This window comes from Paenibacillus daejeonensis DSM 15491 (genome assembly GCF_000378385.1).
GTDB lineage: Bacteria > Bacillota > Bacilli > Paenibacillales > Paenibacillaceae > Paenibacillus_D > Paenibacillus_D daejeonensis.
In genome coordinates this window covers 322,635-437,977 of record NZ_KB899661.1, presented here as the reverse complement: position 1 = coordinate 437,977, position 115,343 = coordinate 322,635, and the positions used below count along the sequence as shown (strand labels likewise).

At 56.0% G+C, this 115,343-nt stretch carries 88 protein-coding genes (1 of these 88 only partly in view); 61 read left to right on the top strand and 27 right to left on the bottom strand.

Going from position 1 to position 115,343, the window contains the following annotated elements; all coding sequences use genetic code 11:
• On the top strand, positions 1–273 hold the 3' portion of the coding sequence (locus tag F556_RS0112970) for a hypothetical protein (RefSeq protein ID WP_020617393.1). 33 nt of this gene lie to the left of the window's left edge; 273 of the gene's 306 nt are visible here — the last part of the coding sequence; its start codon lies off the left edge, out of view; it ends in the stop codon at positions 271–273.
• A 659-nt stretch (positions 274–932) separates the two neighbouring features.
• Here the strand turns inward: F556_RS0112970 and F556_RS0112965 are convergent.
• Entirely contained in the window at positions 933–1,709 is a 777-nt protein-coding gene (locus tag F556_RS0112965) for an SDR family oxidoreductase (RefSeq protein WP_020617392.1), read from the bottom strand.
• A 232-nt stretch (positions 1,710–1,941) separates the two neighbouring features.
• Here F556_RS0112965 and F556_RS0112960 point away from each other — a divergent pair, with 232 nt between their 5' ends.
• Positions 1,942–2,466: a hypothetical protein gene (locus tag F556_RS0112960; RefSeq protein ID WP_020617391.1), complete on the top strand. Its 525-nt coding sequence runs from the start codon at positions 1,942–1,944 to the stop codon at positions 2,464–2,466.
• A 502-nt stretch (positions 2,467–2,968) separates the two neighbouring features.
• Here the strand turns inward: F556_RS0112960 and F556_RS0112955 are convergent.
• From F556_RS0112955 to F556_RS0112925, 7 genes are all read right to left on the bottom strand, one after another.
• A complete protein-coding gene (locus tag F556_RS0112955) occupies positions 2,969–3,796 on the bottom strand; it encodes a sugar ABC transporter permease (RefSeq protein WP_020617390.1) in 828 nt (275 codons plus the stop codon).
• Positions 3,797–3,846: 50 nt separating this feature from the next.
• Positions 3,847–4,755 carry a carbohydrate ABC transporter permease gene (locus F556_RS0112950; protein ID WP_020617389.1) on the bottom strand — a complete coding sequence of 303 codons (909 nt, stop codon included), beginning with the start codon at positions 4,753–4,755 and terminating at the stop codon, positions 3,847–3,849.
• Positions 4,756–4,777: 22 nt separating this feature from the next.
• Positions 4,778–5,998, bottom strand: coding sequence for a sugar ABC transporter substrate-binding protein (locus tag F556_RS0112945; RefSeq protein ID WP_020617388.1), 1,221 nt, complete (start codon positions 5,996–5,998; stop codon positions 4,778–4,780).
• An 83-nt stretch (positions 5,999–6,081) separates the two neighbouring features.
• On the bottom strand, positions 6,082–7,155 hold the full coding sequence (locus F556_RS0112940) for a glycoside hydrolase family 53 protein (RefSeq protein ID WP_020617387.1): 1,074 nt from the start codon (positions 7,153–7,155) through the stop codon (positions 6,082–6,084).
• Between the two features lie 164 nt (positions 7,156–7,319).
• Entirely contained in the window at positions 7,320–8,309 is a 990-nt protein-coding gene (locus F556_RS0112935; protein ID WP_020617386.1) for a LacI family DNA-binding transcriptional regulator, read from the bottom strand.
• A 79-nt stretch (positions 8,310–8,388) separates the two neighbouring features.
• Positions 8,389–9,243: an NAD(P)H-binding protein gene (locus F556_RS0112930; protein WP_020617385.1), complete on the bottom strand. Its 855-nt coding sequence runs from the start codon at positions 9,241–9,243 to the stop codon at positions 8,389–8,391.
• Positions 9,244–9,331: 88 nt separating this feature from the next.
• Entirely contained in the window at positions 9,332–9,760 is a 429-nt protein-coding gene (locus tag F556_RS0112925) for a nuclear transport factor 2 family protein (RefSeq protein WP_020617384.1), read from the bottom strand.
• A gap of 118 nt (positions 9,761–9,878) precedes the next feature.
• Between F556_RS0112925 and F556_RS0112920 the strand changes: the two genes are divergently transcribed.
• Both F556_RS0112920 and F556_RS0112915 read left to right on the top strand, forming a co-directional pair.
• Entirely contained in the window at positions 9,879–10,490 is a 612-nt protein-coding gene (locus F556_RS0112920; RefSeq protein ID WP_020617383.1) for a TetR/AcrR family transcriptional regulator, read from the top strand.
• A gap of 151 nt (positions 10,491–10,641) precedes the next feature.
• On the top strand, positions 10,642–11,895 hold the full coding sequence (locus F556_RS0112915; RefSeq protein WP_020617382.1) for a CNNM domain-containing protein: 1,254 nt from the start codon (positions 10,642–10,644) through the stop codon (positions 11,893–11,895).
• A gap of 562 nt (positions 11,896–12,457) precedes the next feature.
• Here the strand turns inward: F556_RS0112915 and F556_RS33920 are convergent.
• A complete protein-coding gene (locus tag F556_RS33920) occupies positions 12,458–13,876 on the bottom strand; it encodes an MFS transporter (RefSeq protein WP_020617381.1) in 1,419 nt (472 codons plus the stop codon).
• Complete coding sequence (locus tag F556_RS0112905) at positions 13,860–14,363, bottom strand: MarR family winged helix-turn-helix transcriptional regulator (protein ID WP_020617380.1); 504 nt, start codon at positions 14,361–14,363, stop codon at positions 13,860–13,862. The genes F556_RS33920 and F556_RS0112905 overlap by 17 nt, the downstream gene beginning before the upstream one ends.
• A gap of 176 nt (positions 14,364–14,539) precedes the next feature.
• Between F556_RS0112905 and F556_RS0112900 the strand changes: the two genes are divergently transcribed.
• From F556_RS0112900 to F556_RS0112860, 9 genes are all read left to right on the top strand, one after another.
• On the top strand, positions 14,540–15,712 hold the full coding sequence (locus tag F556_RS0112900) for an FAD-dependent oxidoreductase (protein ID WP_020617379.1): 1,173 nt from the start codon (positions 14,540–14,542) through the stop codon (positions 15,710–15,712).
• 20 nt (positions 15,713–15,732) lie between these two features.
• Positions 15,733–16,419: a TetR/AcrR family transcriptional regulator gene (locus F556_RS0112895; protein WP_281167905.1), complete on the top strand. Its 687-nt coding sequence runs from the start codon at positions 15,733–15,735 to the stop codon at positions 16,417–16,419.
• Positions 16,420–16,565: 146 nt separating this feature from the next.
• A complete protein-coding gene (gene trpB / locus F556_RS0112890) occupies positions 16,566–17,732 on the top strand; it encodes a tryptophan synthase subunit beta (RefSeq protein ID WP_020617377.1) in 1,167 nt (388 codons plus the stop codon).
• Between the two features lie 221 nt (positions 17,733–17,953).
• Positions 17,954–19,411: an SWIM zinc finger family protein gene (locus F556_RS0112885; protein WP_020617376.1), complete on the top strand. Its 1,458-nt coding sequence runs from the start codon at positions 17,954–17,956 to the stop codon at positions 19,409–19,411.
• 40 nt (positions 19,412–19,451) lie between these two features.
• Positions 19,452–21,290: a hypothetical protein gene (locus F556_RS33915; protein WP_020617375.1), complete on the top strand. Its 1,839-nt coding sequence runs from the start codon at positions 19,452–19,454 to the stop codon at positions 21,288–21,290.
• A complete protein-coding gene (locus tag F556_RS0112875; protein WP_020617374.1) occupies positions 21,290–22,393 on the top strand; it encodes an ATP-binding protein in 1,104 nt (367 codons plus the stop codon). Before F556_RS33915 ends, F556_RS0112875 begins: the two co-directional genes overlap by 1 nt.
• Positions 22,390–24,873 carry a DUF5682 family protein gene (locus F556_RS0112870; protein ID WP_020617373.1) on the top strand — a complete coding sequence of 828 codons (2,484 nt, stop codon included), beginning with the start codon at positions 22,390–22,392 and terminating at the stop codon, positions 24,871–24,873. The genes F556_RS0112875 and F556_RS0112870 overlap by 4 nt, the downstream gene beginning before the upstream one ends.
• Positions 24,874–24,875: 2 nt before the next feature.
• Entirely contained in the window at positions 24,876–26,069 is a 1,194-nt protein-coding gene (locus tag F556_RS0112865) for a VWA domain-containing protein (RefSeq protein ID WP_020617372.1), read from the top strand.
• Between the two features lie 642 nt (positions 26,070–26,711).
• Positions 26,712–27,806: a Gfo/Idh/MocA family protein gene (locus F556_RS0112860; protein WP_020617371.1), complete on the top strand. Its 1,095-nt coding sequence runs from the start codon at positions 26,712–26,714 to the stop codon at positions 27,804–27,806.
• Between the two features lie 308 nt (positions 27,807–28,114).
• On the opposite strand, the gene F556_RS0112855 is transcribed toward F556_RS0112860, so the two are convergent.
• Positions 28,115–28,666, bottom strand: a complete 552-nt coding sequence (locus F556_RS0112855; protein WP_020617370.1) for a hypothetical protein — start codon at positions 28,664–28,666, stop codon at positions 28,115–28,117.
• A 303-nt stretch (positions 28,667–28,969) separates the two neighbouring features.
• On the bottom strand, positions 28,970–29,506 hold the full coding sequence (locus tag F556_RS0112850; protein WP_020617369.1) for a hypothetical protein: 537 nt from the start codon (positions 29,504–29,506) through the stop codon (positions 28,970–28,972).
• A 134-nt stretch (positions 29,507–29,640) separates the two neighbouring features.
• Between F556_RS0112850 and F556_RS0112845 the strand changes: the two genes are divergently transcribed.
• Entirely contained in the window at positions 29,641–30,363 is a 723-nt protein-coding gene (locus F556_RS0112845; RefSeq protein WP_020617368.1) for a copper homeostasis protein CutC, read from the top strand.
• 88 nt (positions 30,364–30,451) lie between these two features.
• Positions 30,452–31,591, top strand: a complete 1,140-nt coding sequence (locus F556_RS0112840) for a 5-methyltetrahydropteroyltriglutamate--homocysteine S-methyltransferase (RefSeq protein WP_020617367.1) — start codon at positions 30,452–30,454, stop codon at positions 31,589–31,591.
• 37 nt (positions 31,592–31,628) lie between these two features.
• Here F556_RS0112840 and F556_RS0112835 read toward each other — a convergent pair whose 3' ends face one another.
• Positions 31,629–32,654 (bottom strand): LacI family DNA-binding transcriptional regulator, encoded by a 1,026-nt coding sequence (locus F556_RS0112835; RefSeq protein ID WP_020617366.1) that lies wholly within the window; start codon positions 32,652–32,654, stop codon positions 31,629–31,631.
• 92 nt (positions 32,655–32,746) lie between these two features.
• Between F556_RS0112835 and F556_RS0112830 the strand changes: the two genes are divergently transcribed.
• Both F556_RS0112830 and F556_RS36260 read left to right on the top strand, forming a co-directional pair.
• A complete protein-coding gene (locus F556_RS0112830) occupies positions 32,747–34,114 on the top strand; it encodes an FAD-dependent oxidoreductase (RefSeq protein WP_020617365.1) in 1,368 nt (455 codons plus the stop codon).
• A 228-nt stretch (positions 34,115–34,342) separates the two neighbouring features.
• Complete coding sequence (locus tag F556_RS36260) at positions 34,343–36,088, top strand: S-layer homology domain-containing protein (protein WP_211222578.1); 1,746 nt, start codon at positions 34,343–34,345, stop codon at positions 36,086–36,088.
• Between the two features lie 422 nt (positions 36,089–36,510).
• Here F556_RS36260 and F556_RS36255 read toward each other — a convergent pair whose 3' ends face one another.
• Positions 36,511–37,944 carry an S-layer homology domain-containing protein gene (locus tag F556_RS36255; RefSeq protein WP_020617363.1) on the bottom strand — a complete coding sequence of 478 codons (1,434 nt, stop codon included), beginning with the start codon at positions 37,942–37,944 and terminating at the stop codon, positions 36,511–36,513.
• Between the two features lie 397 nt (positions 37,945–38,341).
• Between F556_RS36255 and F556_RS0112810 the strand changes: the two genes are divergently transcribed.
• The 6 genes from F556_RS0112810 to F556_RS0112785 all read left to right on the top strand — a co-directional run bounded on the left by F556_RS0112810 (position 38,342) and on the right by F556_RS0112785 (position 47,439).
• Positions 38,342–39,310, top strand: coding sequence for an ABC transporter permease (locus F556_RS0112810; RefSeq protein ID WP_020617361.1), 969 nt, complete (start codon positions 38,342–38,344; stop codon positions 39,308–39,310).
• 16 nt (positions 39,311–39,326) lie between these two features.
• Positions 39,327–40,199, top strand: coding sequence for a carbohydrate ABC transporter permease (locus tag F556_RS0112805; protein ID WP_020617360.1), 873 nt, complete (start codon positions 39,327–39,329; stop codon positions 40,197–40,199).
• Between the two features lie 95 nt (positions 40,200–40,294).
• Complete coding sequence (locus F556_RS0112800) at positions 40,295–41,866, top strand: extracellular solute-binding protein (protein ID WP_020617359.1); 1,572 nt, start codon at positions 40,295–40,297, stop codon at positions 41,864–41,866.
• A 214-nt stretch (positions 41,867–42,080) separates the two neighbouring features.
• Complete coding sequence (locus tag F556_RS0112795; RefSeq protein ID WP_020617358.1) at positions 42,081–44,462, top strand: helix-turn-helix domain-containing protein; 2,382 nt, start codon at positions 42,081–42,083, stop codon at positions 44,460–44,462.
• A complete protein-coding gene (locus tag F556_RS33900) occupies positions 44,446–46,386 on the top strand; it encodes an SUMF1/EgtB/PvdO family nonheme iron enzyme (protein ID WP_020617357.1) in 1,941 nt (646 codons plus the stop codon). Before F556_RS0112795 ends, F556_RS33900 begins: the two co-directional genes overlap by 17 nt.
• 99 nt (positions 46,387–46,485) lie before the next feature.
• Positions 46,486–47,439, top strand: a complete 954-nt coding sequence (locus F556_RS0112785) for a dihydrodipicolinate synthase family protein (RefSeq protein ID WP_245583055.1) — start codon at positions 46,486–46,488, stop codon at positions 47,437–47,439.
• Between the two features lie 393 nt (positions 47,440–47,832).
• Here F556_RS0112785 and F556_RS0112780 read toward each other — a convergent pair whose 3' ends face one another.
• A complete protein-coding gene (locus tag F556_RS0112780; protein WP_020617355.1) occupies positions 47,833–48,924 on the bottom strand; it encodes a GntR family transcriptional regulator in 1,092 nt (363 codons plus the stop codon).
• Positions 48,925–49,290: 366 nt separating this feature from the next.
• Between F556_RS0112780 and F556_RS0112775 the strand changes: the two genes are divergently transcribed.
• The 10 genes from F556_RS0112775 (at position 49,291) to F556_RS0112730 (ending at position 61,557) form a co-directional block, all read left to right on the top strand.
• The gene (locus tag F556_RS0112775) at positions 49,291–50,904 is read left to right on the top strand and encodes a xylulokinase (RefSeq protein ID WP_026297269.1); all 1,614 of its coding nucleotides are present in this window, start codon (positions 49,291–49,293) and stop codon (positions 50,902–50,904) included.
• 25 nt (positions 50,905–50,929) lie between these two features.
• A complete protein-coding gene (gene araA, locus F556_RS0112770) occupies positions 50,930–52,348 on the top strand; it encodes an L-arabinose isomerase (protein ID WP_020617353.1) in 1,419 nt (472 codons plus the stop codon).
• Positions 52,349–53,127: 779 nt separating this feature from the next.
• The gene (locus F556_RS0112765; RefSeq protein WP_020617352.1) at positions 53,128–54,789 is read left to right on the top strand and encodes a PucR family transcriptional regulator; all 1,662 of its coding nucleotides are present in this window, start codon (positions 53,128–53,130) and stop codon (positions 54,787–54,789) included.
• 123 nt (positions 54,790–54,912) lie between these two features.
• A complete protein-coding gene (locus tag F556_RS0112760) occupies positions 54,913–55,701 on the top strand; it encodes an ABC transporter ATP-binding protein (RefSeq protein ID WP_020617351.1) in 789 nt (262 codons plus the stop codon).
• On the top strand, positions 55,701–56,582 hold the full coding sequence (locus tag F556_RS0112755; RefSeq protein WP_020617350.1) for an ABC transporter permease: 882 nt from the start codon (positions 55,701–55,703) through the stop codon (positions 56,580–56,582). The genes F556_RS0112760 and F556_RS0112755 overlap by 1 nt, the downstream gene beginning before the upstream one ends.
• Before the next feature lie 40 nt (positions 56,583–56,622).
• On the top strand, positions 56,623–57,657 hold the full coding sequence (locus F556_RS0112750) for an ABC transporter substrate-binding protein (protein ID WP_020617349.1): 1,035 nt from the start codon (positions 56,623–56,625) through the stop codon (positions 57,655–57,657).
• Positions 57,658–57,678: 21 nt separating this feature from the next.
• Positions 57,679–57,864 carry a hypothetical protein gene (locus tag F556_RS0112745; RefSeq protein WP_020617348.1) on the top strand — a complete coding sequence of 62 codons (186 nt, stop codon included), beginning with the start codon at positions 57,679–57,681 and terminating at the stop codon, positions 57,862–57,864.
• Positions 57,861–59,267, top strand: a complete 1,407-nt coding sequence (locus F556_RS0112740; RefSeq protein WP_020617347.1) for an amidase — start codon at positions 57,861–57,863, stop codon at positions 59,265–59,267. The genes F556_RS0112745 and F556_RS0112740 overlap by 4 nt, the downstream gene beginning before the upstream one ends.
• Entirely contained in the window at positions 59,267–59,653 is a 387-nt protein-coding gene (locus F556_RS0112735) for a RidA family protein (protein WP_020617346.1), read from the top strand. The genes F556_RS0112740 and F556_RS0112735 overlap by 1 nt, the downstream gene beginning before the upstream one ends.
• Positions 59,654–60,069: 416 nt before the next feature.
• A complete protein-coding gene (locus tag F556_RS0112730) occupies positions 60,070–61,557 on the top strand; it encodes an alpha-N-arabinofuranosidase (protein ID WP_020617345.1) in 1,488 nt (495 codons plus the stop codon).
• 74 nt (positions 61,558–61,631) lie between these two features.
• On the opposite strand, the gene F556_RS0112725 is transcribed toward F556_RS0112730, so the two are convergent.
• The 6 genes from F556_RS0112725 to F556_RS0112700 all read right to left on the bottom strand — a co-directional run bounded on the left by F556_RS0112725 (position 61,632) and on the right by F556_RS0112700 (position 71,724).
• Positions 61,632–64,259 (bottom strand): family 16 glycosylhydrolase, encoded by a 2,628-nt coding sequence (locus tag F556_RS0112725; RefSeq protein ID WP_020617344.1) that lies wholly within the window; start codon positions 64,257–64,259, stop codon positions 61,632–61,634.
• Positions 64,260–64,435: 176 nt separating this feature from the next.
• The gene (locus tag F556_RS0112720) at positions 64,436–66,007 is read right to left on the bottom strand and encodes a response regulator (RefSeq protein WP_020617343.1); all 1,572 of its coding nucleotides are present in this window, start codon (positions 66,005–66,007) and stop codon (positions 64,436–64,438) included.
• 2 nt (positions 66,008–66,009) lie between these two features.
• Complete coding sequence (locus F556_RS0112715; RefSeq protein ID WP_020617342.1) at positions 66,010–67,845, bottom strand: sensor histidine kinase; 1,836 nt, start codon at positions 67,843–67,845, stop codon at positions 66,010–66,012.
• A gap of 143 nt (positions 67,846–67,988) precedes the next feature.
• On the bottom strand, positions 67,989–69,659 hold the full coding sequence (locus tag F556_RS0112710; protein ID WP_020617341.1) for an extracellular solute-binding protein: 1,671 nt from the start codon (positions 69,657–69,659) through the stop codon (positions 67,989–67,991).
• A gap of 92 nt (positions 69,660–69,751) precedes the next feature.
• Complete coding sequence (locus tag F556_RS0112705; RefSeq protein ID WP_020617340.1) at positions 69,752–70,630, bottom strand: carbohydrate ABC transporter permease; 879 nt, start codon at positions 70,628–70,630, stop codon at positions 69,752–69,754.
• 173 nt (positions 70,631–70,803) lie between these two features.
• A complete protein-coding gene (locus F556_RS0112700) occupies positions 70,804–71,724 on the bottom strand; it encodes an ABC transporter permease (RefSeq protein ID WP_020617339.1) in 921 nt (306 codons plus the stop codon).
• A 148-nt stretch (positions 71,725–71,872) separates the two neighbouring features.
• Between F556_RS0112700 and F556_RS33895 the strand changes: the two genes are divergently transcribed.
• The 10 genes from F556_RS33895 (at position 71,873) to F556_RS0112645 (ending at position 83,312) form a co-directional block, all read left to right on the top strand.
• Positions 71,873–72,631 (top strand): glycoside hydrolase family 16 protein, encoded by a 759-nt coding sequence (locus F556_RS33895; RefSeq protein ID WP_020617338.1) that lies wholly within the window; start codon positions 71,873–71,875, stop codon positions 72,629–72,631.
• 123 nt (positions 72,632–72,754) lie between these two features.
• Complete coding sequence (locus F556_RS0112690; RefSeq protein ID WP_020617337.1) at positions 72,755–74,407, top strand: catalase; 1,653 nt, start codon at positions 72,755–72,757, stop codon at positions 74,405–74,407.
• Positions 74,408–74,706: 299 nt separating this feature from the next.
• Positions 74,707–74,943 carry a hypothetical protein gene (locus F556_RS0112685; RefSeq protein ID WP_157272731.1) on the top strand — a complete coding sequence of 79 codons (237 nt, stop codon included), beginning with the start codon at positions 74,707–74,709 and terminating at the stop codon, positions 74,941–74,943.
• 1,487 nt (positions 74,944–76,430) lie between these two features.
• The gene (locus F556_RS0112675) at positions 76,431–77,540 is read left to right on the top strand and encodes an iron-siderophore ABC transporter substrate-binding protein (protein WP_020617334.1); all 1,110 of its coding nucleotides are present in this window, start codon (positions 76,431–76,433) and stop codon (positions 77,538–77,540) included.
• Positions 77,533–78,558 (top strand): FecCD family ABC transporter permease, encoded by a 1,026-nt coding sequence (locus tag F556_RS0112670; RefSeq protein WP_020617333.1) that lies wholly within the window; start codon positions 77,533–77,535, stop codon positions 78,556–78,558. Before F556_RS0112675 ends, F556_RS0112670 begins: the two co-directional genes overlap by 8 nt.
• Positions 78,555–79,586: a FecCD family ABC transporter permease gene (locus F556_RS0112665; RefSeq protein ID WP_026297267.1), complete on the top strand. Its 1,032-nt coding sequence runs from the start codon at positions 78,555–78,557 to the stop codon at positions 79,584–79,586. The genes F556_RS0112670 and F556_RS0112665 overlap by 4 nt, the downstream gene beginning before the upstream one ends.
• Positions 79,586–80,404 (top strand): ABC transporter ATP-binding protein, encoded by an 819-nt coding sequence (locus F556_RS0112660; protein ID WP_020617331.1) that lies wholly within the window; start codon positions 79,586–79,588, stop codon positions 80,402–80,404. The genes F556_RS0112665 and F556_RS0112660 overlap by 1 nt, the downstream gene beginning before the upstream one ends.
• A 137-nt stretch (positions 80,405–80,541) precedes the next feature.
• Complete coding sequence (locus F556_RS0112655; protein WP_020617330.1) at positions 80,542–81,612, top strand: LytTR family transcriptional regulator DNA-binding domain-containing protein; 1,071 nt, start codon at positions 80,542–80,544, stop codon at positions 81,610–81,612.
• A gap of 141 nt (positions 81,613–81,753) precedes the next feature.
• Complete coding sequence (locus F556_RS0112650) at positions 81,754–82,599, top strand: ABC transporter ATP-binding protein (protein WP_020617329.1); 846 nt, start codon at positions 81,754–81,756, stop codon at positions 82,597–82,599.
• Complete coding sequence (locus F556_RS0112645; RefSeq protein ID WP_020617328.1) at positions 82,596–83,312, top strand: ABC transporter permease; 717 nt, start codon at positions 82,596–82,598, stop codon at positions 83,310–83,312. Before F556_RS0112650 ends, F556_RS0112645 begins: the two co-directional genes overlap by 4 nt.
• A 192-nt stretch (positions 83,313–83,504) precedes the next feature.
• Here F556_RS0112645 and serS read toward each other — a convergent pair whose 3' ends face one another.
• The gene (serS, locus tag F556_RS0112635) at positions 83,505–84,782 is read right to left on the bottom strand and encodes a serine--tRNA ligase (protein WP_020617326.1); all 1,278 of its coding nucleotides are present in this window, start codon (positions 84,780–84,782) and stop codon (positions 83,505–83,507) included.
• A 354-nt stretch (positions 84,783–85,136) separates the two neighbouring features.
• On the opposite strand from serS, the gene ytvI reads away from it, so the two are divergent.
• Both ytvI and F556_RS36250 read left to right on the top strand, forming a co-directional pair.
• The gene (ytvI, locus tag F556_RS0112630) at positions 85,137–86,210 is read left to right on the top strand and encodes a sporulation integral membrane protein YtvI (RefSeq protein WP_020617325.1); all 1,074 of its coding nucleotides are present in this window, start codon (positions 85,137–85,139) and stop codon (positions 86,208–86,210) included.
• A 98-nt stretch (positions 86,211–86,308) separates the two neighbouring features.
• Positions 86,309–86,893, top strand: a complete 585-nt coding sequence (locus F556_RS36250) for a hypothetical protein (protein ID WP_020617324.1) — start codon at positions 86,309–86,311, stop codon at positions 86,891–86,893.
• Here F556_RS36250 and F556_RS0112620 read toward each other — a convergent pair.
• On the bottom strand, positions 86,890–87,675 hold the full coding sequence (locus F556_RS0112620; protein ID WP_020617323.1) for an AraC family transcriptional regulator: 786 nt from the start codon (positions 87,673–87,675) through the stop codon (positions 86,890–86,892). The genes F556_RS36250 and F556_RS0112620 overlap by 4 nt on opposite strands.
• Before the next feature lie 242 nt (positions 87,676–87,917).
• Between F556_RS0112620 and F556_RS0112615 the strand changes: the two genes are divergently transcribed.
• A complete protein-coding gene (locus F556_RS0112615; RefSeq protein WP_020617322.1) occupies positions 87,918–88,994 on the top strand; it encodes a Gfo/Idh/MocA family protein in 1,077 nt (358 codons plus the stop codon).
• A gap of 92 nt (positions 88,995–89,086) precedes the next feature.
• On the opposite strand, the gene F556_RS0112610 is transcribed toward F556_RS0112615, so the two are convergent.
• On the bottom strand, positions 89,087–89,341 hold the full coding sequence (locus tag F556_RS0112610; RefSeq protein ID WP_026297266.1) for an Atu4866 domain-containing protein: 255 nt from the start codon (positions 89,339–89,341) through the stop codon (positions 89,087–89,089).
• Between the two features lie 215 nt (positions 89,342–89,556).
• Between F556_RS0112610 and F556_RS0112605 the strand changes: the two genes are divergently transcribed.
• Entirely contained in the window at positions 89,557–90,165 is a 609-nt protein-coding gene (locus F556_RS0112605) for a DUF4304 domain-containing protein (RefSeq protein ID WP_020617320.1), read from the top strand.
• A gap of 250 nt (positions 90,166–90,415) precedes the next feature.
• On the opposite strand, the gene F556_RS0112600 is transcribed toward F556_RS0112605, so the two are convergent.
• Complete coding sequence (locus tag F556_RS0112600) at positions 90,416–91,054, bottom strand: SurA N-terminal domain-containing protein (protein WP_020617319.1); 639 nt, start codon at positions 91,052–91,054, stop codon at positions 90,416–90,418.
• 530 nt (positions 91,055–91,584) lie between these two features.
• Here F556_RS0112600 and F556_RS33885 point away from each other — a divergent pair.
• The 12 genes from F556_RS33885 (at position 91,585) to F556_RS0112540 (ending at position 108,948) form a co-directional block, all read left to right on the top strand.
• Positions 91,585–92,160: a hypothetical protein gene (locus tag F556_RS33885; RefSeq protein ID WP_020617318.1), complete on the top strand. Its 576-nt coding sequence runs from the start codon at positions 91,585–91,587 to the stop codon at positions 92,158–92,160.
• A 104-nt stretch (positions 92,161–92,264) separates the two neighbouring features.
• The gene (gene argC / locus F556_RS0112590; protein WP_020617317.1) at positions 92,265–93,206 is read left to right on the top strand and encodes an N-acetyl-gamma-glutamyl-phosphate reductase; all 942 of its coding nucleotides are present in this window, start codon (positions 92,265–92,267) and stop codon (positions 93,204–93,206) included.
• A gap of 11 nt (positions 93,207–93,217) precedes the next feature.
• Positions 93,218–93,775, top strand: a complete 558-nt coding sequence (locus F556_RS0112585; RefSeq protein ID WP_020617316.1) for a hypothetical protein — start codon at positions 93,218–93,220, stop codon at positions 93,773–93,775.
• Positions 93,772–94,422, top strand: coding sequence for a pentapeptide repeat-containing protein (locus F556_RS0112580; RefSeq protein WP_020617315.1), 651 nt, complete (start codon positions 93,772–93,774; stop codon positions 94,420–94,422). Before F556_RS0112585 ends, F556_RS0112580 begins: the two co-directional genes overlap by 4 nt.
• A 189-nt stretch (positions 94,423–94,611) precedes the next feature.
• Positions 94,612–95,211: a TetR/AcrR family transcriptional regulator gene (locus F556_RS0112575; protein WP_020617314.1), complete on the top strand. Its 600-nt coding sequence runs from the start codon at positions 94,612–94,614 to the stop codon at positions 95,209–95,211.
• Positions 95,212–95,355: 144 nt separating this feature from the next.
• Positions 95,356–96,300 carry a daunorubicin resistance protein DrrA family ABC transporter ATP-binding protein gene (locus tag F556_RS0112570; protein WP_020617313.1) on the top strand — a complete coding sequence of 315 codons (945 nt, stop codon included), beginning with the start codon at positions 95,356–95,358 and terminating at the stop codon, positions 96,298–96,300.
• Positions 96,293–97,066, top strand: a complete 774-nt coding sequence (locus F556_RS0112565) for an ABC transporter permease (RefSeq protein WP_020617312.1) — start codon at positions 96,293–96,295, stop codon at positions 97,064–97,066. Before F556_RS0112570 ends, F556_RS0112565 begins: the two co-directional genes overlap by 8 nt.
• 179 nt (positions 97,067–97,245) lie before the next feature.
• A complete protein-coding gene (locus F556_RS0112560) occupies positions 97,246–99,624 on the top strand; it encodes an AraC family transcriptional regulator (RefSeq protein ID WP_020617311.1) in 2,379 nt (792 codons plus the stop codon).
• A gap of 143 nt (positions 99,625–99,767) precedes the next feature.
• Entirely contained in the window at positions 99,768–105,104 is a 5,337-nt protein-coding gene (locus F556_RS36245) for an S-layer homology domain-containing protein (RefSeq protein ID WP_020617310.1), read from the top strand.
• A gap of 299 nt (positions 105,105–105,403) precedes the next feature.
• On the top strand, positions 105,404–106,324 hold the full coding sequence (locus F556_RS0112550; RefSeq protein ID WP_020617309.1) for an ABC transporter permease subunit: 921 nt from the start codon (positions 105,404–105,406) through the stop codon (positions 106,322–106,324).
• Between the two features lie 11 nt (positions 106,325–106,335).
• The gene (locus F556_RS0112545; protein ID WP_020617308.1) at positions 106,336–107,232 is read left to right on the top strand and encodes a carbohydrate ABC transporter permease; all 897 of its coding nucleotides are present in this window, start codon (positions 106,336–106,338) and stop codon (positions 107,230–107,232) included.
• Positions 107,233–107,427: 195 nt separating this feature from the next.
• Positions 107,428–108,948, top strand: coding sequence for an ABC transporter substrate-binding protein (locus F556_RS0112540; RefSeq protein ID WP_020617307.1), 1,521 nt, complete (start codon positions 107,428–107,430; stop codon positions 108,946–108,948).
• A 446-nt stretch (positions 108,949–109,394) separates the two neighbouring features.
• On the opposite strand, the gene F556_RS38565 is transcribed toward F556_RS0112540, so the two are convergent.
• Positions 109,395–109,502: a putative holin-like toxin gene (locus tag F556_RS38565; RefSeq protein ID WP_020617306.1), complete on the bottom strand. Its 108-nt coding sequence runs from the start codon at positions 109,500–109,502 to the stop codon at positions 109,395–109,397.
• Between the two features lie 541 nt (positions 109,503–110,043).
• Here F556_RS38565 and F556_RS0112525 point away from each other — a divergent pair.
• Entirely contained in the window at positions 110,044–110,913 is an 870-nt protein-coding gene (locus F556_RS0112525) for an AraC family transcriptional regulator (protein WP_020617304.1), read from the top strand.
• Positions 110,914–110,984: 71 nt separating this feature from the next.
• On the opposite strand, the gene F556_RS0112520 is transcribed toward F556_RS0112525, so the two are convergent.
• Positions 110,985–111,821 (bottom strand): metallophosphoesterase family protein, encoded by an 837-nt coding sequence (locus tag F556_RS0112520; protein WP_020617303.1) that lies wholly within the window; start codon positions 111,819–111,821, stop codon positions 110,985–110,987.
• Positions 111,822–112,175: 354 nt separating this feature from the next.
• Between F556_RS0112520 and F556_RS0112515 the strand changes: the two genes are divergently transcribed.
• Entirely contained in the window at positions 112,176–115,172 is a 2,997-nt protein-coding gene (locus tag F556_RS0112515) for a fibronectin type III domain-containing protein (protein ID WP_157272728.1), read from the top strand.
• Positions 115,173–115,343 lie beyond the last annotated feature (171 nt).

The following is a 115,343-nucleotide window of genomic DNA, read 5'->3' as shown; positions in this document are numbered from 1 at the left end:
CTGCTATTGACGGCGTGTACGAACGAGGAAGACACCCATGGTTTTATCGAATCCTCTTATGGAAATGTGTATGTGGAAGAAAAACGGGAGGACAAAGAAAGGTATACGATTGTCGTTCGTTACCCGAACAGGCACGATGATTTTAAGAGGGTGGAGATCCAAGTCGAGAACAAAAATATCTGGAATCTAATCGAAACGAACAGGGAGTACACCATGCATTTTGCAAAGTCAGCAGATAGCGTTAACCGGTTGTACACCGTTGAACCTATGTGAGGTTATTCTCGGGATGGCGATGCAGTGATTACAGTCTATAAGACATGACGATCTCCCTTATAGACGAACACGGGAGAGACAGAGTACCCATTGAAACAGCTACGATGACCATTCCGATCCAACTTGTGGAGTCGGAGTAAGGCTTGTCGACGGCGTTGCTTCCTGAGCAAGATGGCTGTATTTTGAAGGATAAGTTACTTCTAACGGCCATATATGCGGCTATTCCCGTGTTTTTGGTGGGGGCGCTCGGCTAACGGCCATGGGCGCAGTTATTTGGACAAAATCAGGGGTGAACAGGCCCGAATGAGCACAATAGGAGCCTATATGGCCGTTACAATCCCAAACCCCCAATTTCGAGTCAAATAAGCGCTGTGGTGGCCGTTAGCGCAGGGCCGTCTGCCCTCCTGAGTCCACCTTCCGCAGCATGGCCCGATTCAAGTGGACCCAGTCGTTCGCGCAGGCTTCGGTGTAGCTGCCGATCTTAGCAGGGTAACAAAGATATGGGCAATAGCTGGCACTTGTTCTATGCTGGAGATCGGCTGGCGGGATGGAGTGCCTTACTGGATCACCAGCTAGACTCGTGTACGAGAAAAACGCCAAAAAAAGCGGTTCACCAGGGCCAAGGCCGGATCAACCGCTTTTTTTTGGCGTTGGGTGCATTAGATGCAGGTGAACCCTCCGTCGATGATGAAATCTCCCCCTGTGGCAAATGAGCTGGCGTCACCAGCCAAGTAGACGGCGATGGCCTGAAGCTCGTCCGGACGTCCCATGCGGCCGACGGGAGACATGGCGTTCCATTGTTCAATGAGCGGCTTCAACGAAGGTGAATTCAAGGTTAATTCGGTGCCGATGTACCCCGGACTGATGCTGTTGACACGAATGCCTTGCTCTGCCCACTCTACCGCTAGTGATTTCGTCAGTTGAACTACGCCTGCCTTCGAAGCGTTATAAGAGCATTGCGGCTGAGGCGTGTTCACGATATGCGCCGACATGGAGGCGGTGTTGACAATTGAACCGCCATGTCCTTGTTTCAACATTTGCTTCCCGGCGGCTTGAGCGGTCAAGAACACGCCTCCCAAGTTGATGTCGATGACTTTTTTCCATTGCTCATAGGTCATCTCGGATGCCGGTACATTAATGCAGATGCCGGCGTTGCAAAACGCGATATCCAGTTTCCCGAACGACCCTACGATCTCCGCCATCATGGCATTAACTTCGACAGGATTCGTGACGTCGGTCTTCACCGCAATCGCCTGCCTGCCTAAGCCCTTCAGTTCTTCCGCGGTTTGCTTGGCTTCCTCTATATCCAGATCGACAATGGCCACATCGGCTCCGGCTTCCGCCAGCGCGGTGGCGATACTTTTTCCGATACCTCTCGCACCACCAGTCACAAAGGCCTTCTTGCCGTCCAATTTCATTCTCTCTAGGATTCCCATATTGTGCTCCTCGCTTTCCCTTCCCAGGTGTTAGGTGCCGTTAGGTGATATCGCTTACAATTCAAATTATACCGGAAAGGACAAACGGTATCTACTAATCCTCTGAATCAAAGGAACGAACATTTAAAAACTTTGTCGAAATCGTAGTTACTTGCTTTAGTATCTGGTACGCTGGTAACCAGTGTTTTTCGAGGGGAGGATGGAGTGACTTTAGTTTTTGGAGGTAAGGCATATGAGAAAAAAATGGATATTCGCGCTCATCACTCTAATTGTGATTCTTATTGCTACCTACGTGTATTTAGACCGCGAAATCATCGCTTTGAAAACGGGCAGGCAATTACCCATCGTGTGGCAATATCCCTATTCAGATGAGATACCCATACAACTAACTGAGGGTAACCAGACCCTATCGAATCCAGACGTCAACCTAACTCCATTCTACTACCTGCCAGAAACGAAGCAAGTTCATTTTGGTTTGTGGTATAAGAAATGGAAGTACCGCGGAGAAGACATCGCATTTGCTGTATTCCAAATTTCTTTGGAAAAAGAAAATGGCGACATCACGACGCAGGATGCGTTCGCGAAAATGCCGCGAGGGGTATTGGACGTCTTTCATTACCGACACATCCCTATAGACTTAGCTAACGAAGACAGCATAAAAATGACGATCTCCCTTATTGAGCAACAAGGGAGAGACAGAGTGCCCATTGAAACGGCTACGATGACAATTCCGATCCAACTTGTGGAGTCGGAGTAAGGCTTGTCGACGGCGTTGCTTTCTGAGCACGATGGCTGTATTTCGAAGGCTACGTTATTTCTAACGGCCATATATGCGGCTATTCCCGTGTTTTTGGTGGGGGCGCGCGGCTAACGGCCGTATACGCAGTTATTTTGACGAAATCAGGGGTGAACAGGCCCGAATGAGCGCAATAGCAGCATATATGGCCGTTACAATTTCAACCCCCCAATTTCGGGCCAAATAAGCGCTGTGGTGGCCGTTAGCGCAGAGCCGTCTGCAGAGTGGTGAGTGGGGGCGGGACTACCCCCAGGCGGGATGCCTGCTGCCCATCGTCATCCACCAATTGGCTATAATATTGGAAGAGCTACGAAGTCGTAGAGTTGGATAACTAAAGCCCTCCCGCGTCCAAATGGACAAAGAGAGGGCTTTTCGTTTTACTCCATTCCGTAGACTTGCCTTGTTATCTGAACAAAAGTAACATCTAGTGATTCTAAGTAATACTAAGAATTACTTAACGCCATTACCCCTGCGTCCCGGTCGAAGCCAGTCCATTCTGGATGAACCGCTGCATGAACATGAACATCAACATGATAGGCAGGGAAGACAGCACCGCCGCCGCTGCAAACAAGGTCCAGTTCGCCGCAAACTGATTGGTGATGAACGTCTGGAGTCCCAGCGCGAGGGTGTGGTTGGACGGATTGTTCAGGAAAATGGAGGTGATGACATATTCGCTGTAAGCCGCAATGAAGGAGAATACAAAGATGACCGCCAGCTGAGGCCGGGCCAAGGGTATGATGATGCTCCAAAATACGACCCGGTGACTCGCGCCAGCGACGAAGGCTGCTTCATCGAGCTCTTTGGGAATCGTGTCGATATACGCCTTGAGCAGCCAGATGTTAAAGGCGCTACCACCCGCCAGGACGAGGATGAGGGTGAACAGGCTATCCGACAGGCCGAACCGGTAGATGAGAATGTAAAACCCGGATACCGCCATGCTGCTGGGGAACACCTGCAGAACGAGCAGGGTTAGCAAGCCGTTTTTCCGGCCTGGAAAGCGCATGCGCGAGAACGCATAACCCGCTGTACTGGTCAGCATGAGCTGGATGATGGAGACGGCCAGACAGATTTTGAGCGAATTGCCGACCCACGTCACGAATTCCGTCTCCGCAATCAGACGGGTGTAGTTGCTTGTTGTCAGAGATGAGGGGAATAGTGAACTGCTAAAAAAGCTCTGCCCCGCAGAAAAGGATGCCATCAGGATCCAGCTTGTCGGGAACAGGGTGCAGAGGATGACGAGCCAGATGACGATCCGGCTCATCCAGAGCGCCATCCGTTGATTTTTTCGCATAGAGTGGGCCTCCCGTTTCACTTGTAAAAGTCAGACGACGTCCTGCGCCGCTACTCCTTGAACGCCCCGGACATCCGGAGATTCACCAGCGTCAGCGCACCAACAATCAGGAAGATCACAATGCTGAGGGTCGCCGACAGATCGTAGCGGTTGGACCAGACGGTCATCTTGTAGACCATGCTGGCGAGAATGTCTGTGCTGCCCGCAAACTGCGAGTTGACCTTGGCCGGACCGCCCTGAGTAATCATATAGATATTGCCGAAGTTGTTGAAATTGGAGGCGAAGGAGGCAACGACGAGCGGGACGCTCACCTTGACCGTGAGCGGCAGCGTGATGCGCCGGAAGGCGTGCCACCGGGACGCGCCCTCTACGTTAGCCACCTCATACAAGGTCGGCGGGATTGACTGGAGTGCCCCCAGACAGATGCTCATCATGAAGGGGAAGCCCAGCCACATATTGACGAGAATGATCCCCGTTCTGGCCCAGAAGGCATCGGTCATCCAGGGGATGCCCTCCGCCATGCCGAAGATCGTCAGCACTTGGTTAATCCCGCCATATTGCTCATTGAACAGCCCCTGCCAGGACAATAGGGCGATGGTTGCCGGCAGCGCCCAAGGAATAATGAGGAGCGAGCGATAGATCCGGGACTCGACCATCAGTGGATTGTTCAATAGAACAGCCAGGCCCAGCCCCATAAAGTAGGAGAGCAACGTGCTCAGGGTCGCGAACAGGATCGTCCAGAGCAGTACCGAGAAAAAGACGTTTTTGATCGCTCCCTGCAGCAGGATCTCGTAGTTTTTCCATCCGACAAAGGAGTACCCGTCCAGATTGTACATGTTGTAGTTGGTGAACGAGATAAAGACGGTATACACGACGGGCAGAAGGGTGAGGACGAAAATGGACAGCAGAGCCGGCGACAAATACGTATAAGCAGTAAGATTGGATTTGACTTTGTTCATCTCACGGTCTCCTTACAGTCTTCTAGGCACCTGAGTGCATCAGCTCGATGGCTTCCTTCAGTTGGGCTTCGATATATTGAGCGGCCTCTTCTGGTGTTACCATTCCTCCGAACATGAGCCGCATATTATCGGCGTACAGCCCCCACAGCTGCCCGAGCTCAGCGACCGAAGGCAGCGGCTCCCCGTCGGCGATCTGCGTCATGAAGCTTTCTGTCGTCTCGTCCCTGTCAATCTGCTCCTGGACGCTTAGCTTGGCTGGAATGCGGTCGCCTACCTCATAAAGTTCAACTGCTGCTTCGTCGATTAGATACTGATAGAAATCCCAGACGGTCTCTTGCTTGGAGGATTTGGAGCTGACGAAGCCGACCTGCGTACCTACCGGTGTAATAAAAGGCTTGTCGTTCAGTGTAGGCATAGGAGCAACTGCGAAGTTCACTCCGGCAGAAGTGAAGGCATCCACGTCCCATGGGCCGCCAATATAGTAGGCCGTTTCACCATTCTCGAAGGCACTTCGAGCAATATCGAAGGTGATATCAGCAGAGAGGAAGCCTTCGCCGACCATCTGCTGGATGTAGTGGTATGCTTGCACGGCGCCTTCATTCCCCAGACCGATATCCTCGACATCATAGGCATTGTCCGCCCAATTGAAGATGTAGCTGTCAAAGGCCCGGATAAATCCGAGATCGTAATAAATGCTGGTCGCATCAAATTTAATGCCGCCGCTGTCTTTGGCGGTTTGCAGCAGCTCATCCCAGGTCGTGGGAGGGGCCGACACCTTATCGGTGTTGTAGAACAGAGTGACGGTCTCCACTGCGATCGGGACGCCAAAGCGCTTGCCGTTAATGTAGCTGGCTTGGACGGCCGCTTCTACATAATCCTCGTCATTATAAAAGTCATCCGGCACTTCAGCCGCGAGATTAGCGGTTACGAAGCTGGCGAGTTGATCATTGGCGATGCCGAAGATCCCATCCGGTCCGCCTGCGCTGTTGGTCGCTTGGGCAAATTGCTGGAGCTCAATACTGTTGTGAACGATCGTCGCCTCGTTGCCGGTGGCTTCCGCCCATTGGTCGGCATAACGCTGCAGCAGATCCGCTTCTACTTGGAAGTTGGTCCAGAGCGTGATCGATTCTCCACCTTCTGTATTGGACGAGCCGTTCGAAGGTGCCGGTGTCGTGTTGCTGCATGCCGATAGTAAGGCCAGCAGCGTGACCGAAGCAAGACCAATTCGAATTCCTCTTTTCATAGTTAAAACTCCCCCTTGAATATTGTAAACGCTTGCAAGTAGAACAAATGAATGCCTACCCGATTGTCGAGGCAGATGAGCAGCTAAAAATCCCGAATCGTCTTCAGCACGGGCAGCGCCTGGCCTCTGTAATCGAACATGGCCAGATTGGCCCAGACATTGGCGGCAGAGTCGTTCTTATGCAAGTATCGGATGCCCGCCTCCTTGCCCCAATGAGCCTGCGACAGACTAATCCAGGTTGGCTCCCAGTAATAGAACCCCAGTCCCCGCTGGCCTTCAACCGCCTCAAGGGCTGTCATCAGGTCTCCCAGGAAGGCCTGCTGACCCTGGGGATCAATAGAGTAGGGCACGGTGTCGGCCTGAGCCTCGGTAAAGATCATCATCTCACTGTCATAGGGCTCCGTCGTGAAAGGAAAGGCAGTCTCGGCAATGAGCACATCTTTGTCATAGCGCGAGGCAATATCATTCATGTTGGTGGTCAACTGCTCCAGCGTGCCGTGCCAGAAGGGATAGTAGGACAAGCCGATGATGTCATACTCAAGCTTCGCCTCTGCAATGGGGTCGAACCAGCGCCGGTACAGCGCATTGTCCCCGCCCCAGTCCAGATGAATAATCGTCCGAATGGACGGATCGGAGTCCTTCACTGCGCGAATACCGGCTGCCAGCAGCCGGATCATGCCGGGGATATTGTCGAGCTTGCCATCAGGCCAGAGCAAGCCCCCTGTAATCTCGTTGCCGATCTGTACCAACTCCGGGGTCAGGTCATGGCGCCGGAATTCCTGCAGGGTATTCCAGGTATAACGGTAGACAGCCTGTTCAAGTGCTTCACCGCTTAGATCCTGCCACGCTTTTGGTTTGACTTGGGTCGAGGGATCGGCCCAAAAATCACTGTAATGCAGATCCAGCAGAAACCCCATTCCCTGTTGAGCGGCCCGCCGAGCAAGCAGGATGGTGGTGGCCAGATCATTAGTTCCTCCGCCGTATGGCTGGCCGTCATCGTCATAGGGGTGATGCCAGAGCCGCAGGCGGACACTATTGATGCCATAATCACCCAGGATTTGAACGGCGTCGCGCGGTGAACCATCGTCATAATACGTTGCGCCTAATTGCTCCATTTCATGGTGTACGGAAATATCCACGCCTTTGATAAATGTCATTCCCTCACCCTTTGAATAAAATATTTATTTATTACTTAGTAAATTATTTACTTAAGGTGATGGTAGCACAGGCTGGGCTACGCTGTCAACGAATAAATGAGAGCGGTTTCTGGAACAGCAAAAAAGCAGCCGGCAGGCGGCTGCTTCAGGGCAGGGACATGAGCTCAACAGCTTTTTCGGAAAATCGGCGTGCCGTTGATATAGACGGACTTGGTGGTCGTCCGGTCTTTCAGTACGCGTTCGAGGAGGAGATCAAGTGCCGAGCTGCAGATGATGGAGATATCGATATGAAAGGTGGTGAGCGGGGGGGAGACATATTGGGCGATACCGATATCATGAATGCTGAAGAAGGACACCCGGTCCGGAATCTCCCACTTCTGCTCATTGAAGGCCTGCAGGGCGCCGATCGCCAATGCATCGCTGGCCACGCAGAATGCGGTGGGCATGGCATCCTGCAGACGGTTAATCGCATCAAGACCGATGCGATAGCCTTCCTTGACCGTAAACCCATCAGCAATAAAGATGCTCTCTTCATTCAGCAGGTTGTAATAAGACATCGTCTGCCGGAACGACCATTCGCGGACATCCATGAGCGGCTTGCGGGTCGTCATGTCATAATCGGGGCCACCGATAAAGCCGATTTGCTGATGACCTTTGCCTACATAATAATCCACGATCTGCCGCATCATCGAATCCTGGTTGGCCTGCACGCTGTCGAACACGCTCTCGTCAGGATTGGAGTTGACGAACACCCCATTGGACGTAATACGTCTCAGGTGCTCCACCTCCGCCTGATCAAACCAGCCGATGGCGATAAAGGCCGTAATATCCCCGCTTATGGCTTCTATGCCATCGCCCTTGTCATAGGGGACAACATTCATATTCCGACTCTTGGCCTGCTCCAGCATCTCGCTGCGGATGGTTTCAAAGAATACGTTGTCAAGCTGTTCCCCTTCGTCTACCCAGTACAATAAGGCGATATTATCTATTTTGGGGTTGATTTTCTTCTTCTTGTAGCCGGTCTCTTCCGCTGCCTTGAAAATCGCAGCCCGTGTCTGCTCGCTGACCGATAGCTTGGGGTCATGGTTCAGCACCCTTGAGACGGTGGCATTAGAGATGCCCAGCATCTCGGCAATTTGCTTGATGGTAGCCATGCATGTCCTCCTGGTTAACTGATTAAGTAAATATTTTACTTGTTATACAGGGGGTTGTCAACAAGGAGACATGGGCTACTCATGAACAATATTGGGTGACGAAGTCCTTAAAGGAAGTTGGTGGTGTGCCAGTCACAGCTTCGACCTCGTTGGTAACCCGGTCCTCCATGCCGCCGGCAATCAGATGATCGGCTTGCGCCAGCATCTCAGCAAACTCTGGCGGTAGACCGGAGTCGATGTGGAGCTGCTGGAGCTCATCGACAGACACATGCTGATGGCGAACAGAGTTAGTCCGGACGGAGCTCATGATCTGTGCCACCTCATCGTAGCTTATGGCCTCTGGTCCCGTCAGGAGCAAGTCACGATTAGGCGGTGTCTCGGATAACAGGATGTGAGCCGCGGTTCGAGCGATGTCCTCGGCATTGATGAAGCCGACGCGGCCGTTCCCCGTAGCTGATCGTAGGATCCCTTGTTCACGGATGCTATAGGCATGAGGGTGCTGGCCGACGAAGTTCTGCATGAACCAGCTCGGACGGAGCACGGCCCATTCGGGGAAAAGATCGGGTAGCGCATCGTGAACCTGACCCAGACCTGTATCCCCGCGCTGGATGACAGTGGCACTGAGCAGCACCACCCGGCGCACGCCGGCCTGGCGTGCGCCGGTCAGGAACGGCATCATCACAGGCAGCGGATCGAGGACACCGGGGGGTGGCACGAGGTACATGCGCTCGATGCCCTGCAGCGTCTGATGATACGTCGCAGGATCAAACCAGTCGAATCGCACGGACGTCGCCAGAAGATTATCTTGTGTGTCCGGCTGCCCGCTGCGGCTGGCTGCCCGGACTTTGGCACCTTGTGCCAGAAGGGATGTGACGAGAGCGCTGCCGGTATTGCCGCTCGCCCCCGTGACTAGAATAGAGAGATGCTCATTCATGATAGTTTCCTCCTCATTGACTTAAAGGCTGCTCCTGCTACATTAAAACTTGAATCGCAACCGCTGCCTGGGCGAGTCGCAGCTGTGTCTAGCCATCGGAGTTCAACGCCATAAGCGGGTTGAAATAATCTCGTTGGAGACGAATCAGACCTTCACGGGTATGTAAAACGACTACGTAGCGATTGTCGTACGCTTCGCCCGTCGTCTGTACTGTCCCGCTGGCGGTCAGTTCGGCCACTATCCAGTCGGAATCAATCATGGGGTGGATGCGGACATTAGTGAAGCTATTAAAATCAATGGTGGCTGGTGACGATTGGAAGTAAGAGAGGATGTTGTCTTTGCCGCTAAGACGCTGGGGTTTCCCCGGTGGGTTGAAAGGTAGCTCCAGCACAGCATCTTCGCCTAGCAGAGCAATCCATGGCAAGGGATCGTTGGCCCGGAAGCCAGCCAAGGCTCGTTCAAAAACTTCGGCAGCCCCCGGAACCTCTCGAGTGGCATGGGTGGTAGCGTTCGTCATAAGTGAATAACCTCCAATTCACATTTGGGATGGTAAGGAGTATAATTGACAAGCGGACTAATAGTCCGTTTTAAAGAATTATACGGACCGTCGGTCCGTTTGTCAAGGATGTGAGGCAATGAGTAATGTCAAGGAGCGGGCAGATGCAGCCCGCAATCGTCAAGCCATCCTCGAAGCAGCGCTGGCGCTCTTCGCAGAGGCCAAGGATCCAGCGGCGCTCACAATGAACGCAGTAGCGGAGGCTGCCGGAGTCGGCAAAGGCACACTATTCCGCCGATTTGGAGACCGGGCTTCCTTGCTTCGGGCGGTTTTTGACATCCAAGTGGAGCAGGTTGCACAATGCTTGGCGTCCGATTCCTCGCCGTTGGGGCCGGGTACCCCGCCTGCGGAGCGGATTACTGCCATCCTTCATGCGATTGTCGACCTGAAGCTGAAGAATCGCTCGTTGACGCAAGCGGTTGAGGCACTTGCACCTGCAGCCAGTACCAGTCCGTTTGTGTCAGACCATTATTCGTCGATTGAAGAGCTGCTGAAAGAGCTGTTGACCCAGCTCATTCCCTTATCTGAAGTGTCCTTCACCGCTCATGCACTGCTGGGCGCTGCCCGGATGGACTTGCTGGAGTACCTTAGCACCCACGAAGGTCTCACGGATGAGGAGATCCGGCAAGGGCTCGATGCGTTTGTGTATCGTGTCCTTAGAGGCCGCCCTGCATCGGACGAAGTAAGCTGACTTTCCCCCCACCAAACGCCCCTCGCTCTTGATATAGCGGAAGGGGCGTTTGGTGTGCAAAGAAAGGTCTGAGTTTTTAGACCCCCGGTTAATGGTAATATTAAAGAGGTACAATGCTGACAAATACATACAGATAGCGCAGGTGGTTCATTTGACATTTTTGATTATCTCCATCATTGTCCTGTTTATTGCTTCCAGCTACTTCTCGGGGAGTGAAACCGCCCTGACGGCCACGAACGAGATGAAGCTGCAAATGAAGGCCGCGAATGGCGACAAGAAGGCAGCACGCCTTCTCAAGCTGGTCAATAATACAGAGGAGTTCATCCCTGGTATCCTCATTGCTAACAATGTGCCGAATATCGTACTGCCATCGATGGTAACGATCGTTGCCCTGGAATACGGCTGGCCGATAGGGATAACTACAGCGGTTCTGACCGTGCTGATCATCATATTTGCAGAGGTACTGCCCAAGTCGATAGCCGCGGCGTTTCCCGAGCGGATAGCCTACCTAGTCTATTATCCGACCCTGATTATCCTGATCCTGCTGAAGCCATTTATCTTCTTGCTGAATCTGCTGACGAAGACAGTCATTCGCTTGCTTGGGCAGGACCCCGACAGTCATATTACAATTTCCAAGGCAGAGATGCGGGCGATGGTCGATATTGCGCATACGGAAGGGACGTTCAAGAATGACGAGATGTATCGTCTGAAATCCGTCCTGGACTTCAAAAGCCTGAATGTCGCCGATATGCTCAAGACCCACCGGACCGAGATGAAAGCCATTGCCGCCGATACGACATTCAAGGAAGCACGCGAGTTTTTGATGGCCAATCAATACACCCGCTATCCTATCTATGATGGCGATGTGGACCATATTATCGGGGTCTTCCATGCGAAGTTCATGTTCGTTTGGGCCGAGAACCCTGAGCGCAGCATTCGTGATTTTACTGACACAGACCCTCTCTATGTGTATGAGGCGCAACCGGTGGATGAGGTGTTTGCCCGCATGATGAAGGAAAAACGCCATCTGGCCATCGTTTTGGACGAGCATGGAGGAACAGAGGGGCTGATCACGCTGGAGGATCTGATTGAGACGATGATCGGCCAGGATATTGAGGATGAGATGGATGTCGAGGATAAGCTGATTCACAGCCAAACGGACACGCGGATCGTATGCGATACGAAGCTGTCCATCTACCGTCTCAATAATGTATTCCAGACGAACCTGCCGGCGGAGGATGATAATTTGGCGGCTTTCGTCATCAATCACCTGGGCTATCTGCCGAAGGCTGGCGAGACATTCACCTATGACAATCTGACATTCACCATACTGGAGGTCAATGAGCGGCGGGTAAGCCGAGTGGAGATTGAGAAGCGGGAAGTGGAAGAAGAGGACGAGGATTGAGGACCCTACAGTGATGCTGAAATGATGGAAACCAGGTAGAGCTACCCAGTGCGCCAAGTTCTAACGGCCACCAGAGCCGCTTAGACGTGGAAAAAGGTAGGTTGGTTGGTGTAACGGCCACAGGTGCGCTTATTTGCATTAAACGTGGGCCGTAGCTGCTAAAATCACCAGAATAACTACGCTCCTGTCCGTTAGAATTGCGAGGTGGTGATTTCCGGTCAAATAAGCGCCGTGGTGGCCGTTACAGCCGAGATGGGGTTTTTCTAACCCGGTTTATGCGAGAAGCACAACCAGATCTGTTCCTTCCGAGCGCTGCTACCGGCGCGAAGGCCGACAGCATGACGGCGGTCATACGACCATCCCAATCACCACAAAAAAGAGCTTCCCGCCAGGCACTGCTTGGCAGGGAAGCTCTTATCTATGTCTAGGATGAAACTGCCTTGCCGACTTCATGCGGAGATAGCTGTATCGCCTTAAAAGTATGCGTTCTACTCATCTACTTCGCTGCGATTGCCCGGAACGAGGGGATAACCCGCCGCCAAAGGCGTCGCTACCTCCTAAATTACCTTTTCGACGAGGTCGTCACCAGCTTGCCGCTCCCGCTGCCGCTAACCTTGCCGCGCAGGATGAACTGAACAACCAGCATCTGCATGGCTAGCAGGAAGGTCATCGTCAGAAAAATCGCAGGAAACGGGACGCCCCAGTCTAGGGCGGTGGTAGCCAGCGCGCCGCCGATGGCGCCGGACATGAAGTTCGTCATGCTGAACACCCCCATGCCCGCACCGAGCCGCTGCGCCGGCAGCAGCAGGGAGACGAGCTTGGACATGGACGACTGGACGAACACAAATCCGATGTTCGGCAGGATCAGCGCGATCGCAATCATCCAGGGGCCGGTCCAGGCAAACCCGGCCATCAGTACAAAGCCGGTAATCATCAAGGTCGCGGCCATGAGCAGGATCGGGATGCTGCCGAAGCGGTCCGTCCAGCGTCCGCCGAGCCGTCCCATGAACGCTGCTGCAATAGCTGCAGGGAAGAGGACCATGCCGATGCCCTGCGCCCCGAAGCCGAACATGGACTCCAGCATGAGCGGGACCAACAGCATCAGGCTGAAGGCGGTCATTGAGGACAGGAACATGGCCAGAATCGCGTACCGATACGGGCCTTCCGTGAACAGGGACAATGCGATGAACGGCTCCTTGACCCGTTGACTGCGCAAGATGAACAAGAGCAGCAGCACGGCGAAAATAGCGCCATAGATCACAGCCTGCAGGTTGCCGATGTTCGTAATCGTCAGCATCAGCATCGCCACGGCACCAGCCAACAGGCCAGCGCCGAAGGTGTCGATCGTTCCCGGTCTGCGTCCTTCATCCGGCAGCGCCCGACGCAGGAAGGGCAGCACGACCAGCGTGCCCAACGACAGCAGGAAGAGATATTTCCAGTGCAGGGCGCCAGTGACAAAGCCGCCGACAATCGGGCCGATCCCCGCCGACAACGCAATGAACGAAGCGATCAGCCCCATCACCGCGCCGCGCCGCTCCGGTGCAAAATATCGGGCCGGAATCAGCATTGCCAGCGCCGGAATCGAGGAAGCGCCCGCCGACTGCACGAGCCGACCGATCAGCAGCCAGGCGAAGCCCTCGGATAAGAAGCCGATCAACGAACCCACACTAAACAGGATAATACCAATCGTCATTAGGCGCTTGAGTGGAAACAAGTCTGCCAGCTTACCATACATAAGTGCACCAATGGCATACACCATCGCATAGCCGGTAATGACCCATCCGGCCAGACCCGAGGAGATGCCCAGATCACCGGAGATATCCGGTAGCGCGACATTAAATACCGTCACGTTCATGACAGAGAAGAGCAGCAGACATCCGAGCAGATAGACAATCGCTTTGCCAGGCTGTCCCGTAGATCCGCCATTCCCGTCAGCCGTACGGGCCGCAGGTGATGCCGTTGCTTTAGACTTGTCGTTCATGTTCAGACCTTCCTTCCTCATTATGCACCTCGGCACATACATTGCTCAGCATGCGTTTCAACAAAGAAACGAGCAGCTCATACTCCTCATCCGTCATGCCTTGGCGGCTGACGCCTACCAGTCCGCGCAGCCTGGCCCGCACGTGAGGGAGAACTTCATACCCTGCTTCCGTCAGGTACAGCTGATTAAACCGCTGGTCCTCGGCGGAAGCGACCCTTTTCACATACCCTTCGGATTCCAGCTTGCTGACAGCCTTCGCCGTTGTCGTCTTATCAATGACCAGCTCTTCGCTGAGCCCCTTCTGCGTAATCCCCTCTTGATCTGCAATCGTGATGAGAAAAATATACTGGCCGCTGCCAATTCGGTAAGGCTTCAACCCATCCGCGATAAGCATCTGCAAATGCCGGTAGATCGCCGAGACGTATTTGCCTGCGGACTCTACAGGTGCATCGGAGCAAACCGAACGCCCACTTTCTGTCGTGCTCATCCAACATCCTCCTATATAACATGCTATTGCAACTAATTGACTCTTATCATCTTACTCGAGATAGGATGTTATTGCAACTAAATACGAACAATGTTCTTTACGAACGTCGTTCGTTATGATATAACTAAATCAAACGTTGACGATCACAATCAATTCTATTCAAGGAGTGGTATATCATGACATGGTCTACATCGGCACGGATCGGCATTATCGGAGCTGGCCCGGGGGGCTTGACCCTGGCTTTACTGCTGCAGCAAAAAGGCTTTCGTCCTGTCGTCTATGAACAGGAAGCTCGGGACCGGAGCCGGGACCGCGGCGGTTCGTTGGATATTCACGCGGATTCTGGACAGTTAGCCTTGCAAGAAGCTGGGCTGTATGAAGCATTCCACAGGATCGCCCGGTATGAGGGAGAGGATTTTCGGCTATTTGACAAGAACAAGATGCTCTACTGGGATGAGGAGGCGGAAGCGGATGTCATGGGCGTGAAGCCAGAGATCGACCGCGGGGAGCTATGCGAGCTGTTGCTCGGCGCACTGGATTCGAGTTGTATTCATTACGGTCACAAGCTCCAGCGCGCCGAGGAGGCTGGCGGCGGAAGGACGAAGCTTTATTTTGACAATGGCGTAGTGGATGAGGTGGACCTGCTGGTTGGGGCCGATGGTGCGTTCTCCCGTGTGCGTCCGCTGCTGTCGGAGGTGCAGCCGGAATACTCTGGTCTGTCGATGGTCGAGCTCAATGTCATGGACGCTGCAACGAATCATCCGGACCTGGCAGAGCTGAACAGACGGGGCAAGATGTTTGCGCTGGGCGACCGCAAGGGCATTCTGGGACAGTTCAATGGAGACGGGCGTATCAAGGTGTATGCCAGCTTTGAGGTGGAGCGGGAATGGCTGGATACCTGCGGGATTCGTTACGAGGAGCCGGAGGGTGTGCAAAATCATCTGCTGGAATTGTTCGCGGACTGGGAGGACTCTCTCAAAAATTATATCCGATATGCGGATGGCGAGATCCTGCCCCGGAGAATCTATATGCTGCCCATCGGCTATCAATGGACGTCCCGTCCTGGTGTCACCTTGATTGGCGATGCAGCCCACGTCATGTCCCCTTTTGCAGGGATAGGGGTTAATCTGGCCATGCTGGACGCCCTTACGCTGGCGCAGGCTCTTGCGAACCATCATAATAGGGAGGAGGCCATCGCGGCCTACGAACGCGCCATGTTCCAGTATGCAGCGGAGAAGGCGCAGGAATCCTACGATAACATGAAATTATGCTTTGCCGATGATGCTGCCGTGAAGATGGCGGAGCTGATGAACCATTATGTCCACGAAGCACACGGGGCATCGCAATAACGGAAGGAGGCTGAGCTGTGATAAACGGCCCGAAACGAACCATTATTAGCCGCAGGGCCAGACCCGCCAAGGAACCGTTGAGCCACGAACAGATTGTGCAGACAGCTTACAGACTCCTGGAGGATGAAGGGCTGCCAGGCATGACCATGCGCAAGATCGCCAAAGCACTGGACACCGGACCCTCGTCCTTATATGTATACGTCAAGAATGCCCAGGAGCTGAATGCTTATGTCATGGATTACGCACTCGGACAGCTCCAGCTGCCGCAGGAACACGATGGACCATGGAAAACAAGGCTGTTCGGCGCCCTGGAGGCTTATTTTGAACTGCTGCAGCATCGCCCGGGTCTTGCCGAGCTGGCGGTGACGACAATTCCGGCAGGCGTGAATGCGTTAAGTCTGACCGAATATTTGCTGTCCGCACTGCATGAGGCAGGCATCGTCTCACGGTCGGCGGCGTGGGGAGCAGACTTGTTCATGTTCTACGTGTCGTCCTTCTTGTATGAGAAGACCTCGGAAGCGCGTGGGACGATGCCGATGCCGCTCATTCAAGAGACGTACCGGTCGGCGGATCCCGCACGATTCCCGCACATCGCCCGGCTGCAGCAGGAGATATTCTCTGGAAATATCGAGGCCAGGGAACGCTTCCGCTGGGGACTTGAGGTCATCCTGCAGGGACTGCTGCAAGCAAAACAGGACAATGCCTAAGTACAGAAGGACCGAGCCAAATGGACGTTGGCGGGTCCTTTTGTCGCTTAGCGGGAGCCCTCTTCTTTCTACTCACCAGTCGGACAAAAATCATGCTAGAATAAGAGAGTCAGGATTATATTTTACATAATTGGAGGCGCTCTCACATGGAGGATCAAAGCTTGCAGCAGGAAGGTTATTTCGGGGAATTTGGGGGCAGCTTCATTCCCCCTGAGCTGCAGGAGGTTATGAATTATTTGACCGAGCAGTTCAACAAGTTCAAGGACGACCCGGAGTTTAAGGAGGAGCTGTCCTATTACCTTCGGGAATACGTAGGTCGGCAGAGTCCACTGACGTATGCGGAACGGCTGACGGAAGCCTGGGGCGGGGCCAAGATCTACTTGAAGCGGGAGGACCTCAACCATACCGGCGCGCACAAAATCAACAATGCGATCGGTCAGATCCTGCTGGCCAAGCGGATGGGCGCCAAGCGGATCATCGCCGAGACCGGAGCTGGACAGCACGGTGTGGCCACGGCTACGGCTTGTGCCATGTTCAACATGGAATGCGTCATCTATATGGGGGCCGAGGATACGCGCCGTCAGGCGCTGAACGTGTTCCGTATTGAGCTGCTCGGGGCCAAGGTCGTACCCGTGGACAAAGGACAAGGCCGTCTTAAGGACGCGGTGGACGAGGCCTTGGGCGATCTGGTGCAGAATTATAAGAATACCTTCTACCTGCTGGGCTCGGCCGTCGGCCCGCATCCGTTCCCAACGATGGTCAAGCATTTCCAAGCGGTCATCAGTGAGGAGTCGAAGCGACAGATTCTTGAAAAGGAAGGACGTCTGCCGGATGCCGTCATTGCCTGTGCAGGCGGCGGCAGCAACGCCATTGGTGCGTTCGCCCATTATATCGATGAACCGAGCGTCCGCCTGATTGGCGTCGAACCCGATCAGGCGCCTACCTTGACGGAGGGCGTGCCGGGTGTGATCCACGGCTTCAAGTGCCTGGTGCTGCTGGACGAGCAGGGGGAGCCCCGCAAGACCTATTCCATCGCAGCGGGACTGGACTATCCGGGCATTGGACCGGAGCACAGCCATCTGAAGGTGTCAGGTCGCGGGGAGTATGCGACCGTCACCAACGAAGAAGTGCTGGAGGCGTTCCAGGAGCTGTCCCGTACCGAAGGCATCATTCCGGCCCTGGAGAGCGCCCATGCGGTCGCTCATGCCAAGAAACTGGCGCCGGGGATGAACCGCGATCAGATTCTGATCGTCAACCTGTCCGGACGCGGCGACAAGGATGTTGAGCAAGTCTATCATATGCTTCGCGCGTAAGCGCACTTATCGTGTGAACAGCCCTACGGACCCTGATTCGTAGGGCTGTTGGCGCTGGCAGCCCCAATTTGGGGCGGTATTCGAGCAATTTTAGGCAAAAGGATGGCGATCATACGTTCGCAATCGGGACTTCGGTACGAACGACGGAACTGTAAACACTTGGTATAATATTGGTTAAGTATTACCCAGGTAGATCGTTTTTCAACGAGAGGAGTCGTGTCATGATAGCGTTAACCGAGTCTCTGGTCGATACGTTGGCGCCCAACAGCGCCGCAGCCAAAAACGGCCGCGATCTGGTCAAGAAAAACAAACTCACGAAGCTTCACAAATCCGAAGACGATTCGCTAATCTTCGGCGAATGCGCCGGTAGTGGCAAGTCGGGATACAGCTGCTCTGCCGACTTCAGGGAGAGTGATACGCCGCTGGTACGGTGTAACTGCCCAAGCCGGCAATTTCCGTGCAAGCATGGCCTCGCTCTGCTCTATGCCTATGCAGGAGGTGCGGCGTTCACGGTCGCAGAGGTGCCTGCTGATCTGGAGGCCAAGCGCGAGAAGGCGGAGAAACGCTCGGCGCGCAAGGCGGCCCAGGAGGAGTCCGCTGCCACGGCAGAGGCACCAGCCAAGCCCAAGAAGATCAACAAGGCAGCTTGGGCCAAGAAGATCAAGGCTCAGCTCGAGGGGCTGGAGATGCTCGAGAAGCTGGTATTGTCCTTCATTCGTGGCGGTCTGGGTACGGTGGACAAGCGGTCGGTCACGCAGCTGCGCGAAGGGGTCAAGTCACTAGGCAACAGTTACCTGCCCGGCGCGCAAAATGAGCTGCGGGGACTAACGCTGGCGCTAGAGCAGGCGGTAAAGGCTGGCGATGTGCAGGAGCAGGTCTATGCGGGGGCGCTGGAGCGGCTGCTGCGCATCCATGCACTCATCCGCAAGGGACGGCCCTATCTGGAGGCCAAGCTGGAGGATCCCGACCTGACGCCGGATATCGAGAGTCCGATCGAGGAATGGCTCGGCCATGCCTGGCAGCTCTCGGAGCTGCAGGCGCATGGACTGGTTCGAGCCAATCGGGAGCTTATTCAGCTCGCCTTCCACAGCTATGATGATGGCGCCCGTGGCGAATATGTCGATGCCGGTTACTGGCTGGAGCTGGACACGGGTGAGGTGCATCGTTCACTTAACTACCGGCCCTATAAGGCCGCCAAATATATTAAATCCGAGGACAGTACGTTCCATGCGATCCGGGCAGGCGAGCTGTATGTGTATCCCGGCACCTGGAACCGGCGCATCCGTATGGAGCAGACGTCGATGGAGGAGGTCCTGGAGTCGCATCGCCAGCGGGCTCGCGAGACGGCGGAGACTTCGGTCGCGGAGGCGGTCAAGAAAGTGCGCGGGGAGCTGAAGGATCCGCTCGGCAACAAGAGCCCGGTCCTGCTGCTGCACGCCGCTGCCATCCAGGCAACGGCAGATGGACAGCCTGTGCTTGTGGATCACGCAGGCGCCAAGCTACAGTTGGGCGATGTGATCGGCTGGCAGGCGACGACCCCATTGCTGCGTGTTCTGCCTCAGGAAGCGCTAAGCGATGCGGTATTCGTCCTGCTGTTCCAGCATGATCCGCTGCAGCAACGGCTGGTTGCGCAGCCCATCGCCATCATTCAACCGACCGGGATCACCCGACTATGGTAATCGTGCAGGTGGTTCAACCACCGGACAGGAGGCAATCGTCATGAGCGTCGTATTATTAAAAGAACTCTATAGCGAAGTGTCGCGCCTGTATATTGCGGGCAGCGATCTGGCGGCGGGAGATTTCCGCCTGAAGCGTATGCTCCCAGGCTTGCAGCAGGCAGGGGAGAAAGCGCCGGTCTTCCGCAAGCTGGGCGAAGGGGTGCAGGGACTGGTAGAACCGGCAGGGCAGGAGGAGGGCTCCTCTGCTGCCCGGCTGCAGGAGCTGACGCTGCTGCTCAGCTCCATCCTGCATACACAAGGCAGTTATGCCCCGGAGGGAGAACTGCGAGAACTGGATAGCCAGCCTGTGACTCTGGGGACAGAGCAGCCCTACCGCCGAGTGGCGGAAGTTATCGAAGCACTGAGCACCACGGGCAGCGGACGTCATGAAATCGTGATTGAGGCGTTCAAAGATGGTCTGTTCCAGGATTTGCGTCTGGTGCAGCACGCTGTCCGGGCCCTCCACGACCCGTACGCCGAGCTGGCGGACTATGCCCGCGATACCATCCTGCCAGCATATGGCCGGACCATTCTGCCGCTGCTGCGGGAACGGTTCGACCGAGCTGGCGGCAAGGGGGATGCGCGGACAATCGAGGTTCTGGCCAAGCTGGCGGAGACCGACAAAGAGTGGACGGAGATCTACGAGGCGGCCGACCAGGGCTCATCCACCGTCCGTGTAGCAGCAATTCCGCACCTGGGGACGCGGCCAGCCTATGAAGCGGATCTTATCCGATGGGCTGGCGACAGCAAGAAGGCCGTCCGTGCGGCAGCCTATCTGGCGCTGCCTCATCTGGACAGCGAGGCGGCTCACACCAAATTGTATGAGGCCATGGGCCGTGCCGACGCAGAGCTGGCATCGGATGCGCTTGCCCGTGTGAGGAGCCATCCGATTGCTTCTCAGCTGGCCAAGGATGCCGGGCAGCTGCTGGAGGAGCTGACTGCAGGCGGGAAAGCGAAGGAAGACAGCAAGGCAGTCGCTGTGCTGCAGGATAAGCTTCCCGTGTACTGGCAGGCACTGCAATACAAGGACGATCCAGAGAGCAAAGCGCTCGTCCACCAACTGTTGGAGGCGGCGGCCCCTTTGCACAAGCTGAACCTGGACCATATTTTGCATGGAGCAGCATACGTTGCTTCCGAGTCCCCTTCGTTGGACGTACTGACCCAGCTGCGACGGCTCGAGAAGCTAAACGACAGCTACCTTAGACATTCCTATCAGATGGCCCGGCAACTGCTGACGCCAGCGGAGATCTATGAGGCGTTCTCGGGTTACGACCGTGGTGCGTACAAGGATGAGCTGGTAGAGCTGATGGAGACAGAGCTGGTGACGAAGCAGTGGCAGGCAATTGAGGCCACGTGGGAAGGTGGACCGGGCTACGGATATGTCACGACCTACAAGTCGGAGGATGAAGTGGCTCAGAGCTGGGATTTCCGCTGGCTGCCATGGGCGATATCCCGCAAAAAGCCGATTCTGACGGCCATGTTGGCCTCCAGGTCGCGAGCAGGCACAGCAGAGGAAGTAGAAAGTATGCGAATTGCCGAGATTTTGCTGCTGGAGGAGCTGGAGCGAACGTTCAAGGACTTCCAGGATGACTTCAGTGTCATTTGGGAGGGCCTGCGGCGCTGCGGCACAGAGCTGGGCATCTGCCAACAAGCCATGCTGAAGGGGCTGGAGCGGCCGAAGCGGCTGCGCTATTATCTGTCAAACGACGTATTCTATGAGCTGAAGCGGCTGCCTGCCAGCTATCTGGAACGTTTGGGGGCGCTGCAGGGACGAGCGGACCGAGAAGTGGCAGTCCAACTGCAAAACGTGATGGATTCGATAAGTGAGGTGCAGACGTAATGACAACGAAGCAAGAGACTGTGCAGGATACACTCCGGCAGCCATCGGAGCTGCTGTATCATCAGGAGCTGGAGGCCCTGAAGGCAGCAGATACCGGCAAGGTACCGGCGGGCTGGCAGATGTCGCCCAAGGCCGTGCTGACCTTCATTACCGGTGGCGAGGCTGGCGGCGTGGCCATTACGCCCAAGTATATCGGCAACAAGCGTCTCGTCGAGATGGCCATTGCGACGCTGGTGACGGATCGCGCGCTGCTGCTCATTGGCGAGCCGGGCACCGCCAAGTCGTGGCTATCCGAGAATCTGACCGCCGCCATCTATGGCAACTCTGGCCTGGTCGTGCAGGGTACGGCGGGCACGACGGAGGAACAGGTGCGTTACTCGTGGAACTACGCTATGCTGCTGGCGAACGGACCATCGCCCGAGGCGTTGGTGAAAAGTCCGATCATGCGGGCCATGGAGGCTGGCGGCATCGCGCGGTTCGAGGAGATCTCCCGTTGCGCCTCAGAGGTGCAGGATGCGCTCATCTCCATCCTCTCCGAGAAGACGATAGCCGTCGCAGAGTTGGGACAGGACGTGAGCGCCCGCAAAGGCTTCTCCATCATCGCGACCGCCAATACCCGCGACCGCGGGGTCAATGACATGTCAGCCGCGCTCAAGCGGCGCTTCAACATAATTGTCCTGCCGTCCCCTGCAGATGTGGAGACGGAGATCGAGATCGTTCGCAAGCGCGTCGGCGAGATTGCCGCGCAGTACGATCTGCAGGCAGCGGTTCCGGGCGATGAGGCGCTGCGCAAGGTCGTCACCATCTTCCGCGAGCTGCGCAGCGGCGTGTCGCTGGACAAGAAGGAGAAGATCAAGTCGCCAGGTGGCGCCATCTCCACGGCCGAAGCTATCTCGCTGCTGACTGGCAGCATGGCGCTCGCGGCCAGCTTCGGCGACGGTGAGCTGCGGGATGCGGACCTAGCCGCCGGGCTGCAGGGCGCCATCGTCAAGGACGACGACAAGGACCGCCTCGTCTGGCAAGAGTACATTGCCAACGTCATGAAGAAGCGCGGCGAGACCTGGCGCGGGCTCTACAACGCCTGCCAGGAGCTGAATTCATGAGTACCGCCTCCGCCGCAGGCATCCAGGTGTTCGGCATCCGGCATCTGTCGCCCGGCGGCGCGTGGCATCTGCTGCGTGAGCTGGAGCGGGTGCAGCCGACGGCTGTCCTGGTGGAGGGACCGTCCGACGCGACGGGGGAGATCCGGCACCTCGTCCGTAAGGATACGAAGCCTCCGGTAGCGATCCTGGCCTATACCGAGCAGGTGCCGGTGCGGACGGTGCTGTGGCCGTTCGCCTCCTATTCACCGGAGTTTGCCGCGCTGCAGTGGGCTCACCGCCATGGCGCGGAGGCATCGTTCATCGACTTGCCGTCGAGCGTGACGTTGGCGCTGCAGGCGCGTGAGATGGAGGCGAAGCGGCCCGGTAAGGCAGAGACGGAGGTCACACCACCGATGGCGGAGCCCGAGCGGCCTGCGTCTGGCGGGGCAGGAGGGAGCCACCCTCCGAGGTCTGAAGGGTCTGTGCCGGCAGGCGGTAGCCAGGCAGTCATCGAAGCTCCGGGAGGTGAGGCCGTTGGAGCCGACCCTGCTCCAGCGGTGCCAGACGATGCCCCGGAGGCGAACGAAGGTCATCTGTATGACCGCATTGCCGAGCTCGCTGGCGAGCCGGACTATGATACGTATTGGGAGCGGCACTATGAGCATAATCTGTCTCCAGATGCGTATCGTCTAACCCTGTCGGAGCACTCTCGGTCGCTGCGGGAGCTGACGGTGGAGGGAGAGCGCATGCGGTCTGTCCAGGCGTTCGCTCACAACGCCGTACGGGAGAGCTACATGAAGCGCAATATCCAAGCGGCAATCGACGCCGGGCATGAGCCCGGGCGGATCGTCGTCGTCTGCGGCGCCTATCATGCAGAGGCCCTGGAGACAACCGATGGGGCGATGACGGATAAGGAGCTGGCTGCCCTGCCCCAGGCAGTCGTGCGGCAGACCCTGATGCCTTACTCCTACTACCGGTTGTCCTCGCTATCTGGGTACGGCGCGGGCAATCATGCGCCGGGCTACTACGAGCTCATGTGGAACAGCATGCGGGCGGGGGCGCTCGAGGAGCTGCCCTATGTCTATCTGACGGGCGTAGCCGCCCAGCTCCGAGCGAGCGGCACGTTTCGTTCCACAGCCGAGGTGATCGAGGCCGTGCGGATGGCGCGGAGCCTGGCTGCCCTGCATGACGGTAGTCAGCCTGCGCACGCGGATTTGCGCGATGCGGCTAAGACGTTGCTGGGGCGCGGCGAGCTCTCGGTTGTTGCTGAAGCGCTGGCGCAGCAGGATATCGGTACCGGGATCGGCAGACTGGCGAAGGGCGTCAGCCAGACGCCGGTCCAGGATGATCTGAACCGACAGCTGAAGCAGCTCAAGCTGGAGAAATACCGGACGGCGGTTGCCCAGGAACTGACGCTCGACCTGCGGGAGAATCGCCGGGTGGTCTCGGAGGCTGCGGCGTACCTGGACCTGAACCGCTCGTTCCTGCTGCACCGGTTGTCGCTCATCGGGATCTCGCTGGCGAAGCCACGTCGCAGCGCCCAGCAGGATGCCAGCTGGGCAGAGCAGTGGGTGCTGCAGTGGACACCGGAGGCGGAGATTGAGACGGTCGAGGCCAGTCTGATGGGCGAGACGGTAGAGGTGGCGGCTGCCCGTACCCTGAGCCAGCAGCTGGCGGCATGCGATAGCATCGCCGAGGCTTCGGCGCTCATTCGAATCGCTTGCTTGTGCGGGCTGGCCTCGCAGCTGCAGGCCAGCCAGACCACACTGGATCACCTGGCCGCTGACAGCCGGGATGTCGTGCAGCTTGCTGCGGCGGTATCGGAGCTCTCGCGCGTCCTCGCCTACGGTGACGTGCGGCGGCTGGATACCACGCCGCTGCTGCCGCTTCTGGACAAGCTGTTTACCCGAGCAAGCTTGTACTTGGTAGAGGCGAGCGGCTGCAATGACGAAGCCGCCACGGCCATGACCGAGGCCATTAGCAGTTTGCACGCGGCAGCTCAGGAGCATGCTGAAGAGCTGGATGAAGCGCTCTGGCTGGAGCGTCTGGGCGAGCTCTCCTCGCGCGATGACCGGAATCCCCGGCTCTCGGGGCTGGCCTGTGCCATCCTGATGGAGCGGGGCGTGCTGTCGGCGGCTGCGTGCGAGCAGGAGGTGTCGCGGCGGCTGTCGCCCGGCATTCCCGCCGATCTGGGGGCGGGCTGGTTCGAGGGGCTGGCGCAGCGCAATCGGTATGCGCTCGTCTCGCGGACGGCGCTCTGGGAGCAGCTGAACGCCTACCTGGCCGCGCTGGAGCAGGAGCAATTCGCAAGGGCGCTCGTCTTCCTGCGCCGCGCCTTCAGCGTGTTCTCGCCGCGCGAGAAAGCGATGGTCGCCGAGGTGCTTGGCGAGCTATGGGGCATTGGCGGAGAGCAGGCGTCCGAGCTGCTGTCCGGGGAGATGAGCGAGCAGGAACAACAGCAGATCGAGGAGTTGAATGAATTTGACTTTGAGGACTTTTGACGATGAGTGCTAACGTTGATCAAGACCTATGGTCCCGCTGGCGGCTGGTATTGGGCAAGGAAGCAGAGGCACCGCTCAGTGAGCAAGCCGGAGGCTATGGACTGACGGCCGAGCAGGCGGTGATGGATGAAGCGCTGGCAGCCATCTATGATCCGGTAGCTGATGCGGGAAGCGGCTCCGGCCGCGGCGCAGGCAATGGTCCGTCGGCACCGCGGCTAGCTAAGTGGCTGGGCGATGTGCGGACGCTGTTTCCCGAGGAGATAGTCTCGATCATTCAGGCGGATGCTATGGAGCGCAAGGGCTGGAAGCAGCTGTTGTTCGAGCCGGAGCTGCTGGCCTCGGTCAAGCCGGATATCGGCCTGGTCGGGACGCTGCTGACGCTGAAGGGACAGATCCCGGAGAAGACCAAGGACACGGCGCGTCAACTGGTCATGGCGGTCGTCGAGGAGCTGCGCAAGCGGCTGGAGCAGGACCTGCGCCGCGCCGTGACGGGTGCGCTGAATCGGCGCCGCCATTCGCCGCTGCCCTCCCTGACCGGAATCGATTGGAACCGCACGATCCGCCGTAATCTCAAGAACTATGACACCGGGCTACAGCGGATCATTCCAGAGCGAATCTACTACTACGACCGCGCTCGGCGCAGCCGGGAATGGACGATTATCGTGGACATCGACCAGAGCGGTTCGATGGCCGATTCCGTCATCTGGGCGTCTGTGACGGCCTCGATTTTTGCCAGTATGCCCGCGCTGGATACGCGGGTCGTTGCCTTTGACACCCAGGTCGTGGACCTCACGGAGCAATGCGGGAACGATCCCGTGGACATGCTGTTCGGCATCCAACTGGGCGGGGGCACAGACATCAACAAGTCGGTGCAGTATTGCGAGCAGTTCATCACCGAGCCGAAGAAGACCATCTTCATCCTGATCTCCGACCTAATGGAGGGCGGCAACCAGGGCCGGCTGGTCCGCCGCATGCGGGAGCTGCGCGAAGCCGGTGTCCAGACGCTCTGCCTGCTGGCGCTCTCCGACCAGGGCCAGCCCTACTACGACGAGCGGCTGGCCCGGCAGTTTGCCAAGGACGGTACGCCATCCTTTGCCTGCACGCCGGACATGCTGCCCGCACTGGTTGAGGCCGCATTGAAGGGCGATAACCTCTCTGCCTTCGTGTCCAAGCAGACTAGCGCGGCGAAGCCGTAGGCTTTGTTGGGCACCCCTCCATGTGATGCACATGAGGACCGTGAAGCACCTGCCCGTTGCAGGCGCCTCGCGGTCCTTCGTGCCATCGGAGACGGGGTTGCTCGCTCGCGTACCCCCGGGCACAGTCGCACAATTTGCCCTCTGGATACAGGCACCCACCTGGCTCCTAGGACTCAGGCGCGCGGACGACCGGCACCGCACTGATACCACCTTACTCGCCAGGACATAGTTGCTAGCAGTCACGACGGCACCTTTTCGGTAGGGTACAGTCGCGCGCCCTGCTCACGGAGTACGGTGGGTCGTCTTGCCCCCGGGGCGCTCATTTTACCTGCGGGACACAGGCACCCACCTGGCCCCAGGGAGCGGTTGCTCTAACGGCCACCATCGCGCTTATTTCAGCCTTTTCGAGGGTCTTGTTCGTCTAACGGCCACCAGCGCAGTTATTTCACCATAAACGGGTTGAAACTAACCTCAAATGCTCCAATAGCTGCATATATGTCCGTTAGAATTCCAGAACACAAAATTAGAGCCCAATAGCTGCTGTGGTGGCCGTTAGAGCGTGCGAATGGACCAAAATGTCGCGCAATTGAGCAGGAGCGGTGTAAGAATTAGTTAGTTGAAAAACAAGGAGGAGGAGCGAGCATGAGACAACAGGCGGTGTTTGGCATTGTAGGAGGTGCGGGCTTTCGGGCACAGTATTTCATGCGGATTGCCAAGGCGCTACCAGAGCAGTTTCGGGTGAGCGGGATGGTTGTGCGCGATGCGGCCAAAAGGGAGGCGATGGTGCAGAAGTGGGGTGTGGCGGTGTATGCTTCTCTGGATCAACTGCTGGCGGAGGAACGACCGGATTTCATCGTGCTGTCCGTGCCGCCGGCTGCTTCTCTGGCGTATATGGAGGCGTTGGCGTCACAAGGCATGCCCGTGTTGACGGAGACCCCTCCGGCTCCGGACTTGGAGGGACTACTTCAGGTACATGAGCGGCTAACGGCCCAGGGTGCACGAATCCAGGTGGCGGAGCAGTATCCCCTCTATCCGGCGCAGGTGGCTCGACGGGCCTTTGTGGAGACGGGAATGCTAGGCGTGATCGACCAAGTGACCGTGTCCGTATCCCATCTCTACCATGCGGTTGCGCTCATGCGGTCCATGCTGGCGATTGAGTTTGAGGATGCAGAAATTCGCGGCAAACGGTTTGTGTCGGAGTGGGTGGCCGGGCCCGATCGGAGTGGACCGCCCACGGAGGACAAGCTGGTACCTGCTACCCGGGATTTGGCGTGGTTGGATTTTGGCGGCAAGCTGGGAATCTATGACTTCACGGCCAACCAGCATCGGTCGTGGACCCGATCCAATCATCTGTCGGTCCGGGGGCAACGGGGAGAAATCTGGGATGACCGCATCCGTTGGCAGACTCCGTCCTGCACCGAGATGCAACTGGAGTTGCGGCGCATCAACAAGGGAGAATACGAGAATGCCGAGGGCTACTTCCTCAAAGGCATTATGGCAGGCGAGCGCTGGCTCTACGAGAATCCCTATGCACCTGCCAGACTGTACGATGACGAATTAGCCATTGCCACCTGTCTGACTCGTATGGCAGAATACGCGGCTGGAGGCCCTGCCTTCTATGGCTTGCCGGATGCCTCACAAGATACCTACCTTGGCCTACTCTTGGCGGAGGCGGTCCGCACGGGCGAGACGGTCCGGTCAGAGCGTCAGCCTTGGGCGGAGTGGAGGGGCAAGTAATCTCCCTCCCGAGTCGATGTTCGCGATTAAGCCGACCGCTTCGAACGCACTAATCGACGGCACAACGAGAGGGTTAAGGAATCTACACATGCTATTCTGCCTAGAAGCAGCATTTTTGAAATTTAACGAAACGAAATCACCTTATTTACTGGAAAACTAGCGAAAAAGACCTTTTGAAACGATATAAGGCCCTGTAGTTTCATTAGCCGTCTAGATATGGCGTTTCATGCGATATAGCGTTATCCAGTTTCGTTAGCGCACCTGCCATATAACGTGAAGAAGCAGAGGCTCAGGTGACTGAATTCGTATTAGAACATAAACCAATCAATCCAGATAGACACAACCAATGCGGAGGCTAGAGGTAGCAACCAGATTCTCTTGATGCTTTGATTCTTAGCTAATCTATACCGCGCCCACCTGTCCCCCAGCGCATACAAGACAGCGGTAACTGCCCCGCACCAGACGAATAGCGGAATCATGAAGAGCAATCCGGGAACCAATCCGAAAACTCCATGGAGAGCAACATAAAAGATGCTTCCAGCTAGTCTGACCACTTTATGGGAGGCTCCTGCGTCAGGTGTATCGTTTTGTCCCAGTTCGATTCCCAGACGTATCCGCTTACTCAGCCATCGTTCAGCGGCTTCAATGCAGAGAGAGATAGGCGTACCATAAAAGAGACATCCGACTCCTGCATACATGCCGAAGACGAGGGTAGAAGAAAGAACATATATAATACCATTACTATAACTGTGCACATCTATATGCCAAACCGCAGCCAACGCCACCGACAGCATCAGGGTGGCAAAGTACGCCGCCGTCATTTTGCGAAGAACAAGGTTGGAAAGTGCATCCAATATCATTCTCGCTTCCTCCTTTGCGCTGACATGATGGTTATCCTTCCCTGTTGAGACTACGCCGATCGCCTTGACCTAGCTAATCATTGGTTCAACGTGTGACTAAGGAAACTACACATGCTTATTTTGGCAGAAATCAACCATTTTGGATGCTAACGAAACGTCATCACCTTATCTGCCGAAAAACCAGTGAAAACGCCACTTTAAAATGAATTAAGATGCTGTCGTTTCGTTAGAACACGGGATGCAGCGTTTTAAGTAGTATAGCGTTACGTTGTTTCGTTAGCGCACCTGTAGGTGTCGTGGGTACTAGAACATAAACAACTCAATTAAGATAGACACAAACAATGCGAAGACTAACGGTAGCAGCCAGATTCTCTTGATACCCTGATTCGTAGCTAATCTATACCGCGCCCACCTGTCCCCCAATGCATACAAGACAGCGGCAGCTGTACCGCACAACACCAACAGCGGGATCAAGAAGATGAAGCCGGGGATTAATCCGAATATCCCATGAAGAGCTACGTAAGAGAAGCTTCCAGCGGATTTGCCAGTGTCAGGTGTATCGTGTTGTCCTGGTTCGCCTCCCAGATGAATCCGCTTGTTCAGCCAGCGTGCAATGCCTTCAATTAAGAGAGAGACAGGCGTTCCATACAAGAGACATCCGATTCCTGCATATATCCCAAAGATATAAATAATATTTCCTACATAAGCGAACCCATTGCTGCCGGTAGGGGGGCCGATGCCTAACCAAGCGACAGCCATCCCCACTGAAAGCATGAGGGTGGCGAAGTACGCCGCTGTTATTTTGCGAATAGCAAGATTGGCAATTGCATTCTTCATCATTGTCGGTTCCTCCTTTGCCTTGGTAGGCGGGGGAATTCAGCTTACTGTCAGTGTACTAGGGTTCGCAGCTGTCTGGCAGTGCTATCTTTTGTAGTACCCTCTAACCTGTTATTGAGGAAAGGAGTGATGCAGCCATGCTGCTGGAGGTTATAGCAACAACCCTGCAGGAAGCCAAAACCGCAGCGCGCCACGGCGCCGACCGCATTGAGCTAGTGACAGCCCTGACGGAGGGTGGGCTGACGCCAAGTATCGGGACGACTGCCTCGGTATTGGAGCAGGTAGACATCCCCGTTAGAATTATGGTACGCCCCCATTCCCGCGGATTTGTGTACGATGCGGACGATCTGCAGGTCATGCGACGCGAGATCAGACATATTCGCCACGCGGGAGGAAGCGAAATTGTACTGGGAGTGTTGCGCGCCGATCGGACCATTGATACCGATAGCTTGGAGGAGCTTCTTGCGGAAGCCGAGGGGATGAAGGTGACGTTTCACCGGGCCTTCGACGAGGTGCCGAATCAGCTGGAGGCGTTGCGGACGCTGACCCGTTATCCGCAAATTACGGACGTGCTGACATCCGGCGGTCGGGCTACAGCTTTGGACGGGGCGGAGCAGCTGTACCATCTGCATAGAGAGGCCGCAGCGACATCGATTCAGCTTCTGGCAGGCAGCGGCTTATCCGCCACCAATGCGGCCAGCTTCATGCGGCAAACCGGGATCCATCGCCTGCACGTCGGCACGGCAGTACGGACAGGTGGACAAGCATTGGCAGCCATTGAGCCGGAGCGGGTGGCTACCATTCGGGAGCTCATGCTTAAGCGGACTTTCGGAGCTGATGGATATAGCTTTCGGCTATAACCAGCTATAGGATATCGGTAGAACTTAATAACAGGTAGGCTGTGCTATAGTAGGTTTACTACTTAACTGACCAAGAGGAGAATGACCGATGAGCACAATCACCGAGACCAACCAACGTACCGTTACTCCGTTCCGATATGATATTGTAGGCAGCTTTCTGCGGCCTCCTGCACTGAAGGCAGCCCGACTGAAATTCCAAGCAGGCGAGCTGACGGCAGACCAGCTGCGCAAAGTGGAGGATGCCGAGATCATCCAGCTCGTTCACAAGCAACAAGAGGTGGGACTCCAGGCTGTAACCGACGGCGAGTTCCGTCGTTCGTGGTGGCACCTGGACTTCTTCTGGGGGCTGGATGGCGTAAAGCGGACAATTATTGAGCAGGGCTATCGTTTTAACGGGGCGGAGTCCCGTCCGGAGACAGCACGTCTTACCGGAAAACTCGGCTACAGCAACCATCCGTTCGTGGCGGACTTTGCATTTCTACAGAGTACAGTTGGCGAGAACACGGTAGCGCGGCAATCGATCCCGGCGGCCGCCCAATTCCTGTTCGAGCTGGACCGGGTGGAGAATAAGGCAAGCACCCAGGCGATCTATCCGGACCGGGCGGAGCTGCTAGCCGATATAGCAAAAGCATACCAAGGCGCCATCCTGGCCTTGTACAACGCAGGCTGCCGCAGCCTGCAAATCGACGATTGCACTTGGGGCGCGCTGTGCGATGAGCAGTTCATTGTAATTATGACCCAGGCGGGCGTTGACCTTGCTACCTATGCTGAGGAGCTGGCGTCCCTGAACGAAGCCGTCGTATCCGGGCTGCCAGAGGATCTGGTTGTGACCACGCATGTATGCCGCGGCAACTACGTTTCCACCTATGCCGGCGTGGGCGGCGGGTACGAGCCAATTGCGGAGCAACTGCTGGGTATCGACCGCTATGCGGGCTTTTACCTGGAGTACGATACCGACCGGGCGGGGGATTTCCAGCCGCTGCGGTTCCTGAAGGATCATCAGCAGGTCGTGCTTGGCCTATTTTCGTCCAAGTTCGGCGAACTGGAGGACAAGGAGGCCATTCTCCAGCGCATCGAGGAGGCCCGGCAGTATGTGGACCTGGACCGGATCTGCCTGAGCCCGCAGTGTGGCTTTGCTTCCACCGAGGAAGGCAACCACCTGACCGAAGAGCAGCAATGGCGCAAGCTGGCGTTCATCCGGGAGATTGCGGAGGAGATTTGGGGATAGATAAGACGAGGGACAAAAGGCAGGGACCGTGCAGCGCTCAGGAGGATGGGCGCTGCACGGTCCCTCCTTCGTGGAACGGGCCGGCAATCCGGATATGCTCCCAGGGCTCGGACGGATTGGCAATTCGCCGGAGCAGCCGGTCCGCTGCCTTGTAACCGGTCTCGCGAATCAGCAGCTCTGGGCGACTCAGCAGGGGACAGGCCGCCACCGACCCGTTAGTCAGTCCGATAACGGATAGCTGCTCGGGCAATCTGTAGTCGAGCACCTCCAGGCTGCGAAGCAGTCTCCCGACCTCCTCGTCAATCCCGGCAATGAGAGCAGTGGGCCGCAGCGTCTCTAATTTCTCCAAGAGTGCGACTTCATCCCAATTGCCTGCCAACTGGTCTCCACTAGCACAGGTGAGTCCGTGCGCACCCATCATTTCCTGAAAAGCCTGCCAGCGCCGGACATAGCCACGCTGGCTATCCCGGTCCCCGACATACATAATCCGCGTATGGCCCTGCCGGACAAGCTTGTCCACCGCCAGACAGACCGCTTCATAGACGTCCCAAATCACGCTGTCGACGGCGGATAAAGGCTTGGGATAGTTAATGAGCACCTTCGGCACTGGCAGTGCGAGCAGCTGGCGCTCCATCGTATCTGATACCAGCCGGGGGGCGATGAACAAGCCGTCGGCTGTCAGCAGATTCGTCTCCTCCAGCCACTCCCGGAATGCCCGGTCCGGGAGGTCGGCATCTAGCGTATGGCATTCCAGCCGATGTGCGAGCAGCTCCAGCCGCTGCTGCAACCCGCCCGATAGCAGCTGATTGTAGTTAGCAGATTGACGGGACTGGATGAGCGCAAACCGCAGCTGGAATGTCGGGTAAGGCGCAATGCCGCGGCTGGCTAGCTCCCTCGCCTGAGCGACGGTCAGATACCCGCGAAGATAGGCGGTTCGCGCGATCCGCGAGCGGGTTTCCTCGGACATGCCGGGCTTGCCGCTCAGCGCTTTGGAGATGGTCTGCACCGACAGGCCCAGCTCAGCTGAGAGATCGTGCAGGGTGATTTTTTTTCGTGTACCCATGGCGCCGCTCCCCTACGTTAAACTAAAGTTAAACTCTTCTTGCATCGAATCCCTGTTTATACTGACAGTAAGTTGAAGGGAGGAGATTGTCAATGCAACACATCTCAGCAGATGTTGTCGTGTGCGGGGGCGGTCCGGCTGGCATCAATGCAGCCCTGGCCGCAGGTAGAAGCGGAGCGCGGACGGTACTAATCGAACGATATGGATTCCTGGGGGGCATGTCGACCGCGGCGCTGGTCTATCCCTGGATGACCTTTCATACGACAGCAGGCAAGCAAGTCATTGCGGGAACGGCGCAGGAGATTGTGGAGCGGCTGATGGCTGCGGATGCATCACCGGGTCATGTGCGGGATACGGTGGGATTCGTGCGGACGATTACCCCGTATGATCCCGAAGTGTACAAGGTACTGATCGTTGATATGCTGCGCGAGGCGGGCGTACGGGTGCTGCTGCACAGTCTGATGGATGAGGCCGTGATGGACGGTGACCGGATCTCGGCGATCCGGCTGGCGACCAAGTCGGGGCGCTATGAGGTATCAGCAAGGCAGTTCGTGGATACGACGGGGGATGCGGATCTTGCCCAGTTGTCCGGGGTTCCCTGCCTGAAGGGACGGGATGGCGACCGGCTGACCCAGCCCATGACGATGAAGTTCCGAATGCGCGGTGTCGATCTCGACAAAGTAAAGCGCTATATGCTGGAGCACCCCGACGAGTTCTATCCCAAGACTCCGTTCAGTGAGCTGGAAGAGCTGCCGCTCTCCGGCGTCCTGGGTTACTTCAAGCACTGGCAGGAGGCCAACCTGCCAATCAATCGGGATCAGGTGCTGTTCTTTACTGGGCCTGGACGGGACGAGGTGCTGGTCAACACGACGCGAGTACAAGGGCTGGATGCCACCGTCCTGGATGACCTCACCGAAGGCGAAGTCCAAGGCAGAAAGCAGGTGCTCATGGTTGCCGATTTCATGAAGCGCCATCTGCCGGGCTTTGAAGGGGCCTCCCTCTCCTCGGTAGGTGCCCAGATTGGGGTTCGGGAAAGCCGCCGTATCGAGGGGCAGTATACGCTGCAGGTCTCGGATGTGGTGGAGGGTCGGGCCTTTGACGATTGCATCGCCCGCAGTGGCTACCCGATTGATATTCACGATCCATCGGGCAAAGGCGTGCAGGCCGCATGGGTACAAGGTGATGGCGCCTATGATATTCCCTACCGCTGTCTCGTTCCCAAACGTGTCGTTAATCTGCTGGTAGCTGGCCGCTGCATCTCTACCTCGCATGAGGCACTGGCGACGACACGGCTGACACCCAGCTGCATGGCAACGGGTCAGGCTGCAGGAACGGCTGCAGGCCTGGCATTCGAGCAAGATACCCTGCCTCATGCCCTGGACGTCCGCCAGCTGCAGGATCGTCTCCTGGCGAACGGGGCGCTGCTGCACAGCTCGCAAGCGGTATACGAGACCATCTAAATCGGGGTTGACCGGCATGAGCGCCGGTCAGCCTTGTTGTTTGTTATGCAGGGCAAGCAAGGTATGGAGCAGACAATCTCACCATCTGTCGTATGCGGAGGGTAGAGTGAGGACATGTTATTGCGGCAGGGGCTGCTATCACACGCGGGGCTCTGGTACAATAGCTGTAACTACAACCGGAAAAGGAGCTCCTGTATGCGGAAATGGATGCTTGGCTTACTATCTTTGATGCTTATTTATCTTGGGTCTGTGCCTGCCTATGCTGACCATTCAACCGCCTTCAGTGACGTGCCGACTGGATTCTGGGCAACTGGCGATATTGAGAAGATGGCGGGTGTCGGTATCCTTAATGGATATGAGGGCGGACTGTTCAAGCCACATCATTCGGTGTCCCGGGAAGAGCTCGCGACGCTGCTGGCCAATACTTTCTATCTGGAATCCTCGTCTGTGAGTCCGACCTTCTTCGATGTGGCACTCGATCGCTGGTCGTATGCGGCGGTGGAGGCCGCCCAGGCGTATTTGCCTGGATATGTCCCGAACGACGGGAGGTCTTACTTTGCTCCGAGTGCTGCAGCGACGCGGGAAGAGGTAGCGGCGTCGATTGTCCGGGCCCTGGGCTACACAGAAGATGCGAATTCGGCAGTCCCGTTGAGTCCGTTCAAGGATGCTGCTGAGATTTCGCCGAGCGTCGTCGAAGACGTCTTGTTGGCCGCCAAGCTGGGGCTGGTGCAAGGCTACGAGGATGGGCGGTTCCGGCCCCGGCATAGCGTTACCCGGGCGGAAGCCGCAGCCATCCTGCACCGCGCACTGTATGGACCGATTGCCCTGCTGGAGCGGAAGACGGCGGACATGCCGGCAGCGATGCTAACGGATTTTGCCGAGGCGGTGGGGTGGTACGGTACGGTGGCTCATACGAGGGACGCAGACCGGGTCAAGACAGGGGATACATCCCTTGTCCTCACGACCGATAAAGAGCACACCACAACGGGAGCACGTCAGCAGCAGCTGTCACTGGACTTGGGGGCGACCCGTAATCTCCTGCTGCGCCTCTATGTCGAGGATCTGGAGAAGCTGTCCAAGGTTGAAGTGCGATTGGCCTCCAATCCCGACATGCGCGCTTACCTGTCCTATGCCCACACCCGCTGGCAGTTGGTTCCCGGCTGGAACGAGGTAATCATCCCCGTGGAGCGTTTCGTGTCGGTGGGAGATGAGAGCCTGGAGCGGACCATGACGACCCTGCAGGTGTCCGTGACGCAGCGGGGCGACCTTCCCGTTAGTGTCGTGTACGATGCGCTGTATCGTGATTATGAAGCCAAAGGCAAAGTCCTCATTCAGTTCGATGACGGCTGGTCCTCCGTCTACACGGAGGCGTTCCCCATGATGCAGGAGCGGGGCTTCGTCGGCAACGTTGGAGTGGTTAGCAATCTTGCGGGGATGCGGAACTATGTAACGCCCGAGCAATTGAAAGAGATGTATGCGCAAGGCTGGGATATGTTCAATCATACAGCCAGCCATCCCCGGCTCACGCAGCTCAGTGAGGAACAGATTGTGGATGAACTCAGCTCTGCCCGGGCATTTATGCTGCGGCATCAGTTAGGACGTGCGGCTGATTTCATCGCTTATCCTTACGGGGATTATGACGATAGGGTTATGGAAATTGCCAGCTGGTACAGCCGGTATGCCCGGACAACGACGCCAGCGTTTGAGATCGGCCAACCTGTTAATCCATACCGGCTGAAGACGATTGAGCTAGTGAACAACATCGACCCGGCCATCTACCGGGAGGCGCTCCGCACTGCGGCCAGCCACGGCACCACCGTCATGTTCCTGCTGCACCGGATTGAGGCGGAGGGGACGAGCTCGATAACGCTGCACCCGGATGACTTCGAAGCTTTCCTGGACGAGCTGGAGCTCTTCCGGGATGATGTGGACATCCTGTCCATCAGCCAATGGTATGAGACGCTCTACCGATAGGGATGGTGATGTGGTCGTCCGACCGCGTCATGCCGCCGGCTCCCGCGCGTGGGGCACGTGGGGGCAAGAGGGAAGAGGCTAATGCTAGCCAGCTGCGCTTATCGCAACGGAGCGCTGATTGCGCATGCGGCGCGATTAACTCCGCAGTTCCCCCACCTTAGCCAACACGTGATGCCCAATAATGATAATGGTGCATGTTTTACAAAAGCGGCTTCTATTTTCCGCTATTCTGTCTTTTTGCGGGGCTCGCATCGTTTTGTGGCGCATATTTTCCGTTATTCCAAGGCTAGCTCCCTATATTTCGGCTTGTTTGCGATAAGAACATTCTTTTGCTGTCACGATCGTACTTGCGTGGCCCGCCTGACGAATACAACCATGTTGTCATCCAATGGTCTCACCTCGGCTACCTCCACGGACCCCTATTAACTCCGATCCGCCAGATCCACCGCCCGCAGCAGCACAACGAGTGCTTCCGCAGAGGTGACCGGCGCCTGAGGGTCGAACACGTGGCCGTTCCGTCCCTGCAGGATGCCCAGCCCGCTCAAGGCGTAGACGCTATCCCTTGCCCAGCCAGGTAGGGTGTTATCGTCGGTGAAGGGCTGAGTTGAAGTAGCCGCATTCACGGGGAGCTTCAAGGCTCGGGCCAGGATGGTAGCCAACTGAGCGCGTGTCACTTCGCCCTGCGGGCGGAAGCTGCCATCCTCGAAACCGTTGATGACCCCGGCTGTCACTGCAGCCGCGATGGCTTGCTGCTGCGCTTGTGTCAAATGCCGTATATCCGGGAACTGTGCTCGGTCGGTAGCCTGATCCATCCCAAGCGCTCGCACCAGCAGCTCCACCAGAGCCGCCCGCTGAATCGGCGCATCCGGATTGAACGAACGGCCTGCTGGCGGACCCTCCCAGAGTCGTTGTTCGATAGCGCGCTGGAGCTCGGCCTTGGCCCAATGGGCAGGAATTCGGGCGGTTAGCATGCGCACCCGGTCCCATTCATCACAGGTTCCCGGCTCCAGCTCGCACATGTCCGACCGCTGCTGGGATACCTTCAGATCGTCGTACCAGATATACGAATCATGGGTGGGCGCATATTCCGGCGTGCCGCCCCCGTAAAACGTGGCAAAGTAAGCCTTGTCCACCTTGTCGCTATTAGTGACAAACCGCAGCCCGGTAATCTTGGCTCCGGCTTGACCGTTATACCAAACCTCAATCTCGCCATCGGGATGGGCTTGGCCGTTGGTGACGGTGTTCACCTTGAGCCGCTGTACCACATTGAACCATTCTCCGCGTGGATAAGTGACCGGCTCGCCAGTCGCATCGGTGAGATAGACGACATCGCCATAAGGGCCGGGATGGTCCATGGCATAATAGTAGACGGCTGCCCGACCACCCTCCCGCCACAGCAGACGCGAGCTGAAGCCGTTGTCGCCCGTACACGTTTGCCCGCCGGAACAGGCGGCACCACCTGCCAGACCTAAGCCCAGCTTACCCTCCGAACGCCGAGTGCCCCAGCTGAAATCCTCGCTGAACCGCGCCCAGAACGACACGTAATACTCATTCGCGGGCTCCAGCTGGAACGGCGCCAGATATCCCGAAGCCTCTGGCATGTACTGGCCGGCGGGGTACCGAATACGGAGCGATTGGCTGCCACTTCGGCTGACCTGGTCATCCAGTTGACTGCGTTCGTCGCCCAGCATCCATGGCGAGATCCAATGCGCCGCTGCCCATTCATCCAGCCCATAGGGCTCACCAGCCGTCCCCGACTCAAAAGACTGCTCTAGCAATGCCGTCGGCTCGACCGCCGCAGCGGTCAGACTCAGCATCAGCATGCCAGCCAATACCAGCCCCAGCGTTTTCTTCATCCTGCTCACGTTTACACATCCTAATCCGGGTTCATGGTTTACTTCCTCACTTCTATACTATTATTGTCGCATTTCATGGTTAGATTTGTTATATTTATGAGCCTTTCTATAAAAAAGACAATGGATTCCCCAACGGGAGAAACCATTGTCTTTTTGCCGTTTATCCCCACCAACACCGCCAGAAACCCGCCCTTTTCCATAGACAAACGCATCAAGGGGAGAGATGCATCATGGGCAGCCAGGGGGAGAGATGCATCATCGCGGTCCCTTACTGCGAATAGGCAGGCAAGCCCTCCACACCTTACGATGAAATCAGATGAACAGCCTGTTGAGCATGGCCGAGCGATCCACAATCGTAGGCTTCATATCAATAGTCTGGAAAAGGAGGGAGATGCCCATGCCCGAAGCTTCACTGGATCGAGGGGGTCTGCAGCGGCCCGGGGCGAAGGCGCCGCAGAGCGGCTGGCGTGAGGTCTGGCGGCGGCTCAAGCAAAGCCGGTATTATTATGCGATGTTTCTCATTCCGTTTTTGTTTTTCGTAATTTTCTGTTATGTTCCGATGTTCGGCATCATCATCGCCTTCAAAAACTACAACGTCTTTGACGGCATCGCCGGCAGCCCGTGGGTCGGACTACAGCATTTCAAGAATTTTCTATCGGATCCATACTTCTTTGTCCTGATTCGCAACACCATATTAATCAGTGTCTACCAGATCATCTTCGCCTTCCCGGCACCCATCATCCTGGCGCTGCTGCTGAACGAAATTCGCCATGTGCTGTTCAAGCGGTTCGTCCAGACGGTCAGTTATTTGCCGCACTTTCTGTCCACGGTCGTGGTGGCGGGAATGATTGTGAACTTTGGCTCCTTTGATGGCCTGATTAATCAGTTCCTGAGCGTGTTCGGGGTCGAACCGATTCAGTTCCTGATGATGCCGGAGTGGTTCCGGACGATCTACATTTCCTCGGAAATCTGGCAGGGCATCGGGTGGGGCTCCATCATTTATCTGGCTGCGCTCTCCGGGATTGATAGTCAGCTCTATGAGGCGGCGAAGATCGATGGGGCGGGCCGCTGGCGGCAAATGTGGCATGTGACGCTTCCCGGCATTGCACCGACGATTATCATCATGCTGCTGTTCAGCATCGGGGCGATTATGGCTGTCTCGTTCGAGAAGGTGCTATTGCTCTCCAACGGCTCCAATTTTGAGACGTCCGATGTCATTGCCACTTATGTGTACAGACGGGGGCTTGTATCCAGCGATTTTAGCTATGCCACCGCCGTCGGCCTGTTTAATTCCGTCGTGGCGCTCTTCTTCCTGGCCACCGCCAACTATCTCAGCCGCAAATTCAGCGAAACCAGCCTATGGTAGCAGAAAGGAGTCCGCGATGAAGACCAGTCTGGGTAGCCGGGTGTTCGACACGGCCAATGTTATCTTCTTGTTGGGTCTTGTATTCGTGACGTTTTATCCGATCTATTACATCTTCATTGTCTCGGTTAGTGGGGGCAATGCCGTCATGCGCGGCGATGTTTCATTCTGGCCGGTGGATTTCAACTGGCAGACCTATCTCTTGGTGTTTGAGGACCCTTCAATCGGGCGCTCTTACTTCAATACCATTCTGTATACGACAGTGGGCACAGCAATTAACCTAATCTGCACAACGCTGTGTGCTTATCCGCTCTCCAAGCGGGACTTCTATGGACGGGGCTTTTTCACCCTGATGATTGTATTCACCATGTTCTTCAGCGGTGGCCTCATTCCATCCTATCTGCTCGTACAGAGCCTGGGCATGATGAATACGATGTGGGCCCTGGTCATTCCCGGTGCGATCAGCGTTTGGAACATGATCATCATGCGGACGTTTTTTCAGAACATTCCTCATGAGCTGTACGAATCGGCAGCGCTGGACGGCGCTTCAGAGTTCACTTCCCTGGTACGCATCACGCTGCCGCTCTCCAAGCCGGTCATGGCGACGATGGGCATGTTTTACGCGGTGGGGCACTGGAACAGCTTCTTCCCGGCCATGATTTATCTCGACGAAAAAGCGAAGTTTCCACTTCAGATCATCCTCCGCAACATGGTGGTCATGGGCGAGATGTCCAGTCAATCGCAGGAGATTAGCGGCGTCTTTGCCAGCGTCACGGCGACCAACATCAAATATGCGGTCATCATTATTGCCGTCGCGCCGATCCTGCTGATCTATCCTTTTATACAGAAGTACTTCGTGAAAGGCGTTATGGTAGGCTCCCTCAAGGGATAACTCGTGGTTGTTCAGCCGGTTTCCAGCAGTCGTCCAGTTGACCTGTTGGCAGGCTCGAATAATAATAAGACTAAGAAGACAGGGGCGATCAATCTATGGCAAAACGAAAAGGGTACTGGGTAACGCTCTGCATCGTATTCGCATTGCTGCTCTCGGCGTGCAGCAGCGGAGGCACGGGCAATGGCACAGGTGGCAATACCGGAGGCAATGCGGAGCCGGCGCCGGGCACATCGACGGAAACGGCAGGCCAGGAGCAAATCACCGTGCGTATGATGCGTGGCGAGAACCCATCACAGGTGATCAAGACCGACACACCAGTATTGCAAGAGATTGCACGTCAGACGGGCGTCACCATTAACCTGGAGCCGGTGCCAGGCAGCAACTATCTGGACAAGAAACGTGCGCTGCTGGCCACCAACAACATTCCGGATATTATGGGCGTGGAAGCGAGTGAAGTGGCCGAGTTTGCGGGCACGGGCATGTTCGTGACCATCTCGGATTATCTGGATCAGATGCCGAATCTGCAGGCGGCGATCGAAGAGAATCCGGAGATTAACAAGCTGTTCATCGACGGCAAGCTCTACTCTCTGCCAATTACGGAGAAATTCAAGATTCAAGGTGGCAAAACACTGCTGATGCGGATGGATATCCTGGAGGAAGTGGGAATGGAGGTGCCGACGACATTTGATGAGCTGTACGAGGTGCTCGCGGCGATGAAACAGGCCTATCCCGACTCCTATCCGTGGACGACACGCGGAATGTCCTTTATGGATGCGTTCTCATTCGGGATGGGCAGCGGCTACGGCATGACGCTTGATCCGGACACCGATACGTATTTTTATGGAACCAACAAGCCGGAGTTCAAGGAAGTCCTGAGCTATCTGAACCGCCTATACAGCGAGCGCTTGCTCGATCCGGATTTTGCGGTCAACACCAAGCAGAACTGGGATGAAAAACTGAGCACGGGACGCTCATTCTTCTACTACGATAATAATCAGTTTGCGGTCAACTACAATACCATTCTTCAGGAAAGTAATCCCGAGGCACGCTTTGACCGGCTGCCGTATCTGGAGAATGCCCAAGGCCAGACCCGGGGCTGGCTGTATCCAAAAGGCTGGCTGATCGACAACTATGTCATTAGCTCCAAGACCAAGAACCCGGAGGCCCTGATCAAAATGTTCGACTGGATGTACGGGGAGGAAGGCACAACGGTTACGAACTATGGCGTCGAGGGCGAAACGTATGAGGTTGTGAATGGGCAGCCGGAGATCAAACCGGAAGTGCTGGAGCAATACGCCAATGCTTCGGACCCGGCACGCGTCATGATGTCGGAGATCGGGGGCGGTCTGCTGGCACTGGCTGTACGCGTTGACGAAGGTCCTACCCGGCAGATGGCGCCACCGGATCTTGTCCGCTGGGGCGAAGAGCTGGTAGCGGATCCGGGCGCAGTCATCGTACCGGGCTTGTCTCCAGCCTTCACGGATGAAGAAAATGACCGCATCAAGGACTATACCACCCGGATCTCCGTCCTGGAGCAGGATGTGGTGAAATTCATCATCGGCACCAAGTCGCTGGATGACTTCGACGCCTGGGCAAGCGAGCTGACTGCAGCCGGAGCCGAGGAGATGGAGCAGATCTACAACGAAGCCTACACCCGCACTCCTTAAGTCGCTTTCCATCACGAAGTAAATCAGGATGATAATTCGGCATCGAATATTGAATGCAGTCGGAACTAAGCGGATGCTTACGAAGCTAGTTTCCTCCGGAAACTCTGAGGTGCTCACGTAGGTTTGCCTACGCTCCGCTCCTCATTTCCTCCTGCCTCCAATCTTCTCGGTGCTGAAAACCGACCCTTAGTAACAATGAAAGGAGGACTTGAAGATGACGAAGTGGCTCGCTTTGCTGAGAGTAAACAAGTTGTTCTTCAAGATCCTCCTGTATTTTTTGTCGCTGCTGGTGCTGGTTATCGTCATCGGTGTGTTCTCGTATACCAACTATGTCAAAGAGTTCAAGCGCGATTACAATGACAAGCTGACGATGAACCTCCAATCCTCCGCAGATGCCATCGACGGCTATCTGCAGATGATTCACGAGTCGGGCGTCGGCTTTTTTGGCGATCCGGTTGTGAAGCGTCTATTGAAGCCGCGCTCCACCTACACGGAAGAGGATCTGGCGGAGTTGTATCTGCTGCCGCTGAGCGTGGGGCGGACGCGCTACAGCTTGAACCGGTTTATCGATGAGGTATTTGTCTATGCCGATGATAGCAGCGTCTTTACAGCAAGCGGACTTAACGCGTTCGACTCCTTCTTTGGAAAATTCTATCACTATCTTGATTATGACAACACGTACTGGAAGGATCGTCTGGAGAGCCGCTTTTCCATTGAGATCGTCTACCCGGCTACCGTGGATAATTCCTTCGGCACGAAGCGAGTCATCTCATTCATTGCCACCAATCGGGATGGCGCGCATCCGGCCGTGCTCGTAGCAACGATCCGGGAACGGATGCTCTTCCGAACGATGGAGGTCATCCTCGAACCAGGCGTGACTCGTGTACTGGTCGTAGACAATCAAGGCGAGATTGTGCTGAATTCGGATTCGTCTTTTGGAGCAGAGTCAGTCTTGCGGCAAATCCGTGGGGAGGCTAGCGAGACACCAGAGGCGCCACAAGCTGCTGCCGCCGAGCTATCGCTGGATGGAGAGTCGTATACCGTATCGTCGGTTACAAGCGGACTCTATGGGTGGACCTTCTATGCCCTTACGCCGGTGGATGAGTTTCGCCGCCAGGCCTCGGGCATGCTCAGTCTGATCGTCGGCATCTGCGTGCTGCTGGTTGTGATTGGCGGGCTGTTCTCCTTCATTTTCTCCTTCCGGATTTATAATCCGATTCGCAAGCTGGGCGAGGTGCTGGCCCAGGAGCAGAGTGGCTTGAACTGGGGCAAAGAAAGCCAGGCGCATGCCGGGGACTTGCAGCAGATCGGCAGTGGCATTCATGAGCTAATCTCCTACCGGCTGCGGTACCAGCATGAGCTGCACATGCTCACGCAAGAATACCTCGATCAGTCGCTGCTGCGGCTTATGCACGGAATCGACCAGCGCGAGGATCAGAATGAGGAGCTGCTGCGGACGATGCGGCAGCGGCTGGCTTTTGACCAGTCCGGATTTGTGTGCATGATCGTGTCTGTGGAGTTCCTGACGCCGTTCTATCAGGACATCCAGGACGTCGATCGAATCGTCATTCAGAGCAAGCTGAAGAAGATTATGGACGGGCTGCTGCGCGATTTTATTACGGTGTATGTGCTCGAGTCCCGCAAAAATACATTCCTGTGCGTCGTCAATGCAGAGGATGAGACGATTCGCGAAGCCATCGGCCAGGGGTTGGAGCGGCTGGTGCAGACCTTTATTCATGATTGGTCCTACTGCCGCATCCATATTGGGGTTGGCAAGTATCATGACCATGTGCAGGGTATTACGAGATCCTACCGCGAGGCGGTTACGGCCCTGCATGCGATTGAAGATAATGAACCGTTTACTGTCCGGTATGCCGAGGATCTGGGGAGCGCGGGGGCTCAGCATTACTCGTTTGCCGATGAGAACCGCCTGCTCAATCTGCTGAAGGTGGGCGACAAGGGTGGGCTGGAGGAGATGGCGGATGAGCTGCTGGAGATGTCGGAAAAGCGGAGCGCCCCCTACCGGGTACGGACGCTGCTGCTTGGTGAGATGTACCAGACGGCGATGCGGTATGCCCGTGAACGTGGAATGGATGCGGAGTCCTTGCTCTCTGACGAGGATCATGGCCGGATGACGGGTCCGCTGGAGCGGCCAGAGGATTTCAGGCAGAGCCGGGCGCTGCTGGTTCGCTTGTTCCACGCTATCGCAGATCGCGAGGCCGATAACCACCGTCCACCGGGCAAGTCCACGGAGCTGGCGCAGCTGATCAAGCAATATGTAGAGTCGCACTTTACCTCCGATCTGTATCTGGAATCGATTGCCGAAGAAATGGGCGTCTCGATGAAATACGCCTCGCGTGTATTCAAAGGGAAATATGATATGAATCTGACCGATTATATCAGCTTTCTGCGGATCGGCAAGGCGAAGGAGTTGCTCGCAGGCGAGCAGACCATTGCCGAGGTTTCGGAGCAGTGCGGATTTTTTAACCGGACGACCTTCCTCCGGACCTTCAAGCGTCTGGAGGGTGTGTCGCCCAATGACTATCGCAAGCTGATACGAAAGGATGAGCGACGTGACAATGCAGCATCTTCCTGACGGAAGTGTATATACCAACGCGATTGGCATGCAGCTGATGCGCATCGAGCCGGGCACGTACAAGAGGGGCAGTGACAGTGGCGATCTCGACGAGCAGCCCGTGCATCAGGTGCGGATCAGCCAGCCGTTCTACATGGGCAAGTATCAGGTGACCAACAAGGAATATGAGCGCTTCGATCCGCGTCACCGCGAGCTGCGGGGCAAGCTGGGCTTCTCCTGCGGCGACGATGAAGCGGTCGTCTTCGTCAGCTGGCACGAGGCTGTGGCCTACTGCCGCTGGCTATCGGAGCGCGATGGGCGGCCTTATCGGCTGCCTACCGAAGCGGAGTGGGAGTACGCGTGCCGGGCTGGAACGGAGACAGCGTATGCGATGGGTGAGGAATTCCCACGCAGCCAGTACCGGAACCAGCAGCACAGCTGGTACCCCGACCCGGTCAAGACGAAGCGGGAGTTCGAGGTGGTGCCGCTGACCGTGGGCGAGTTCCCTCCTAACGATTGGGGTCTGCATGATATGCACGGCAACGTCGAAGAATGGTGCCAGGACTGGTACGGCCCTTACGTGGAGGGCGAGCAGACCGATCCTGTGGGCAGAGTGGATGGGGACTTCCGCGTCACCCGAGGCGGCAGTCACTCAACGGACCCGCGCTACCTGCGCTCTGCCGAGCGAATGGCCACCCTGCCAGAGGACAAACATTGGCTAATCGGCTTCCGCGTCGTACTGGCAGAGCCGGTAGCTACGGAGCCGCTGCCGCCAGCCGAGCCTTATCCCTATCAGCTGGGGGTTTCCCAGACGGTGATCGCGCAGGAGCCCACAGAGCGGGGAGCCCCTTATTTTGCCCCGCCACGTGTCTATGTGAAGCTGGAGCCCTCCGAGCGGGGACCGTTCTTCCGGCATAATCACTCGCCATATGTAGCTGAGACGCCCAACGGAGATCTGCTCGCGGCCTGGTTCACGACGAATGAGGAGAGCGGGCGCGAGATGAAGCTGGTAGCCAGCCGGCTGCGGTACGGCTCGGACTCCTGGGATGACGCTTCGCTATTCTGGGACGCCCCGGATCGCAACATGACGGCGGGCGCCCTCTGGCTCGATGAGCAGGGCAAGCTGCTGCATATTACCGGACTGGGAGCGGCGGGCACATGGGGCACCTTGGTGCAGGTGCTGCGGACCTCGGAGGATAATGGTGTCACCTGGAGCAAAGGCCGTATTCTCTACCCCGAGCATGGCGTGCGGACGATGCCGATTCCCTCGCTGTTCCGGATGAACGACGGCACGCTGGTGTTCTCCTGCGATGCAGAGACGGGCAGCACGGGCGGCAGTACCGTGTGGCTCAGTGAGGACGACGGCGATTCTTGGTTCGATGGCGGCGGTCTGATCCGAGGCATCCACGCGCCCGTCGCGGAGATTGCAGGCGGCCGGCTGCTGGCCTATGGCCGCGGCGATGAGGTGCATGGCCATATGGCACGGAGCATTTCCTCGGATCGGGGCAAGAGCTGGGTGTATAGCGAGAGTGAATTTGATCCGATCGGGATGGGGCAGCGCGCGGTCATGCGGCGGTTGCAGGAAGGCGTGCTGTTCATGGCCTCGTTTGCCGATGGTATGGAGATCCAAGACCGCGACGGTGTGAGGCGTCCGGTGCAGGGGCTGTTCGCTGCGGTCTCGCTGGATGATGGAGAGACGTGGCCCTACAAGCGATTGGTGACGACCGATGAGGATGGCGGCAAGTGGGACGGCGGCGCCTGGACCGGCGAGTTCCGGATGGACCGCTCGCATGCCGAGCCCAAGGGTTATCTGGCCATGGTGCAGGCCAAGAACGGGCTCATCCACCTGCTCAGCAGCCGTATCCATTACTGCTTCAACCTGGATTGGGTCATGGCGCTATCGCCTGGGCTTGGTGGAGAGGGCGTGGAGTCGAGCACTGACTAACGCTTTCCACGCCGTTTTCCCATCACTAATACTCTTATTAGAGATGCTGCCACTGCCACTATGCTTTTCGCACAACCTGCGGAGGTAATCGGCTGAGTCTTGCAAGTAGAGAAGATTAAGGAAAGAGCATGTAACAACAGGAGGGGTGAAGCGATGAAGAAGCTGTACGGTGTGACAACAGCGATGGTGACGCCATTTGACGCCCAAGGCGCGGTGGATTTGGATAAGGTGGAGGCGCTCACCGAGTTCCTGATTAGCAAGGGCGTGCACGGCCTATTCCCGCTCGGGACAACGGGCGAGATGGTGCGGCTGTCGGAGGAGGAACGGATGGCGGTTGCTGAGACTGTCGTCCGGCAGGCGGCGGGGCGGGTCGTCGTCTACATCCATGCGGGCGCGATGACGCAGGAGGCAACCATCCGGTTAGCTCAGCATGCACAGCGCATAGGCGCGGATGGGGTCGGCGTGGTGACGCCAATGTTCCTGGGCGCAAGCGACCGGGAGCTGGAGGCGTATTATGTGGCGGTGGCTAATAGCCTGCCGCAGGACTTCCCGGTCTATCTGTATAATATCCCTCAATGCTCGGCCAACGACCTGAAGGCCGAGGTAGCAGCCCGCGTTGCAGAACAGTGCACGAATGTGGTCGGGGTAAAATACAGCTGGCCGGATTTCCTGCGTACGGACGAATATCTGCGCATCAACGGTGGTGGCTTCGCGGTCATGCAGGGCGCGGACCGCCTGATGCTGCCCGCGCTGGCGCAGGGCTGCGACGGTGTCATCTCAGGCGTCTCGTGTGTGTACCCCGAGCCGTTCGTGGCGGTATATGACGCCTACCAGCGCGGCGACCTGGAGCGGGCACGGACCCTGCAGCGGACGGCCACCGCCTATTGCGAAGTGCTGCGCAGTGGCAGCAACATGTCCTACTTTAAGGAAGCGCTGCGCCTGCGCGGCATCGATGCCGGTGTAATGCGTGCGCCGCAGTTGGACCTGCAGCCGCACGAGATCGAGCAGCTGCAGACCGAGCTGGCCGCGCTGCCGTCCATAGACGAGCTCTAGCCTGGCCGTGCACTGAGGCGAAGCTGCAGAGCTCCCAAAATCTCTAGGAACGCAGACAACAAACCCCTTCAAGCCCCAACTAACCCGTGAAGGGTCAGTGCTTGAAGGGGTTTCATCTTGCCCATATAGTAGCCGGACCTATCCAACTGCCATTTGGCATTTCATTCGGCCCGCTATCCAACAGCGGCCGGAATGAACTGCATTTTCAGACTACCCTTAAAATGGCCGGAGTGGCACGGCATCGAATCTGAAGAAGCGAAGCGCTCGCCTTTGTCCCCGGATTTCAACCGCTAGAGCGGTTAAAAATTCAAGAAATCTGGGGACAACAGCGATCGTAAGATCGATCCGTGACCGTAGGCTTCCTTTTAAAAAGTTTGTTACGGCAGTTAATACCTACTCAACTATCATTTCCTTCACCGTCTCACCTTCAACCAACACAGGCTGGTAGTAGTTGGCGGCTTGCAGGTCTTTCTTGCCTTGCAGGTTCTTGATGATCCAATCGGCCGCGTCCCGGCCCAGCTGCTCCTGGGGGTGCGACAGCGTCGTGAGGCGGAGCTGAGCGGTTTTGGCGAGGTAGGAATTGTCTTGTCCGATCAAGGACAGCTCGTCCGGGATGGAGATGCCCAGTCTGCGACAAGCATGCATGACCTCCAGCCCCACCTCGTCGTTATAGCATACGATGGCAGTCAATGACTCCCGGTTTTCCTGCAGAAAAGCGTCCAGGTTGGCGGGCAGCTCGGGCTTCGAGGCCGTATCAAACGAGAGGACTTGCTCCGGATGAAATCCGATTTTGCCTTCACCCAGCGCCTTGATATAGCCCTTCATGCGGTACTTGCCTTGCAGATCATCCATCTTGGCAATCAGACCAATCTGGGTATGGCCCTTGGCAATCAGCTCCCGGGTCGCCAGGTAGCTCGACTGCACGTCATCCAGACAGAAGAACGGCACCTCCAGCTCTTCATAGAAGGCATTAATCATCGTGAACGGGACGTCCTGTTCCTTGAACGACAGGTAGTAGGCAATGTTGGGATTATACAAATTGCTTTTGGTCGGCTCTACGATCAGGCCATCCACGCCGTAGGAGAGCATCATTTCCAGCGCCTTTTTCTCCTGGGCGACATCATTATTCGTGCTGGCCAGCAGCAGCGAGTAATTGTCCTCATTGAGTCGGCTTTCGATGCCGCGAATAATAGACGGAAAGATGTAGTCCGAGATGTAGGTGGTGATGACGCCGATGGTTTTGTTCGCGGTATTCCCGCCGGACCGGTTGCGGTACTGCTTGCTGACATACGTGCCCGACCCTTTCTCGCTGCGCAAAAACCCCTCATTCGACAGCTCCAGAATCGCCTTGCGCACCGTCTGGCGGCTTACATTATAGCTCTCCTGGAGGGCATATTCGGTAGGAATCTGCTGGCCGATCGCATAGGCACCCGAGAGAATCTGACTTTTTATATCATCAATGATGACTTGATATTTGGGCTTCACACCATCCACTTCTTTCACTTGTAAGTATAACTAGTATACATTATTGACAAATGTACGTACAAAAAATATACTTAGGCTGACACTTAAAGGAAGCGCCTTCTTCAAGCTGGTGAACAAAGTATGCCTACAGGTTGTGGATCGTTCTTCCGATCGCTGTTGTCCCCAGATTTCATGATTGTAACCGCATTTAGCGGTTGAAATCCGGGGACAAAGGCGAACGCTACGCAGCGTATGCTTTCGAAGTCGCTTTCTTTCAGAAAGCGTTAACCAGAATCGATTCCACACCTCTCCGGCTATTTTTCACCAGCAAACTTCATTATATGAATTCTATTATCTACTATAACAAGAGAGGGGATGGACGTCATTATGAATCATGAGGCGATTAAGCAAGCCATCGCTGCGGGCGAGACGTCGCTAGGCATTGAATTCGGCTCGACCCGGATCAAGGCTGTGCTGATTGACAGGCAATTCACAGCGATTGCATCCGGTAGCTATGACTGGGAGAACCGTCTGAAGGACGGCTTCTGGATGTACGAGCAGGAAGACATCATTACCGGCATGCAGACGGCTTACCGCGAGCTGAAGCAGGAGGTTGAGCAGACGTACGGCGTGAAGCTGCAGACGGTCGGTGCAATTGGATTCTCCGGTATGATGCACGGCTACATGGCCTTCGACAGCGCGGGTGAGCTGCTGGTTCCGTTCCGGACCTGGCGGAATTCGACGACCGGTGAGGCTGCTCATGCGTTGACGGAGCTGTTCCAGTTCAACATCCCGGAGCGGTGGAGCATTGCCCACTTGTATCAGGCGATTTTGAACAAGGAGGCGCACGTGAGCCGCATCGATTCCATCACCACTCTCGCAGGCTATATCCATCGGGAGTTGACCGGCGAGCGCGCGATCGGCATCGGCGAAGCGTCGGGCATGTTCCCGATCGACGATGCGACGCATGATTACCATCCGTCAATGGTGCAGCAATTCAATGATCTGGTTGCTGACCGGGGCTATCCTTGGAAGCTGTCATCCGTGCTGCCCAAGATCTATCTGGCTGGCGAGCAAGCCGGGCAACTGACCGAAGCGGGTGCGCAGCTGCTGGACCCGGCAGGCGATCTGCAGCCAGGCATTCCGTTCTGCCCGCCCGAGGGCGATGCCGGTACAGGCATGGTGGCCACGAACAGCGTCAAGAAGCGTACGGGCAACATTTCCGTCGGCACGTCCGTGTTTGCCATGATCGTCCTGGACAAGGAGCTCTCCCGCGTCTACCCAGAGATCGACATGGTGACCACGCCGGACGGCAGTCCGGTTGCAATGGCGCATGCCAATAACTGCTCTAGCGATATCAACGCCTGGGTCGGACTGTTCCGTGAATTTGCCGAAGCGATGGGTTTCGAGGTCGATAGCGCCAAACTGTTTAGCGTTCTGTTCAACAAGGCGCTTGAAGCTGATCCAGACGGCGGCGGACTGCTCAGCTACGGCTACTACTCCGGAGAAAACATTACCGGTCTGGAGCAGGGACGTCCACTGTTCGTGCGGTCGCCGGAGAGCCGCTTTAATCTGGCGAACTTCATGCGTACGCACCTGTTCTCGGCCTTCGGGGCACTGAAGATCGGCATGGACATTCTGACCGAGCAGGAGCAGGTCGTCATAGACAGTGTGTTGGCGCACGGCGGCTTGTTCAAAACTCCAGTAGTTGGACAACGCATTGTTGCTGCCGCCTTGAACGTTCCGGTATCCGTCATGTCCACGGCAGGTGAGGGCGGAGCATGGGGCATGGCGCTGCTGGCTTCCTACATGGACAACAAAGGCGCGGAAGAATCGCTGGCAGACTTCCTGGAGCAGCAAGTGTTTGCGAATGTCGAGGGCGAGACCATTGCACCGGAAACAGCCGATGTTCAAGGCTTTGAGACCTTTATCGAACGCTACCGCAAGGGCTTGGCCATCGAGCAAGCCGCAGTCGAGCATTTAATTAAAAACAATAACTAAACCAAACGAAATGAGGTTGATTCATATGACAGCAGCAAAAGAGTTTTGGTTTGTCGTAGGTTCGCAGCATCTGTACGGTGAGGAAGCACTTGGAGAGGTCAAAGCCAACGCCCAAAAAATCGCCGATGCTTTGAACCAAAGTGGGGTACTGCCTTATCCGCTGGTCCTGCAGGATCTGGCCGTCAGCGCCGACAAAATTACCAGCATCATGAAGGAAGTCAACTACCGCGACGAAGTGGCTGGTGTCATCACCTGGATGCACACCTTCTCTCCTGCAAAAATGTGGATTCGCGGTACCAAGCTGCTGCAGAAGCCTCTGCTGCACCTGGCGACGCAGTTCAATGAGAGCATTCCATGGTCGACCATTGATATGGACTTCATGAACCTGAATCAGGCTGCGCATGGTGACCGTGAATATGGCTTCATCAATGCCCGTCTGAAAAAGCAGAATAAAATTGTTGTCGGCTACTGGGAGCGCGAGAACGTGCAGCAGCAGATTGCGGACTGGATGGACGTCGCAGTTGCTTACAATGAAAGCTTCAATATTAAAGTCGCACGCTTCGGCGATAACATGCGCAATGTCGGCGTAACTGAAGGCGACAAGGTAGAAGCCCAGATCCAGTTCGGCTGGACCGTCGACTACTACGGCATTGGGGATCTTGTGCAATACGTCAATGAGGTCAAGGAAGAAGAAATAAACGACCTGATGGCTGAATATGCGGACCAATATGAGTTCGAATATGGCGACAACAGCAAAGAATCGTGGGAAGCTAGCGTACGTGTACAGGCCAGCTACGAGATTGCCATCAAACGTTTCCTGGACAATGGCGGATACACGGCGTTTACGAGCAACTTTGAGGATCTGCATGGCATGAAGCAGCTGCCAGGTCTCGCGGTTCAGCGTCTGATGGCCCAGGGCTACGGCTTCGCGGGCGAAGGTGACTGGAAGACTGCAGCGCTTGATCGCTTGCTCAAAATCATGAGCCATAACCAAAATACTGGTTTCATGGAAGATTACACATACGAGCTGGCTGAGGGTCAGGAAGCGATCCTGCAATCCCATATGCTTGAGGTGGATCCATCACTGGCTGCGAACAAGCCAAGAATCGTTGTATCCCAGCTGGGCATCGGCGACCGTGAGGACCCGGCACGTCTGGTATTTGACGGCAAGGCGGGCGAAGGTGTCGTGGTCTCGATGGCAGACTTCGGTACGCATTACAAGCTGTTGATCAACGAAGTCACAGCCTTCGAACCAACTGTGCCAGCTCCGAAGCTGCCAGTTGCCCGTGTGATGTGGAAGGTGAAGCCGAACTTCCAGGACGGCGTCAAAGCCTGGATCGAAAACGGCGGCGGCCACCATACCGTTGTCTCCCTGAACCTGACCACCGACCAGATCGTCGCCTACGCGAAGCTGGTTAACCTGGAGTACGTCATTATCAAGTAACTTATTGGCACGTAAAATCCCTCAGGAATGTCTAAGCGAAGCACCTGAGGGATTTTTTTGCGCAAATGTCCCCGCCAACCGCCAGCTGTAACGCACCTTTGTTCCCCTATTTGCTCGCACTCCCGTCCTCCACCTGCAGTAACGCACCTTTCTTCCTCTATTTGCTCGCACCCCCGCCTTTCGCCGGCTGTAGCACACCTTTGTTCCTCTATTTGCTCGCACTCCCGTCTTCCACCCGAAGTAACGCACCTTTCTTCCTCTATTTACTCGAATCCCCGCCTTTCGCCAGCTGTAACACACTTTTGTTCCTCTATTTGCTCGCACTCCCGTCTTCCACCCGCAGTAACGCACCTTTCTTCCTCTATTTACTCGAATTCCCGCCTTGCGCCAGCTGTAGCACACCTTTGTTCCTCTATTTCCTCGCACTCCCGTCTTCCACCCGAAGTAACACACCTTTCTTCCTCTATTTCCCTGCACCCCGCCTTCCACCCGAAGTAACACACCTTTCTTCCTCTATTTACTCGAATCCCTGCCTTGCGCCAGCTGTAACACACTTTTGTTCCTCTATTTGCTCGCACTCCCGTCTTCCACCCGCAGTAGCACACCTTTGTTCCTCTATTTGCTCGCACCCCCGCCCTCTGCCAGTTACAATGCATCCTTCTTCCACACAAAAGCACAAAATAATTCGCCATTTTGGTGCTTCCATACAAATCTTGTTCTTTACACCCCTCTCTATTGATGTTAGATTTTATAACATAATGGAGAGGGGTGTTGTAAACATGCTGCTGCACGAGTTGATCAGGGATACGATTATGTCCAAAGCTCACATCCTGGCGGGAACGCATGGGAGCGAGACGCGCGAGGTGCTATCGGTCAACATTATGGACTCGCCGGATATTGTCGTGTTCCTGAGGCACGGTGATTTGCTGCTCACCAACGGTTACCTGCTCAAGGACAGCCCCGACCGGCTGATTGATGTCATACGTGGCATGCACGAGAAAGGCTGCGCGGGCCTGGCCATCAAAACCAAACGGTTCTCGCTCGTCATTCCCCCGGCGGCGCTGGAGGAGGCTGACCGCCTGGGTTTCCCCATCCTGGAGCTGTCGATGATCGAATCGACGCTGGGGGATATTTTCAGAGAGTCGATCGGCGTGCTGCTGGAGAACAAAAACCAGGAGCTCCACTACGCGCTGACCATCCATAAGCAATTCGCTGATCTCATGATGCAAGGGGACGGGCTCACCGGGATCATCGACAAGCTATCCTCCATCCTGGGCTCTCCCGTGCTGTTATTGGACGCCAAATGCGCGCCCCTTGCCATGTCCGAAACGCTTTGGTCCCCGGAGCTGGCAGACGTTCCGGAGCGGGTCTCCCTCGCGCTGAGCCAGCAGAGTCTCCCGGACGCCTCGACCTCGCTGTGCATTCCCGGCATCGGGGACCCTCGGTACAGGCAGCTGGAATGTCTCTCGATCTTCACCTACCGCGAAGAAGGATATTTGCTTGCTTTTCCCCCGGCTTATCCGCTCCAGGGGCCGGAGCTGCTGGCGCTGGAGCAAGCGGCACACGTTATCGGCCTGGAGCTGACGAAGCGCCATGCCGTGAAGGAGCGTTCGCGGCGGTACAAGAATGATTTCTTCTCCGACCTCATCGAAGGGTTTGTCGGCACCGAGCAGGAGGCGATGTACCGTGGTGCCAAATACGGCTTGAAGCCGGAACGCAGCGCTATGCTGATTGTCGCTCGGGAAGACGCGGAGCAGACCGCCCGGACGAGCACCAACGCCGAACGCGTCAGCGCGGAGCGCGACAGGCACTATCATATTTTGAAGCAGGGATTCGCCAGGCTGGAGGCCGAGTTCGTCATGTTCGCGAAGAACGACATGTTTGGCTTGCTGCTGTTCGAAGGGCGGGGGGACTGGAACGAGCATGCGCTGGTAGGGAGGTTGGAGGAGATGGTGGCGGATATCCACCGAAGCGAGGGACTTAGCTATTCGCTCGGTATCGGCAGTCCCTTCGCGGCGGCACTGGATCTAGGGCTGTCGTACAAGGAAGCGGTCCGCGCCCTGCAGAGCGGCATCGGGATGAACCGCAGGCGGTTCGTCTCCGTGTATCGCAGCCTGGACATCGGAAGACTGCTCCGCATGCTGCCGTACGAGGAGCTGGAGCGTTTCTATCACGAAGCGTTCAAGGAGCTGCTGGGCAAGGGAGATCAGGAGCAGAACGATATTCTCCGCACGCTCCGCGCTTACTATGACAACCATTGCAATCTGATCGAGACGGCCAAGGCGCTCTTCGTGCACCGCAATACGGTCGTCTATCGGCTGGACAAAGCCGAGAAGCTGCTGGGCCGCAAGCTGAAGGATTCACAGACCGCCTTCGGCTACCGGGTCGCGTTTGCCATGGAGGACGTGCTTCGATTGGACTCTTTTGTACGAAGAAGCTAAAACCATTTTGTTTTTCTATACGCATGCGCTAATGACAGCAGGGCGAGCAACGTTTAAGATAGCAATATAACAAATGTTATATTTCCTAACATCAACGGTAGCGGAAAAGGGAAGGGGTTGGGGATGTTGACAACAAGTGCAATCAGCGTATCGAATGTGACCAAGTCGTTCGTCAATGCCGAAGGACAGGAGATCGCCGTGCTGAACGACATTACAATGGACATCCAGGAACGTGAATTCGTCAGTATTGTCGGGCCGAGCGGCTGCGGCAAGAGTACGATTTTCAATATTATCGCGGGGCTGCTCCAGCCTACGTCGGGAAGCATTACCGTAGGAGGCGCGGACATTAAGCAATCAACCGGCCACGTTGGGTACATGATGCAGCGGGATTTGCTGCTCCCATGGCGGTCCATTCTGGACAACGTCATGCTGGGGCTCGAGGTGAAGGGCATCGGCAAAAAAGAGCGGCGCGACATCGCGATGAGTTACCTGGAGCGCTACCATCTGGAGGCGTTCGCGGGAGCTTATCCCTCCACGTTATCCGGCGGCATGAGACAGCGGGTGGCCCTCATTCGCACCCTGGTGACACAGCCGGATATTATCCTGCTGGACGAACCGTTCTCGGCGCTGGACTACCAGACGCGTCTGGTGCTGGAGGACGAGATCCTGTCCATTCTGCGTGACGAAGGCAAGACGGGTGTGCTCATCACGCATGATATCGAAGAAGCGATATCCGTCTCCGATCGGATCTTCGTCATGAGCAAGCGTCCCACCTACGTGAAGAAAACGTACGATATCGGCTTGTCCGCTCACTACGGATCGGCGATGAAGGCGCGAAGCGATGTGAGATTCAAAGGATTTTTTGAAGACATATGGTCAGAGCTTGATATTCAGATGGGGAGGGTAGGCTAATGGCGAATACGACGACAACAGGCAACACCAGCGTCGCTTCGGCGCATGTGGCGGCAAAGGGAAAAAGCGAATTCGTCCGCAAGCGGCAAGCGGCCGCCGTCAAAGCTTGGTTGATGGTCGTGTTCTGGCGGCTGGCGATTATCGGCGCAGTCCTCGGAATCTGGGAAGCGCTGGTGCGCGGCGGTGCCATCAATGCCTTCCTGCTGGGTTCACCAAGCGCGATCGCCAAGATGGCGGTATCCATGATTTCGTCTGGTCAGCTGATGGAGGATGCTTACGCAACGGTACGGGCGACGGTCACAGGTTTCGGAATTGGCAGTGCGATCGGCTCGCTTGCAGGCTTGCTGCTCTGGTTTTCCAGAACGGTATCCCGCATCATCGATCCTTTCGTTGTTGCGCTGAACGGAGTGCCCAAGATTGCGCTGGCGCCGATGATCATTATCTGGTTCGGCTCCGGTATTTTCTCCAAGATTGTGCTCGCGGCTGTGTCTACGTTCATCGTTGCGCTGCTCTCGGCTTATCAGGCGACGCACCAGATCGACGATTCGCAGGTGAATCTAATGAAGTCCTTCGGTGCTAGCAAGATGCAGATTTTCTCCAAAATTATCGTGCCGTCGTCGCTGCCGTGGATCATCTCGGCGTTCCGCATCAACATCGGCCTGGCGCTGGTGTCGGTGGTGGGCGGGGAGTTCATCTCCTCGGATAAGGGGCTTGGGCATATGATCTTCGTGGAAGGCAATCTGTTTAATCTGCCCGCCGTGTGGGTGGGGGTCTTCACGCTCATGATCGTCGCGGCGGTGCTGTACGCTGGCGTGAGCATGCTGGAGTCGCGTCTGCTGCCGTGGAGCGAAGGCAAGAGCTCGAAGAGTCCATCGGTATAATCGATTAGAAGTCAACTATAGAGAGTGGGAGTGGATGAGGATGAGATGGAGCCAAGCTGTGAAAATGACAGGTGTTGCGTTGATCGGTTCGCTGGTGTTGGCGGCATGCGGTAATGCTGGCGGTTCGGGAACGACGCAGGGCGCGAATGGTGGAAATACAGGGACGACGGAAACGCCGCAGGTTCAAACCGATGTAATCGCGGTTGCGGAGGTATATCATAATCTGTTGTATTTGCCACTGTATGTGGCCAAGGACCAAGGCTTCCTCGAAGAGAACAACATTGAGGTATCGACCATTACGGCAGCGGGTAGCGGCCCGGCTGCACTGGCATCCGTCCTCTCCGGCGAGTCGACGTTCTCCTTCCACGGACCAGAGCATGTCTCCTTCGCTAAGGCGAAGGGCGGCGAGGCGAAGTCCATCAGCATCCTGTCCGGCAGCGCTTCAGTATGGGCGGTGGCGCATGAGGGGACAACCATCTCGACGCCGCAGGATTTTGTGGGCAAGACGATCGTGACGGGCATCGCCCCGACCAGCTCCAACAGTCTGCTGCGCAAGCTGTTCGCGGATAACGGCATCGATCTGAACAATGACGTGACGATTACGGAGGTGCAGAACGGGTCGGAGCTTGGCACGCTGATGGCAGGCAAGGCGGATATCGCCGTTGTGTATGAGCCGCAGCTGGACCAAGGCCTGGTGCAAGGGCTGGAAATCGTCTATGACTTTACGAAGGACTACCCGGATTTCGCCTTCGCCACGCTGAACACATCGGACAAAGTGATCCAGGAACAGCCAGATCTCGTGCGCCGCATGGTGAAGTCGCTGGAGGCCGCGCTGGATTACATTCACGAAGATCCAGAGGGCACGAAGGAGATTGCGAAGAAGGAATTCCCGAACCTGGAGGCCGAGGTTGTAGAGAACGCGGTGCAACGCATGATCGACAGCAACGTGTACCCTCAGGATGGCACCTTGACGGAGACGGCGTTCCAGGCAGCGATAGATATGCAACGATTCATCGGCAATTTGGACAAAGACGTGTCTTACACCGACATGGTGGACGCGAGCTTCATGCCCTAACCAGAAAGGAGCGACGGCGCCATGACGACGGAACCTAAGATGAACTACGAGCAATTCCTGGCGCTAGAGAGGGAGAAATACCAAGGCGGACCCGTGACGAAGGAGGAGCGTACGGCTTACGAGAGGGAGCTGCGCTTGCTCCGGGCGTTCCCTCTATCCGATCACGTAGCTCCCAATGCCGCGACCGGTGAGGAGGCGAAGCTATGATTGCGATCTCGGGACAAGTGCTGACGATTGCCGAGGCGGGCAGGCTGATCGCCGCCAGACGGCTGTCACCCGTAGAGCTGACGATGGATTGCCTGCGACGGATCGAGTCGCTGGAGCCGCGAGTCCAAGCCTGGGTGACAGTAGATGCCGAAGGCGCGCTGCACGCGGCGAAGGAAGCCGAGCGGCTGCAGATGAAGGGCGGAGGGCTGAGCCCCTTGCACGGCATTCCGTTCGGCGTGAAGGATATCATCTGCACGGCGGGCATGCGCACCTCGGGCGGCTCCCAGGTGAACGGTGATTATGTGCCGGATTACGACGCGGCTGTCGTCGAGCGGCTGAAGCGGGCCGGGGCGATCCTGCTGGGCAAAACCACAACGACGGAATACGCGTACCAAGGCGGCGAGCCGCCGACGCGCAATCCTTGGCTGCTGTCGCACACCCCCGGCGGCTCCAGCTCGGGGTCCGCGGCCGCGGTAGCGGCGGGCATGGCGCTCTTCACGCTGGGCACGCAGACGTTCGGCTCGCTGATCCGGCCTGCCGCATACAACGGACTCACCTGCATGAAGCCCACGTTCGGCAGGGTCAGCCGATACGGCGTGTTCACCGCCAGCTGGACGCTGGATCATATCGGCGCGTTCACTCGGACTGCGGAGGATAACGCGATGGTGCTGGAGGTGCTGACGGGCGCGGATGATCGGGATCCCTCGACGTTAGCAGGCACGTCGCCGTCATTCACCTCTGCGATGCGCAGGGAAGTGAAGGATATGGTGATTGGCTTGCCCGATCCCGATGGCTTTTTCCGGCCCGAGACCGCGTCCATCGGCCAGGCGGCAGCGGAGGCGGAAGGCGTGCTGCGAGCGCTGGGGGTGCGGTTCAAGGCCATCAAGCTGCCGGCTTGCATTGACGAAGCGGTGGCCGCCCACAAAATGACGATGCGTGCGGAAGGCGCCGCTTATCATATGGATAGCTACCGCGAGAAGCCGGAGCGTTACGGCCCGGCGATGCGCGAGCAGCTGGAGCTGGGGCTGGAGCTCAGTGCGGCGGACTACTTGCGCGCCCAGCGCGTGCGGACGGTGTTCCGGCGCGGGATGATGGAGCTGTTCGGCGAGGTGGATGCCTTGCTTACGCCGGCAACGCCTACACTGCCTTTGGAGGGCTACAAGACGGGTAATCCGATGTTCAACGGGCCGTTCACCAACACCGGCTTGCCCTCCATGACGGTCCCTGCGGGGATGGACGGAGAGACGGGACTGCCGATCGGCGTACAGCTGGCGGGACCTCACCTTGGCGAGGAGACGCTGCTGGCGCTGGGGCACCGCTACCAAGAGGCGACGTCATGGCATCTGAAGACCGCTCCGATTCTTCATGAGTCGGAGAGCCTACATATGAAGGAGGAGCTCTAATGACCACCATCTATACATCAGATAAAGCGCCGAAATTCCCGTTGCCGTTCTCCCATGCCGTCAAGGCGGGAGATATGGTCTACGTGGCGGGACAGGTCGGGGTGAACCCGGCAACGCTGGAACCGCTGGAGGGCATCCGCGAGCAGACGGCTCAATGCATTCGCAACATCGAGGTGATCCTGCAGGAGGCAGGATTGACTCTGGATCATATCGTGCGCATCACCACGCATTTGGCGTCGCTGGACGATCAACCAGGGTACAATGAGGTGTACGCCTCCATGATCAAGGAACCGTACCCGGCCCGGATGACGGTCTCCAGCAGTCTCGGCCCGTTCTTGATCGAGATGGAGGCCACGGCGTACGTGGGCTCCAAGCGGGGCGAGTAGAGAATCCAACCGGGGTTAAACAAGGTGAAATGGCTAAGACCGTCCTTTGGCGGCGTCGCAAATTTCATTCCACAAAGAACCTGCCTCTCAGCCAATCGGCTGAAGGGTAGGTTTTTTCATTGATTAGGAAACTATTTTTTTTATGTTGTGGATAAGATGTGTCCGCCAACCAATTAATTGGCCGCTGTAACGTACCTTTGTTCCTCTATTTGCTCGGCAACCTGCTGGTCGGTCGTTAGAGCAAGGGGATGAGTCTCTTAGAATCATCCGCAGGATGATTTTGTTCTCGTTCCACTTAACCGATTTCTACTTCCTTATCACTTCTTTACCATCCCCAAAAAGGACTGGTATTTCAAAATGAAAGCGCTATAATAATTAATCGCATGGTCTAAGCGAAGGGATGGGAGAGGATCGATATGGCTGTATTAGTGCTTAATGCAGGTCGGAAATACGCCAAAATCAATAAAAATGTATATGGGCATTTCTCAGAGCATCTGGGAATCGGAATTTATAATGGGATTTTTGTGGGTGAAGACAGTCCGATTCCTAATGTCCGCGGCATACGAACGGATGTGGTGGAGGCGCTCAAGCAGATCGGGGTGCCTGTCTTGCGTTGGCCGGGCGGGTGCTTTGCGGAATATTACAATTGGAAAGACGGCGTAGGCCCCGATCGCAAGCGGATTGTCAATGCAGGCTGGGGCGGCGTGGTAGAGGATAACTCCTTTGGCACGCATGAGTTTCTGGATCTGTGTGAGCAGGTCGGATGCTCCGCGTATATCGCTGCCAATGTAGGCTCTGGTACGCCTCGAGAAGCAAGTGAGTGGGTGGAGTATATGACCTTCGCCGGGGAATCTCCGATGGCGGACTGGCGGCGTCAGAACGGCCGTGATGAGCCGTGGGATGTGGAGTTTATAGGGATTGGCAACGAGAACTGGGCCTGTGGCGGGCACATGCGGCCTGAATTCTATGCGGACGTGTACAAGCAGTTCGAGACCTATATTCGCAACTATGGGGATCGCAAAATCTACCGGGTAGCCTGCGGCGCTGACGGGGCGGACTACGAGTGGACGGATACGCTCATGCGGATGGCCGGGAAGCGTATGGATGGCTTGTCGCTGCACTATTACACAATGCCAGCGTATTACAAGACAGAGGAGTACCCGTGGGAGAAAAAGGGCTCTGCTACGGAATTTGACCAAGGCAGCTATTACCGCACACTTCGCCGGGCCTTGTACATTGATGAGCTGATCCGCAGACACAAGCACATCATGGATCAGCACGACCCGGAGGGCCGCGTGTCGATTATTATGGATGAATGGGGAGCTTGGCATCAGGCTGAGCCTGGCACCAACCCGGCCTTCCTGTTCCAACAGAATACGATGCGAGATGCCATCGTGGCCGCCGTGTCGCTTAATATCTTCAATACACATAGTGACCGGCTGCAGATGGCCAACGTGGCCCAGATGGTCAATGTGCTCCAATCGGTCATCCTAACCGAAGGGGAGCAGATGCTGCTGACACCGACGTACCACGTCTTCGACTTGTTCAAAGGGCATCAGGATTCCACCTGCATTGAGAGCTATGTGCAACAGGATCTGACGGGGACGGAGGACGCCCAGGTGCCTGCGCTGCATGTCAGCGCCTCGGAGCGGGCAGATGGTAAAGTCCATGCGACGGTAGTCAACTTATCGGCGGACGAGCCACGCGAGGTGCGGATCATGCTGGCCGGCAGAGCGTTCTCTTCTGCTGCTGTGCGGTATGTTGGCGGGGACATGACGAGCCATAACCGGTTCGGGGAATCGCCAGAGGTGAGCATCCAAACGATGCCAGACATCGAAGTGAGCGAGAATAGTGTGATGCTCACCCTGCCAGCCTGTTGTGTGGCGGAGCTTGTATTGGAGTAGTGGGAGGCAGAGCAACTGAAACACCCCCCTCTGGGCCGTAGAAGGCCTGGAGGGGGGTTGTTTGTGTCTTGCTTCTACTCCGGCACGCCCTGCGTCACGCCGTGCACGTAGGTCTGCCAAGGGGTGTCCAGTGCGCCATTCCCGGGGTTGTAGGTGAAGAAGTACTCCACCGTGTCCCCCTGCTGCAGACCCTGGACGGGATAGGTGAAATTGCCGCCGCCCGTATTGGTCATCGCTACATTGAGCTGACCGCCGCCGTTGATCTTGTAATGCAGATCGGCAAAGGTCGCGCCGTTGACGTAGAAGAGCAGGTTGTTGCCGGTCTTCTTGAGGCCGCGCACGCTGTCGCCGATGACGACGGTGGTTGGCGGTGGCGGGACGACGGTGATTGTTGCGGTCGCCGTCCGGTTGCCGTCTGCGGTCGTCGCGGTGACGGTTGTAGTGCCAGCAGCGACACCAGTGACTATGCCGCTCGCGTTGACTGTAGCAATGCTGCTATTGGCGACCGACCAGCTGACCTGCTTGTTGGTTGCATTGGCTGGTGCCACGTTCGCGCTCAGCTGGGCCGTCTGGCCGACTTGGACTTGCGTCGTCGCAGGGGTTACGCTGACGCCGGTCACCGGCACGTTCGTGCCAGGATTTTGCCCGCCGCCATTGCCTTCTTTGTACACCCGCACATAGTCTACCTGCATCGTGGCAGGGATATCGGATGGATCCGGCGTCCGACCGCCGTCGAAGTGTCCGCCCACTGCCAGGTTCATGATGAGGTAGAACGGCTGGTCGAACGGTGCGTTCGGATTGTTCGGCGCTGCAACGGAGTACCACTGCTCACGGCTTATCTTGAAGAAGAACTCGCCGTTCACATACCACTTCATGTTGTCCTCTTCCCAGATCATCGTGTACACATGGTAGTCGCTCTCGAAGGTCTGCCCCTGCGGGAAATGATACTCCCCGGCAATGTACCGGTTCACCGGCCATTGGCCGCCGAAGTGAATGGCGCCGCTGACGGTACCGGGCAGACGCCCCTTGGCTTCCATAATATCGATCTCGCCTGATGCTGCCCATGCGCCGTAAGCCGAGTCCTCCGGCAGCATCCACAGCGCCGGCCAGATGCCATCACCTGTTGGGAGCTTGGCGCGAATGTCCACTCGGCCGTATTGCAGGGACAAATTGTCTTTGGTGTTGATTTTGCCAGAGGAGTAGGTGGCGTAGCGGTTCGGGTCCTGCGGGAATGAACGGTAATCGTTCAGCGCCCGGATATTCAGCTTGCCGTCTGCCACAAAGACATTCTGCGTGCTGTTCGTATAATGCTGCATCTCCGCGTTGCCCCAGCCCCACAGATTAGGGTCGTTGCCGATATAGTAGCCTGTCTCGTAATTCCATTTGTTCAGATCGAGTGCGGTGCCGCTGAATTCATCCTGCCAGATCAAGTTCCAGCCTGCAATCGCCGGGTTGGTCGGCGTTCCGATCTCGACATCCCCCTGGTCCGTCACGTCAGGACGAGGTGCGTTGGGATTGCCGATGAAGGAGTACGTGACATAGTTGCTGCCCACACTGCCGCCGGACTGCCCGTTCACCGGATAGCCGATACGGATCTGCATATTTTCCTGAATCGGCTGGAACCAGAGGCCATAGATATAGTCGGCCCAGTAGCCCCACTGATTCGCATCTGACATATTGTTATAGCCGTTGCCGGCATAGACGAAGCCGCTCTGTGCCGAGTTGCTCATATCGACCCACTGGCCGCCGATGTTGATCTGATAGACGAAATTGCCCAGGTCGCTGCCGATTGCCGGACTGCCGCCGATGCGTGGCAGCGGGAGGCCAATGACACCGCTCGCGTCAGCGCTGTAGGTCGTGCCGTCATACGGTGTCAGGGTGTAATTGGTGCGTACTGGTTGGTTGAAGGTGATGGTGTAGATGAGGCTCGCGGACGAGGTTCTAGATTCGAGCTTGACGTTGATGGACTCGGTGACCGTGAACCAGTAGCCGCCTCCGCCTTCGGTGAACTGGCCGAAGTTGCTGTCGTAGATCCAGCCGCTGGCCGCATTGTTGTCAATGTCGATCCAGGTGCTGCTGGCGACTGGCTTGACATACACTTTCAGATCATTGGCCACCGCTTCATACGGAATAGCCGGGTTGTTGTTAAAGGTCGGATACGTGAAGCCGGCCCCGCCAGTATAGCCTGCTGTCAGCTGCGGTCCTTGGGTCGGTGTCATGGAGGTAATGGTGGTCTGATTGACATTCTGGAAGACAAGCGTGTAGCCCAGGCTCACGTTGCTGTTGGCTTTGGAGTAGAGTTGAATCTCGGTGGTGGAGGAGAGGGTAAACCAGTAACCATAGGTGCCGCTGTCGTTCCAGTGTCCCCAGTTTTGGTTGTAGACGAAGCCGCTGGCGCTGTCGATATCGGTCCAGGTGCTGCCGACCTTGACGCGAACGCCTACGTCGCCGGATACATCGTTCCAGGTGGCTGAGCCCCCGTTGAAGACCGGCATCACGAAGCCGTAGCTCGCCTGTCCGACCCCGGATTTGGTGATGACGGGACCGTCATTAGCCGAAAAATAGCTCATCGCTGTGACGGTGGTTGCCGCCTGTACGGCTTGGACCGGAAACAGGCCGATGCCCGTCAGCATCGTCAGTGTCAGAAACAAATGCCACACCTTTCTTTTGATTCGTTGGTCTACCTTGTGTTGTCGTTTCATGCTTGCCCTCCTTTAATCCAATTGGTGTTGCCTGGAAGAGAAGTTTCCCTCGTTTGGAAACCGCTTACAGGCACACTTTTATTCTATCGGATCGGGCAATCGTGTGAAAAGAGACAATAATTGTTGTGCTAGCCCACTTTTTTGGGTTCAGTGACAGCGCTTGGCTCGCCTACGAATTAAAACCGTCCCTCATGGACCTGCTCCTCCCAGTCGGCGCGCTGACGCATCTGCTGGCGGTACTCGGTGGGCTGCATGTGCATCGCTTCGCGGAAGGCTCGTGTGAAGCTTTTGTAGCTCTCGTAGCCGACCAGTACAGCTATCTCCACAACCTTGTACTCGGTCTCGGCGAGCAGGCGCCGGGCTTTGTCCAGCCGCACGTCGCGCAGGTACTCGGCAAAGCCTTTGCCGACATTTTTCTTGAAGAGGTTGGAGAAATACGCATAATTCAGCGACACATGATTAGATACCATGGCGAGATCCAGCGGCTTGTGATAATGCTCGTGGATGAATCGGATGGCCTCGTTCAAGTCATGGGAGTTGCGGTAGCTGCACTTGTAGTCGTAGTAGAGCTGGTTAAGCCGGAGCAACAGCTGCTGCAGGGTCTGGATGTACTCACGGATGCCGGGATAGTCGAACAGGTTGCGGACGGCCTCAATGTCCAGCCGCTCCTCTCCGAGGTAGGGACGGATCACCCGCTCATATTCCTCCAGCAGCTGCACCATGGCCCGGCATAGCTGCAGCGTGTAGCGAATCGGATAGCGCTGAAGCACCTGCTTGTGGAACAATGACGACAAGCCTTGTGTGATGGCCTCACCATTCTTGCTTCCCATCTGGTGGAACAGAGCGTAGAGCTCCTCATAGGGCAGCTCCCACTGGGCTTCCAGCTTCTCCAGATGGACGGGCATCAGGCATCGTTTCTCAGGAAACAGATAACTGTGGCGATAGAGCTCCTGGCCCTGGTTATAGGCGGCAGGCAGCTGTCTTAGACCCGCATAAGGATCAGTCATGATGGTTATCGCGTCCAACTGGGCGGCCTGAAGCGCCGCCGGCAGCGCGCCGGACTCAATCTGGGCATCGACGGCCAGGATCAGATAGGGTCGGTGCTGCAGGCAGACACAGCCCTCCCGGCCGTAGATGCGGTAGGCAATCGATTCGATCTGCGAAGCATTGCTGGCTAACGGCTGGCCTATTGACCGCTCCTCCCGCAGCAGGCAGAGCCGGTACTGCTGCCACAGCCTTGGGTGCAGCTGGGCGGTCCGCGTAAGCCGTGATTCCTCGACAGCTGCACCCTGCATGTACAGACGCAGCTCCTTGCGGTCTGTCTCAAGGGCGAGGCGGGAGACCTGCTTCAGGTTGTCCGAGAGCGCTTGTCCCGTGCGGATCTCCTGGAAGACATGCTCGACCGAGGCTTGCAGATCCTCACGTTTGACCGGCTTCAGCAGGTAACCCTTGGCGCGCAGGCCGATCGCCTTCTGAGCGTAGGCAAAATCGTTGTAGCCGCTAATAATTAGGAATTCCGCGCGAATCTGTGCCTCCCGGACCTTCTCCATCAGCATCAGTCCGTCCATATCCGGCATGCGGATATCGGTGATGACGAGCTGGATGCCGTGGCTGCGCAGCAGCTCCAGCGCTTCTACGCCATTGCCGGCGCTGTAGATGTCGCCCAATACCAGCGGGAACTGGCGTAGCATCGCCTGCAGGCCGTCGCGGATCGGTTTTTGGTCATCCACAATGAGGAGATTAATCATCTCTACCACCCTCCAAGATTGGCATCATGCCAAGGTAGACGCAACGTCACACAGGTATATTCACCCAGCACGCTGTCAATCCATAGTCCACAGTCCTTGCCGTAATGCAGCTGAAGCCGCTTATGGACGTTTTCCAGCCCGAGCCCGTTTTTGCTTGTGTCGATAGGCGTCTCCGTGTCACCGCCCAGCACCGCTTGCAAGTCGCTTAGCTTCTCCGGCTCGATACCTGCACCGTCGTCACGAATTTCGACTAGCAGCAGATCATTGTCCGCCACCCGCACATTCATCCGGATATGGATGCGGCCGCCCGGAGGCGCCGCGTGATGGACCGCATTCTCTACAATCGGCTGCATGCACATCTTCGGAATCGGGTACCGCAGCACCTCTGACGGGAGATCCGCGGTTAGCACGATCTGGCTGCTCTCCATGAAATTGATGAACTGGATATAGCTCCGGATATTCGCCAGCTCCTCGCTGAGCGCTACGGTATCACTGCGCCACTGCATGCTATACCTCAGCTGTGCGCCTAGTGCCACCAGCGCTTCGGCGATGGCTGGCTGCCGCTGCACCTCCGCCAGCATCCGGATTGACTCCAGTGCGTTGTACAGAAAGTGCGAATTAATCTGCGAGTGCAGGGAGTGGAGCTGCGCATTTTTGGCAATCAGTTGCTTATCGACCACCTGTGTCATCAACTGTTGGACCTCACCCAGCATATTGTTGTAACTGACCGCTACCTCATCGATCTCGTCCCCGCTCTCGCGCGCGGTTAGCCCGGTATCGATCTTGGCATTCAGATTGCCCTTGCGCACCTGCCGCATGGATATGAGGACGCGGTCCAGCCGCCGGAAGATCTGCCGGGTCGTCAAGGAAACGAATAACAGAATCAGCAGCATGACACCCAGCGAAATGGCCACCACCAGCGTGTACCAGCTGCGGGGTCCCTTCATCAATACCTGATGGGAGGCGATATCCACCACATAGGCGTTCAGAGGCGCAACATACCGATAGATCGCATAGTAGGTCTGATCCCCGCTCCGGACCTGGGCAGGGCGCTCTTGCTGGAGCGCATCCAGCCGGCCGTGCACCCGGGCAAGGATGTCACTGAGGGATTCGCCAGCCTCCTGAACGAATGCATGGCGCGCATTGTAGACCGTCCGGGACGGATCGTCAGCATCCATAACGACAGAGAAAAAATCACCTCCGTCCTCCGCCAACAGCTCGCTGAAGACGGTGCTATGACGGGAACGCACCTCCATAATCGTCGGCAGTCGCTGCTCCCCCTGCAGTCTCACAAGCCGGTAGTAGGACAGCGTCTGCCCGCCTTCCCGAAACGCAAACAGCTGGTAGGCGCCGCCGCCAGCCTCGCGCAGCGTTCGCCAGTAATCCTGCGGTGCAAACCGATCATAATGATAAATTTCGGGCCAGATCTCATGTAGCTGGGGATTATCGACATAGAAGCTGACCTCGCTGATTAGCTCATGGCTCTGAATGATGTTATGCATTTGCTCATATTGATTTTGCCGGAATCGGACCAGTCGCAGGCCGTCGGCACGCATATTGGAATGAATGAAATCCACGAAAGACTTCTGCGTCAGTGCAGTCGATGAAGCGTTTTCAAGGGCCTCCAGCCGGTTTCGCAGCTGTTCGTTCAGCCGCGAGACATGGCTGCTGCCGTTGGCCATCGCGTCCTTGTACAGCTGGGTCTCCTGCGTTCGGATGAAGAGGAGAGACACCAGGACGGCGGGGATGGCGATGGCGAGGGTGAAAGCCAAAAAGAGCTTTTGCGAGATGCGCAGCTTACGATACAGTTTGCCTATATGAACTAGCAAAGCCTTCATTCCCTTCCCTCCCCGTCTCCGTAATATACCATATATTTCAAGGAGAAATGGTGTGATTTTATGGCAGCAGGGAAAGGGAAGGCCGGCCGCCTCACGGCGGCCGGCTGAACTTCAATGCATGGGAATGGTGGAGCACGGGCAGGCTATTCAGCCATCTTGGTCTTGCGTGCATCCAGCTCTGCCTGTCGGTGAGCCATGACCTCTGCGAAGCCGTAGCTGTCCCGGCGGTCCAGGTAGCTGGAGAAGATCTTGTCAAACGCTGCCTCATCCTTGGCGGTAATCAGCTCTGGCAGCACTTCCTCCCAGTTCTGCGAGATCCGCGCCCAGTCGACTGCGACATCGGAGTCGCCGAGCGGATCGAGCCCTTTGTAGATACCGCTGTCGATATCGGCCTGGGCGTTGGCGAAGTCCTCCATCTGCTTGATGACAGGGGCTTTCTCGGGACGCCACTGATTCACGATTACCGGGTTGCGCAGCATCCAGTAGGTGTCCATGATGCCGTATTCCTTCTCCAGTCGCTCAATGTCCGACTCCAGCAGGGACACCATCTCCGGCTTCAGCTGCGGCTCGCCGCCTACCATATCCCACGTCTCGCCTTCCTTGCCGAGGAACAGGTCACGCTGGCCTTCTTCGCTGGTCAGGTAGGTCAGGAAGCGGATCGCCCGCTCCGGGTGTGGCGTGGACTTGCTGATCATCGTCACCATCCAGCCGTCCATGTTGCCAGGGAATAGCTTGGCGCTGTCGCCCTTGCTGTTCTGCGGTCCATCCACGGCGATATAATACGAATCCGGGTTGGCGCTGGCGGAGAGCATCGGATTAACGGCCGCCATACCGGTCCATTCGCGGACCATCATGAAGTAGCGGGCATTGTTGGTTTTCTCCTCGACCTGTGTATCCGAATCGACGAGGAAGTCGACGTTAATCAGACCGCGCTCGTAGGCGGTGCGGAATGTTTTGAGCCAGGTGATGTAGTCGGGATCGGTCATCCGGTCATACACCTGACCGTCCTTCTCATGCGGGATGGCCAGCAGGTTCTGCAGGTACTCGGTCATACCATAAGGGACATTGCCCTGGGCAAAAAACGGACTCATCGGCTGACCCTTATACGTGGAGAACTCATCCTTAAGCTTTTGCAGTGCGTCCAGGAAGCCCTCGGGTGTACTAAGGTCGGGACGTCCCATATCCTCGTACAGATCCTTGCGCACCAGGAACGTCTGGTTGGCCGCGGTCATACCGGTCTCGTGCATCAGATTCGGGCTGTACGAATCATTGGGAACGCCGTAGGTGTTGCCATTCTCCTGACGGTACCACTTCAGTGTGCCATCGCCAGCCACCTTGAAGAAATACGGGTCATACTGGTCGGCAAGCTCATTGAGTGCATACACATGGTCGCCTTCCCACAGCTTGGTGACGGCGGTCTCCCATGATCCCAAGGAGATCAGATCGGGCAGCTTGCCGGAGGTCATCATCAGCGTAATCTGCTCATTGGGTTCGCCCGACGGCACCTCCAGCTTGACGTTAACGCCGGTTTTCTCCGTCACATACTTCGAGGCCAGGCTCTCGCCCCAGGAGTGAGCGTACCAGGAGGCGCCGACGAACCAGGTCAGATCAATGGGGCTCGTATCCAGCGACCAGGCGGGCTCATCAGGATTCAGCGTGGTTGTGGCATCATTTGGCTGTTGTTCTGTGGTATTCGTAGGCTCTGGAGCCGGGGGCGGGTCATTATTCTCGGAGTTGGTACAGGCGGCCAATGCCAGCGCGAGTGCGCCGGCTATGACAACTGTCAGACCTTGCTTGATGAGCGGGTGTTTCATAGTGGGATCATCCTTTCTTTTTCTATCCGGGTGGTTATGAAATTTGAATGGTGCCAATACCCGTGCACCAGGTACGCGTCTTACGGCCTCGCTCACCCCTTAATTGCGCCGATCAGCACACCCTTGACCAGGAAGCGCTGGATGAAGGGATATACCATTAGAATCGGCAGGGTGGCAACAACCATCGAGGCGAACTTGATGGAGTTGCCCGGCAGACGTGCACCGAACTGCGCCATCGCTTGCTGCTGCATGAAGGACATCGAGTTCTCAGCAATGATTTTGTAGAGCATCGTCTGCATCGGCAGAATCTCCTGCGAGCGAATGTAGATGACCCCCATGTAATAGTCATTCCAATGATACACCGCCGAGAACAGGCCGATGGTGGCCAGAACCGCCATACTGTTGGGCAGCACGATCCGGAACAAGACGCCGTAGTCTGAAGCCCCGTCGACCTTGGCTGACTCCTCCAGGCTCTCGGGGATCGTGCGGAAGAAGCTCATGAAGATGACCATATTGAAGAACGTATACATCGACGGAATGATGAAGACCCAGAAGTTATCGTACAGCCCCAGCTTCGTCATGAGCAGGAACGTTGGAATCAGACCGCCTGAGAACAGCATGGTAATCAGCGCAATCTTCATATACACTTTGCGGCCGATCAGCTTGTGCTTGCTGATGCCATAGGCGACGATAGCAGTAAACAGCACATGCGCCACCGTTCCGATGACGGTGCGGAGCGTTGTGATCAGGAAGCCGTTCATCAGGCTTTTGTCATTGAACACCACACTGTAGCTCGCTAGCGAGAACGCCTCCGGAAACCAGTTGACCGTGCCGAGCATCGCCTGCTCCGGCGCATTCAGCGAGTTGATGAAGACGAACCACATCGGATACAGCGTCATGAAGCACACCCCGAGCATGATCAGGGTATTAAAGAAGTCGAACACACCGAAGCGCCGCATGCCACGTTTCATAGGCTAATTTCTCCTTTCTACAAAAGTCGCTTTTCAGCACCGAGAAGGTTGAGAGAAGGTGGAAATGAGGAGCGGAGCGTAGGTAGACCTACGTGAGCACCGGAATTTACACCTGAACTCAAGATTCGATGTCGACTCCACTTCTGTGGCTTACTTCGTGATCAAAAGCGATACTAAAAAATACTGTCCCCTGTTAGTTTTTTGGAGGTATAGTTGGCCAAAAATAGCAGCCCCAGCGCCACAATCGAGCGGACGAACAACACAGCGGTAGAGAACGAGTGACGTCCGGATACCAGGCCCATATTGTAGATGTACAAGTCCAGACTCTCGGCCATCCGCATGTTCATATTGTTCTTGAGCATGAAGATCTGCTCGAAATTGCTGCCCAGCATGCCGCTGACCGCCAGAATGAACAGGATGGCGATGGTCGGCCGAATGCACTGAATCGTAATATGCCACATCCGCTGCCAGCGTCCGGCTCCATCGAGCTCCGCCGCCTCGTACAGCGCGGGATCGATACCAGCTATTGCCGCGATATAGATGATTGCACTCCAGCCGGTTTCCTTGAGCACATCGGAGAAGTAGATAATCCACCAGAAGTACTTGGGATCGCTGTTGAACAGAATCTCACGGTCCTGCAGGCCCAGCGCGATCATCAGCTGGTTCACCACACCACCCTCGCCCAGCCAGTTCAGCAGAATGCCGCCGAAGATCGTCCAGGCAATGAAATGCGGCAGATACGAGATCGTCTGCACGGTCCGCATGAAGCGCAGACTGCGAATCTCGTTGAGCAGCAGCGCGAACAGGATCGGAATCGGAAAACCCAGTACCAGCTTGATCGCACTCATCCCCAGCGTGTTGCGGATCGAACGCCAGAACCGCTCGTCGCTCATGAAGTCCTGGAAGTGCTTGAGTCCGACAAAAGGCGACTCCAGCATCGGTCTGGCAATGCTGTAATCCATAAAGGCGATGATCAGCCAGAACATCGGAATATAGCAGAAGATGATCATCCAGACGATGCCTGGTACAACCATGCTTTGCAGCTGCCACTGCCTGAAAAACGCTTTCAGTTGATCGGTTCGAAATGGAAACATGTGCGGGGCCCCCTTCCATTCCATCGTATGTAAATCGCTCCGTGAAAAAAAGGTCCGACGTTTTTGACCCTATCCCATTATTTTAGATTGGATTGACCTGCCGCGCAGATGCCGTATGCTGGGGGTACAGGAGAGGAGAGGGCAAAGCATGAATCAAGGGATGAATGAGCTGATCTGGAAGCAGGAATTTACGGGGAAAGACGTCGACTTGGGCGCATGGAACATTCGGGAAGGCAATGATCTGCTGGACAACGACGGTAAGCCGATTCACCCCGGCTGGGGCAATGGGGAGCTGCAGTATTACACCGGGCACGCGGGAAATCTGTTCCTGGATGAGCAAGGCTTGCACCTGTGCGCACGCCACGAGGAGACCCGGACAGAGGACGGCCGTACATTTGCCTATACGTCGGCCCGGCTCGACACCAAGGATCATTTTGCCTACTGCTATGGCAAGCTCATCGTACGGGCCAAGCTCCCCGTCGGGCAGGGACTGTGGCCTGCGATATGGCTGCTGCCCCAGGATCAGGCCTATGGCCCGTGGCCGGCTTCTGGCGAGATCGATATCATGGAAGCCAAGGGGCGTCTGCCTCGTCAAGTGTCAGGAACGCTGCATTATGGCAAAGATTTCGAGAATAAAGTGACGGACGAGAGCACCTATCAGCTGGAGGATGGCGATATTAGCCAATTCCGGGAGTATGCGCTGCATTGGGGGCCGGACCGGATGCGCTGGCTCGTGGATGGCCACTGCTATGCGGAGCGCCAGCTGGAGCCGGGTGTCATGCCCTTTGACCAGCGATTCTACCTGGTGCTGAACCTCGCCGTGGGCGGCTGGTACGACCGGGTCGACGTCGATGAAGGGGTGCTGCCGGGGACCATGACGGTAGAGGGGATTTGGTTGTATCAGTAACGCCACTTAAGCGCATCATCCGCTTTCGGTATTACATGCCGAGAGCTTTTTTGTGTACGTAGAAGAATATGGATTGGAAAATATGGGAAGGGTAAGGCTGACTAATCAGGAGGAGGAATCATTGTGGCAGACCATCAGGATCAGCAGCCTACATCGGACAGTCAGGCAAAAGACCGGAAGACACTCACAACGCGGCAGGGCCATCCCGTGCCCGATAACCAGAATATCCGCACCGTTGGCAACCGGGGGCCAGCGACGCTGGAGAACTATCATTTTATCGAGAAAATCTCCCATTTCGACCGCGAAGAGGTGCCGGAACGGGTGGTTCATGCGAGAGGGGCGGGCGCATTTGGCTACTTCGAGACGTATGGCAAGGTCGGTGACGAGCCTGTAGAAAAATACACCCGCTCCAAAGTGTTCTCCGGCGCCGGCAAGCAGACCCCGCTCATGGTGCGCTTCTCCACAGTCGCAGGTGCGAAGGACTCCCCGGAGACGGCCCGTGACCCGCGTGGGTTCGCAGTGAAGATGTATACCGAGGAAGGTAACTGGGATCTGGTGGGCAACAATCTGAAGATCTTCTTCATCCGCGACGCCATGAAGTTCCCGGACATGATTCATGCGTTCAAGGTGGACCCGGCGTCGAATGTGGCCAACCCGGAGCGGATGTTTGATTTTGTCTCCCGTACACCGGAAGCGACGCATATGATTACGTTTCTGTTTTCACCGTGGGGCATCCCCGCCACTTACCGCCATATGCAGGGTTCCGGTGTGAATACGTACAAGTGGGTCAACGATAAGGGCGAAGCTGTACTGGTGAAATACCATTGGGAGCCGAGGCAGGGCATCCGCAACCTGACGCAGGACGAGGCGGATGCCATTCAGGCCAAGAATGTCAGTCATGCGACGCAGGATCTCTATGAAGCCATTCGGGACGGCGACTATCCGGAGTGGGAATTGTTCGTCCAGATCATGTCGGATGATTACCATGAGGAGCTTGATTTTGATCCGCTGGATGACACCAAGCTGTGGCCGGAAGAGCAGTTCCCATGGTTGCCAGTAGGCAAGATGGTGCTCGACCGCAATCCGGTTGACTACCATGCGGAGATCGAGCAAGCGGCCTTTGGGACGGGAGTACTCGTGGACGGTATGGATTTCTCGGATGACAAAATGCTGCAAGGCCGCACCTTCTCGTATTCGGATACCCAGCGCTATCGCGTAGGGGCCAACTATCTGAAGCTGCCGGTCAATGCGCCCAAAGCGCCGGTCCATACGAACCAGCACCGGGGCCAGATGGATTTCCGCGATCCGGCGGAGGCTGGTGCCAACCCGCATATCAACTACGAGCCGTCTACGCTGGGTGGCCTGCACGAAGCAGACAGGTCGGAGCGGCCGCCGCATCGCCCGATGTACAACGCTGCGGTGATGAGCGAGCCGATCGACCGGCCCAACAATTATGGCCAAGCCGGGCATACCTATCGCAGCCTGGAGGGATGGGAGCAGGATGAGCTGATCAGCAATCTCTCCGCTGCGCTGGCGGTATGTGCAGCTCCGATTCAAGAGGCCATGATCAATCACTTCACCCAAGCTGATGCGGAATACGGGCGTCGTGTGAAGGAAGGCATTCAGGCGAAGCTGGAAGCCATGGGCAGCGGGCAACAGGAGAGCCAGGTGCCGGGACGCGAGGCAGGCAAGTCCAAGTACGGGATTAGCACCTTGGCTGCCAACCAAGCAGCGGACGACGCCGTGCGCGAGGGTCATCCGGCGGATCCGTATTAAGAGATAGGTAGAGTTGTGAGTAGCAAGGGGTGCCGTTCGTGAGCATCCCTTTTTTGTATGCACGTTGCCTCCTTACCCGCATGCCTATTCGCTGGACCCTGTTGGAAGAATGGCGTGTCCGGGCGTAACCAGGCGATCTAGTAGGAGTAGGAGTGGGTGGAGTAGGTGTCCGAGCACATTCAGAGGTAAAAGGTTACTTGGATCGATTTAAAGTGGACGTGCGGGTGTAACCAGGGGTAAAAGGTTACTTGGATCGAGCGGAATTCGGCGTGCGAGCGCAACCAGGGGTAAAAGGTTACTTGGATCGAGCGAAAGTGGACGAGCGGGTGCAACCAGAGGTAAAAGGTTACTTGGATCAAGCGGAAGTGGGCGTGCAGGTGCAACCAGGGGTAAAAGGTTACTTGGATCAAGCGGAAGTGAGCCTGCGTGTGCAATCAGAGGTAAAAGGTTACTTGGATCGAGCGGAAGTGGGCGTGCGGGTGCAATCAGAGGTAAAAGGTTACTTGGATCGAGCAAAAGTGGGCGTGCGGGTGTAACCAGGGGTAAAAAGTTACTTGGATCGAGCAAAAGTGGGCGTGCGGGTGCAACCAGAGGTAAAAGGTTACTTGGATCGAGCGGAAGTGGGCGTGCGGGTGCAATCAGAGGTAAAAGGTTACTTGGATCGAGCAAAAGTGGGCGTGAGGGTGTAACCAGGGGTAAAAAGTTACTTGGATCGAGCAAAAGTGGGCGTGCGGGTGTAACCAGGGGTAAAAAGTTACTTGGATCGAGCAAAAGTGGGCGTGCGGGTCAACCAGAGGTAAAAGGTTACTTGGATCGAGCGGAAGTGGGCCTGCGGGTGCAATCAGAGGTAAAAGGTTACTTGGATCGATTGAAAGTCGGCGTGCGGGTGCAACCAGAGGTAAAAAGTTACTTGGATCGAGCAAAAGTCGACGTGCGGGTGCAACCAGGGATAAAAAGTTACTTTGGCCGTGTGGCTCTTAGGGTGTACCTTTCTCTCTCTGCAGCACCTTGGTCGCGGGGCGGTCTGCTCTAAGGCAAATATCTTTCGTGGGAGCGCTAGCAGCTGGGTCGTAGCTGTCTCTAAGGCAAATTTCTTTCGTTGGAGCGCTGGCAGCTGGGTCGTAGCTGTCTCTAAGGCAAGTTTCTTTCGTTGGAGCGCCGGTAGCTGGGTCGTATCCATCTCTAAGGCAAGTTTCTTTCGTTGGAGCGCTGGTAGCTGCGTCGTAGCTGTCTCTAAGGCAAATTTCTTTCGTTGGAGCGCTGGCAGCTGCGTCAGAGCCATCTCTAAGGCAAGTTTCTTTCGTTAGAGCGCGATCAGCCGCGACGGAGCCACCTCTAAGTAAACTATCTATACTTGCAGCCCTCGCCGAGGACGTCGTAGCCACCTCTAAGTAAACTATCTATACTTGCAGCCCTCGCCGAGGCCGCCGCAGTCACCTCTAAGTAAACTATCTATACTTGCAGTCACCGCCGAGGCCGCCGCAGCCGCCTCTAAATAAACTATCTATACTTGCAGCCCCCGCCGCAGCCGCCGCAGTCACCTCTAAGTAAACGATCTATACTTGCAGCCCCCGCCGCAGCCAGCGCAGCCACCTCCAAGTAAACTATCTATACTTGCAGCCCCCGCCGAGGCCATCGCAGTCACCTCTAAGTAAACTATCTATACTTGCAGCCCCCGACACAGCCTGCTCAGCCACCTCTAAAACACCGTTGTCCTCTGCAGCGCCTTGATCTCGGGAGCCGCCTGCTTTAACGCACCATTCCTCTATAGCACCGCCATAGCACCGCCGCCCCAAGCTACTTTTTCTTTTTGGTTGACAGCCTACGAAAGAACACTATATAATTCTCAATAGACTTGACGATGATAATCATTATCACAGTGGTGCGAACACAGAAACATAGAAGTTCGAACGCAGAGACACAGTCTGGAGAACAAAAAAGACACAGTAACGCGTGTAAAGAAGCTCCAGAGACACACAGACAAAGAGAGAGAAACCATTTTAACTCAAGAAAGGGTATGAACATGAACTTTCAACAATCCAGCAAGTCGCTTAAAATGCTCCTGATGCTTATTGCCATTATGCTCGTCCTCGCTGCTTGCGGCGGTCAATCGAATGAGCCTGCACCTGCAGACCCGCCTGCCGAGACAGAGACCAATACGAACGCGAACGGTAATGCCGCCAACGACACCACCGGCGCTGCAGATGCCGACACTACCGAGTACCCTATCGTCATCAAGCACGCACTTGGAGAAGCTACACTTGAGAGCAAGCCTGAGCGTATCGTTACGATTCAATGGGCCAACCATGACGTAGCGCTTGCTATGGGCGTCGTGCCTGTAGGCTTCTCTGCTGCCAACTTCGGCGTACAAGATGACAGCGGACTGCTGCCTTGGACCAAGGAGAAGCTCGATGAGCTGGGCGTAACCGACCCTAACGTCTTCATGGACACCGACGGTCTGGACTTTGAAGCAATCAATGATGCGAATCCCGACGTCATTCTCGCTGCCTACTCTGGTATTTCTGCAGAAGACTACGAGACCCTGTCCCAGATCGCGCCTACCGTAGCGTATCCGGTATCCCCGTGGACGACAACGTGGCGCGAACAGGTTCAGCTGAATGCAGCAGGCATGGGCATGGCTGAAGAAGGCGACCAGTTGATCAAGGAAACGGAAGAGATGCTTCAGGAGAAACTGGCTGACTATCCACAGCTGGATGGCAAAAAGGTCGTCTGGGTAAACTTCAGCGCTGACGATTTGTCCAAGCTGCACATCTATACGCCAGTGGATTCCCGCGTAGCCTTCCTGCAGGAACTTGGACTTGAGATTCCAGAGAGTATCTCTGCGCAGATCACTGATCCGACAGCATACTCCCTGCAGCTGAGTGCAGAGAACGCTGAAAATCTGTTTGACGCCGACCTGATCGTTGGTTACGGCAATGCCGCATTGCTTGAAACGCTGCAAGCCGATTCCCTGCTGGGCAAGATTCCTGCGATTGAAAAAGGCGCCGTTGCCTTCATCGACAGTGATTCCCCACTGGTAGCTGCAGGAACACCAAACCCGCTCTCCATTGCTTACACCATCGATGAGTATCTGGAGATGCTCGGAGAGGCGATCAACAAATCAAATGAATAATCGGACGGTCCCGCCATACGCGGTTCACCGGACCTTTCCTCTCATTCTAGCCATCTGTCTGCTTCTGCTTGTTGGTTGTGTGGTAGCCTCGCTAACGCTGGGCTCCCGCGTCACCAGCTTGCAGGAGCTGATGGACGGCTTGTTCCGTCCAGAGGCGGATAGCTATGGGGCGAACATTGTCCGGAAGCGAATCTCACGGACCGTCTTTAGTCTGTTGTGCGGGGCGGCCCTTGGTGTGTCCGGTGCGCTCATGCAATCGGTGACGCGCAACCCGCTTGCCGATCCCAGTATCTTGGGCGTGAATACCGGGGCAGCCTTGTTTGTCGTTCTCGGGATGGCTTTTCTGCAAATTAATTCTCCTGGCCAATCCATCTGGCTGGCCATGGCGGGAGCTGCACTTACCGCAGTCTTCGTCTTCGGCATCGGATCGCTGGGACGAGGCGGGGCTACCCCAATCAAGCTTGTACTTGCAGGGGCCGCGACCAGCGCCGCGTTGTCCTCGCTGGTGACGGCCGTACTGATTCCCCGCTCGCATGTCATGGATCAATTCCGGTTCTGGCAGGTTGGGAGTGTTGGTGCGGGAAGCTGGGGTGCGGTGACCACGTTTCTGCCGTTTCTCATTGTTGGTTTGAGCATCGGATTCCTGGCATCCCCCGCGCTCAATGCGCTTGCGCTCGGCGATGACACGGCCAAGGGACTTGGCGTCCGGACCAAGACGATTCGGCTCACGGCCTCCCTCGCTGGCGTCCTGTTGTGCGGCGCAGCCACCGCTCTGGCGGGACCGATTGGTTTTATCGGCCTGCTGGCCACGCATGCCGTCCGCTTGTTGATTGGTCCGGATCTGCGCGTAGTCATTCCGCTGTCTGCGTTGGCGGGTGCTATAATACTAACCTTCTCGGATGTGGCGGGACGGCTCATCGGCAGCCCTGGAGAACTGGAGGTGGGCGTCGTGACGGCCTTTATCGGTGCCCCCATTCTTATCCTGCTAGCCATTAAATCGAAAGTGCGTTCACTATGAAAAATGACACGATAGCTATAATTAAACAAGGACGTCGACAGCGCCGCCGCCGCTGGCTCTTGGCCACGAGCCTGCTCGGAGCGCTTGCCCTTGCCCTGTGCTGCGCGATGCTACTGCTTGGCAATACCATCTATCCGGCACACGTCATCTGGCGTGTCCTGATGGGCGAGACCGTGGAAGGGGCCTCGTTTGCTGTGAATACGGTCCGTTTGCCGAGAATGGTTGCTGGTTTATTCGCCGGTTTTGCCTTCGGCGTGGCGGGATACACCTTCCAGACAATGCTGCGCAACCCGCTTGCCAACCCTAACGTCATGGGGATAACGTCGGGCTCCAGCGCTGCCGCTGTATTCTGCATTACGGTGCTTCAAGCCAATAACTCGGTGATCTCTATTGCCTCCGTCGTTGCCGGGCTAGCGACCGTTACGGTGATCTACCTGCTCTCGCGGGGCAAGACCTTCTCCATCGGGAGGCTTATCATTGTCGGCATCGGCATCCAGGCGATGCTTGACGCCTTCATTTCATACCTGCTGCTGACAACCTCACAGCAGAACATCCCAGCCGCCATCCGATGGCTGGCAGGCAGTCTCAACGGCTCCAAGCTATCCGAGCTGCCGCCGCTTATCATTGCCGTGCTGGTGCTTACGCCCATTCTTGTCATCATGGGTAAACGCCTTAGCCTGCTAGAGCTGGGCGAGCAGATGTCCACGACGCTGGGTGTACGTACGGATCAGACCCGCCTTATTCTGATCCTGAGTTCAGTAACAATGATCGCCATCGCCACCTCGATTACAGGCCCGATCGCCTTTGTATCCTTCTTGGCGGGGCCGATAGCGAAGCGGTTAGTAGGCACCAGCTTGTCGGGGCTTCTGCCGGCAGGTCTGGTCGGGGTAGTCCTCGTACTAGGGGCTGACCTGATCGGGCAATTTGCCTTCACCTACAAGTACCCTGTAGGCGTCATTACCGGATTGCTGGGCGCGCCTTACCTGATCCTCTTGCTTGTCCGAATGAATCGAAAAGGAGAATTGTGATGAAACCTGCACATCAATTTTGCGCCGACAAGCTGGTCTCTGGTTACGAGGGCAAGACGATTATTCATGGTGTAGATCTTGCGATTCCGAGCAACCAGATCAGTGTTCTGATCGGCTCCAATGGCTGCGGCAAATCCACTCTCCTCAAGACATTAGCCAAGCTGATCAAGCCCGCATCCGGCAGCATTACCCTCGATGGCAAGCCCATTGGCAAAATCCCGCCCAAACAGCTGGCGCGGACCGTAGGCTTGCTTCCCCAATCGCCGATTGTGCCGGAGGGGATAACGGTGGCGGACCTGATCGGCAGAGGGCGGTTTCCCCACCAATCCATGCTGGGGGGATGGAGCAAGAGGGACTATGAGGCCGTCGGGGAGGCGATGGACCTGATGCGCATTACTGAATTCGCCAATGTCCCGATGGATGAGCTGTCCGGCGGTCAACGCCAGCGGGTGTGGATTGCCATGGCGCTGGCGCAGGAAACCGACATTCTGTTTCTGGACGAACCGACGACCTTTCTGGATATCGCATATCAGGTGGAGATCCTCGACCTGCTGACCGATATCAACCGCAAGCAGGGCACGACCATCGTTATGGTGCTGCACGACATCAACTTGTCTGCCCGGTACGCCGATTACATCTATGCGCTTCAGGAGGGCAAGCTTGTCGCCGAAGGCCCGCCGCAGCAGGTAATTACGAGCCAGCTGATCCAGGATGTGTTTGGATTGGAGTGCACGGTCATCGATGACCCGGTTTCTGGCTCGCCGTGCGTCATCCCGATTGGGCGGCATCATATGAGAGAACCTGTATTGAGCAGGTAAACGAAATCCGGTACTTTGCTGCCTCCCGCAGTAGGACCGGATTTTTGCTGTTTATCGAGCGGAGCATATTTTCAAATCCTTTCCAGTGTGAGAAAATTTAATGACTACTTCGTCATCTACGGGGAGGGTAACAAGCCATGCAAACGATACAAACCATGCCTATAGATCCTGAGCTTCAGCAAGAGGCCAGCAGCCGTGCGATCGAGCTGGCTGCCGGACAGTGTACAGTCATCCAGTGTAACCATGAGGTCGGTCGCTCGCTCGTGCTCTCCTTCGTCGGCAAGGACAAGGACACGCTCTGCCGTGTGTACTACAAAGGCGAGCAGCTGACGCTTACGAATCAGGCTACCGCCAGACAGACGGGGCTGTGCGCCCTGGACGAAGGACAATACCAGCGGCTCAAGGTTAGAGAATACCTTGCGTTCTGGGCAGAGCTATATGGGTGCCGTCCGCCGCTGAAGGAACTAATGGAGCGATTCGGACTGGCACAGAAGGCGCAAGTGCGGATATCCCGCCTGAGCCCCTCCGAGCAGCGGCTGCTTGGCTTCGCCAGAAGTCTGCTCCATGATCCTGAGCTGATCATCTGGGAAGAACCGGAGCAGCAACTGGACCTGGGCAGCAGTATGATCGTTCGGCGGATGATTGCAGAGTTGATCGCCCGGGGCAAGACGTTGCTGATCACCTGTTCCACGCTAGAGCAATCGCTGTCCATCTCGAGCCGCATCTTCCGGCTGTCAGATAACCGCTTTGTGCCGGTCTCCGTCCAAGAGACAGCCGAGCCGGAGGAAGCGGAGCTCCCTGGTACCGAGGCGCTGGAAGAGGCGGTCGCCGAACAGGGAACAGCACCACTGACGAGCCAGACGGCACTGCCGCTGCCGGCCAGGCTTATGGTGAAAACCGAGGACAAGTATCTTTTCATCGATCCGCTTGATATTTATGTGGTCGAGAGCAATGAGGGCCAGACCCATCTATATACCAAGCTTGGCAGCTTCGTCTGTGCCTGGACGCTAGCAGAGCTGGAGGTCAAGCTGCAGCCGTACCGTTTTTTTCGCTGTCACCGCTCGTATATTGTGAACCTGGCCGCCATCACGGAGCTTATTGTATGGAGCCGCAACAGCTACAGTCTGGTGCTGGGTGATGAACAACACTCCCGAATCCCGCTAGCCAAGAGCAAGATGGAGGAGTTGAAGGTGCTCATCGAGCTCTAGTAACTGTTTCTTTTACCCTCCAAAAGGCTGAATTCAGCCCTTCCAGTACTCCATTCAAGGCGAATAAGCGGTTATTCGTCTGTTTTCTCTGTAATCTCGAATGGAGCCAATGCGCCAAACAGTCAAGGGAAGGTGAGGAACATGCAGTCTATTATCGAGGTGGAGCATCTCGAGAAGCGCTACAACAAGAAACAGGCGCTGAAGCAAATCAGCTTTCAGGTCAGACCGGGAGAAATCTTCGGCTTCCTCGGTCCCAGCGGGTCCGGCAAGACGACCACGGTCAAGATTCTGACCTCTCAGCTCAGGCATTCGTCAGGCCATGTCCAGGTGCTGGGCGACGATCCCAATCGAAGTCGGCATGCCGGGTTTCTGAGCAAGATCGGTGTGCTGACGGACAATAGCGGACTGTATGAGCGGCTGAGCGTACATGATAATTTGATCTTGTTCTGTCGGTTGTATGGCGTGCCGGACCGGCGTATCGACGAGGTGCTGGAGGCCATGAATCTGTCCGATGACAGGCATACGCAGGTCGGCAAGCTCTCCAAGGGCATGAAGCAGCGGGTGACGCTGGGACGGGCGATTCTTCATGAACCAGCCATCCTGTTCCTGGATGAACCCACGTCCGCTCTGGATCCCGTTAATGGCGGCCGGATCCGGGAGACACTGCGGGAGATGAACAGACGGGGGACGACGATTTTTTTGACGACGCACAATATGGAAGAGGCCGAGGAGCTCTGTGATCGGGTGGCGTTTCTAAATCACGGCGAGATCTCGGCGCTGGATACTCCGCAGGCCTTGCGGTTGCAACACGGGGACCGTTCGATTACGGTGACGACGGCACACGGCAAGCAGGTCGTACAGCCGAATGCGGAGGGAGCGGAGTATATTCGGGAGCTGATGCGCCGCGGGGAACTGCTCGCTATCCATTCCAATGAACCGACGCTGGGTGATATTTTCGTGACATTGACGGGGAGGGGCTTACAATGAACTTCTCTATGCGCCGATTCCGGGCGATGGTAACCAAAGAGTGGAAGGATGCCACCCGGAATCCGCAGATCCTCCTCAATGCAGGGATGCCGATTCTGCTGGCTGTGCTCTTTGGTCAGAGGGGCTTCGAGCCCGGCGATCTTGCTTATTTGTCTATGCCTGTGCTCATAGCCATCTCCGTCACGGGGGCCTTCGTGCAGGCCAACATGATTGCTGAAGAGAAGGAGAAGCATACGCTGCGTGCGCTCATGCTCTCACCGGCCTCCAAGCTGGAGGTGCTAGCTGGCAAAAGCGCGACGACATCGTTGTTTGCTCTGATCGTCTGTGCCATCTGCGTGCTCGTATCCGGCATTCCTCCTGTTCATTTGGGTTACGTGCTACTGCTATCCTTTTTGCTGCTGCTTATTTTCATGGCGCTGGGCACCATCATCGGTCTGATCGCCCGGACGGCATCGGAATCGTCCATTGTCGGGCTGCCTATCCTGCTGGTGTTTGTGTTCGGTCCAATCTTTGTACCGGATTTTGATCTGCCTGCACTCATGGAGTTCGTACACTGGCTGCCATCCTATCAGTTTGTGCTGGCCTTTACCGAGCTCCTTCAGGACGGAGGACTTCGGCAAATTGCGGGTTATCTGTTCTATCTGCTGGCCTGGGCGGCAGGTACGGGCGTGCTGAGCTTGCTGATCTACAGCCGCAAACGGTTCGACAAGTAGCCAAATGGAGGGATACGAATGAATAATAAAGTCGTGAAGAACATCGTTATTGGTGTGGTCGTGCTGGCCGTGGCCCTCATCGTTCGGAAGTTCTGGCTACCTGATGGAATCTTGGGGCTATTCGAATAAAAAAACGGGGCTGTCCAAAAAGTCAGTGAAAGCTGATCGGTGGACGGCCCCTCACTTCTGTACCTAAGGCTCCAGTCGCGCCAACCCACCCATATAAGGCTGCAACGCCTGCGGAATCCGGATCGAGCCATCCTCCAGCTGGTGGTTCTCCAGCAAAGGGATAAGAATGCGAGGCGTAGCAATGGCAGTGTTGTTCAGCGTGTGGCAGTAATGGGTCCTGCCCGCTGCATCCCGGTAGCGGATGTTCGAGCGCCGGGCCTGAAAATCCAGCAGATTGGACGAGGAATGCGTCTCGCCATACGCCTGCCGGCTCGGCATCCAGGCCTCAATGTCCCACTGCTTATACGTCTTCTGGGACATATCCCCGGTGCATACGGCCAGGATGCGATAGGGGAGCTCCAAGAGCGACAGGATTTCTTCGGCATGGGCCGTGATTTCCTGGAAGAGCTGCTCGGATGCCTCAAGACTACCCTCGCAGAGGATGACTTGCTCGACCTTGGCGAACTGATGCACCCGGTAGAGGCCATGAACATCCTTGCCCGCCGAGCCCACTTCATTGCGGAAGCAAGACGACACGGTGGCCAGCCGGATGGGCTCAGTTACGTCTACAATCTCATCATGATAATACGAGACAAGCGGAACCTCGGAGGTGCCGACCAGCCACTTGTCTTCATCCACCATCCGATATGTCTGGTCCTGGCTCAGCGGGAAGTGCGCGGTATTAAGCAGAGCCTCCGTCCTCACCATGAGCGGAACCTCAAGCAAGGTGAATCCTTTTCGCAGCAGGACGTCCAGAGCAAGCTGTTGCACAGCGCGGTGCAAGAGAGCACCAGCTCCAGCAAGATAGTAATTCCGACTGCCAGCTGTGCGCACGCCCCGAGGAATATCGATGATCTTGTGGAGCTCGCCTAGCGTGACATGGTCCTTCGGGTCAAACGCAAATGCCGGCAACTCACCCACTTGTTTAATCTCCACATTGTCTTGATCCGATGCTCCTGTGGGTGTATCCGGTGATACGACGTTGGGCACGCGCAGCATGAGTTGGTTATAGTAGTCTTCGACTTCGGTATAAGCCGTTTCCAGCTCACTTAATTGGGAATTAATCTCCCTGACCTGGTGTTTGTGTAGCTCGGCTATCTCTTGCTCCTTGTTCCGCAGCAGCCCACTGATTTCCTGACTGAGCCGGTTGCGCTCTTGGCGCAGCTGCTCCAACTGGTGAAGCAGCGCCCGGCGTCTGTCATCGTATTCCAGTAATTCAGAGACCGAGATAGCAATCCCCTTTTGCTCCGCGATTGTCTGCACAACCGCTTGATGCTGCCTAATCCATTTGATGTCCAGCATGGCACCCTACTCCTTTTCATGAGAATACAAAAAGCGCTCTCGTCCAGATTGGGACGAAGAGCGCTATTCTCGCGGTGCCACCCAAATTGACCAGACAGCGTCTGATCCACTTAGTTCCGCGGTAACGGGCGGTGCCGGCTAACTTAGGGAGATGGATGATCTCCTTGACGAAAACGCCTCCGAGTTGGATTCTCTTCATCGGCCTGGTGTCTTTATTCTGATCAGTATAGCGTAATTGGCTCGTTTTATACAAGGGCAGAGGGAGAATATTTTACTTTCTCCCCTCAAGACAGTAGGATTAATATATAGATGTTTTGGTACCTTCGCAGGTTTAAGTGGAAAGGAACGTGACGAATGGTCAATCCGGTTTTATTGAGGCGTCTGATAACCATTGGCTTGGTGCTTATCGCAGGCGTGCTGGTGTACTTTTATTTCTCGGCGTTGTTGCCGCTGCTGCTTGCTGTACTGACAGCGTTGATCTTTGAGCCGCTTGTCCGCTGGCTGCAGAAACGACTGAAGACGGAGAAGAGGCTGCTTCCCGTGACGATTGTCTTCACCACCTTCTGTGTCGTTGCGGCCCTCACCTTCTATGTCGTCTTAACCCGTGTCATCAATATGATCTATCAGTGGTCGTTCAACATTCCGCAATATGCGAGGACCATTCAGCAGTTCGTGGATGAGAAGATCGTCCAGTTCAATGAATTTGTGGACCAGATTCCACAAGGGGAAATGATTACGGCAGAAATTGAGAGCAGAGCTGCTGGTCTGACGGAGACAGCCGCAGAGTTCACGGCACAGCTGATCGGCTGGATTGGCACCTGGCTGCAGTCCATTCCCAATACGTTGCTGGTTACCTTGATCTATTTGATTACGTTCTTCCTGATCAGCATGGATCTGCCGCGGCTGTTGAACTTGTTCTTCGGCGCCTTCAAGGCAGACACCTCCAGCAAGCTGGAGTTCGTGTTCCAGCGGATGGGCAAGGTATTCTTGGGCTACTGGAAAGCTCAGTTCATCATGAGTATCGGCATACTCATTGTGACCTATATTGCGCTGCTGTTCATCTCTCCGAGCGCTGCCTTAATCATGGCGATCATTATCTGGGCAGTGGATATCATTCCACTCTACGTCGGGCCTGCTCTAGTGCTTGTTCCCTGGGCGGTTCTGGAGATGATTATGGGCAACACGAGCGCCGGCATTCAGCTAATTATTCTTGCACTGGTCTTGCTGGTGCTGCGTCGGATTATTGAGCCCAAAGTGCTGGGCCACTCCATTGGCCTCAATGCACTGCCTACGGTCTTGTCGATGTATGTGGGCTATGTTTTCTTCGGCATGACAGGCTTGATCCTGGGACCATTTGTGTATATGGCTTTCCGCTCGGCCAAGGAATCGGGATTGTTCGATTTTTATCTTAAAACCAAAAAAGTATAAGTCTCCTGCCGTCTCTACGATGAATGAACGACATGGAATGCAACCATTCCCATCCTTGGGTCGTTTAGTAAGTAGGACATACATCTCAGGAGGACGGTATGAGACGATTTACAATGATGGGCTTAGCCTTTGTCATGCTGATGGGCAGTTTCATGCTGCTGGCGCCGACTCAGGCTCTCGCATGCAGCTGCGTGGAGCGGCTGGACCCAGAGGCAGAATTGGCGCGTGCGGACGCGGTGTTTGTAGGGACTATAGTGAAGAGCAAACCGCAACGTCAACAGGAAGGGATGACAGGCCCGATCGTAAACCGGCAGGCTAATTTGTTTGAGGTGCAGTCAAGCTGGAAGGGTGTTGAGCAGAGCCAGCAGATCGTCTATGATACTGCGTATCTTTCTTCGTGCGGGATGAATCTCATGGAAGATGCGACTTATCTGGTCTACGCACTGGAGATTGACGGTGAGCTCGTCACCAGTTTCTGCAGCCGTACAGTGGGTATCGAGCAAGCCGAGGAGGATCTGGCTGCGCTCGGACCGGGCTATACTTCATTTGATAAGGTCAACCTGAGCGGCCAGATGCGGTGGATCACAGACAAGGATTACGACAAGTTAATCGTTGGCGGTGGCCTCCTTCTCCTGGTAGCCATTCTTGTTCTTCGGATGGTTCGGTACAGGAACCGCAGTTAGGACAGCAATCGCTTGCGGTAGCTGCTTGGCGATTGACCACTGCGTGACCGGAATAGCCGATTGAAATGCGTGTAGTTGGCAAAGCCGCACTGCTCGGCAATTTCCTGCAGGCTGGAGCCGCTGACCAGCATTTGCTCCTTGGCCATCCCTAGCCGGACATCAATGGCGTAGTCCATGATGGTCTGGCCGTATATCTGACGAAACAGCTGCGAGGCTCTCGAGATGCCCAATCCCGCAGCTCGCGCCGCCTCCTGCAGCTTGAAGGGCTCAGCGGCGTGCCGTTCCACGAACGATTTGATCAAGGATGCAGAGCGGCGCTGGTAGACATCGCCGCTCTGATCATCTCCCGCTTGACGCTGCAGATGAAGCAACAGGCTTCTCGCCAGCCCGTCGAGAATCGCCGGATGGGCATCATTGACCCGGCGGCGCTCTTGCACGAGCGTTTTACATAACGATACACTCGTTACATCCGCCCCGGTATGCAGCTTCGTACGTTCCCCCAGCGAGCCCCAATATGCGGCCATCCAACCATCCGGCCGAATGCCAAAAAAGTAATCTCCACTCGAACCATGCTCAGACGGCTCCTGTAAAATATGCAGCTGATAGCTATCCCCCGGCTTGCAGAGCAACAAATCCCCCGGACCCAGTTCATACCTCGTGTCGTTCACGAAGGCGTGACAATGCCCCTCCACCTGCAACCTCACCAAATATACCTGATGCACACTGCTGGAATGAAAAGGCTTCGTATGTCTTGAGTATCCGGCGCTGACTACCAGTAGCATGGGATCGCCTCCTTATATATGAGTATCTTGTATCCATTGTACTTGGTATGCGTGCTTAGGGATAGAAATATCGGAAGATAGGTCAACAAAATCGGAAATCCGGTCAACGACAATGAGAACGCTTAAGCGGTATACTTGAACTCGAACGCAAGATACGGAGGCGCTGTTCGCGGTAGGCAGTATCGCCTGTGGAACGGCAAATAGATCAAGGAATGACTTAGCCTGAAGGAGGACACAAGAGCATGGGTAAAACATTGAGATTGGGGATTGTGGGCACGGGGAGTATCTTTACGACTGCGCATTTGCAGCCGCTGCTGGACCATCCGGAGGTCGAAATTGTTGCAGTATGTGACATTAAGCCGGGGAGGGCTGCGGAGGTCGCCGAGGCGAATGGTATTACAGGCGTCTATGAGGATTACAACGAAATGATAGCTCAGGAGGAACTGGATGCGATCGACATCTGTACCTCGAATCTATACCACTCCAAGGTTGCGGTGGCTGCGCTTCAGGCGGGTCTGCACGTCTTCTGTGAGAAGCCGGACGCGATTAATCCAGATGAAGCACAAGCGATGGCAGACGCAGCGGCAGCGAGCGGCAAGGTGCTCATGACGATGCGCAACAACCGCTTCACGCCGGCGGCACAGTATATTAAACGCTACATTGAGAATGGTCTAATGGGCGAAATCTATACGGGCCGCTGCGGCTGGCTTCGTCGGCGCGGCATCCCGGGCAAGGGCGGCTGGTTCACGACCAAGGAGCTATCCGGCGGCGGACCGCTGATCGATCTGGGCGTACATTTTATCGACCTCGCAGTCTGGCTGATGGGCAATCCCAAGCCGGTTGCAGTGTCAGGGGCGACGTACACCAAGTTCGCAGAGGATGAGCTGACCGATTCCGTCCATAGCAACTTCGGTGACCGTGTTAGCGGCAGTGAAGCAGTCTTCGACGTAGAAGACTTGGCCACGGGCTTTATCCGCTTTGAAAATGGCGCCACGCTGCAGCTGGAATTCAGCTGGGCCTCCAATGTAGCCGAGGAAATGAACTTCGTAGAGCTGCGCGGCACCAAGTCGGGCTTCAGTCTGAAGCGCGGTGAGCTGGAGGTGTTCACCGAGACGGCCGGTCAACTGACAAATCTGAAGCCAGCATTTAAGGGGCAGCCGTTGCCCGCGCATGGCGAGCACCTCAAGCATTTTATCGATGTTGTGCAACAGCGGGCCGAACCGATCAATCTGCCGGAGCATGGCGTGGATATGATTAAGATTCTCTCTGCCATTTATGAATCTGCCGCCTTGGGGCGTGAGATTCGGCTCAATGACTAACGATATGTACAACACAGGGCACCGGGCTTGCATATGGCGAGCCCAGTGCCCTTTTTGCGTTGGTGAGTGGTAGAATGAATCTAACGAAAGAGTTAGTCTTCCCGATATAACACCATACCCGCATGGTACAAGACGTCATCAACAAAATCCCCATCGGCCGTAAAGCCGGTGTCATCTACATATTCGATGTGGTCGCCCGTAATCGTGTAACTGCCCTGGTACGCACTTTTGCGGTCGCCGCGCGCTTCATCATAACGTCCATTCGGGAGCAACTCGTGCCGGATATAGCCATCCGCTGTAACCCACATGCCGACATAGGGATGGGGGTCGGGATGAACATTTGTCATGGAATCCACTCCTTTCCCAGAGGGTGTTTCAGGATTGCAGGCCTGTAGGGCCCAAGGACCAGCGAGCACAACAAGTAATGCAAATGAAATCCATTTGGCCATCTTGCTTACCCCTCCTGTACAATAGGTATAGCTCTATTATGACGAGGCCTATTAGCTGTCGGTAGCCCAATGATTCAGAATTCTTGCCTAATTGTCCAAAAGGAGGATGCAGCGTGCAGCAAACATTCAATGACCTGATCAAGCAAGACGTTAAACCCTTTCTTCTCGAGCATGGCTTTGTCAGGAAGGGGTTGAATTTTTATCGAAGCACAGATGCACTTACTTACATCATCAACATTCAGAAGTCTTCGGGGAATACAGTGGACAGGGTGATGTTCTATGTTAACTGCGGCATTTACAGTCCCGAGCTGGCGACAATTCAGGGCAAAACCATCCAGAGTCCGCCAACAGAAGTGGAGTGTCATTTCCGGTCCCGTATAGAGAGCATTGCAACATCGATGCCGGCCCGGTTCGAACTCACTGAGGATATAGATGTGGAAATCATCCGACAGACGCTGCGGGACGGTTTGGAGGAGGTTATCCGCTTCTTTGAACAGATGACAAACGCCAGATCAATCGTGGATTACTACCGCACCCTGCCGGCACTACATATGAGCGAGGAGGGCCTGCACTTACTGCTGCAATCCGGAGCGATCGAGGAGGCCAGAACCTATGTAGCGGCTTTGCGGGATAAGCATGGGGAAGAGAATCGGTGGTCGATCTTTGAGGCGAAATACCAGGCGATATTTGATGAATATGGGGAAGCTTTAGGGGCGGAGTAGGAGGCTTGATCTCCAATTAGTTAGGCCTTTACCCAGCATAACCATACGGCAGCCGCCATCACCAGTAGACCTGATCTAGCAAGGATGGCTGCTTGCCGTGTATGATACAATCCTTTCTCCGATACAGTCATGAGAAAACCCCCCTCAACACATTGTGCTCTCATTGTACTAAGGGGGTGGATGGCGCGTATTGACTTAAGTCAAGAAGAACAATTATATGTCAAGTTAGCAGCTATGGACCGTAGTATGATCATCCCTCCAGTGAGTTGTTGATCTCCTGAATTAGGTCATAATTATAGACAATATCGTCCTGGATTTGGTTGTAGAGCTCTTGCCTGTATTCCACAGAATCTCGCCATTCCTCCGGGTCTTCAATCTCCCTCATCTCATCCATCAACGCGCTTAGATAGAGCCAGCTTCGATAACCCTCTCGCGTAGTCTCCGCTTGCCAATACTCTTCTTCCGTCATGCCCTTGCGCTCTAGTGTTTGAGCCATTACTTCAATGGCCATTGCCTGTTGCTCGTCAGATGGATCGATTTCCTCTAACATTTTTCGCTGATGAGCGATTTGTTCATCGACGTCTTCTTCAGGTATTGTGATACCCTTCCGAATTGCTTTTTCGGCAACCAACTTGGGGGTAATCAAATTTTCGATGATTTTTTCATCACTCAATTGTATGAAAGGATCCTCTGGCGAAGCAACACCTACCGAAACTAACATGCGACGATTTTCTTTGGACTCCCTAAACTCCTCTTGCTCCACCGCGACCCCTTTGACCTGAGCCACCGCCGTGGGACTCATTTGATTGCCCATGAAATGAGTTGCTACGAAGGCACCGGCCACCACGCAAACCACCAGAATCGATAGGAGCCATATTCGTTGTTTCATCTCGCTGTTCTCCCCTCTCTTATTATCTAGACACCTAAAAATCTCCCCGTGCTCTAACGCTTGCCACCGCACGTTACAGCACATCATTCCTTGAAAAAACACCAAAATAGCAATTCGAAACGGCTTCATTTGGCATAAATAGAGCTTGTCACGAGAGTGTCGATTCATGCGGAATGGGTTTACCGCGCATCACTCAGGATTATTTTTGCTGTAACGGCCGCCACAGCACCTATTAGGCCTTCAACGTCCCAATTGCAATTCTAACGGACAGGAGAGCAGTTATTCACGCGTTTTCAGCCGAAATGTCTAGTTTTAGAGCAAATAAGTGCGCCTGTGGCCGTTAGCGTTGTAAGAGTCCATTTTCTTTATGATTAAGCGCTCTGGTGGCCGTTAGCAATTTGAGGTCAGCTAATAATCCACACTCTCGTCACAAGCGTTAGAGAAGTAGCCAGAGCATTTTTGAAAAAAGAAACAATTCCCACTAAAGGTACGTTTAGTAGTTATACGTAGAAGTTGGGTGGGGGGATTCATTGAAAAAGGAAATGCTCATATTACTGTTATTTATTGTCGTGATCGGCAGCTTCACGTTCTCGCCACAAGCACAGGCATGCGACTGTGCAGATCCAGGAGGTCCGGCGGAAGAGCTGGAGCGGGCTAAGGCCGTGTTTTCAGGTAAGCTCCTCTTCTCCAAGATCGAACGTCAGCAGGAGGGTATGAGAGGCGCTATAGAATACTGGAATGTCTATCTGTTTGAAGTCCAGGAAACGTGGAAAGGTGTCGGCCAGACCCAATTTATTGTTTATGATACGACGAGTAATTGTGGTGCTTTCTACCAAGAGGGAGCGACCTATCTTGTGTATGCCTATGAGCACAAAGAGAAAGGGCTATACACCAGTAGCTGTCATCGTACCATGGAGCTATCCCATGCCCAAGAGGATCTGTATGTGTTAGGAGCAGGTCAGACGGATCTTGAAGAGGTGAATTTGAGAGGCAAGATGAGATGGATTACTGACAAAGACTATGATCTGTTTATTGTCGGGAGTGGATTCATAATTACAGTGATGCTCCTTCTTTCGCTCATTAGGAAGCTGCGGCGAAGACCGTGATAGTTTCGAAATAAGCCACCCCTAGAAAGGTGGTTTTTGTGTATACAAATAAATATAAATACACTATTATGTATAAATATACATTTGGCTTGGAGGATTATTTAATGAAGGTATACATAGACGGTCAATACGGCACAACGGGGTTGCAAATTCACGATCGGCTCCAAAGCAGGCCTGATGTGGAGTTGCTATCCCTACCTGAGATGTACAAAAAAGATACTGAGGCAAGGACCGCATGCATGAACGAGGCCGAAATTGTCTTCTTGTGCCTGCCAGATGAAGCTGCTAGAGAAGCCCTGACGCTCATTACCAATCCAACTACTCGGGTGATCGACAGTAGCACGGCATTTCGCACAGACGAAGCTTGGGTGTATGGTTTGCCTGAATTGGTACCCGATCAGAGGGAGAAAATAGCTGCTTCTGCACGTGTTTCCGTACCAGGCTGTCACGCTACGGCCTTCGTACTATCCGTGAATCCCCTTGTCCAGCAAGGGATTTTGCCGCGGGATTATCCCATAAGCTACAACTCATTAACGGGTTACAGCGGAGGGGGAAGACCAATTATTGAGCAATACCAGAATGCCTCGAACAGAGGAGACAGTCTGAGTCGACCGCAGCACTACAGCTTGGGGCTGCATCACAAGCACCTACCGGAGATGAAGAAACGGACAGGCCTGGACTATGAACCAATCTTCTTGCCTACGGTATGTGATTACTATAATGGCATGGTAGGGACAGTGCCTTTGGCTGGTCGTCTGCTTCATGGTCAACCAGGTCTCCACGACGTCCATGCGGCACTTGCAGCGTATTACGAGGGGGAGCCCTTTGTCCGCGTGCTTCCACTGGACGATATCAAGGAGATGCCTCCGCATGCCCTCGATCCGACCCGATGCAATGGTACGAACCAAGCTCAAATTATGGTGCTCGGCCATGACGAGCAAATTCTTGTTGCCTGTAGACTGGACAACTTGGGCAAAGGCTCGTCTGGTGCGGCTGTCCAATGCATGAATCTCATGCTAGGATGGGAGGAAGAGTCTGGATTGTAGAGGAGGCCAACATGGAATTTGCTTTTGTGTTAGATACGCATGGAACCTGTGTACCTCAATTGCGGGATGAGCTCGTGCCGCTGGAGGAGCTGGCCCAAGCTTGGACCTTTCCCTATGGTATTGTGATTGCGCTGCGCGTGCTGCCGGAGAGCTATGGCCGCAAGACGTTTCGGCGGTTCGATAGCAAGGAGCAGGTACTGTACCTGGATATTAGTCTCAGCTATGAGCAGTATCTGCGGCTGTCCAAGCATGAGCAGCGGGAAGCGTTAGGGCAGCAACTGGATCAGTACTTATACGAATCGGTAGCCAAATACCCGAAACACGCCGACAAACCGACACGAGATGCGCTATTGAAGCAAGTGCGAGAGTGGATGGTGGCTAACGACTGGCTGAACGGTAGACTGCAGCGGGCGCGTGAGCTGCTGGATCAGGACATTGGACTGCATGAGGTTAGTAAACAACTGGATCTGCCACTAGCCGAAGTTGAGCATCTCTTGCTTCGTATGCACAACGCGGACGAGCCAGCGAAGATCCATCCCGACAACGTATCCGCTGGGGGTGCTTTGTGAACAAGAAACAAGCCACCACCCGATGGTCACCAGAACAGACGGCCGAGTTTCAGGAACAGCTGGCTGCCATAACGGGCAAGCGAAATCTGCACAAAAAAGATCGTGCTTTCCCATCCTCGCCCTTCGGAAAGACAGAGGATGGTTACGCGGACTTCAGAGGGGTCGCCCTGACGGAGGCGATGGAGTATCTCACCTTGGAGCGGGTCGATTTGTCCTATGCCCAGTTTCTGGATGCTGCTACGCTGCGTTCATCGACCCTGTCCCATTGCCTGCTCCAAGGCATCAAGCTGAGTAACCGATTCGTGACGCGTCAATTCGACCACTGCTCCTTCCGCCAGTCCAATCTCAGCCAGGCCAGGTTAGGCGAACGGTTTGTGGATTGTGACTTTACAAGCAGCAATCTGAGTAAGACGGTCGCTAGGGATGTGTCATTCGTGCGGTGTCGATTCAATGACGCAAAGCTTCGCGGGGCCATGCTCATGCATTGTGTGTTTGAAGACTGCAGCTTCGAGGGTAGCGTACTCGGGGGCGGCTCCTTCTACGGCAGCCGCTTCGTTGGTGAGTCGGATGCGCTCCCTGACTGGGGCGGCACGGACACGATCGTGGATGGGGTCAAACTAAATGGCGTGCCCTTGGCACAGCTATAAAGGGAGCCCTATCAAGGCTCCCTTTTCACACCCTCCATGATATCAGTGTCTGCATCGGCCGTGGGAATAACGGACATATTCCGCCCGTATAGAATACGAGCTGAGGATCCGAGATGAGCAGACGTTTTGTCACACGATCTCCCTCATGCTATGATAAGGCTACCAAGCAGAGACGAGGGGAATGAACGTATGGCGCCGTTGAACGAGGAGCAGCTGGAGTCGATTCGCCTGGAGCGCAAGCAGCAGATGATGCGGGCGGCGATCAAGGTGTTTGCCGAGAACGGAATTAAGCTGACGAAGATCAGCATGATCGCCAAGGAAGCCGGAGTCAGTCACGGGCTGCTCTATCATTATTTTGACTCCAAGGAGGAAGTGCTGCACCAGAGTCTGGAGTGGGCCATGGAAGCGACGGTCGTCCAAGAGGATATGGGACAGCTGATGAAGGTGGAGATGCCTGCGGTGGAGAAGATCAGGCTGTTCACCCGATTCGCATTTGAGGAGAGCAATGGCGACATCTTCCGGGTCATCCAGCACGTGGACAAGTCGGAGGATGTACTGGAGAAAACGCAGACCATGGTAGAAAGCGCCGGAGGTCTGTATATCGGGATGCTGACACCGCTCTTCGATCAGGGGCAGCGCGAGGGAGACATCATCGATGGCGAGCCGTCGGAACTGGCCAATCTGTTCTTGACGGTGATCGCCGGGATCATTACCGACAGTTTAGAATGGTGGAAGAAGGGTCTGGACAGCAAGCTGGATATTCTCATGCGGATGATCACGGTACGTTAGAGGGGAGAGGATGCGCGAGCATCTTCTTTTTTTGTGCAAAAAATGCCGGAGGACAAGCGGCCAACAATAACCGTTGACAGATTCAGTCAACCCCCTTATATTTATTATTGACTGAACAAGTCAATCAATAAAGGGGGAGTGCAAATGAGAGCTCCAGCTATACAAGTACGCGGCCTTAAGAAGTCGTATGCCCATAAAGTAGTTTTGGATGACGTTAGCTTTGAGGTGGAACGGGGGCAGATTTTTGCCCTGCTGGGGGAGAACGGGGCAGGGAAGACCACAACTGTACGCATCCTATCGACACTCATTCAGGCTGATCGTGGCACGGCCTCCATTGATGGCTGCGACGTAACCCTAGAGTCGGACCGGGTGCGGCAGATCATCAGTCTGACAGGTCAATATGCCGCGGTGGATGAGCTGCTGACCGGGAAGGAGAATCTTCATCTCATGGGCGGCCTGCTCCATCTGGACCGTCAAACGGTGAGGCGGCGAGCCACGGAGTTGCTCACGCTCTTCGATCTGACCGACGCCGCTGGCAAGATTGTCAAAACCTATTCCGGGGGGATGCGGCGCAAGCTGGATATCGCGATTAGTCTGCTGGGTTCACCCAAGGTTATCTTTCTGGATGAGCCGACGACCGGCCTCGATCCGAGAAGCCGGGCAAGCATGTGGGAGATGATCCGGCAGTTGGCTCGCGAGGGGGTCACCATCTTCCTGACGACGCAATATCTGGAGGAGGCGGACCAACTGGCCGACAAGATTGCAGTGCTCGCCGAAGGGCGGATCGTGGCGGAGGGGACGGCGGAACAGCTCAAAGCGGTAATTGGCGAGGAGAGGCTGGAGCTGCATTTTCACAACTCGGCCGACGGCAGGCGAGCCGCGACCCTATTGCACCTACCCATGGAGGGCGACGGATTGCAGCTAAGCCTACCCGCGGGAGGGACGACCGATAGTCTCCGCAGCGCCCTGAATATGCTGCATGAGCACGATATTGTTCCCGCGACCGTGAATTACCGCAAGCCAACGCTTGATGATGTGTTTATGGCCCTGACAGGGAACACGGAAAAGGAGGTTAGACATTATGCGTAGATCTGCCTTGTATTGGACGCTTCATGACAGCGGCATGATGACCATCCGGAGCATCCGCCATATGCTGCGCAGCCCGGAGTCCCTTCTGCTGAGTGTAGGCCTGCCCGTGATGCTCATGCTGCTCTTCGTCTATGTGTTCGGTGGCGCGATCCAGACCGGAGGCGAGTATATCAACTACATCGTTCCCGGCGTTATCGTGACTTGCGTCGGCTACGGCAGCTCCATGACCGCGATGAGTGTGGCACTGGATATGAACGGCGGCTTGTTCGATCGGCTGCGGAGTATGCCAGCCAGACCGGCGGCGCTGCTGGGAGGCCATGTGCTTGGTACCTATGTCAAAAGTCTGTTGGGGACGCTGCTCGTTTTTCTGTGTGCCATCGCGATCGGCTTCCGTCCCAGTGCGACGCTGCTTGACTGGCTGGGCATCTTCGCTATCCTGAGTCTGTTCCTGCTTGCCATTAGCTGGTTGGCTGTGGTATTTGGCCTGGTTGCAGGAAGCGCTGAGACAGCCAGCGCCTTTTCCTTCTTCATCATGTTCCTGCCGTATGTGAGCAGCGCGTTTGTTCCGACAGAGACGATGCCTTCCTGGCTGCATGCCTTTGCCGCGCATCAGCCGATGACGCCGCTGATTGAGACACTGCGCGGTCTGCTCATCGGCACACCAATCGGTAATCAAGCCGTATGGGCTGTCGTCTGGTTCGGGGGGATGCTCCTGTTGTCGGCCACGGTGGCTTCGATTCTGTTTCATAGGCGGCGTAAGGTATAGCCAATTCGATATCAAAATCAGCAGATTGTTATAAATTCCCGCAAATAGCCTTGACCGTCCTTGCCGGAGGGCGGTACACTCTGACATAATGTTACGCCTGCCCGCGCGCGTAAGTCTCCTTAATCCACAAGGAGACGGATGGCCGGGCAGGCCATCTTACGGAGTGGAGTGGTCAGCCGATGAAACTGATGGGGCATATCGCCGGCAGGAAATTTTTGCAGCGCATCCTCTTTTACTTCAACCTCTCCATGGCCGGGCTGCTGCTCATTACGGCTCTGTCCTTCTACCTCTTCTCCCGCGAGACGATCCTGCAGACCCAGCAGGAAGCCAACCAAAAGGTCCTGACGCAAATCAAGCACAACATCAATTATATTCATGATATCGTGCGCAACCTCGGCATCGTCGCCACGCTCGATCCCAGTATTATCTACTTGATGAATGCAGCACAGCCGGATCCGGTCATGAAATTCCAGACGCTGCGCAAGCTGGATACGTTGGCGGATTCCACGTCCTTCGTTGACTCCATTGTCGTCTATAGTGGCACCGCTGACCAATTCTACAGCGGCGGCTCCGGTGTGTGGTCGCGCCAGCACTGGCCGGAACTCCAGAGCCGGCTGATGGAGCGGCTGGGTCCCTCCGACGCCGGTTCGCTGGCCCAGCTCATTCCGCTCAAGCTGGATGAGAACGGGTCTTATGTTGATCTGTTCTCCTATATTGTTGTCGATCATTATCCCGGCCAGGATGCAACCCCAAATGCCGTGGTGGTCAATATCCGTCCGGAATGGATCTTCGAGAACATAATGCAGCTGGACAACATGACCGACACGCAGAGCGGTATGGTGCTGGTCGACGAGCGAGGCCGCCTGCTGCAATCGGACGATATGGACGTCCTGCAGCCAGCAGCCGTTCAGGCATATCTGTCGGAGTCGCCTGCTACTACGGGAGCTGAGGGCACGGCAGATTTCTCGATTCGCCGCATCGGAGGAGACCGGTACGTCATCTCAGAGCTCAGTGTTGGCGTAAGCCAGTGGAAGGTTCTGAATATCCTGCCCTATGAGCAGGTCATGGGCCGGGCCGAGACGCTGCGCAATGCGATGCTGCTGCTCATTGGAGCATTCCTCGTCGCCAGCTTCGTGCTGTCGCTGGTCATCTCGAACCGGCTGTACCGTCCGGTGGGCAAGCTGTTCGAGCTGTTTAAGCGGACCGGCCTGCCAGGCAGTGATGCAGGTGCGGCCCCGGCTGCTGCCAGTGAGGATGAGATGCGCTTCATTACGGATGTCTATCAATCGACACTGGAGAAGCTGCGCGAGGTGGATCAGGAGGGGAACCGCAGCCGCAAAATTGTCGGCGACTATTATCTGCGTCGCTGGGTTGCAGACAGCGCAACGATGACGGAGGAGGAGCTGCAGCATTGTGCGGAGGCCAGTCCGCAGCTGTTCGCGACTGGAGAGACGGCTGACCTGCACTGGGCCGCAGCCGTCGTGGCGCTGGACCAGCCGCAGGCCCCCGGGGGCGTGATGTCGCCAGCAGAGGCGCGGCAGGAGAAGCTGTACCGGTTCGCGGCCTGCAATATTATTGAAGAAACAGTGGCCAGGCGCTACGCTAACCGGGTGGTAGATATGAACGGGGAGTATCTAGTTGTCATCCTGCAGGTAGAGACCGGGGAGGTGGACATGAGCGGGCTGGCGGGCCTGCTCGGCGAGGCACAGCAGACGTACAAGCGGTATTACCTTGGCCGCACCTTTGCAGCGGCACTAGGCCAGGCAACTGTGACTTACAGCGAGCTGACCGCAACCTACGAAGCTGCTGTACAGCAGCTCATGTACCGTCTGGCGCTCGGACCGGACGCCATCATTACGCCCGCTACGATTCAAAGCAATCTGGCTCGCCAGGACTTCTCGATTCCGGCAGAGCTGGAGCACAAGCTGGCGGAGAGCCTGCGGGCCAAGAACGCAGACGCCGTGCAGGCGGTGCTGGGACGGATGTTTGGACTCATTGCGACGATTCACTACGACTATATGACCTATGCCGTGATGCAGGTGATTCTGGTCATCAAGCAGATTCTCCGCGAGCCGGCTTTTGCGGTGCACGCAGGTTCAGTGGAGCTGCAGCATTTGAACCGCAAGGTGCTGCAGGCTGAATCGCTGACGGACATGCAGGAGCTGATCGGCGGGTACCTGGCTCAGATCTGCCAAGCCGACCATTCCCCGCTCAAGGAGGACCGCAACAAGCTGGTCGTCGATACGATGAAGGAGTTCATTGAGACGCATTACGCCGACATTAATCTAAGCCTGCAGTCGATTGCGGAGCATCTGAAGATGTCACCGGCCTATGTCGGACGCCTGTTCAAGCAGTACGAGCAGTGCTCAGTGGGGGATTATCTCAACAGCTATCGGCTGGAGAAGGCCTGCGAGCTGCTGGTCGGCAGCAGTTACAATGTCAAGGAGGTCGCCGACTACCTCGGCTTCAACAATGCCAGCTACTTCATTACCCTGTTCAAGAAAAAATACGGCATGACCCCCAAGGAGTACCGCCTCAACGCAGCCTTGGGTCAGTAAGTTTAAACCCGGATTTTAATATAAAATTCAAAAATTATAACCCGGCTGCGCATGATTCACGGATTTTGGGATATCCTCAAACGGCCGCCGCTTGTCACAATACAGGGGCAATCCATTTCATAGTCAGGGAAAGGATGAATGCAGTGGCAAGAGAGAAGCGATGGTTGGTGGGGCTGTTGGCCCTCACCGTGGCCTGGACGGGGCTTCCCGTCCCAGGCGCACAGGCGGAGCCGGTCACGGCAGCAGAGACGGCGATTTATGTATCGCCAAATGGAAGCGATTCCAATAGTGGCACAGCGCAGGAACCGCTGCTGACGCTGGAGGGGGCAAGGGAGGCCGTTCGGGAGCTAAAAGAAGAAGAGGGGCTGCCCGAGGGTGGCATCACCGTCTATCTACGGGAAGGGACCTATGCGCGTTCGGCGACGTTCGAGCTGGGCGAGGAGGACTCCGGTACAGCGGATGCGCCGATCGTGTACCGGTCGTATCCTGGCGAGACGGTGCGGCTGACCGGAGGACAGGAGCTGGATACGACCGGCTTCCAGCCCGTCACCGATTCCGATGTCTTGGCGCGCATCATCGAGCCGGATGCCCGCGGCAAGGTGCTGCAATTTGACCTGTCCGCAGCAGGGATTACGGATTATGGTCAGATCAGTCGGCATGGCTACTGGAAGGCCAACGATCTCAGTCTGGTTCCGCCGATGGAGCTGTATGTTGGCGGTCAGGGCATGACGCTGGCTCGCTGGCCAAATGAAGGAACGGTTCAGATGAATGAGATTCTCGATCCTGGACCGACGGTCGACGATGCAGATTTGCATGAGCGTGGGGGCACCTTCTCGTATACGTACGATCGGCCCCGCTACTGGACACAGGCCGAGGATATCTGGCTGGACGGCATCTTCGGATACAGCTGGGAGTGGTCCTACAACAAGGTGGCGAGCATCGACACCGACAACAAGACAATTACGCTGGCGCATGGCGAAATGTCGGGTCTGCTCAAGAACTGGTACCCCGACTTCCATTTTGCAGAAAATCTGCTCGAGGAGCTGGATGCGCCGGGCGAGTACTACATTGATCGGGATGCGGGTCTGCTCTATCTGATGCCCAACGCGGCCTTCCGCAGTGGTGAGGCAGAAGCGACAGTGACCATGCTGAAGACGCCGATGCTGCGCACGACGGGGGCCTCGCACATCCGCTTCGAGGAGCTGGAGTTAGCGTACGGAAGGGATGTCGCAGCGATCATTCTCGGCGGCAGCCATGTGGAGATCGTGAACTGCGAGATCAGCAACTTTACCAACGGTGGTGTGCGCATCAACGCTCCAGGCCGCTACGGCTACGACGGTGTGGAGAATGACCGTAACGGTAGTCATCATGCCATCATCTCCTCGCATATCCGTCATGTTGGCGGTACGGCGGTGACGCTGAATGGCGGCGACAAGGAGACGCTGGAGCCGGGCAACAATCGGGTGGAGAATTCGCATATCCATGACTTTGCCTACTACCACAAGGCATACAACCCCGGCGTGCTGTTCTCTGGCGTCGGCAACCAGGCGATCGGCAACGAGATCCATGACGCGCCACATCCTGGCATCATCCTGTACGGCAATGATCACCTGATCGAATACAACAACATCTACGACATCTGCAAGGATTTCCAGGATCTTGGGGCAATCTACATGAACGCCGGGATGATGCCGGATGAGCGCGGCACGATCATCCGGCGCAACTATTTTCACCATATCGGGGAGAACCTGCACGGTGTGGAGGGCATTTATCCCGACAATATGACGATGGACATGACGATTGAGGAAAATATTTTCTACAAAATGGGCAACAGCGCCATCAAGAGCGGTACGGGCTCATACATCTACGCGGCCAACAATATGTTCATCGACACCTACGTGCCCTATGAAAATTACGAGATGTTCATGAGCCGTGAGCCGGGCAACCGGGTGGATCGTGACTATATGCCGAAGTGGCTGGAGCTGTTCGAGCGCTTCAACAACTTCGAGGACTCGATCTATGCGGAGAAATACCCGGCGCTGCTCACGTTCTTCGAGGAGGACCGCTACTTCCCAACGACCAATCACTTCAAAAATAATGTCATCTATAACCCGACGCTCACCCGTTCGAATCAGACTAATGCGAATGGGGCAAGGGACATTCATAATTTGATGAACTATGAAAACAACTGGATCGCCAGCAGCAATCCCGGCTTCGTAGATCCGGCGGCGGGCGACTTCCGGCTGACTGCGGATGCAGAGGTGTTCACGCGGATTCCTGGCTTTGTAGAAATTCCGTTCGAGCAAATCGGTACGCAGGGCAAGGTGGGCGTGTCGCATCACCCGGACACCATCGAGGTGACTGCTGTGCATCTGCCTGCAGAAGAGGTCACGATGGCGATCGGACAGACCGTCTCGCTGCGGGCCGAAATCGTGCCTTGGGATGCAACAGAGGCAGGCGTGACATACAGCAGCAGCGAGCCGACGATCGCTGAGGTCGACGCGGACGGCCGCGTCACGGGGCTGCTCCCGGGGACCGCGGTCATTACGGTCGTCTCTGTGGCCAACCCTAACCTCACTGCTGAGGCGGTGGTGACCGTTACCGAAGGGGCCGGTGTCCTGCACTTCACCGACTTCGAATCGGGCGGCAATGGCTGGCTGGTCGATGCCAATCACAGCATTACAGCTGACGAGACAGGCAATCATTGGTACCGGATCGTGAACGGGGCGAATAGCCAGCATCCTCGCCTGTTCGGGGACTATGAGCTGAGCTTCCGGCTGCGTACCCCGGCTGAGATGCCGGAAGGCGGCGTGCTCATTCTGTATGACCGCAATGGGGAGAATGGCAGCGGCCATATCCGTTACCGTCATTCGGAGAGCGGCTCATCCTGGATTCTATATGATGCCCAGTGGCGAACGCTGGAGGAGGTCACGCTGCCCGGAGCGGGCTTGGCCGCCAATACGGACTATGATGTACGTGTAATTGCGCAGGGGCCGTCCATCCGTGTTTTCCTGGATGGTGAACTGGTCCTCGAAGGCGAGAATCCGGGACATAGCCAATCGGGCAAAATCGGCTTCTATGTGGAGGGCTTCACCAATCTTATGTTTGATGACGTGACCGTCTCCATCGTCCGTATTCCGGTGACCGGACTGTCGCTGAGCAGCGAACCGCTGGTCTTGTCGCCGGGAGAGCGGCGGCGGGTGGAAGCGACCGTGACGCCGGTAGATGCAACGGATAAACGGCTGGTCTGGCAGTCCAGCGACTCTGCGGTAGCTGTAGTGGAAGGGAACGGCATCGTGAAGGGCGTCGGACCCGGGACCGCGGTGCTGACAGCTTCAGCCGCGGCCTATCCGGAGATCACGGCAGACCTGGAGGTAACTGTAGGGGAGCAACAGGACTATCCCGTCATCGACCTGGGCGAGCATCTGGGCCGTAGTGAGGATTGGGTCGGCGGGGAAGGATTGTCGTTCGGCGAAGGCACGGTTCGCCTGAATGGCGAAGGCGTATTCGGCTATGAGGGCGAGCGCTTCGGCAGTGGCCTGCTGCGGTTCCGGGCAGATTTCGATGAATTTGGCACGGGATGGTACGGCTTCGCGCTGCGCTCCGATCGCACGGCAGACCCGACCTGGGTGGGCGCCAACAAAGGCTACCTGGTCGTCATCAAGGCGGATCAGATCGAATTCCAGACCTGGAAGCCGGGACAGACGATGGTCGAGATCGTCCCCAATACGGTCATGCTCCCGAATCAGGAGCACGAGATCGAGATCGGGGCCATCGATGAGGAGGAGGGTGTGCGCTTCATCCTGCGCGTGGATGGCGTAACCGTGCTGAACATTCTGGATGAAGATGCGGCCAATCCTATTGCCGATGAAGGCTACCTGAATGTCTATCACTATACCGGGGCAGCCAACACCTTGGAGCTGAAGCCAGCATTAGCGCTGAGTGAGCTCCGGCTGGACCGGGCGCAGTATAACCTGACCACGGGCGGTCAAACACAGGTGTCTGTGGAGGCCGTCTACAGCAATGGGGACACAGCCGAAGTCTCCGAGGGTGTGGTCTACGCCACGAGCAATCCGGGCGTAGCAACGGTGACGCCTGAAGGCAAGCTGACCGCAGTCGCAGCAGGCACGACCAAGCTGATGGCGACGTATGGCGGGCAATCGGTCGAGGCCGAGGTGCGGGTCACTGCGCCAAGCACAGGCGGGCCGATCTATGTGCCGCCCGTTACGCCGCAGCCTCAGGAACCAGAGCCGGAGCCTGAGACGGAAGAGGGGCTGCGCATTCTGACGGCCGATGATGTAGCGGCAGCGGACGAGGATGGAACCGTCGCTGCCCGGCTGGAGCCGGGCGAAACGAGACTGCAGATACCTGCTGAGCTGCTGGCGCAGCTGAAGGGCCCACTAGCGGTCCGCAGCGGTCCGCTGACGCTGACGTTCCCGCTGGAGGCGCTGAGCACCATGGCGGAGGCAGCTGAGGAAGCTTCCGAAGCTGACGAAGCTGTGCAGGCAGAGGGTGCCTCAGACGCAAGCAAAGAGCCAGGAACAGCGCTGCAGGAGTCTGGCGATACCGATGTTCTTCCTGCCGATCTACTTCTTGTCATCAGCCAACCGACGGTTGCCCTGCCGCAGCCGGTAGGAGCCGGACACCAGTATGAGGCTGCCGAACCGCCATATGATCTGACGTTGTTTACGGTTCGCAACGGGGTGCGCACCGCTTATGAGGGTGAGTTGCCAGAGCCTGTGCAGCTGAGATTGTCGCTGGCCGATTTCACAGGAACCGCTGCTTGGCTCGGTCTCTATCTGCCTGCAGGGGATGGTACCTGGGCTTATCATGGGGGTCACGTAGCGGCTGACGGCAGTGCGTTCCTTGCCGAGCTGGCTGCTCCCGGAACCTTTGCCATGCTGGCGTATGAAGCACGCTACGCCGACCTGCCAGCTGGTCATTGGGCATCAGAGGCTGTGAAGACACTGGCCGCCCGTCATATCGTGACCGGCCGCAGCGCCGATCGCTTCGACCCGGCTGCTCCGACGACACGTGCCGAATTCGCTGCCTTACTCGTCCGCGCCTTGAACGTTCCAGACTCTGGAACCGCGGCGCCATTCACTGACGTGCGGCCATCGGACTGGTACGCTGGCGCTGTCACAGCGGCCCAGGCCGCAGGTTTGGTCCTTGGAGCTGAAGAAGGCAACTTCGCCCCGGCGCGGACCATTACCCGCGAAGAGATGGCCATCATGCTGCTGCGGGCCTATACCTACGCCGCTGGCCAAGGAGCTGCGAGTCCCGGAGCTACGCCAACGGACCTCGCAGCAGCTGCCACTTGGTCCCGCGAAGCCATTGGCGAGGTCACCAGCCTCGGGCTCATGCAGGGCTATCTGGGCGGCGCCTTCGAGCCCAAGCAGAACGCGCGACGGGATGAGACCGCACAAACCATCTACAACTTGCTGCAAGCGCTCCAGGCTGCAACAAAAGCGCCGTTTTAATACGCGATTTGATACTTTATCCGCTTTTTAGGATTTATTTTGCCCCACCCCCCATGCCATGATGAAGGCATCACACCGGCTGGACTTATGGTGGAAAAACGCCGTAGAGGACGGAATCGTTCTGTAGAAGCGAAGCGCTCGCCTGAAAGCTTTTCGTAGAAAAGCTAGCTTCGGAAGCATACGCTGTCCCCGAATTTCACCCCTTTAAGGGGTTACATATTGAAGAAATTTGGGGACAACAGCGATCGAAAGAACGATCCGTAACTAGAAGGCCTGGTTACACACTTTTGGCAAGGGGGGTGAACAACCTGAAGAAGCTGTTCCGCATGGGAAAGAGCGACCGCGAGCTAACATTGCTGGCGCTGCCTTCTCTCCTGTACATCTTCGTCTTCAGCTATCTGACGATGTTCGGCGTCATCATCGCCTTCAAGAACTACCGGTACGATCTCGGCATTCTGGGCAGCGAGTGGGTCGGCTTCAGCAACTTCCGCTTCTTCTTCATCTCGGAGAAAGCGTTCATCGTCACCCGCAATACCATTCTGTACAGTCTCTGGTTCTGGGTCATTACGACGCTTGCTGCACTGCTGGTGGCGATTCTGCTCAACGAGATTTCCCGCCGCTGGAGCAAGTATTACCAGACGATCATGTTCCTGCCGACCTTCGTTTCGTGGGTCGTCGTCATGTTCCTGGTGCAGATGTTTCTGAGCCACGACTACGGATTCCTGAACCGGTTCTCTGAAACGCTGGGTATGGATCGCGTCCGCTGGTATCTGGAAGCCTCCTACTGGCCCGCGATTCTGACGTCGGCACATCTGTGGAAGTCCATTGGCTTCTCGGCGCTGGTCTACTACGCGGGTATCGTCGCCATCGATCCGTCGTATTATGAGGCCGCACGCATGGATGGCGCATCCCGATTCCAGATGGCCCGCAAAATTACGATTCCGATGCTGGCGCCGCTCATTATCATTCTCATGATTATGGCGATCGGCAACATGTTTCGAGGCGATTTTGGCCTGCACTTTTTTGTGCCGAACAACTCGCCGCTCCTGTACAACACAACGGATATTATCGACACCTTCGTCTACCGGGCGCTCAGCGTCAGCGGCGATATCCCGATGGCGACGGCAGTGGGTCTGTATCAATCGGTTGTCGGTCTGATACTCGTCGTAGCTGCCAATTACACCGTCCGCAAGTTCAGCGAAGAAAATTCATTATGGTAGGGGATTGACCGATGGAAACCTATGCAATGCGGCGCAGCGGCATCGTCAATGCCCTGCTGAATACCTTCTTTATCCTATTGTCACTCGTCATTATTGCGCCGTTCATCCTGATTGTGGCCGTATCGCTTACCGATGAGCGCGCGTTAACGACCTATGGCTATTCGTTCATTCCCACTCAGTTCAGCTCGCTGGCGTATGAGTACCTGTTGCAGACCCCGATGGTTATCCTGCGGGCCTACGGCAATACGGCGTTTATCACCGTTGTCGGAACGCTGCTCAGCATCCTGCTGACGAGCATCATCGGCTACACCATTTCGCGGCGCGATTATTCGTTCCGGTCCTGGGTGACAATTTATGTGTTCATTCCGATGATGTTCTCCGGCGGTCTGGTGCCGTTCTACATCCTGATGACGCAGTATCTGCACCTGAAAAACTCCCTGTGGGCGATCATCCTGCCGGGGCTGCTCTCTCCCTTCTACGTGCTGATTATGAAGGGGTTTATGGGCAAGATTCCGTTCGAGATCATTGAGTCTGCCAAAATGGACGGCGCCGGCGAATGGCGGATCTTCTTCCGCATCATCCTGCCGCTCTCGACACCGGCATTGGCTACACTGGGACTGTTCATCGCCTTTAATTACTGGAACGAGTGGTTTAACGCCCTGCTGTTCATTGATGAGGATCGGCGAGTGCCACTGCAGCTGCTGCTGGTGCGGATTATGAATACGCTTGATTTTCTGCGCAACAACAGCGAGTACATCCAGGGCCTGGGCCTCGATATGAGCCAGTTCCCCAACGAATCCGTACGAATGGCGCTGGTCGTCATGGTGGCAGGACCGATGATGTTTGTGTTTCCGTTCTTTCAGAAGTATTTTGTGCAGGGGATGACCGTTGGTTCCTTGAAGGGGTAAGTGTTGAAAAACCAAGCCTACGGTCACGGGATCGTTCTTCCGATCGCTGTTGTCCCCAGATTTCTTGATTGTTAACCGCTCTAACGGTTGAAATCCGGGGACAAAGGCGAACGCTTCGCTTCTCCAGTAACGATTCCGTGCCTCTTCGGCCTATTTCAACACAACCTGAATTATATAGTAGATGGAGGGGTTCATATGAAAAAAATGCAACGGGTGCTGCTGGTCTGGCTGGGTTGTCTGGTCTTCCTGGCGGCTTGCAGCAGCGGCAATAACAATCCAGGCGGGACAAATACAAATCCTGCTGCGCCGGGCAATAACGGGGAGGAGCCGGTCAGCGCGGAGACCGACGGCGAGCTGCCGCATGTGGAGCTGATCTGGTACTATGGCGTGTCGCAGGTATCGCCGGATCAGCAGAAGATTGAGGACGAGGTTAACCGCATCGTAGAGGAAAAGCTGAATGCGACAGTGAAGCTGCGCCCGATTGATTTTGGCAGCTATACGACCAAGCTCAACACCGCCAGTGCAGCCGGAGAGAAGTTCGACCTTGTCTGGACCGCCAACTGGGCGTTCAACTATGACGAGAATGTCAAAAAAGGTGCATTTATTCCACTCGACGAGCTGCTGGAGCAGCATGCACCACAGACGCTGCAAGCGATCCCTTCGTTCACGTGGGATGCGACCAAATATCAGGGCGAAATCTATGCGGTGCCCAACTACCAGACGATCACCTCGCGCTACGGCGCCAGCATCCGCAAGGATCTGGCCGACAAATATGGCTTTGACGCGTCGACGGTGGAAACGTTGGAGGACCTGGAGCCGTTCCTGGCCTCGGTCAAAGAAAATGATCCGGGCATCACTCCGCTCATGCTGACGGGACCGGGTACGAAGTTCGAGCCGTTCATGTACGGCTTTGACGACAATGGCGTGCGAATCGGCGACGATACGTTCCAGACACAGATTCTGGAGGAGACGCCGGAGTACAAGAGCTTCGTCGAGCTGATGCACAGCTGGTTCGAAAAAGGCTATATCAACGACGATGCCTCAACCGTCAAACAAATCGACGCCATCTACAATGGCAAGTATGCTTCCGGTCTGGAGAGTGCGATGAAGCCGGGCTACGAGGCGGAGAAAAAAGCATCCAATGGCGGGTATGATGTGATCGGCATCCCATTCACGGAAGCCACGACGCGTCGTACTTCTAACATCACAACGCTGACCGCAGTCAGTCGCACCTCGGCCAACCCGGAGCGGGCGGTCATGCTGATCGAGCTGGTCAATAACGATCCGGAGCTGTACAACCTGCTCAGCTTCGGCATCGAAGGGACGCATTACGAGAAGCTGGACGACAACACTGTCCGCATCGATCCGAATGCTAGCTACCGCGCCCAAAACTGGGTATTCGGCAACGTCTTCAACGGCTACCTGGTCGAAGGGCAGGCGGCGGATACGTGGGAAGCGACTAAGGCGCTCAATGAATCGGCCTTTGTCCAGCCAACGTTTGGTTTTTCTTTTGACGACACGGCGGTCAAGGCGGAATATGCCAATGTGATGGCCGTCAAGGCGGAGTATGAGCCGCTGCTGATGACCGGTACCGTCGATCCCGCGACATATCTACCCGAGTATCTCACCAAGCTGCGCAACGCCGGAGCCGACAAGGTCCGCGAGGAGCTGCAGCGCCAACTCGACGCCTGGGTGGCGGAGAACGTGAAGTCGTAATTGACAGAGGTGGACTATGGCCCAGTGCCGCAATTTAAGTAACAAAGTGCACCTAAATGTGCTGAAAACCGCTGGATGGTGCGAATTAAGTAACAAAATGCACCTGAAAGCGTGGAAATCCACTAGATGGAGCAAATTAAGTAACAATGTGCACCTAAAGCGATGGTACTCCGGTTGATATGAAGAGTGTAAGGTTACTTGAATTGAGTCAAAGCGGGCGTGCAGCACAATCATACGCGTACGCCCAATCAGTGGTGCCCCCAGTCAACTTAGGCTTAGTAGCCAAAATTCTAACCAACATCCATCATTGCACGTCTAAATCACCTATGATATGCTTACAATAGAAAAAGGGGACTGCGTCAACAGCCCCCTGGTACACAGCCGCTTTAAAGGCGGTCGGCTTCAGAATTGCGGCGGAAATAGACCGAATCCTTGTCCAGGGCGGTCTATTTCTTTTTGGTCATAGCAGCGATGATATTAACAAGCAATCCAATGAGTGAAATAATCAACACACCGAACGCAAGCATTAACGTTATCGCGTCTCTAACCTCCATGGCCTCACCTCCCTTCCGGGAGATTAGCCGACCGCCCTTATTAGCCGTTCTATGTACCTGCCCCAGATTATACCATAACGCTCCCGATTCGGGGGCTTTTCTTTTTCCACCACGTCCTGTTTCATCCTATTGCTCCCCACCTCTAGCAGTTGTACTTGCAAAACCTAAGTGAACTCGAAAAATCGAATTTAATTCGCTCCGCAGACACCGACAACGTACAATAAACATGATATTTCAACCTTATTAAGCTGTTTATGGGCTAATCGAGCCAAATAAATACGAAAAATCGAATATAATGGCGCCAGACACGCCGAGTGCTCGATGCGAACACGAAATTTCATACGCTTGGCCACAAGTGTACTGTGGATTCCTCGAATAAGCGCGAGAAACCCAATTCATTGGCTCAGAAGAGGCCATTTGCGCAACGACCGCCCGTCCAGACTCTCAAGTCCTTCTGCGAGACACCTTGCCACAAAGAGCACAGAAAGACAGGACTGCTCATACGCCGCGTGGTAGGATGGGAAGTAAGGAGAGTGAGAGTATGGAATGGCTGACACGGATGCAGGATGCGCTGAGCTTCATTGAGGACCATATCACGAACCCCCTTGGTATTGAGGAGGTGGCCCAAGCGGCTTATTCGTCCCCGTTTCATTTTCAACGGATGTTTCGTATGCTGACTGGGGTCTCGGTGGGGGAGTATATTCGACGGCGGCGGCTAACGCTAGCTGCGCAGGAGCTGGCAGTGACGCAGGCCAGGGTGCTCGATGTGGCGTTAAAATATGGCTACGAATCACCTGAAGCATTCGCCAAGGCGTTCCGCAAAGCGCACGGGATCACCCCTTCGGCCGCTCGTGAACCCGATGCCCAGCTCAAGGCGTATCCGCGACTCTCATTCCAATTATCCTTGAAGGGGGACCAGGACATGGATTATCGTATTGTGACGAGAGAAGCTTTTACAGTAACGGGCAAGACACTAGTAACCAGCTGTGTGGATGGCGAAAATTCGCGTGAGATCCCTGCGTTCTGGAACACCTGCAATGCAGATGGCACATCGCATCGGTTGGCCCAACTGGGCGGAGGAGAGCATGACCTGCTAGGTATCTGTGCTGACATGAACGCGCAAGGGGACGAGTTCACGTACTGGATTGCGGTGGAGGCTGATCTTCCGGATGAAGAGGGGTTGTCCACCCGGGTCATTCCCGCTGCGACATGGGCCGTCTTCACAGCCGTGGGTCCGATGCCGGGCGCCATTCAAGAGGTCTGGCAGCGTATTTTCCAGGAGTGGTTCCCGTCGACAGGCTACGAGCACACAGGGGGTCCCGAGTTCGAGCTCTACCCGCCTGACGATCCCTTTGGTGAAGACTACCGCACCGAGATCTGGGTACCGGTGCAGATGGCAGCGCGGACGTAAGCTTTCTATAACATGCAAAAAACACCGTCAGCAGGTCAACTGCTCGCGGTGTTTTTTGTGTACCTGCACTTTTAAGCATTTACAGCTCTAGCCTGCACCGAGTACCGATTGTTGTCGATCAGGAGAGCGGCATCATAATAGCCACGGTCCCGGTCTCTACATTCATAGGCACCCGAGCATCCGGTAACGAAGAATTTCGTGTTAGGAAAGCCGGGCCAGACATTAGAGGTTTTCTGGAAGAACAAGTGGGCGTGGTGGGTGAAGATGGCCAGTACGTTGTTGCGGATGGAATTCGGTACGGCGTCGAAGAAGCGTCTTGTCTCGGCGGGGCTGAGTACATGGGAAGGGTCGACCGTTAATCCGCTTATATTCAGGGGCCAATGGAAATCGAAAATATAGTAGTAGCGGCTGTCATCCAGGCTGCGCAGCAGGTTGAGGCTGTCCGAGCTGAAGCGGCCGGTAGCATTATCGAGCCAGATATGTCTCACGCGACCCTGAGTGCCCGGGAAGCTTCGGAAACCGTACTCCGTCCCGAGATAGTTGCGGAACAGGCTGCGTGTGGTGGTCTCCCAGTTGCCAATGGAGGCTTTGTACGGAATGTTACGGGGACCGAGCACTGAATTGACGGTATCCCGGAAGCTGATGTACCGTGCCTGTGCGAACTGGCCATGGTCAGCTCCGGCATGCGCATTGTCGCCGCCGAAGATGACAAGTCTTGTATTGCTACGAATCGCCCTTGGCAGCAAGCGTCGAAAGATGTTTTCACTATTGCCGTATCCGACATGACTGTCACCAATAACGGAAAACCGCAGTACGGTTTGACTGATGCGAACACGCCTGCGCTTAATCTTCGGTTGCTGCCGCAGTTTGCTTCTTAACTGGCGTTTGACGACACTGGCCCTCTTCACGACTCTCCTCACGTATCCTCACCCTTTTGTCGAAGTAGTAGCTTGTTCAGTATATTCGAGGGTTCGTGCCATGCCACGGCGAAGCGGACGAGAAACATAATGGCTAATAGAAAATGTAACGCTAAATAATACTAAGTATTTCTTGGTGTTACATTTTCTAAAATGCACCAATCCGACAGCCACCCAACCGTTTGCAATGGAAGGTAGACGTTGGACAATTGGCGCACGTCATGGCGAGAATGTTCATTGAATGGAGGCCGGGGGCTGCCTATACTGAAAGCGACAAATTCACGGCGCAGGAATTTGTAAGCGTTTTAGTATGTGGCGCCAATCCATCAGACCGGAGGTAAAGAAATGAAAAGATGCTTGTCACTCCTATTGTGTGCAGCGCTGTGTTTCTCTCTACTGCCTGTGTCTATGTCGGCCGACCCTGGAGAGCCTGAAGTGGCGCTCCCTGCTTTTCCCGGCGCCGAAGGCTTCGGCGCAGCTGCTGCTGGCGGCCGCGGGGGCGAGGTGTACCACGTTACCAGCTACGATTTGACCGGACCCGGCACATTTCACGATGCCCTGACGACAGTCGGCGATACGCCGCGTACGATTGTGTTTGAGATCTCAGGAGAGCTCACGATTCCGCAGATCATCGTCCGGGGCAAATCGAATATTACGATTGCCGGTCAGACGGCACCGGGGGAAGGTGTAACAATCCGGGGCAACAATATCCGCTTTATTGACTGCGATGATATTATCATCCGGTATTTACGCTTCCGGATGGGCGCGCAGGAAGCGCAGGACGATACGATGTATTTTGAGAACAGCCGCAATGTCATGATCGATCACTCCAGCTTCTCCTGGGGGACGGACGAGGTCTTGTCGATCCTGAGCAAAGACTATGACAATCCGACCTCCAGCGACATCACTGTGCAATGGTCGATAATGTCCGAAGGGCTGCTGACTCACTCCATGGGCGGTCTGATCGAGATGACCACGATTAGCATGCATCACAACCTGTACGCCCATAACAATGATCGGAATCCCAAGACCAAGGGACAGATCGATTTTGTGAACAATGTCATCTACAACTGGGGTGAATTCCCCTATGTGGCAGGAGGAGAATCAGGAACCAAGGGCTACGGCAACGTCGAAGCCAACTATTTTGTCGCAGGCCATAATTCCGCCGATCCTCATTATGCGGTCGTTCGCGGGAATGAAAACTATAGTCTCTATCTGCATAACAATCGCATCGACAGCAACAAGAATGGTGTGCTGGACGGTGAGGATACGGGCGCAGATATGATGGAGACAGCCCGGCCGAGTGTGCTGGTACCGGAGCGCTTCAATTATCCACCCGTTCATACCCAGGCACCGGAGGTGGCCTATGCGCACGTGCTGAACCATGTCGGGTCCTCGTTGTTCCGCGATGCGGTGGATGAACGGATCATTGCCGATGTGCGGAATCAGACCGGCGTTATTATCGGACATGAGGACGATGTAGGCGGATTCCCTGAGCTCGCCCGTGCTACAGCGCCTGTCGATACGGACAGAGACGGCATGCCCGATGCATGGGAGCTGGCAAATGGACTTGATCCCCACGACCCGGAGGATCGCAATGCCCGGACTGCGGAAGGCTACACCAATCTGGAGACTTACTTGAACGAGCTGGCAGAGCCGGGCTTCCCTGAGGCTTATCCGATGCAGCCACTGCCCTGGACAGGAGAGCCGTTCGAGCCGCCAGTGACACCGGAGCCGGAGGAACCGGTCGTGATCCAGCCGGTGATGGACGGCGAGTGGATTCGCAATGCGGTGGTCAACGATAACAGCAGCAGTGGCGCTGCCAATGCACCACTCTGGTCGATTCAGTCCAATCTGCAGGTTGGGGATCTTGTGGCCAGTGACCGCACGACCGGCAGCCGGGCGTACCGGTTCGCGAGTATTCCGGAGGAAGTGGCCGGTGCGGAATGGGTGCGTTCACCCGTCGCATCGCGGGCTGCTACCAATGACGATGTGCTGTCTTTTTTCCTGATCGCAGATACCAATGTGTATATTGCTTATGACTCGCGAATACCATCGCCCCCGGACTGGTTAACATCCTCCTATGAGGATACAGGACTAATTATCGAAGATGATCAGCCGGTGACGTTCAAGCTGTACAAGAAGAAGGCAGATGCCGGAGCACAAATTATCACTGGCCCCAACAACGGGGCATCGCGTATGAATTATTTTGTCATTCTGCAGCCCGTTGATCCACAAGGGGAAGTACCGGAGCAGGCGCCAGCGGAATTGGCGGGCGAGTTGACCGGCCCCGACACGGTCTCGCTGACATGGAGCGCTGTAGATCATGCGGACCGCTATCTGATCTACCGATCATCCTCCAAGGATGAACAGTTCCGTGCAGTCGCAGGAGTCGAGACAACGACTTATGAGGATATGGACATCGAGCAGGGCATTACCTACGAGTATAAGGTGACGGCGCTGGGTGCCGGCGGTGAATCAGCGGCCTCGGAGCCTGTGGAGGTGTTGACCTATGATGCCTCACAGCCTGCACCTGAGGCGCCAATTGCTCTAACGGCTGAACGGACGGGCAGTCTGTCCGTCGAGCTCACCTGGGAGCCGATTGATCAGGCCTTGAGCTACACTGTGTACCGCAAGGCTGACAATGGAGAAGAAGAACGGTTGGGCAGCGCACCAGCCGCACGATTCACAGATACCCGCGTAGAGCCATCCACGACGTATACGTACCGGGTGACGGCAACGGGAGCCGGGGGAGAATCGGAGAAGTCGGCAGCGCTTGAAGTGACGACCAACCCGCCTGTTACTCTGCCGGAGGTACCGACTGGATTGGCGGCAGCAGAAGTGACAGCAGGGTCGTTTGGCTTGACGTGGTCCGCTGTTGAGGGGGCGGATAGCTACATCATCTACCGCAAAGGGGAGAGTGAGGCCGATTATGCCCCAGCCGGGGAGAGCTCGACTCCTGCCTATGTGGACCGGCAGGTCAATCTCGGACAGGCTAGCTACATGTACAAGGTAGCGGCGGTCAATGAAATGGGAGAGACGGAGCCGTCAGCAACGATCGAAATCACGATGCCAGTGCCCGGAGCCCCATCTGATCTGTTCGTTGGGCTCTCCGGTGAATCCTTCGTGGGCCTGATCTGGACAGACGGGGGCGGCGCGCAGGAGGTCCGCATCTACCGCGCAAGTGGCGGCGTCACAGAGCAGGTTGGTACGGCCAAGGTCAACACCTTCTATGACCGGACGGTCGAACCGGGTGTCGAATACACGTACTACATCAAGGGCAGCAATGCCAGCGGAGAGTCGGAGGCGTCCAATACTGTTACAGTAACGCCAGGTACTTAAAGCGCGAGACTTTCCTTCATAATGTAAAAAGGACACTCCCCGATGCTACATATGCGCATCGGGGAGTGTTTGTTTAAGAAATTATGATTTCTGCATGCTGTGAATAGACTGTCCTCGCCACCCGCTGGCTGTAACGCACCTTTCTTCCTCTACAGGTCCGAAGATCCGCCA

Coding starts and splice junctions, on each gene's coding strand:
- F556_RS0112965 (WP_020617392.1), bottom strand. CDS start 1,709: ATGGGAATCCTAGAGAGAATGAAATTGGACGGCAAGAAGGCCTTTGTG.
- F556_RS0112960 (WP_020617391.1), top strand. CDS start 1,942: ATGAGAAAAAAATGGATATTCGCGCTCATCACTCTAATTGTGATTCTT.
- F556_RS0112955 (WP_020617390.1), bottom strand. CDS start 3,796: ATGCGAAAAAATCAACGGATGGCGCTCTGGATGAGCCGGATCGTCATC.
- F556_RS0112950 (WP_020617389.1), bottom strand. CDS start 4,755: ATGAACAAAGTCAAATCCAATCTTACTGCTTATACGTATTTGTCGCCG.
- F556_RS0112945 (WP_020617388.1), bottom strand. CDS start 5,998: ATGAAAAGAGGAATTCGAATTGGTCTTGCTTCGGTCACGCTGCTGGCC.
- F556_RS0112940 (WP_020617387.1), bottom strand. CDS start 7,155: ATGACATTTATCAAAGGCGTGGATATTTCCGTACACCATGAAATGGAG.
- F556_RS0112935 (WP_020617386.1), bottom strand. CDS start 8,309: ATGGCTACCATCAAGCAAATTGCCGAGATGCTGGGCATCTCTAATGCC.
- F556_RS0112930 (WP_020617385.1), bottom strand. CDS start 9,243: ATGAATGAGCATCTCTCTATTCTAGTCACGGGGGCGAGCGGCAATACC.
- F556_RS0112925 (WP_020617384.1), bottom strand. CDS start 9,760: ATGACGAACGCTACCACCCATGCCACTCGAGAGGTTCCGGGGGCTGCC.
- F556_RS0112920 (WP_020617383.1), top strand. CDS start 9,879: ATGAGTAATGTCAAGGAGCGGGCAGATGCAGCCCGCAATCGTCAAGCC.
- F556_RS33920 (WP_020617381.1), bottom strand. CDS start 13,876: ATGAACGACAAGTCTAAAGCAACGGCATCACCTGCGGCCCGTACGGCT.
- F556_RS0112905 (WP_020617380.1), bottom strand. CDS start 14,363: ATGAGCACGACAGAAAGTGGGCGTTCGGTTTGCTCCGATGCACCTGTA.
- F556_RS0112900 (WP_020617379.1), top strand. CDS start 14,540: ATGACATGGTCTACATCGGCACGGATCGGCATTATCGGAGCTGGCCCG.
- trpB (WP_020617377.1), top strand. CDS start 16,566: ATGGAGGATCAAAGCTTGCAGCAGGAAGGTTATTTCGGGGAATTTGGG.
- F556_RS0112885 (WP_020617376.1), top strand. CDS start 17,954: ATGATAGCGTTAACCGAGTCTCTGGTCGATACGTTGGCGCCCAACAGC.
- F556_RS33915 (WP_020617375.1), top strand. CDS start 19,452: ATGAGCGTCGTATTATTAAAAGAACTCTATAGCGAAGTGTCGCGCCTG.
- F556_RS0112875 (WP_020617374.1), top strand. CDS start 21,290: ATGACAACGAAGCAAGAGACTGTGCAGGATACACTCCGGCAGCCATCG.
- F556_RS0112870 (WP_020617373.1), top strand. CDS start 22,390: ATGAGTACCGCCTCCGCCGCAGGCATCCAGGTGTTCGGCATCCGGCAT.
- F556_RS0112865 (WP_020617372.1), top strand. CDS start 24,876: ATGAGTGCTAACGTTGATCAAGACCTATGGTCCCGCTGGCGGCTGGTA.
- F556_RS0112860 (WP_020617371.1), top strand. CDS start 26,712: ATGAGACAACAGGCGGTGTTTGGCATTGTAGGAGGTGCGGGCTTTCGG.
- F556_RS0112855 (WP_020617370.1), bottom strand. CDS start 28,666: ATGATATTGGATGCACTTTCCAACCTTGTTCTTCGCAAAATGACGGCG.
- F556_RS0112850 (WP_020617369.1), bottom strand. CDS start 29,506: ATGATGAAGAATGCAATTGCCAATCTTGCTATTCGCAAAATAACAGCG.
- F556_RS0112845 (WP_020617368.1), top strand. CDS start 29,641: ATGCTGCTGGAGGTTATAGCAACAACCCTGCAGGAAGCCAAAACCGCA.
- F556_RS0112840 (WP_020617367.1), top strand. CDS start 30,452: ATGAGCACAATCACCGAGACCAACCAACGTACCGTTACTCCGTTCCGA.
- F556_RS0112835 (WP_020617366.1), bottom strand. CDS start 32,654: ATGGGTACACGAAAAAAAATCACCCTGCACGATCTCTCAGCTGAGCTG.
- F556_RS0112830 (WP_020617365.1), top strand. CDS start 32,747: ATGCAACACATCTCAGCAGATGTTGTCGTGTGCGGGGGCGGTCCGGCT.
- F556_RS36260 (WP_211222578.1), top strand. CDS start 34,343: ATGCTTATTTATCTTGGGTCTGTGCCTGCCTATGCTGACCATTCAACC.
- F556_RS36255 (WP_020617363.1), bottom strand. CDS start 37,944: ATGAAGAAAACGCTGGGGCTGGTATTGGCTGGCATGCTGATGCTGAGT.
- F556_RS0112810 (WP_020617361.1), top strand. CDS start 38,342: ATGCCCGAAGCTTCACTGGATCGAGGGGGTCTGCAGCGGCCCGGGGCG.
- F556_RS0112805 (WP_020617360.1), top strand. CDS start 39,327: ATGAAGACCAGTCTGGGTAGCCGGGTGTTCGACACGGCCAATGTTATC.
- F556_RS0112800 (WP_020617359.1), top strand. CDS start 40,295: ATGGCAAAACGAAAAGGGTACTGGGTAACGCTCTGCATCGTATTCGCA.
- F556_RS0112795 (WP_020617358.1), top strand. CDS start 42,081: ATGACGAAGTGGCTCGCTTTGCTGAGAGTAAACAAGTTGTTCTTCAAG.
- F556_RS33900 (WP_020617357.1), top strand. CDS start 44,446: ATGCAGCATCTTCCTGACGGAAGTGTATATACCAACGCGATTGGCATG.
- F556_RS0112775 (WP_026297269.1), top strand. CDS start 49,291: ATGAATCATGAGGCGATTAAGCAAGCCATCGCTGCGGGCGAGACGTCG.
- araA (WP_020617353.1), top strand. CDS start 50,930: ATGACAGCAGCAAAAGAGTTTTGGTTTGTCGTAGGTTCGCAGCATCTG.
- F556_RS0112765 (WP_020617352.1), top strand. CDS start 53,128: ATGCTGCTGCACGAGTTGATCAGGGATACGATTATGTCCAAAGCTCAC.
- F556_RS0112760 (WP_020617351.1), top strand. CDS start 54,913: ATGTTGACAACAAGTGCAATCAGCGTATCGAATGTGACCAAGTCGTTC.
- F556_RS0112755 (WP_020617350.1), top strand. CDS start 55,701: ATGGCGAATACGACGACAACAGGCAACACCAGCGTCGCTTCGGCGCAT.
- F556_RS0112750 (WP_020617349.1), top strand. CDS start 56,623: ATGAGATGGAGCCAAGCTGTGAAAATGACAGGTGTTGCGTTGATCGGT.
- F556_RS0112745 (WP_020617348.1), top strand. CDS start 57,679: ATGACGACGGAACCTAAGATGAACTACGAGCAATTCCTGGCGCTAGAG.
- F556_RS0112740 (WP_020617347.1), top strand. CDS start 57,861: ATGATTGCGATCTCGGGACAAGTGCTGACGATTGCCGAGGCGGGCAGG.
- F556_RS0112735 (WP_020617346.1), top strand. CDS start 59,267: ATGACCACCATCTATACATCAGATAAAGCGCCGAAATTCCCGTTGCCG.
- F556_RS0112730 (WP_020617345.1), top strand. CDS start 60,070: ATGGCTGTATTAGTGCTTAATGCAGGTCGGAAATACGCCAAAATCAAT.
- F556_RS0112725 (WP_020617344.1), bottom strand. CDS start 64,259: ATGAAACGACAACACAAGGTAGACCAACGAATCAAAAGAAAGGTGTGG.
- F556_RS0112720 (WP_020617343.1), bottom strand. CDS start 66,007: ATGATTAATCTCCTCATTGTGGATGACCAAAAACCGATCCGCGACGGC.
- F556_RS0112715 (WP_020617342.1), bottom strand. CDS start 67,845: ATGAAGGCTTTGCTAGTTCATATAGGCAAACTGTATCGTAAGCTGCGC.
- F556_RS0112710 (WP_020617341.1), bottom strand. CDS start 69,659: ATGAAACACCCGCTCATCAAGCAAGGTCTGACAGTTGTCATAGCCGGC.
- F556_RS0112705 (WP_020617340.1), bottom strand. CDS start 70,630: ATGAAACGTGGCATGCGGCGCTTCGGTGTGTTCGACTTCTTTAATACC.
- F556_RS0112700 (WP_020617339.1), bottom strand. CDS start 71,724: ATGTTTCCATTTCGAACCGATCAACTGAAAGCGTTTTTCAGGCAGTGG.
- F556_RS33895 (WP_020617338.1), top strand. CDS start 71,873: ATGAATCAAGGGATGAATGAGCTGATCTGGAAGCAGGAATTTACGGGG.
- F556_RS0112675 (WP_020617334.1), top strand. CDS start 76,431: ATGAACTTTCAACAATCCAGCAAGTCGCTTAAAATGCTCCTGATGCTT.
- F556_RS0112670 (WP_020617333.1), top strand. CDS start 77,533: ATGAATAATCGGACGGTCCCGCCATACGCGGTTCACCGGACCTTTCCT.
- F556_RS0112665 (WP_026297267.1), top strand. CDS start 78,555: ATGAAAAATGACACGATAGCTATAATTAAACAAGGACGTCGACAGCGC.
- F556_RS0112660 (WP_020617331.1), top strand. CDS start 79,586: ATGAAACCTGCACATCAATTTTGCGCCGACAAGCTGGTCTCTGGTTAC.
- F556_RS0112655 (WP_020617330.1), top strand. CDS start 80,542: ATGCAAACGATACAAACCATGCCTATAGATCCTGAGCTTCAGCAAGAG.
- F556_RS0112650 (WP_020617329.1), top strand. CDS start 81,754: ATGCAGTCTATTATCGAGGTGGAGCATCTCGAGAAGCGCTACAACAAG.
- F556_RS0112645 (WP_020617328.1), top strand. CDS start 82,596: ATGAACTTCTCTATGCGCCGATTCCGGGCGATGGTAACCAAAGAGTGG.
- serS (WP_020617326.1), bottom strand. CDS start 84,782: ATGCTGGACATCAAATGGATTAGGCAGCATCAAGCGGTTGTGCAGACA.
- ytvI (WP_020617325.1), top strand. CDS start 85,137: ATGGTCAATCCGGTTTTATTGAGGCGTCTGATAACCATTGGCTTGGTG.
- F556_RS36250 (WP_020617324.1), top strand. CDS start 86,309: ATGAGACGATTTACAATGATGGGCTTAGCCTTTGTCATGCTGATGGGC.
- F556_RS0112620 (WP_020617323.1), bottom strand. CDS start 87,675: ATGCTACTGGTAGTCAGCGCCGGATACTCAAGACATACGAAGCCTTTT.
- F556_RS0112615 (WP_020617322.1), top strand. CDS start 87,918: ATGGGTAAAACATTGAGATTGGGGATTGTGGGCACGGGGAGTATCTTT.
- F556_RS0112610 (WP_026297266.1), bottom strand. CDS start 89,341: ATGACAAATGTTCATCCCGACCCCCATCCCTATGTCGGCATGTGGGTT.
- F556_RS0112600 (WP_020617319.1), bottom strand. CDS start 91,054: ATGAAACAACGAATATGGCTCCTATCGATTCTGGTGGTTTGCGTGGTG.
- argC (WP_020617317.1), top strand. CDS start 92,265: ATGAAGGTATACATAGACGGTCAATACGGCACAACGGGGTTGCAAATT.
- F556_RS0112585 (WP_020617316.1), top strand. CDS start 93,218: ATGGAATTTGCTTTTGTGTTAGATACGCATGGAACCTGTGTACCTCAA.
- F556_RS0112575 (WP_020617314.1), top strand. CDS start 94,612: ATGGCGCCGTTGAACGAGGAGCAGCTGGAGTCGATTCGCCTGGAGCGC.
- F556_RS0112570 (WP_020617313.1), top strand. CDS start 95,356: ATGAGAGCTCCAGCTATACAAGTACGCGGCCTTAAGAAGTCGTATGCC.
- F556_RS0112565 (WP_020617312.1), top strand. CDS start 96,293: ATGCGTAGATCTGCCTTGTATTGGACGCTTCATGACAGCGGCATGATG.
- F556_RS0112560 (WP_020617311.1), top strand. CDS start 97,246: ATGAAACTGATGGGGCATATCGCCGGCAGGAAATTTTTGCAGCGCATC.
- F556_RS0112545 (WP_020617308.1), top strand. CDS start 106,336: ATGGAAACCTATGCAATGCGGCGCAGCGGCATCGTCAATGCCCTGCTG.
- F556_RS0112540 (WP_020617307.1), top strand. CDS start 107,428: ATGAAAAAAATGCAACGGGTGCTGCTGGTCTGGCTGGGTTGTCTGGTC.
- F556_RS38565 (WP_020617306.1), bottom strand. CDS start 109,502: ATGGAGGTTAGAGACGCGATAACGTTAATGCTTGCGTTCGGTGTGTTG.
- F556_RS0112525 (WP_020617304.1), top strand. CDS start 110,044: ATGGAATGGCTGACACGGATGCAGGATGCGCTGAGCTTCATTGAGGAC.
- F556_RS0112515 (WP_157272728.1), top strand. CDS start 112,176: ATGAAAAGATGCTTGTCACTCCTATTGTGTGCAGCGCTGTGTTTCTCT.